The sequence below is a fragment of the Pseudomonas sp. LBUM1672 genome (assembly GCF_059695655.1).
The window spans coordinates 6,143,214-6,255,447 of sequence record NZ_CP166781.1; the positions used below are offsets into that span (position 1 = coordinate 6,143,214).

Sequence of the window (112,234 nt, forward strand, 5' to 3'; positions counted from 1 at the left end):
ACGGGATTGGTGCGGCGATCTGGGCGGCTGCACTGGCCGCTGCGGCGTATCACTTCGGCGCGGTGCTCGAGGGCATGCTGGGCAGCGTCAAGAAGTACGAGCTATGGGTGCTCGGCGCCCTGCTGGTACTGGGCCTGGGTCTGTGGCTGCGTCGGCGCTTCAAGAATGCTCGCCTGGCGAAGAAGATCTACGCCGACGAGCAAGCCGAGCTGGCCAAGGCTGCCGAGACTAAGACGCCAATCGAGTGAAACGGTCCCTGCAACAGTAGAGACCGATGCCGCTGAGCAGGCTGTAGCTGAGCAGGCCGATCCAGCCCACCGCGCTGGCCGGCCACAGCCCGACCACCGGCGCCAGCCACACCAGCGGCACATTCGATGCCAGCCGCAACAGTTCCAGCTTCAATGCCTGCGGGCGATTCTCCAGGGCCATGCCCAGCGTAAACAAGCCCAATGCCACCGCGCCCCAGCCCAACACCAACGCGGCGGTCGGCAAACGCGGCTCAAGGTTCATCAAATAGCTGCCCAGCGCAATGTAGACGCAGAACTGCAGCGCCACATACAGCTGCTGACGCCCGTCCAGCGGCACCTCGAATTTGCGGAACTGGCTCAGGTCCGGCTTGTTCATCGGGTACTTGGCCGCCACATCCGCCGGCCGCCACCCGGTGCGCATGAACCAGATCCGCAGCTTGTCCCATTTGCTTTCCGCCCGCCGCGCGTCATCCCAGAGCTGCGCGTAAAACTGCACGTTCGCCCACAACGGATTCCAGCTCGCCAGCGGCGTGGTCACACCGAAAATCACCGGTTCGTTGTCGTCTTCTTCCTGGAACGAGCCGAATAGACGGTCCCAAATAATGAACACCCCGCCGTAGTTGCGATCCATGTAGAGAGCGTTCTGTGCATGGTGAGCCCGATGATTGGACGGTGTGACGAAGAACCACTCGAACCAGCCGAGCTTGGGAATGTGCCGGGTATGCACCCAGAATTGATACAGCAGGTTCAGCGCGGCGACGCTGATGAACACCAGCAGCGGCACGCCGAGCACCGCCATCGGCAGGTAGAAAATCCAGCTCAACAGGAAGCCGGTACTGGTCTGACGCAGGGCCGTGGAGAGGTTGTAGTCCTCGCTCTGGTGGTGCACCGAATGCGCGGCCCAGAGGATGTTGCGCTCGTGGCCCATGCGGTGCAGCCAGTAGTAGCAGAAGTCATAGAGGACGAAGGCAAACACCCAGACCCAGACGCTGTCGGCCGACAGTTCGAACAGCGCCAGGTGCTTGAGGGCAAAGGCGTAGGTGACCAGGCCGACGCCTTTGGTCAACAGCCCGGTGGTGGTCGACAACACCCCGGTGCTGATGCTGTTGATCGCGTCCGCCACCCGATAATTGCTCACCCCGCGCCAACGGTCCGCCAGCAGCTCGACGGCAATCAGCACAAAGAAAAACGGCACCGCATACAGAATGAAGTCCATTGACGCGCCCTGATCGGAATCTTGAGGACAGATGCTAGGTGTAGCCGCGAATTAACCCTATGGCAACGAGTGACAAATTAGTGGACATTTAACGCCATGAATCTGGAGAAAAACCCATGAGCAAAAAAATTGCAGTGATCCTTTCCGGCTGTGGCGTGTACGACGGCGCCGAGATCCACGAAAGTGTGATTACCTTGCTGCGCCTGGACCAGCGCGGCGCCGAGGTGCAGTGCTTTGCCCCCAATATCTCGCAATTGCATGTGATCAATCACCTGACCGGCGACGAAATGCCCGAGTCGCGTAATGTGCTGGTGGAATCGGCGCGGATCGCCCGGGGCGACATCAAGGATATTCGTGAGGCTAGCGTCGAAGACTTCGACGCGCTGATCGTGCCCGGTGGTTTCGGCGCGGCCAAGAACTTGTCGAACTTCGCTATCGAAGGCGCTGGCTGCACCGTTCAACCGGACGTACTGGCGCTGACCGAAGCGTTTGCCGAAGCGGGCAAACCGGTGGGGTTGATCTGCATTTCGCCAGCGCTGGCGGCGAAAATCTATGGCCCGGGCGTGACCTGCACCATCGGCAACGACGCCGATACCGCTGCCGCCATGAACAAGATGGGCGCCACCCACCAGGAATGCGCGGTGAGCGACATCGTCGAAGACAAGGCGCGCAAACTGGTATGCACCCCGGCTTACATGCTGGCGCAGAGCATCAGTGAGGCCGCATCGGGTATCAACAAACTGGTCGACCGCGTGCTCGAACTGACCCACGAAAATGATGTGTAACACGAACTAATGTGGGAGCGGGTTTGCTCGCGAATGCGGTGTGTCATTCAGCATTGATGTCGACTGATACACCGCATTCGCGAGCAAGCCCGCTCCCACACTTGATTTGGGTAAGGCTCAGGCCTTGCGGGTCAGCCGCGTGAGTATCCGGTCCAGCGCATTGGCGAACGCTTGCTTCTCGCGCTCACCAAACGGCGCCGGCCCGCCGCTCATCTGGCCCTGTTCACGCAGATCGGTGAACAGGTTACGCACCGCCAGCCGATCGCCCATATTCTGCGCATCGAACTCCTTGCCCCGTGGATCCAGCGCGGCAACGCCCTTTTTCACCAGCCGGTCGGCCAGCGGCACATCGCTGCAAATCACCAGTTCACCCGGCACCGCGTGCTCCACCAGGTAATCGTCCGCTGCATCCGGGCCACTCGGCACCACGATCAGCTTCACCAGGGCCAGGCCCGGTTTGATCTGCGGTTGCCCCGCCACCAGCACCACTTCGAACTGGCGCTTGAGGGCGAACTTAACCACCAGATCCTTGGCCGCCCGTGGGCAAGCGTCGGCATCGATCCAGACACGCATTGTTTTGACCTCTTCCAAAAAAAATCGCGAGCCAGCTCGCTCCCACAGGTTATACGCAATCCTGTGGGAGCGAGCCTGCTCGCGATTATGAGCGAAGCGAATGCCTTTTAAGAAACCTGCACCCGCCGCTTCTCCGCCATCCAGCTACGGCCATACAACACAATGATCGCAATGATCGCCACCGCCTGAGCACTCAGCGAATACGCATCCGCGTGAATCCCCAGCCAGTCGAAGTCAAAGAACGGCACCGGCCGTGTGCCGAAGATCCCGGCTTCCTGCAACGCCTTCACACCATGCCCGGCGAACACCACCGACAACGCGCACAGCAGACCGGCGTTGATGCTGAAGAACAACGACAGCGGCAGTTTCTGTGAGCCGCGCAGGATCACCCACGCCAGCCCGATCAGCAGCACCAGCGCCGTCGCACCACCGGCCAACACCGCGTTATGCCCCGCAGGACCTGCCTGCAGCCATAGGGTCTCGTAGAACAGAATCACTTCAAACAGCTCGCGATACACCGAGAAAAACGCCAGCGTCGCAAAGCCGAAGCGTCCCCCGCCGCCCACCAGGCTGCTCTTGATGTAATCCTGCCACGCCGCCGCATGGCGACGGTCGTGCATCCACACGCCGAGCCAAAGCACCATCACGGCGGCGAACAACGCCGTCGCGCCTTCCAGCAATTCACGTTGCGAACCGCTGACATCAATCACGTACGCAGCCAACGCCCAGGTTGCCAGACCGGCCAACAGCGCCAGCCCCCAACCGACGTTGACGCTACGCACCGCCGACTGCTGGCCGGTGTTGCGCAGGAACGCCAGGATCGCCGCCAGCACCAGAATCGCTTCCAGGCCTTCGCGCAACAGAATCAGCAAACCGGAGATGTAGCTCAAGGACCAGCTCAAGCCGTCGCTGCCCAACAACCCGGCGGACTCCTTCAGCTTGGCCTTGGCCGCGTCCAGACGCTCCTGAGCCTGGGCCACCGGCAAACCATCCTGCAACGACTGCCGGTAAGCCATCAGGGATTTTTCGGTGTCCTTGCGCACGTTGGCGTCGACGTTGTCCAGCGAGCTCTCGACCAGTTCGAAGCCTTCCAGATAGGCCGCTACCGACAAGTCATAGGCTTGATCGTGATCGCCGGCACGGTAGGCCAAGAGGCTTTTGTCCAGGGTGGCAGCGGTGTAGTCAAGCAACTGCGCCGGGCCACGCTTGACCTGCGGCGGCTGTGCACGTTGCGCACGGAACGTCGCGGCGGCTTGCGGTCCGTCGGCGGCCTGCACTTCGGCCGGCGTCTGACGAGCGAGATCGGCGATGTTGTAGGTTTTTTCGGATGTGGCTGCGGCCGGGTCGGCACTGAAGCTGGCGATGTAAGTCGCCAGGTCCCAACGCTGACGATCGTCCAGCTGATCGGCGAAGGCCGGCATGTCCGTGCCTTCGACACCCAGGCCCAAGGTGCTGTAGATCGCGTAGAGGCTCAGGTGATCCACGCGCGCCATATCACGCAGATTGGCCGGCGGCGGCGTCAGACCGACACCCGCCGGGCCGTCGCCAGCTCCCGTTTCGCCATGGCAGACCGAGCAATGCTGGGCGTACAACGGCGCACCACGGGTCGGGTCCGGGGTAATGATCGGCGCCTGACTGACTTCATAAGTCACGGCCAGTTTCGCACCGAGTTGTCGAGCCTGACGGGCCACATCCGCGCCGTCCTGACGGGCATCGATTGCATTGCGCAACGTGCTGACGCCCTGCTCCAGCCCGGCCTTTTCAGGTTTGGCCGGCATCGCGGCGATCAAGCCTTGCAAGACCTTGATGAATTCCAGTTGCTCGCGGTATTCGGACTCGTCGACGACCTTGCCCGCTTGCACCGTCTGCGGGTAATCCGCACCGATGTAATCGAGCAAATGCAGGGCTTGCGGCGCGCCTTCCACGGTGGAAGCCAGCAGATTGAAACTGCACAAGGCAAATAGCGGCAACACCAGCCAGGCCAGGAAACGGGACGGGGCAGTCATGAATGAATCTCAATTGGAAATACGAAGTAACACATTGTTCACTTCCAGTGAGATTCACTCAAGCTTTGTCTGCGACGGCCGCTGGAGTACAGGAACAAAGTGCCATCATCCAAGTCTATAAATTGCCGCCTCATGGCGGCTTATTTTCAAGGAAGACACACAGCAAATGGCCACCCGCCTGCGCTTCATTTTTGTACTCAGTGCCTGTTTGCTACTGAGCGGCTGTCCCACGATGCGTGACTACAACGCCGAGCTGGGCGAAACACTCGAGTATTTCAAGGCCGGGCAGCTCGACGGTGCAGTTGCCGTACTCGACCACAACAATCCCATTCCCCCGGGCGACTTGCTTTACCACTTCGAAAAAGGCGAATTGCTGCGCCTCACCGGCAATCTCACCGACAGCTATCAACATTGGGACTACGCCGACCGGTTGATCGAAGGGTGGGACAATTCGCCCCTGTTCGTCCCCTTCAAAAAATTCACCGAGTTCAACAGTTACAGCGCCAACGACAAGGTACGGTTATACGATGGCTATGATTTCGAGAGAGTTGCCCTGACCACGCAAATGGCCCTGATGCTGCTCTCCGGCTCCGAAACGGAACTGGCGCGCGTCATGATCAAGAAAACCCACGAGCGCGAAGCCACCATTGCCGACAAGCGTGACAAGCAATACCTGGAACTGGAAAACCAGGCGAAGGAACAAGGGGCCGCGATGAAATTCCAGGACCTTCAGGGCTACCCGGTAGCGACCCTCGACGCCCCCGAAGTGATCGCGCTAAAGAACAGCTACCAGAGTGCGTTCAGCCATTACCTCGCCGGATTCATTTATGAATCGTTGAACGAGAAAGACCTCGCCGCACCGGGCTATCGCCAGGCCATCGAACTGCGCCCCAATACGCCGCTGCTCGAACAAGCCTTGCGCAACCTGGCCAAATCCCCGCTGAAGGCTGGCGAGGTCGACGTTCTGCTGATCGTGCAAACCGGCCTGGCGCCGGCGCGCAGTTCGGTGCGCGTGCCGATTTCGGTGGATGTCGAAGGTGAAACCTACATCACCAACATGTCGTTCCCGATCCTCGTCCCCGACACCTCCACGCCACCGGTGGACTTCGTCATGGTGGACGGCAAAAAACAGAAACTGACGTTGCTCAACAGCTTTGGCGATATGTCGCGGCGCACCTTGCGTGATGACATGCCGGGCATCATCCAGCGCACGCTCCATCGCGCCCGGTCCAATGTCGAGTATCTGGCCTATCTGAAAAAGCACAGACCCGAGAAACTTGAGGAAACGCTCCTGCAGCAGACGCAACGCGAAGACGCCGATACCCGCGGCTGGCGTACGTTGCCGGACAAGACGCTGATTGCCCGCCTGCGGCTCAAGAAAGGCCAGCACCAACTGACGCTGCCCAACGCACCGGACGCAGCACCGGTCAGGTTCAAGGTGGATCAGACCCACCAGGCCTTCAGCCTGCGCGCCGTGGGTGACCGCCGGTTCGCCGCCGATGTCGCCCTGCAGCTCGACACCCTTCCCGCACCGCAGGCTGCCATCAGCCCTGCCCAACCCTGAACGGAGATTTTCATGGGATTGAAATGCTTCGCCGTTGTCGCACTGGCCCTGTTGGCCGGTTGCGCCACCCCGCCACCGCCGCCGGAACCGGGCAGTGCCGCGAGCAAAGTCATGGCCACCGGACCGATCAAGAACGTGGCCATCGGCCCGATGCGCATGGCCAGGGAAAACGGTTTCCTGACCGTCAACACGCAGCTGAGCAACACGGATACCCGTAACCGAACGCTCTATTACCGCTATCTTTGGCTGGGGGCAGAAGGTTTTCCGGTGGCCGAAGCCGACACCTGGAAAAGCCTGACTCTGTATGCCGAGCAAACGAGTTTTCTGCCGGCCATCGCCCCCGTGCCCCAAGCCGTGGATTTCCGCCTGGAGATCAATACACCGTGAACCGCCCACCTGAGACTTTGCCCATGTTTGTACGCGTTTCGTTCCTTGCCCTGGCCGCGCTGCTGATCGGTGGCTGCGCCGAAAACCGCTCGCCGGTATTGGGCAGCGGCAATATCAGCTATGGCGACCCGAAAGCCGTGGAATTGATCACCAACGAATTCGGCTCGACCGACCTGCAAATGATCGCGGAAAGCATGACCCGCTCCCTCGCCCAGTCCGGCGTCCTGAAAGGCCGCCCGGTGGTTCAGGTGTACGACGTGATGAACAAGACCAGCGAATACATCGATACCCGGGAGATCACCACGTCGATCAAAACCCAGCTGATGCGTTCCGGCACCGCGCGCTTTGCCAGCGACAACACGGACCTGCAGAGTCAGGTCGACCATCTGAAATTGCAAAACCAGAGCGGTCTGTACAAAAAGAGCACGGCGGCCAAGACCGGCAACATGATCGCCGCGCGCTATCGCCTGGAAGGCTCGATCAGTTCCATCGTCAAGCGCAGCAACGATTACAAAGACGTCTTCTACAAATTCAGCCTGCAGTTGGTCGATGTCGAAAGCGGGCTGGCCGAGTGGATGGACGAGAAAGAAATCCGCAAGACTACGGAGCGCTAAGCAATGCGTGCATGGATTGGCATCATGGCCCTGGCCTGCGCCGTTGGCGTACAGGCGGCCCCGAAAATCGCTGTCACCGACCTTGCCTACGAGGCCAGCGTGGATCAATACGTCCACGTGATCGCGGCCCGGGACAATCATCAACAGGATTATTACGGCGCCAGTGGCTCGTCCAGTTATGACGAGTACACCACGCAGAACAGCTACCTGGAGCAGACCGAAATCCGCCGCTTCAGTGGTGACATCAAAGGTCAGATGCTCAAGACCGGCATGTTCCAGCTGATCCAGGGCACGCCCTACACCGCCAGCGCCAAAAGCGATGTGTACGACGTGATCAAACGCATCAAGGCTGGCCACTTCAAAGGCGCCGACTACGTGCTGTTCGGCACGCTGTCGGACATCGACTTCACCCAGGACATGAATGAGCTGGCCAATACCGACAGCTATTCGGCGGTGCTGGCACTGACCCTGGTGGCGGATTTCAGCCTGATCAACACCAGGACCTACGAGATCACCTCGGCGTTCACGGCCATGGGCGAAGCCCAGGACACCAAACTGGTGAATGATCGGGATATCCACGTCTCGCTGAACCGGCCACGGGTGGTGCGGGACGTGTCGAGGTCGTTGGGCGAAGATGTGGCGCGTCAGTTGAGCGAACAGCTGGGGGATGGCAGTTATGTGCCGTCAGGACAACCGCAGCCGCGCAACGACCTGCCGCCGGATACTGCGCCGGTCATCCTGCGCTAAGCCTGAAGCCGATCACCCTGTGGCGAGGGAGCTTGCTCCTTTTGCTCGAGTGCGCAGCGCTCGCACTATTGGGGCCGCTGCGCAACCCAGCGCGAGCAAGCTCGCTCGCCACAATGGATCGGGTCTCCCTTGAGAGGTTTACACCGCGACTTTGCGCAGGGTCGCCATAAACGCAGCCGCACCAATGAACAGCCCGGCAAACGTGCGGTTCATGCGTTTTTGCTGCTTGGGCGTGCGCAACAGGCGCAGCACCTTCGACGCCAACCCGGTGTAGCCGGCCATGACGATCAGGTCGACACAGACCATGGTCACGCCAATGATCAAGTATTGGGCCAGCAGCGGCGCGTGTGGATCAATAAACTGCGGCAACACCGCCAGCATGAACACCAGCGCCTTGGGATTGCTGATGTTGACCAGGAATCCACGGAACACCAACGCCAGCGGCTTGCCAATCTGACGCACGGCCGCGTCATCGCTCATGTCGCTGGGCAGTGCGCGCCATTGCTTGATTGCGAGATAAACCAGATACGCCACGCCGAACCACTTGATCGCGTAGAAAGCCGTGGCCGATGCCGTGAGAATCGCGCCCACGCCGGCGCCAACAATCGCGATCTGCAATGCCAGGCCCAATTGCAGGCCCAGGGCGTTCCAGTAACCGCGCAAGAAACCGTATTGCAGACCACTGGACATCGACGCAATGGCGCCGGCACCGGGAGACAGGCTGATTACCCAGCAGGCGGCAAAAAACGCCAGCCATGTTTGAAGCTCCATTGCACACCTCGACTCAGACTCGTGACAGACATCTAAGCTAATGCGGCTTTGGGCGGATGACTACCGATTTTTTGTCGGACAGAGCGACTGCCGACCAGCGTTTTATGACTTTAGGGCCCCTTCGCGAGCAAGCCCGCTACCACATTAAACCGAGTCTCTAAACAAAAACGCGGTCAACTGTGGGAGCGGGCTTGCTCGCGAAGGCGGACGGTCAGGCAACAGAAGGCTTACTTTTCGATCCCGCTCAACGGAAACACATCCGTGCCGCGCCAGCGTCGAACCGAGCGCTGGAAGAACAGGCTGTTGGGCACTTGCACCATGGCGCTACCCGTCCCTAGTTCTTCCGCTTCAATCAGCGTGGTGTAAAGCAGATTGATCGCCACCACCCGACCTTTGACGCCGGGCTTGTCGGTGGTGTCCACCAGTTCGACGACGTCACCGATGCGGAACGGGCCGACGGTGAAGATCAGGATCGCGCAGAGCAGGTTGGAGAGCACGCTCCACATGGCGAAGAACGCCACCGCCACCGCCACAAACCCGGACAACGCGGTCCAAAGCACAGTGGCCGAGACGCCGAGGCGTTCCAGCACGAAAATCAGCGCACTGCCCATGATCAGCCAGCGCAAACCGCCGCGCAGCGGCATCAAAAGCTGCGGTGGAAACGGGTAGCGCTCACCCAGGCGAGTCAGGCATTTGGCGACGAAACGCTGAGCAAAATAACCCGCCAACAGAATCAGCAGGATTTGCGCGGCGAACCAGATCGGCTCGCCCCACCCCGCCGGCAGCTTGAAAGCTTCCATCAGGACAGCGCCTCCAGCTCCGCCTGCATGCTTTCGAGCAGTTCCAGGGCTTCCATCCAGGCTTCTTCGAGTTCGGCTTCACGCACCTTCAGCTTGGCCTGTTCAGCCAGCAGATCACGCAAATCGTTCTTGCGCGCCGGTTCGTAGATGTCGCTGTCGCCGAGGCTGGTATCAATCTTCGCCAGTTTCTCGTGCAGCTTGCCCAACTCGGCTTCGAGCTTGTCAGCCTCACGCTTGTGCGGTGCCAGTTGCTGACGCAACGCAGCAGCAGCCTGGCGCTGGGCCTTCTTGTCGGTCTTGTCCGGGTTGACCGGGGTGTTGCTGACCGGGGCGTTGCGCTGACGGTAGTCGACCAGCCAACGAGCATAGTCTTCGAGGTCGCCGTCGAACTCCTCGACCTTGCCGTCCGCCACCAGATAGAAATTGTCGGTGGTGCTTTTGAGCAAATGACGATCGTGGGAGACCACCAGCACTGCGCCACTGAATTCCTGCAGGGCCATGGTCAGCGCGAGGCGCATTTCCAGGTCCAGGTGGTTGGTCGGTTCGTCGAGCAACAACAGGTTCGGCCGGTCCCAGGCAATCAATGCCAGGGCCAGGCGGGCCTTTTCGCCACCGGAGAAATTCAGCACCGGCTCATCGATGCGCGCGCCACGGAAGTCGAAACCGCCAAGGAAATCACGCAGGGTCTGCTCGCGCTCGGTCGGTGCCAGGCGCTGCAAATGCAGCAACGGGCTGGCCTTGGAATCGAGAGAGTCCAGCTGATGCTGGGCGAAGTAGCCCACGACCGTGTTCTCGCCACGGGTCAGGCGACCGGCCAGCGGCGACAGTTCACCGGCGAGGTTTTTGATCAGGGTCGATTTACCGGCGCCGTTCGGGCCGAGCAAACCGATCCGTGCGCCGGGGGTCAGTTGCAGCTTGACCTTCTCCAGCACGGCTTTGTCGCCATAACCCAGGCGAGCATCCGACAGATCAATCAACGGGCTGGAGATTTTCTGCGATTCGCGGAAGACGAAGTCGAACGGCGAATCGACGTGGGCGGCGGACAGTTCCTCCATCCGCTCCAGCGCCTTGATCCGGCTCTGGGCCTGACGGGCCTTGGTGGCCTGGGCCTTGAAACGGGCGATGTAGCTTTCCATGTGCGCACGTTGCGCCTGCTGCTTCTCGTAGGCCTGCTGTTGCTGGGCCAGGCGTTCGGCACGGGCGCGTTCGAAGGCGCTATAACCACCGCGGTACAGAGTGATCTTGCGCTGGTCAACGTGGGCGACGTGATCGACCACGGCGTCGAGGAAGTCCCGGTCGTGGGAAATCAGCAGCAAGGTGCCCGGATAGCTTTTCAGCCAATCTTCGAGCCAGATGATGGCGTCGAGGTCCAAGTGGTTGGTCGGTTCGTCGAGCAGTAACAGGTCCGAGGGGCACATCAAAGCCTGCGCCAGGTTCAGACGCATCCTCCAGCCACCAGAGAAATCTCCTACCGGACGATCCATCTGCTCGTTGGTGAACCCAAGGCCGGCCAGGAGCTTGCGGGCACGAGCGTCGGCGGTGTACCCGTCGGCGCTGTCGAGTTCCGAGTGCAGGCGGGCCTGAGCCGCGCCGTCATGGGAGGCTTCAGCCGCGGCGAGGTCGCGTTGCACCTCACGCAGGCGCAGGTCACCATCGAGCACGTAGTCGACCGCCAGGCGTTCCAGGGTCTCGATTTCCTGGCGCATGTGGGCGATGCGCCAGTCGGCCGGCAGGAAGCAGTCACCCGAGTCCGGGTGCAGTTCGCCCCGGATCAAGGCGAACAGGCTCGATTTGCCGGCGCCGTTGGCACCGATGAGGCCGGCTTTGTGGCCGGCGTGCAGGGTCAGCTCAGCGTCTTCTAGCAGACGTTGAGGGCCACGCTGTAAAGTCAGGTTCTGAAGTCGAATCATAATGGCGGCGGAGTCTACCAGCTTCGCTCGCAACTGGCGCGAGTAGCACTATGTCCTCTGACCTGTGGAGCTTTTCCCTTACCACCTACGCGCGTCCCGGCGTTGAAGATGCGTGCCTGCAATTGCAGTCGGCAGGCGTGAATGTGTGCCTGCTGCTCTGTGGGTTATGGCTGGGAGACCGAGGCGTCGCCTGCAACGAGCAACGATTGCAGCTGCTTCGCGACGTGGCCGAGCCCTGGGATGCCGATGTCGTGCGACCACTGCGAGCATTGCGCATGCAATGGAAAGCCGTCGCGACGAAGGACGCCGAGCTGAATACGTTGCGCGAACAAGTGAAGACACTGGAACTGGAAGCCGAGCGGCATCTGTTGTGGCGGCTGGAGCGGTCGGCACAGAGTTGGCCGCAGTATGAGGTGACCGATCTAACGGCCTGGCTGGAAGGTGTGACGGCGGGCGCCGTCCACCTGGACCGCGGCGCGCTGCATCAGCTGCGCGTCGCGGCAACCGGCACTTAGGAAGCGCTGGTTGGGGTGGTGCTCGACGGTGCGGCTGGCGTTGGCGCAGACGATGGGGTCGAGGTGGAGGCTGCTGGAGCAGGCGAAGCCGATGCAGCTGGCGACGGCGTTGGAGTCGCTGGTTTGGCAACGGGTGCAGTCGCTGGCTTGGCAGTAGCGGCCGGTTTTTTCACGGCGGGCTTGGCAGCAGGTTTTGCAGCTGGCTTCGCGGCAGCTGGTTTGGCAGCGGCAGGTTTGGCTGCTGGTTTCGCTGCAGCAGGTTTGGCGGCGGCAGCGGGTTTCGCGGCAGCTGTTTTGGCAGCAGGTTTAGGAGCTGGTTTCGCCGCAGCTTTTGCAGCTGGTTTAGCAGCCGGTTTTGCAGCTGGCTTGCCTGCAGTAGTTTTAGCAACAGCAGGTTTTGCTGCCGGCTTGGCAGCAGGTTTTGCAGCGGCCGTTTTAGCGGCTGGTTTTACTGCCGATTTTGCAGCTGGTTTTGCCGCTGCGGTTTTCGCCACGGCTGGTTTCGCAGCAGCGGTTTTTGCAGCAGGTTTAGCGGCAGCTGTTCTTGCAGCCACTGGCTTGGCGGCAGGCTTGGCAGCCGTCGTTTTAGCCGCCGGTTTTGCAGCGCTGGCAGCAACCGGTTTTTTCGTCGCAGGTTTTGCGGCAGCTTTCACTGGAGCCTTGGCAGCAGGCTTGGCCGGTGCTTTTGCAGCAGCCGGTTTAGCGGCGGCTTTCTTGGCAGGGGCCGCAGCAGGCTTGGCCGAACGCAGGGACAACGCCTTGCCGACAGCCTCTTGTACACGACCGACACCCTGGGCCAGTTTCAGGCTTTCTTGAGCGTCGCGCTTGAGTTGCAGAATGTAGCCGCGCGTTTCGGATTGACGATCCTTGAGGGCATCGAGCAAGTCCTCAAGTTCTTTCACTGCACCTTTTGCTTTGGTTTGTGCCTTGGCTTTACCGGCTGCGGCAGCATCCTGCAATTTGGTACGGGATTTGTGCAATTTTTCCTGCGCTTTCCCGCGCTGTTTTTCCAGTTTGGCGAGCAGTTTTTCAGCATCAGCCAAGGCTTGTGAACAAGCGTTTTCCAAATGCTCGAGCAGGCTGCCCGAGAGTTGTTGGAGTAAGTGCAACGGGGTATTTACAGGCTTCTTGGTGGCCGACATGGTTTACCTCCTGGCTGACGTGGGTGCGGCTCATACTAGACCTCTGCTGACACCGCCGCTAGGGCATGTTGACAGTATCGAAAGCGCTGCGTTGCAACAGATTGAAATTCTTCTGCGCTGGCGCAAAACCAGTTCACCTTCGAGCGCATCCACACTGGCATAATCCACCGCATCTCAGATCGGAGTGTGCCCATGTCGCGCTACTTTTTTTTATCGTTGTGTGTGTTTTTTTCCGTGGCTCAGGCCGCCGAAAAAACCACCCCAAATGAGGCTCACGATCTTGCTTACAGCCTGGGTGCAAGCCTGGGTGAGCGCTTGCGCCAAGAGGTGCCGGACCTGCAACTCCAGGCATTGCTCGAAGGTTTGCAACAAGCCTATCAAGGCAAGCCACTGGCCCTGAAAGACGAGCAGATCGAACAGATTCTGGCCGAGCACGAAACCCAGGTCGCCGAGCAACCCGCCCTCGCGCAAAGTGAAGTCGCGCTGGAAAAAGAGCAGCGTTTCCTCACCGAGGAAAAAGCCAAACCGGGTGTTCGTGAATTGGCAGATGGGATTTTGCTGACCGAGTTGGCGCCGGGAACGGGGGCCAAGGCTGGCCCTAGTGGCAAGGTCGAAGTTTTATATGTCGGACGCCTTCCCGACGGCACCGTGTTCGATCAGAACAGCAAGCCGCAGTGGTTCAGTCTGGATAGCGTAATCAGCGGCTGGCGCAGCGCATTGCAAAACATGCCGGTCGGTGCGAAATGGCGCCTGGTGATTCCATCGTCTCAAGCCTATGGCGCGGACGGTGCCGGCGATCTGATTGCCCCGTTCACACCGCTGGTGTTCGAAGTCGAATTGCGTGGTGCCACAAGCTGAGAACCGAGAACGAAAAACGGCGCGCAGAGCGCACCGTTTTTTAGTCTTGCAGGAGAGATTCAGGCCTGAACCGAATCCTCTTCCTTGTGCGCCGTGTGCAGCACTTCGATCAGGCAATCTTCCAGTTCGAAGCGCTCGTGCAACAGCCCGCCCAGCTCCTTGAATTTCTCCGCGACACACTTGCCTGCATCACACAGGTCGTTGAACGCCAGCAGCTTCTCGGTGATGACGTCGATGCGCGGGTAAATCGTCTCGGCCAGTTCCAGCCCGCGTTTGTCACCAAACGCCTTGGCTTCGCCGGTCAGCTGTTCGTAGATCTCGAAGTGCCCGGCAGACACGTAATCGACCAGCACGCCGCAGAATTCCTGCAAAGGTTTTCGGTTTTCGCTCAAAGCCTCTGGCTTGGCACCGAGAACATCATAGGTCCGAATCAGCTCTTCGCGCTCCTGCAACCAGCGATCGATCAGCAGATGCACTCCACCCCAACGTTCCTGAGCATTCTGACAACTTTCGAGCATGGTGATCTCTCTTCCCTTGTGGGTCATGCTGCCCTACACCTGTCGCAAACTTGAAAATCAAGAATCGGCCAGGCAGAGCGTCATCGAGCAACATAATTCCAATGACACGTGCGGGCCAGATTATGCCCGCGCGACAATGGCTTCAAGGTACGCAGGAGATAAAGTTCATACAAGTGTTTAATCACCCGTCAGCCCCCGGTGCGACGACACGCCGCTGAGCGGTCGTTCGCAGGCCAGCCAGACAACGCGCAGCAGCTGATAAACCCCCAGAATCGTCAACGCCACGAAAAGCAACAGACTCCATTCCGGAAGGCTCAGGTCGAACAGCGTCCAGGAAATTTCGGCGCAGTCTTCGTCCCCTTTGAACATCCGGGTCACCCGGCATAACCAAGGCAGGTTCTCGTACAAAGCCTCCGGCTGGGTTAAGCAAGTCGATAGCTGATGCGCCGGGTCGCTTTGCAGCAAGACCTGCCGCCACGCCGTGACCATACCCGCGAGACTGCATGACAGACCGAGCAGCCAATAAAGAAAAGTCCCGAAGCGGCCAGGGCCATGCACCGAAGCCATCAGGCAGACTCCGGTAAACAACGCCAGGCAGGCTCGCTGCAAAAGGCATAACCCGCATGGCTTGAGGCCGATTGCATATTCCAGGTAATAGGAAACGCCCAAGGCCAGAGCACCTGCAATAAAAGCCATGAAAAACAAGGAGCGTGAGCAGGCCAAAAACATGGCTTATCCGTAACAGTAGAGACAGGCGGTTACGGTAGAGGAAAGCGCGCCAGCCTTTCAAGGCAGGCCGGCACGGACACTTCACCAGAAGTGTAGGGAATTCCCGACAGCATCGAGAGGACTTGATGTAGTCCGATGTAGGACAAAGCCGATCAGGGACTACAAAGCTAAACATTCAATGAAATTCGAGCGGCCGGATCGCGCCCAATAACGACTCCCGCCCCTGTAGCAGCAGGCTGCTACAGGGGGAACGCGTCAGGCGTAAACGGGCGCTGGGAGTGGTGCCGCCAGCAGACGCTCGTCCAGCAGGCCCAGACCTTCCTGGAACAACTGATTGCTACGCTCTGTGTCGCCAAGCTGCGCGAGCAACCGAGCCAATTCTGCACAGGCTTCCGGGTTGCGCTGCACCCGCAAACTGCTTTCCAGATAGTCCCGCGCCTTGCCCCACAGACTGCTTTGCAGGCACAGACGGCCCAGTGTCAGCAAAAGACTTGGGTCAGCAGGATGATCCTTGAGCCAACCCTCGGCCGTTTGCAGCTGACGAGCCGGATCACTACCGCGCACCAATCCGTAGAGACGTGCCAGATGACTGTCGTACTTGCGCTTGAGCGCCGTGCGCAGCACTTCTTCCGCTTCGACCTGTGCACCCAGTTGCCGCAACTGCTCGGCGTAGGCCAACACCAACTGAGGCTCCTGGCGCTGAGCCGAGGTGAGTTGCTGCCAGGCGCGATTGAGCGATTGCAGCCCCACCGTGCCATCCGCCTCCTGATGCGCCGCCAGGGAAAGGTTTTCACCCCACGCCCGGCGTTCCAGATCGGCCAGCTCGGCGGGCGGCAAGACTTTATCCTTGCGCAGCTCCGGCAGCAGGCGAATCACGGCCGACCAGTCGCCGCGCTGCTGATGCAGACGCTGTAACTGGCGTAAGGTCTGGACGTTATGAGGATGGCGCTCGTGCATGGCTTGCAGCGTCACCAGGGCGCCTTCCGTGTCGCCGCGGTCGTTCTGCAACTGGGCGTGACTCAAGGCAATCGCCAACTCGGCCTGGGGCTGGCGCTCGAGGGCGCGCTCCAGCAAGTTGTCGCATTCCTCGTAGTGACCTTGTTCATTCGCGGCGCGCGCAGCACCGAGGTAGTAGAGCAGCGGCTGGCGTTCGGCTTCGGCAGCGCGATGCAGATGACGTTGTGCACTGGCCCAGCGACCTTCCGCCAGGTCCAACTGACCATGCTCGATCGCCACTTGCACCCGCCGACTGCGATTGCGTCGCGACCACGGGTTGACCACGCCGCTGGACGTCATCACCAGCTCGACCAGCGCCTTGATGCCCCAGAACACCAGCCAGAGCACCGCGACCAACGCCAGGGTGGCCCACAGGCTCGCTTCATAACGGAAGGTCTTGTAGGCGATCAGCACGTAACCGGAATGCTCGGCAATCGCCAGGCCCAGTGCGGCGGCCGCTGCGATGACCAGAAACACGATCACATAGAGGCGTTTCATGGCGTGGCCTCCTGCACAGTGTTCGCGGCCGGTTTTGCCATCGGCTTGATCGAGTCTTCGGCGTTGACGTTACGCCGCTCCAGATACCCCTGAACCGCACTCAGTGTGCCGGTCAGGTCCGGCGTGACCACCGTCACCGGCTGCTTGCTCAACTCGCCCACCTGCTCAAGCATGACCTTGCTCTGAGGGTTGTCCGGGTTGAAGTTGCCCGTCAGGACATCCCGCGCCTCCGCCAGCGCCTGGGTGTAGACCGCGGCCTGACCATTGAGCGCAGCCCATTGCGCTTGCTCCAAAGCGAGGCTCAGGGCCAGACGCACTTGGCTCAAACTCTGCCCGGCCAGCAATGGACGAACATTCTTGTCGGCGTTGAAGTCGATGCGGATGTAGCGCGAAATCTGGTCCCACCACTGCGCCCAACGGCTGGCGCCGTCACCGTCGGCCGTCAGGCCCAACAGCGATTCGCCGCGATCCTTGTACTCGGGGGCCAGCTCGGTGAGGTTGATGACCTGATCGCGCAAGGCGCCCAGTCGCAGGAACAACCCGGTGCGATCCGGCTGTTCAGTGCTGCGCAGCGCCACCAGGGTTTTGGCTACTTGCTCGCGAGCGGCAAAAGAGCCTGGATCGTTCTGTTCGCGCAGAATCTCATCGGCACCCTGCACCAGGGCCTGGGCGCTGCTGATGTCCTGCAACGCAGAAAGGCGTAGGCTGGCCAGGCGCAACAAGTGCTCGGCTTCGGCCAGGCGCCAGTCCTTGCGGCTTGCGCCGAGGACGGTTTCCAGACGCTGATTCAAGCGTTGCTGATCGCCTTGCAACTGCGTCACCAAACGGCTGCGAGCGTCCAGTTCTTCTGCCGCAGGCATCTGTTCAAGGCGTGCGCTCAGGCGCTGCTCGTTAAGCTTCAGACTTTGCGCCTGATCATTCAACGCCTGGACCTGACTCAACTGCTGCTGGTTGTTGGCTTGCAGGTGACGCACCTGCCAGACACCCCAACCGCCTACGGCAACACCGGCGGCGCCCAGCAGCAGCGCGACGATTGCCAGCCCGTTACCTCTGCGCTGCACTTCAGCAGCGGGCGGAGTTTCAACTGGCGCTTCAAGCGCCGGCAGCACGTCTTCTTTTGGCAAGGCTGTTTCGCTCACGTATCCATCCTTTGCATTAGAGAACGGGTTCGGGATGCTCCCGTAACGCCGTCAGCAAAGCCGCGGCACTGGCGCCACGACAATCCACAACTGTTTGGGCCCCGGCGGCACGTGCCAGCTCGGCGACCCTGGGGCTTGGAACAAACAACGGCAACTGCGCAAGAGCAGGCCAGGCATCGCCCGCCAATTGGCGCAGGTGCTCAAAACCCTGTCCACTGCTGACCACCAGCCCGTTCAAGCGTTCCGCTTCGATCCGGTCAGGCAGCACCGTCGACGAGTAATGAGGCAGGCCGCGACGGTATAACTCCAGATACTCGACACTAGCACCAAGCTCACGCAAACGCTCAGCCAGCAACTCGCGCCCGCCCTCCCCGCGCAGGATCAGCACCCGCGGATCGGATCGGGTAACCGCCTCGCGCAACGAAGGAAGTTCAAGCAAGGCTTCGCTGTCATCACCCTCGGCGGGAAAACTCACGTTCAGACCGTTATCCGCGAGGATCTGTGCAGTCGCCGCACCCACACTGAACCAGCGTGGTGACGGTGACTGTGGCCAATACTGATTGAGCAGGTCAACGCCGATTCTGGCGGCCGGTTTACTGACCACGATCACCGCACAGTAACGATCCAGTCCCTGAATCACCTCGCACATTGTGTCAGAAACTGGAATCGGCTCGATCTCCAGAAGCGGCAAGCTGCTGCTGAAAATCCCCGCTTGCGACAAAACGCCGCTCAACGCCGCCGACTCATCCGCAGGGCGTGTCAGCAGCAGGCGCCAGCCTGTCACTCGTGACCTGCCTCGCCATAGACCGCCTTGAGAATGTCGTCGGCGCCCTGGCTCAGCAGGTCTTCAGCCACTTGCACGCCCAAGGCTTCTGCATCGCCCCGTGGCGCGCGGGCCTCGGCGCTGAGCAGCAGGCCGCCGCTCGGATCGCCTACCAGACCGCGCAACCAGATCTGCTCGCCTTCAAGCACGGCGTAGCAGGCGATCGGCACTTGGCAGCCGCCATTCAGGTGTTTATTGAGGGAACGTTCGGCGGTCACGCGAGTGGCGGTGTCCTGGTGATGCAACGGCGCCAGCAACGCGTGAATTTCGCTGTCAACGCTGCGGCATTCGATGCCGACCGCGCCCTGGCCACCGGCCGGCAGGCTGTCGTCGACACTGATTGCCGAGGTGATGCGATCTTCGAAACCCAAACGAATCAGGCCGGCGGCCGCGAGGATGATGGCGTCGTATTCGCCGGCATCAAGCTTGGCCAGGCGCGTGTTGACGTTGCCGCGCAGGAAGCGGATTTCCAGGTCCGGGCGACGGGTCAGCAACTGAGCCTGACGGCGCAGGCTGGACGTGCCGACGATACTGCCTTGCGGCAACTCATCAAGACTGGTGTAAGTATTGGAAACGAACGCATCGCGCGGGTCTTCGCGCTCGCAGATGCAAAACAGACCGAGGCCTTCGGGGAAATCCATCGGCACGTCTTTCATCGAGTGCACGGCGATGTCGGCTTCGTTTTCCAGCAGCGCGGTTTCAAGTTCCTTGACGAACAGGCCCTTGCCACCGATTTTCGACAGGGGCGAGTCGAGCAGCTTGTCGCCACGACTGACCATGGGCACCAGCGTCACGAGCAGACCCGGATGGGCCTGTTCCAGACGGGTCTTGACGTATTCGGCCTGCCACAGGGCGAGAGCACTTTTGCGGGTGGCGATGCGGATTTCGCGAGAGGACATGGATCAATCCGTACTGAATAGATACGGCGGATAATAACAGCTCAGCCAAATCCACTTTGACTTGTATCAGGCACTGCGTGGCCTCCCTGGCCTCGGACGTCCAGCAAACGGGTGTGAAATTCGCCTGTGATCAGCGAGTTAAAGCTGTTGCATCATTTTGCGCACACCGGCCACGTGGCGACGGCTCACGATCAGGGCATCGCCATTGAGGCCTTTGAGGAACAGCTGAAAATGCCCCAGCGGCGTGCGTTGCAAGCGTTCGATGCGTTCGCGAGCGACCAGAGCGTTGCGGTGGATACGCACGAAACGGTCGCCAAATTCATCTTCCAGGGCCTTGAGCGGTTCATCCAGCAGCACTTCGCCGCCTTCATGGCGCAAGGTCACGTATTTGTGGTCGGCAATGAAGTAGACCACCTGACCCAGCGGGATCAGCTCAATGCCTTTACGTGTTCGGGCACTGATGTGGCTGCGTGGGCCGCTACCGCTTTCGGCGGCGGGACGGGTCAGGGCGGCGAGCTGGACGCGATTGGGCCGCTCGGCTTTCTTCAATGCATCATGTAAATGTTCAGTTCGCACAGGCTTCACCAGATAGCCCACGGCGCTGGCCTGCAGGGCTTCCACGGCAAATTCATCGGGCCCGGTGCAAAACACCACGGCGGGCGGGGTTTCGCGTTCGCACAACCGGGCAGCCACTTGCAGGCCATCAAGGCCTGGCATGCCGATATCGAGCAACACGATATCCGGCTTGTGGCTGTCGATCAACGCTAACGCCTCTTCGCCGTTCGTGGCGCTGGGCTCCAGGACATTGTATCCCTCGAGTTCGCCAACCATTCGGCTCAGGCGCTCGCGGGCTAGGGGTTCGTCATCAACGATCAGGACATTCATATTGCGCTGGATTCCTGCGTGAGTCTCGCACAAGGATAGCGTAGACAGGTGAAGTGACGTCCGTCACCGCGATCCACGCTAAGACTAGCGCGAGGGCCAAAAAGTGCCGCGAGACCGGCGGCTAAATTTTCATCTGCCAAATGATTGGAGGCTCTGGCCCGCGTAAGCGAGGTATCGCCGTAGGGTTTGCCGATACACAATATGAACACCCCCTCTTCTTATAGTCAGCCGCAGCGCCGAGAAGTGCGCTGATCCTACTGTCCAACTGTAGACGGTTGCAGGGACGATATTGCTCAATCGAAAAATATCGTTGCGCAATTTCCCACAAGGCATGCCCTGAGTATGGACCGCGCTCCGAAAAAAAAACCTGTCGACCAGCGTCAGCGACAGGGTTGGCAACCCTGTTATTATCCGCGACAGCTTCCACCGTCATTATTTCTTCAGCCGACACGAGCGAATTCATGAGCACTGACAAGACCAATCAGTCCTGGGGCGGCCGCTTCAGTGAACCCGTCGACGCCTTCGTCGCCCGCTTCACCGCCTCCGTCACTTTCGACCAGCGCCTGTATCGCCACGACATCATGGGCTCGATCGCCCACGCCACCATGCTGGCCAAGGTCGGCGTGCTGACCGACGCCGAGCGCGACAGCATCACCGATGGCCTGAAGACCATCCAGGGTGAAATCGAGGCCGGCCAGTTCGACTGGCGCATCGACCTCGAAGACGTGCACATGAACATTGAGGCGCGTCTGACCGACCGCATCGGCGTGACCGGTAAAAAGCTCCACACCGGCCGCAGCCGTAACGACCAGGTCGCCACCGACATCCGCCTGTGGCTGCGTGACGAGATCGACCTGATCCTGAGCGAAATCACCCGTTTGCAAAAAGGCTTGCTGGAGCAGGCCGAGCGTGAAGCCGGCAGCATCATGCCGGGCTTCACCCACCTGCAAACCGCGCAGCCGGTGACCTTCGGGCACCACATGCTGGCCTGGTTCGAAATGCTCAGCCGCGACTACGAGCGTCTGGTCGACTGCCGCAAGCGCACCAACCGCATGCCGCTGGGCAGCGCCGCGCTGGCGGGCACCACCTACCCGATCGATCGCGAATACACAGCCCAGCTGCTGGGCTTCGACGCGGTGGGCGGTAACTCGCTGGACAACGTGTCCGATCGCGACTTCGCCATCGAGTTCTGCTCGGCCGCGAGCATCGCGATGATGCACTTGTCGCGCTTCTCTGAAGAGCTGGTGCTGTGGACCAGCGCTCAGTTCCAGTTCATCGATCTGCCAGACCGCTTCTGCACCGGCAGCTCGATCATGCCGCAAAAGAAAAACCCGGACGTGCCCGAGTTGGTTCGCGGCAAGACCGGTCGCGTGTTCGGCGCGCTGATGGGCCTGCTGACCTTGATGAAAGGCCAGCCATTGGCCTACAACAAGGACAATCAGGAAGACAAGGAACCGCTGTTCGACGCCGCCGACACCTTGTGCGACTCGCTGCGGGCCTTCGCTGACATGATCCCGGCGATCAAGCCCAAGCACGCGATGATGCGCGAAGCGGCGCTGCGGGGTTTCTCCACCGCGACCGACCTGGCTGACTACCTGGTACGCCGTGGCCTGCCATTCCGTGACTGCCACGAAATCGTCGGCCATGCCGTGAAGTATGGCGTGGAAAGCGGCAAGGACCTGGCGGAAATGAGCCTGGAGGAGCTGCGCAAGTTCAGCGACCAGATCGAACAGGACGTGTTTGCCGTGCTGACCCTGGAAGGCTCGGTGAACGCCCGTGACCATATCGGCGGGACTGCGCCGGCGCAGGTCAAGAAGGCTGTGGCGCGCGGTCAGGCATTGCTCGCCAGCCGCTGAGTCAAAAGCTTCGCGAGCAAGCCCGCTCCCACATTGGGTCTTTGGGGTTCACAAAATGTGTGTTCACCGCCGATCTGATGTGGGAGCGGGCTTGCTCGCGAATGCGATCTTACAACCGCTACAAAACCTACTTCTTGGACGCGACCATCGCCATAAACGCCGGCATCGCCGCGTCCTTGTCCGCCGCAATCCGCTGCACGTTCGGGTTCTGCTCCAGACGCTTCAACAGCGCTTTGGCCGCCGGCATCTCGGCCAGCAAATCCAGATCAAACAGCTTCTGCGCCACCGCACAAGCCAGCGGCACGCTGTACAGGAAATACAAATCCGCAATGCTCAGACTGTCCCCCGCCACATAAGGGGCGAACTTGCCGTGCCTGCCCAAGGACGCAAACCCCAGCAACAGTTCAGCCTTGGTCTTGTCCTTGATCGCCTCCGGCACCTGCATGCCGAAAAATGCCTCGGCGTAGCACGCGCGCGCCGGCAACTCGATGTACAGCTCGATTTCCTTGGCCAGCGCCAGCACTTGCGCCCGTTCAAACGGATCGCTCGGCAATAGCGGCGTGCCTTTCTGGCTTTGCTCGATGTATTCGAGGATCACGGCAGTTTCGTTGATGAAACCTTGCTCGGTACGCAAGACCGGAACCTTGCCGCGCGGGCTGATGGCCAGCGCCTCCGGGCTTGTGCCCGCGTAAAACGGCACTTCTTCAAACGGTACGCCCTTCTCCAGCAGCGCCAGCTTGACCATGTTGTAGTAGTTACTGACGGAAAATCCATAAAGCTTGAGCATCACATAGCCTCCAGGCCGTGCGGGGTTGGCAGTGCCTGTTTATAGAACGCCGGAGCGATTCCTGCCAGCAGCATCACAGCGCTGAATGCAGGTAAACTGGCCGCCTTAAACTTGAGGAGCCTGCCATGAGCGAGCCAACTGATATCGAGATCGACGAAGAAGAATTCACCGAAACCACCCTGATCGAAGCCATCGAAAACCAGATCGAAAGCGACAACCCGCCAGCGGCCAAGGCCACCTTCAACAAGCTGACCCTGGTGGGTTACGAGCGTGAAGAAATCCTCAACCTGATGGCCCACGTGTTGGCGGTAGAAATCGACGCGATCCTCGAAGAAGACCGCGCGTTCAACACCGAATGGTACGAAACAGCGTTGCGTGCGCTGCCCGAGCTGCCACCGGAAAAGAAATAACCCCATTTCATGTGGCGCGGGCTTTTGTGGTGAGGGGATTTATCCCCGTTGGGTCGCGAAGCGGCCCTGAAATCCATGTTCACGGTGATTCAATTAAACCGCGCTCATAGGGTTTGCGACTGCTGCGCAGCCGAACGGGGATAAATCCCCTCGCCACAGGTAATCTCCACCCACACAATTTGTCACCCATCAATCCCGTCTTCCCCCACACCCTGACTACACTGAGTCCACCCCGCTGCCGCACCACCCGCCGGGGAACGCATCCCGTGGTGAAAAAACCCTGATGCAGGCACTGGACATGCCGCACGAGTGGGCTCACCTTAGGGGCGCTGTCGTCCAATTCCTAGAAAGTCTGGAGTCCTTATGTCGCTTACCCCTGAGTTGGTTGCCGAACTGGAAATCCTCGCACTCTTCAACCTGGACAGTTCCCAGGAAGGTTTGAAAATTCATCAGACCGCTGCCCCGAAAGCCATTGCTGCCGCTCAACGCCTGTACGAAAAAGAACTGATCGACCAGCCAGATGGCGGTTATCTGACCAGTCTGGGTCGTGACGCTGCGCAAAATGTACAAACCGTTCTGACGATTCTGAGCGTCCAGGAAACAGCCTGAGTATTAGCGCATCGCCCACGGAAACCCCTGCTACGGGATTTCCGCGGGCACACTTTGTGAGCTGCGGCCACCGCACGGTAGAAATCTGACGTCAAAAAACAAAATCAGCTTAAAAGTCCCGGGCCCGAGGCGCTAAACTGCCCCTCATCCGCAGACCCTACGTCCGTGCCTCGCGAGCCGGTTTGAGCTGACATGACCCGCACCCATGAAATTCGCCCCGATCTGGACGAGGGAATCGACCGCAAGGTTCTCAGTCAGCTGCGCGCACGTTTTCTGAAACTCAACGAAGGCCGCATGGCCCGTGCCGTGGAAGGGCTGTCGACCCGACAGCAAACCGTGCTGACACTGCTGCCGCTGTTTTTCCACGTGAATCATCCATTGTTGCCAGGCTATGTGTCAGGTAGCACGCCGGCCGGGCTGTCGAATTTCGAGCCTGACGCCAACGCCCTCGCTGAAGCCCAACGACTGACCCGATCGTTCTCCTACAAGCCGCGCCACGGCAGCAATCCGCCGCGACCGATTCACGGTCTGTTCCTGATGGGCAGCCTGGGCACCCTGGCCCAGGCCGATCAGAGCGACATGGACGTGTGGGTCTGTCATGCCCAGGACTTGAGCGAAAACGAACTGGCCGAGCTGCGCAAGAAATGCCAGCTGCTTGAAATCTGGGCCGCGAGCCAGGGCGCCGAGGCGCATTTCTTTCTGATCGACCCGGCCCGCTTCGTCCTCGGCGAGCGCGATACGCAATTGAGTTCGGAAGACTGCGGCACGACCCAGCACTATCTGCTGCTGGATGAGTTTTACCGCACCGCGATCTGGCTAGCCGGTCGCACGCCGATCTGGTGGCTGGTGCCGGTCTATGAAGAATCTGCTTACGATCGATACACCCACACGCTTCTGTCCAAGCGTTTCATTCGGGCAGACGAGTCGTTGGACTTGGGGCATCTGGCCTATATCCCCCCAGGGGAATTCATCGGCGCCGGGCTCTGGCAGTTGTTCAAGGGCATCGAGTCGCCCTACAAGTCCGTGCTCAAACTGCTGCTGATCGAGGTTTACGCCAGCGAACACCCGAAGGTTCATTGCCTGAGCCTGCGCTTCAAGCAAGCGGTGTTCGCCAATCAACTGGACCTCGACGAGCTCGACCCTTACATCGTGGTCTACCGACGCATTGAGGAATACCTCACGGCGCGTGGCGAGCCGGAGCGCCTTGAGCTGGTACGCCGCGCGCTGTATCTGAAGGTCAACCGCAAGCTCACCGGCAGCAGTCGCACCCAGAGCTGGCAGCGCTCACTGCTTGAGCGGCTGGCTCACGAATGGAACTGGGATCCGCGGCAACTGGCGCTGCTCGACAGCCGCAGTCAATGGAAAGTCCGCCAGGTCAGCACTGAACGCCGAGCCTTGGTCAACGAACTGAATTACAGCTACCGCTTCCTGACCCAGTTCGCCCGCGACGAGCAAACCGTTAGCCTGATCAACAAACGCGACCTCAACGTGCTGGGTCGGCGGCTGTATGCAGCCTTTGAGCGTAAAGCGGACAAAGTCGAGTTCATCAACCCCGGCATCGCTCCGGATCTGGCCGAAGACACCCTGACCCTGGTGCAGGCGCCGAACAAAAAAGAACCCGGACAAACCCAGTGGGGCTTGTACAACGGCAGCCTGACCGCCCATGAATGGGAACATTTCGCGCCGATCAAGCGCAGCCGCCAATTGCTGGAGCTGCTGACCTGGTGCCACCGCAACGGCGTGATCGACAGCAGCACGCGCCTCGCCCTGCACCCCGGCACCAGCGACTTGAGCGAATTTGAACTGTTCAACCTGCTTGGCAGCCTGCAACAAAGCATCGCCCTGCCGTTGACAACCGTCGCCGAAGAGCCGCTGCTGCGCGCCAGCGTGCCAAGTGAAGTGCTGATTCTGGTGAACGTCGGCGTCGATCCGCTCAAGCACCATCGCGACCTGAATATCCTGATGACCACCGAACGCACCGATTCCCTGAGCTACGCCGGGGTGCGGGAAAACCTGGTACTGACCCTGGACCAGGTCACGCTCAATAGCTGGAACGAAGTGTTGGTCAACCGCTACGACGGCCCGCACGCCCTGCTCGACTGCCTGCGCGACTATCTCAACAACCTGCCGAGCGGGCCCCAACAGCCCAAACTGCGGGTTCGCTGTTTCTGCCACAACCGGGCGCAATTTATCGCCCGACGGGTCGAAGAGGTCCTCGATACTGCGCAGAACTTGCTGCTGAGCAAGCTCAATCATCGTTATCTGGTGCAGGTCCAGCAGCATTATCACGTACTGGAACTGGTGCCCGGCCACGTCAATCACGTCGCCCTCGCCACGTTGCCAGCGCTGTTCGATTACCTGGGTGAAGAACTGGCGAGCTACAGCCCGCTGCACCTGGACCCGATGGCACTGGAAGACCACGACCTGGCGCTGCTCCTGCCCATGGGCCAGCCTGAATGCATCCAGGTGTTCTACCGAATCACCGATCAGCAGGCGGATCTGTACGTGCTGGATGAGTTCAATGCCCTGTGGCAACAGCGTCTGCCCTATCACGATGAGCAAAGCCTGCTGGTGCCACTGCAACGGTTCCTGCAATCAATCCAGTACCGACGCGACGCCTTGCTGCCGATGAACACCGCCCAGCCTCTGAACCTCGACACATTGTATTACCAGCTGTTGCCGTCAGGCCCCGGCCGGGCGCGTCGGGTCGAGGCCCGGCCAGCGCCGCAAACCCCGGTCAACAAACCGTTCTACGACGTGCAGGCGATCATCGGCAAAGCCGCGCCGGGGCAGGTGCAGGTCACGTTGTATTGCAATCAGCGGGAATTTTCAGAGCTGGAACATGGCGACCAGTTGTTCAGCGTGGTCGCCCGGGAAATCGTCGAGCAGCGCCGGGAAACCGAGCGCTATCGCTGCTACATCACCGACCTGGACTTGTCGGGCCTGCTCGGTGATGGTCAGAGTTCAAGCAATTTGTACTTGCGCTACAAGGCCGACCTGGAGCGCGCGTTGAATGAGGCGCTCGAGCAGGTCTAAGTGGTTTATTCCGGAAAATGACCGCCTTCGGCCGGCTGGGATTCGACTTCCAGCAGGGTCAGTTTGAGGGTTTTACCGCCCGGTGCTGGCCAGTCGATGTGTTGACCCACCTTGAGGCCCAGCAACGCACTGCCGACCGGCGCCAGGATGGAAATCTTGCCTTCGTCGGCGTTGGCATCCTTGGGGTAGACCAGGGTCAGGTGATAGTCCTTGCCACTGCCTTCTTCGCGGCAATGCACACGGGAATTCATGGTGACGACATCGGCGGGCACTTCATCGTGACCGACCAGGGTATCGGCGCGATCCAGTTCGGTTTGCAGCGCGATAACGCCCGGCAGCGTGTCATCCAGGCTGTCGATCAGGCGCTCCAGACGTTGCACGTCCAGACGAGTAAGGGTGATGGAAGGTGCGGTCATGATTGAGGCAGACTCCTTTCTTCTGCACAAAAAAAGCAAAACCCCGCCAGAAAAAGGCGGGGTTTTCACGAGCCTCGATGGGTTGAGGCGTTTCTGGACACTATCACAGCTCAATAAATATACAAGTCAGGGGCGACCACGCACCTGCGCTGACATTTTTGAGAGAGGCTTGCCTGTGGCGAGGGAGCTTGCTCCCGTTCGGCTGCGCAGCAGTCGTAAGCTTTTTGGGGCCGCTTCGCAGCCCAGCGGGAGCAAGCTCCCTCGCCACAAAAGCTCTTATGCCAAGGCTTTGCGCTGGACTGCCTGGGCGCAGATCACACGGCGACGATCATCATCCGCCGAGCGCCACTCGCGGATGTCTTCGACATGGCGAAAACACCCGAGGCAGACTTTCTGCTCGTCCAGCCGGCACACACCGCTGCACGGCGAAGGCACCGCCGGGCTGACATTGCTGTAGAGCGGCTTGGGCGGACGAACGGGCGCAGGTTGCGTCACGATCTCACAGACCTTCGAAGTCGAGCTCGGCGTCAGCTTGCTGCTTGACGATGCGCTCGAGCATCTCGCCGAGTTGTTCGTCGCTCTTGTCACACATCCAGCGCTTGCTCTCTTCGTCGTAATCGAAGTGGAACCCGCCGGACACGGCCGCCAGCCACAACTGCCGCAGTGGCTCCTGACGGCTGAAGATCAACTGGCTGCCGTTTTCGAACTTGACGGTGAGCACACCGGCCGAGCTCTCCAGATCGATATCCAGGTCACACTCGTCAAAAATATCCTCCAGCGTCTGCTGGGTGGCATCGACCAGATCGTGGAAACGGGCTTCGGTCAAACTCATTGCGGCAACCTCAAAAAGTGTCTGTTCACGCTCAAGCGCCGCAAGATACGGGCGAGCCCCGGTGATTGCAAAGGATAACGATCAGGTACCGCTATCGATATGTTAAGCGCTAAACCTGTGGGAGCGAGTCTGTGGTGAGGGGATTTATCCCCGTTGGGTCGCGAAGCGGCCCTGATTTTGAGACTACGATGTGTATCAGAAAAACCGCATTCACCGGTTTTGCGACTGCTTCGCAGCCGAACGGGGATAAATCCCCTCACCACAGGCTCGCTCCCACAGGGATTGTGCATAACCTACTGGCATCGGGCGCAGCCCCGCCGGACGGGAGCCCCGTCGCATAGGCAAGCTGCCGGGTGGCCGGTATACTCCGGCGCAATTAACGCATTTTCAAGGATTTCGCCATGAAGCGCCTGATCTCTTCCCTTGCCGCGCTCCTCGCGGTTGCCTGTCTTGTGTCGGCTTGTGGTCAAAAAGGCCCGTTGTACCTGCCTGACGATTCCCAGGATCCTGCCGAGCAGGCCCAGTCCTCGCAAAAGCAGCCGTCCAAAGCACACAAGCACGACGTCTACCAATAAGGGAACGCCATGGACGCTTTTAACTACCGTGACGGTGAGCTGTTCGCGGAAGGGGTTGCCCTGTCCGCCATCGCCGAGCGCTTTGGCACACCGACTTACGTCTACTCGCGCGCCCACATCGAAGCCCAGTACCTGGCTTTCGCCGATGCGCTGGCCGGCATGCCGCACCTGGTGTGCTTCGCGGTCAAGGCCAACTCCAACCTGGGTGTGCTGAACGTCCTGGCGCGTTTGGGTGCCGGTTTTGACATCGTTTCCAGTGGCGAGCTGGAGCGCGTACTGGCCGCTGGCGGCAGCCCCGACAAGATTGTGTTCTCCGGTGTCGGCAAGACCCGTGATGACATGCGTCGTGCCCTGGAAGTCGGTGTCCATTGCTTCAACGTCGAATCCACCGACGAGCTGGAACGCCTGCAAGTGGTCGCCGCCGAACTGGGCGTTCGCGCACCGATCTCGCTGCGTGTGAACCCGGACGTCGATGCCGGCACGCACCCGTACATTTCCACCGGTCTCAAAGAGAACAAGTTCGGCATCGCCATTGCCGACGCCGAGGACGTGTACATCCGCGCCGCGCAGCTGCCGAACCTGGAAGTGGTCGGCGTCGATTGCCACATCGGTTCGCAACTGACCACCCTGCCTCCGTTCATCGATGCCCTCGACCGCCTGCTGGGCCTGGTCGACCGTCTCGGCGATTGCGGCATTTACCTGCGCCACATCGATCTCGGTGGGGGTTTGGGCGTGCGTTATCGCGATGAAGAGCCACCATTGGCGGCCGACTACATCAAAGCCGTGCGCGAGCGTCTCGACGGTCGTGACCTGGCGCTGGTGTTCGAGCCGGGCCGCTTCATCGTCGCCAACGCTGGCGTGCTGCTGACCCAGGTCGAGTACCTCAAGCACACCGAACACAAAGACTTCGCCATCGTCGATGCGGCCATGAACGACTTGATCCGCCCGGCGCTGTACCAGGCCTGGATGGACGTCACCGCCGTGCGCCCGCGCACTACCGCGGCTCGCGCCTATGACATCGTCGGCCCGATCTGCGAAACCGGCGACTTCCTGGCCAAGGATCGTGAACTGGCCCTGGAAGAAGGCGACCTGCTGGCTGTGCATTCGGCCGGCGCCTATGGGTTTGTCATGAGTTCCAACTACAACACCCGCGGCCGCGCCGCTGAAGTGTTGGTGGACGGTGATCAGGCATTTGAAGTGCGTCGCCGTGAGACGGTAGCCGAGTTGTTTGCTGGCGAAAGCCTGCTGCCGGAGTAATCCCATGCTGCTGCGTTTTACCAAGATGCACGGCCTGGGCAATGACTTCATGGTCCTCGACCTGGTCAGCCAGCACGCGCATATCCTGCCCAAGCACGCCAAGCAATGGGGCGATCGGCACACCGGCATCGGTTTCGACCAGTTGCTGATCGTCGAAGCGCCGAGCAACCCGGACGTGGATTTCCGTTACCGGATCTTCAACTCCGACGGCTCCGAAGTGGAACAGTGCGGCAACGGTGCGCGCTGTTTCGCCCGCTTCGTGCTCGACAAGCGCCTGACCGCCAAGCGGCAGATCCGCGTCGAGACCAAAAGCGGCATCATCGAACTGGATATCCGCAGCGACGGCCAGATCGGTGTCAACATGGGCGCACCGCGCCTTGTGCCGGCCGAGATTCCATTCGAGGCGCCAGAACAGGCCTCTAGCTATAAGCTCGATGTCGAGGGTGCGACGGTTGAACTGGCCGCCGTGTCCATGGGCAACCCCCATGCCGTGCTGCGGGTCAGCGACATCAACAAAGCACCGGTGCATGAACTGGGGCCGAAAATCGAACATCACCCGCGCTTCCCGGCGCGGGTCAATGTCGGTTTTCTCCAGGTCATCGACCGCAACCGTGCGCAGTTGCGCGTCTGGGAACGTGGCGCCGGGGAAACCCAGGCCTGCGGCACCGGCGCGTGCGCTGCTGCAGTGGCCGCGATCAGCCAGGGGTGGATGGATTCGCCGCTATTGATCGACCTGCCCGGCGGGCGTCTGTCCATTGAATGGGCAGGCCCTGGCCAACCGGTCATGATGACCGGCCCGGCAGTACGCGTTTATGAAGGACAAGTGCGTCTTTGAGAGAGTCGAATCCATGAAAGATAAGCCCCAGGTTCCCGCCCCACAGCCCGACGAATCCCCTTCCGAAAGCCTTGAGGCGGCGGCGATTGCCGCGTACCTGGAGGCTCATCCGGATTTCTTCGTCGAGCACGAAGAATTGCTCCCGGCCTTGCGCATTCCGCACCAGCGTGGCGATACCGTTTCGCTGGTCGAGCGCCAGATGAAAATCCTGCGCGACCGCAACATCGAGTTGCGTCATCGCCTCTCGCACTTGATGGACGTGGCCCGCGACAACGACCGCCTCTTCGACAAGACCCGCCGCCTGATTCTCGCGCTGATGGATGCCAACAGCCTGGAAGACGTGGTGATCACCGTCGAAGACAGTCTGCGCCAGGACTTCCAGGTGCCTTTTGTCAGCCTGATCCTGCTGGGCGACAACCCCATGCCGGTCGGTCGCTGGGTCACCCATGCCGACGCGCAAACGGCCATCGGCGGCCTGCTCTCGGAAGACAAAAGCGTCAGCGGCAGCCTGCGTGAACACGAGCTGGACTTCCTGTTCGGCGAAGAACAGCGCAAGCAGATCGGCTCCACCGCCGTCGTCGCCATCAGCTATCAAGGCATCCACGGCGTCCTGGCCATCGCCAGCCGCGATCCGCAGCACTACAAAAGCTCGGTTGGCACGCTGTTCCTGAGCTACATCGCCGAAGTCATGGGCCGCGTTCTGCCTCGGGTCAACAGCTCCCTGCGCTCGGTACGCTGACCATGGAACGGCAACTGGACGCTTACTGCGAACACCTGCGCAGTGAGCGACAGGTGTCGCCCCACACGCTATACGCCTACCGCCGCGACCTCGACAAAGTGCTGGGCTGGTGCGTCAAACAGAACATCAGCAGCTGGGCCGCGCTGGATATCCAGCGTTTGCGCAGCCTGATCGCGCGCCTGCATTCACAGGGTCAATCGTCCCGCAGCCTGGCACGCCTGCTGTCGGCAGTCCGTGGCCTCTATCATTATCTGAACCGCGAAGGCCTGTGCGATCACGACCCGGCCAACGGCCTGGCACCGCCCAAGGGCGAACGACGCCTGCCGAAAACCCTCGATACCGACCGCGCGCTGCAGCTGCTGGAAGGCGCGGTGGAGGATGATTTCCTGGCGCGTCGGGATCAGGCGATTCTGGAGCTGTTCTACTCCTCGGGTTTGCGGCTGTCGGAGCTGACCGGGCTCAATCTCGATCAACTGGACCTGGCCGACGGCATGGTTCAGGTGCTTGGCAAGGGCAGCAAGACTCGATTGCTGCCGGTGGGCAAAAAGGCCCGCGAAGCCTTGGAACTGTGGCTGCCGTTGCGGGCGATGACCAACCCGGCGGACGACGCGGTGTTTGTCAGCCAGCAAGGTCGACGCCTTGGCCCCCGGGCGATTCAGGTGCGGGTCAAAGCCGCTGGCGAACGTGAGCTTGGGCAGAACCTGCACCCGCACATGCTGCGACACTCCTTTGCCAGCCATCTGCTGGAATCCTCACAGGACCTGCGCGCCGTCCAGGAATTGCTCGGCCACTCGGACATCAAGACCACCCAGATCTACACCCACCTGGACTTCCAGCACCTGGCCACGGTCTACGACAGCGCCCATCCACGGGCCAAACGCATTAAGGGCGATGATTCATGACCATCCAATTGATCACCTTCGACCTAGACGACACCCTGTGGGACACCGCCCCGGTGATCGTCAGCGCCGAAGCCATACTGCGTGAATGGCTGATCGAACACGCACCGAATCTGGGCGCGGTGCCGGTAGAGCATCTGTGGGCCATTCGTGAGCGGATCCTGACCAGCGAACCGAGCCTCAAACACCGCATCAGCGCACTGCGCCGCCGGGTGTTGTTCCACGCGCTGGAAGAGTCCGGTTACGACCACGGTCAGGCTTCGGACCTGGCTGACAAGGGTTTTGAAGTGTTTCTGCATGCACGGCATCAGATCGAGGTGTTCCCTGAAGTCGAACCGACGCTGGAGACACTGGCCAAGCATTACGCCTTGGGCGTGGTCACCAATGGCAACGCCGATGTACGCCGGCTGGGGCTGGCGGATTACTTCAAGTTTGCGTTGTGCGCCGAAGACATCGGCATCGCCAAGCCCGATGCACGACTGTTTCATGAGGCGCTGCAACGTGGTGGGGCGATGGCGGAGACGGCGGTGCATATCGGCGATCATCCAGGGGATGACATTGCCGGGGCGCAGCAGGCTGGGTTGCGGGCGATCTGGTTTAACCCGACGGGCAAGGCCTGGGAAGCCGAGAAGGCGCCGGATGCGGAGATCCGCAGCCTGACCGAGCTGCCGGCGTTGTTGGCCCTCTGGAATTCCCAACACTGATCCTGAGATTACACACACCCGCTCCCACAGGGGATAGTGCCAAACCGAAGAATTTTGTTTCAGGCATGAAAAAGCCCGCAGCGACGGCGGGCTTTTCAGCAAGCAAGGGCAGACGCTTTAGATAGGCCGGCTGCCGTACTTGTTATCAGGCTTCTTGGGAGGATCGGCGACCACATTGGCCTCCACTTCCTGCACCTTGCCGCCCCGTGCCAGAAACTCTTCCATGGCCTTGGCCAGGGCGTCGCGTTCCTTGTTCTTGGCTTCGACGCTCGGCAGCTCGTCAACCGACACCGCAGCCTTGGCTTTGCCTTTGGCGGTCGGAACGGGCGTTTCACCGCCGTCGTCTTCAGCGACGTCTTCGGCCGCTGCTTCCAGACCTTCTTCGGTTTCGTCGTCGTCGCCTACTTCGAGGTCGTCGTTTTCCAGATCATCGTCGCTCATGTTCTACCTCATGACTTGCGAAAAGCAGATTAGTTATAGCCCAGCTTCACCGTCTGTCGACAGCTGCCGGAAAAATTCAATAACCGCTGGTGACCAGCGGTTCATGCCTCTTCACCGTGCACGGTGGCGAGGACTTTACGGGCACCGCCAAAATCACGGTGCTCGCCCAGATAAACGCCTTGCCAGGTCCCCAGCGCCAGTCGGCCTGCCGAAATCGGCAAACTGAGCTGACAGCCAAGCACGCTGGCCTTGAAGTGCGCCGGGAGGTCGTCCAGGCCTTCGTCGTTATGCTCATAGCCGTCTGTTCCTTGTGGGATCAGACGATTGAAAAATCGTTCGAAGTCGCGACGTACCGCCCGATCGGCGTTCTCGTTGATGGTCAACGACGCCGAGGTATGCTGCAGCCACAAGTGCAACAGACCGACCCGACACGCCTTGAGTTCAGGCAGGCCGGCGAGTAACTCGTCCGTTACCAGATGAAAGCCCCGGGGCCGTGCCCGCAGGGTAATCAGAGTCTGTTGCCACATACAGTTCTCCGCACGTTCGGGGCGCATTCTAGCGCGCTCTGGGAAAAAACAAAGGCCCTAATATTCCTTCAATCATGTAAGCCATTGGCCGCAGAAAAACGCCCGTCGTAAACGCCACTAAACGTGTACGAAAAAACCTTTCAGCAGTCCCTTCACTGACAAACTCCAGACAAAAAAATGCCCGGCAAGCCGGGCAAGTTTTTTATGCGCGTGCTTACAAGTTGTAGCCGCGTTCGTTGTGGAGTGCCAGGTCGATACCGACGGCCTCTTCTTCTTCCGTGATACGCAGACCCATGACAGCGTCCAGTACCTTGAGAATGACGTAGGTGACGATCGCGGTGTAGATCACCGTGAAGCCCACGCCCTTGCACTGAATCCAGACTTGAGCGGCGATGTCGGTGACGGTGCCGAAGCCACCCAGGGACGGTGCGGCGAACACACCGGTCAGGATCGCGCCGAGGATACCGCCGATACCGTGCACACCGAAGGCGTCCAGGGAATCGTCATAGCCAAGTTTGCGTTTCAGGGTGGTGGCGCAGAAGAAGCACACCACGCCTGCTGCCAGACCGATGACCAGCGCGCCCATCGGGCCCACGGTGCCAGCGGCTGGGGTGATGGCGACCAGACCGGCCACAACACCCGAAGCGATACCCAGTGCACTTGGTTTGCCGTGGGTGATCCACTCGGCGAACATCCAGCCCAGTGCAGCGGCGGCGGTTGCGATCTGGGTCACCAGCATCGCCATACCGGCGGTGCCGTTGGCCGCAGCGGCGGAACCGGCGTTGAAACCGAACCAACCCACCCACAGCATCGCGGCGCCCATCAGGGTGTAACCGAGGTTGTGCGGCGCCATCGGCGTGGTCGGGAAGCCTTTGCGCTTGCCGAGCACGATGCATGCAACCAGACCAGCCACACCAGCGTTGATATGCACCACGGTGCCGCCGGCGAAGTCGAGCACGCCCCAGTCCCACATCAGGCCGCCGTTGCCGGACCAGACCATGTGCGCAATCGGTGCGTAAACCAGAGTGAACCACACGCCCATGAAGATCAGCATGGCGGAGAACTTCATCCGCTCGGCGAAGGCACCGACGATCAGCGCAGGGGTGATGATGGCGAAGGTCATCTGGAAGGTGATGAACACCGCCTCAGGGAACAGCGCCGCAGGACCGGTCAGGCTCGACGGCGTGACACCGGCGAGGAATGCCTTGCCCATGCCACCGAAGAACGAGTTGAAGTTGACGACGCCCTGCTCCATGCCGGTGGTGTCGAACGCGATGCTGTAGCCATAAATGACCCACAGAATGCTGATCAGGCCGGTAATGGCGAAGCACTGCATCATCACGGAAAGAATATTTTTGGAGCGAACCATGCCGCCGTAGAACAGCGCGAGGCCGGGAATGGTCATGAACAGCACGAGGGCTGTCGAGGTCATCATCCAGGCGGTATCGCCGGAGTTGAGGACTGGGGCCGCCACTTCGTCTGCCGCCATAGCCAGGCTGGGCATTACGAGGGACAACAGGGCTCCTAGCCCTGCGAATTTACGCAGAGTCATATTGTTTTCTCCTGGGGCGTTGGGTTTGTGGCGGCGTTTAAATCGCGTCGGTATCGGTTTCGCCGGTACGGATGCGAATCGCCTGTTCCAGATTGACCACGAAGATCTTGCCGTCACCGATCTTGCCGGTGTTGGCGGCCTTGGTTATCGCCTCGATAACCCGGTCCAGATCCTTGTCGTCAATGGCGACATCGATCTTCACCTTGGGCAGAAAATCGACCACGTACTCCGCGCCGCGATACAGCTCGGTGTGACCCTTCTGCCGACCGAAGCCTTTGACTTCAGTAACGGTAATGCCCTGCACGCCGATCTCGGACAGCGACTCGCGCACGTCGTCCAGTTTGAACGGCTTGATGATGGCAGTGACTAGCTTCATGAAAACTCTCTCCCGAATTGGTGGACTTGCCCCAGGAAAACAAACCCGTCTCAAGTCTAAGCGCAGTGCCTGGCTTTGTAACGCATCGTCGACCTTACCTGCCCGTCCGACGCCAGCTAACCGCTCCTCACGAAACAACTCCCCGTTCCGCTTGGCGCACTGCATTCGTCACAGCGACTGCATCAGTGCATGGGTTACTACTGACTAAGCAGAAAGCTTGCCATCTCGCCAAAACCCACTGAATTCAATCCCTTGGCCGCTGCGGACAGCCGCTTCACACAATCAGCCCGACAGATACGCACAACAACAGTGCGCGACCGTCCATCCACATGCGCGAAAAGCGTGCATGCCTGCTGTCGGAATTGACTATAGACACTGCGTGATACACTGCCCGCCATTGTTGACAGGACATTTCCCATGCTCGCACCCAAAGACTTCCTCGACGCCCTGACCGGCACCGCCTCCCGCCTCTTCAGCGGCGAAACCCCGTTGCCGAAAAGCGAAATCGAAAGCCAGTTCAAGGCGCTGTTGCAGAGCGGCTTCAGCAAGCTGGACCTGGTGAGTCGTGAAGAGTTTGATAGCCAGATGGTTGTGCTGGCACGGACTCGGGCGCGGCTGGAAAGCCTCGAAGCGAAGGTTGCCGAGCTGGAAACGAAGCTCAACCCGCCCACCGAATAACCCAGCTGACAATGCAGTCCCCTGTGGGAGCGAGCCTGCTCGCGATTAGAGTCGCCTCGGTCTACCAGCCCTCCCACACTGGACAGACCACACCCCTGTAGGAGCTGCCGCAGGCTGCGATCTTTTGATCTTCCGCCCCGCCACCGTCTCGGCAACGTCCTACAAAGATCACCACCGCCGTCCGATAGCGCCGCGAAGCCCAGGTTCCTAAGCTCATTCTCAGCTGAATATTCAGCACTGGGTTTGGCGACCTGGAAGCTTAAGGCGTACGACGACCATCTCTCGAGTCATGGCGGCTGTGCGTGGGAGACCTTCTGGTCTGCCGGGTTCCTTTTGCTCCGGTTCGCCAACCCGCGTACAGCTGCCACCCAATTGTTTGGCGACGATTGACGGCAGCCTCTTTAGCAAAAGGAGCTGTATTAATGAGTTGCGATAACGCTTATCTAATCCCTCACGTCTTCACCCGCCACAAACTCCACCTCCACGCACTCTTGATCGAAAACCAGCCTTGGTTCAGCGCCCGAGACCTGGGCCGTCTGCTTCGCCTGTTCCTCGACGAACGCGCCGTCCGCAAACTCGATCCCGATCAACATCAATCCGCGCGAGTCGTCATCCACGGCACCCTCGAAGACACCCTGCTAATCAGCGAATCCGGCGTCTACGCCCTGCTGGTCTACCACTACTGCCCCGAATACCGAGGACTGCGCGAATGGCTGACCCACGACGTAGTGCCAGCCCTCAGAGATGCCCAACAACCGGCAACAAGCGAACGCCCGGTCCTGAGCCTGTTGAACTGGCCGGAGATGTCACTGAGTTTGCTGCACTGGAATAACCAGCCGTGGATTCGGTTGCAGGATGTTCCGCAGATGCTGGCGGATGGTGATCGGCCACAGCGAGCGGTCAATACGTCGTGGTGGAAGCGCGCTTCACAGGTGCTGCAATCGCTTTAAGTACTTAAATCGCTACCACGTCCGATTTCGGCTTTACGCAGATCGTAAGTCGATTGCAGGTTCAGCCATAACTCGGGCGTGGTGTTCAGGTAGCCAGATAGCTTCCCCGCTAGATCAGCACTGACACAACGCTGCCGCATAACGATTTCGTTGACCACTTTTAACGGTTCGTTCAACGAACGGGCGAAAGCCGACTCTGAAATGCCGAACGGTTCAAGAAATTCGTCCTGAAGTATTTCGCCAGGATGAACCGGCCGCATTCCATTACTGTTCATATTCCTCTCCGAAGTCAGCGATCAATTAGTGATCATAAGCAGCCCTGCCAGACAGACAAGAGCGCTCACACACTTTCACCGGCGTCCGTCATTGTTCTAGGCAAGGTCCTACAAAAACATCATCCCGAGACCGATTACGTCGGCACTCCACACTCGCTTACGCTTCATCACCAGAAAGACACTCGCAACATCCAGCGAAAGTTTGTCGCCTCATTCGTAACGCCGAAGAACAACACCCCGACTACCCTTCAAAAACCGCAGGAAGCGGTTCCCGTAAAAGCTCAAGGAACGACCATGTCCCTCTCCATCGTCCACAGCCGCGCCCAGATTGGCGTGGATGCGCCCGCCGTTACCGTAGAAGTCCATCTGGCCAACGGTCTGCCGTCATTGACGATGGTCGGCTTGCCCGAAGCGGCAGTAAAGGAAAGCAAGGACCGGGTGCGCAGCGCGATCATCAATTCCGGCCTGCAATTTCCTGCACGGCGCATCACGCTGAATCTCGCGCCTGCGGACTTACCTAAGGATGGCGGACGGTTTGATCTGGCGATTGCCTTGGGGATTCTGTCCGCCAGCGTGCAGGTTCCGACGTTGACGCTGGATGACATTGAATGCCTGGGAGAGTTGGCGTTGTCAGGCGCGGTACGTGCTGTGAGAGGCGTGTTGCCGGCTGCGCTGGCTGCACGCAAGGCCGGACGCTCGTTGATGGTGCCGCGGGCGAACGCCGAGGAAGCGTGCCTGGCGTCCGGGTTGAAGGTGTTTGCCGTGGACCACCTGCTGGAAGCCGTTGCGCACTTCAATGGACATACACCGGTTGAACCCTACGTTTCCAACGGGTTGCTCTATGCAAGTAAACCCTATCCGGACTTGAATGAGGTGCAGGGGCAAATCTCGGCCAAGCGCGCATTGCTGATTGCGGCGGCTGGGGCTCATAACCTGCTGTTCAGCGGACCGCCGGGGACTGGGAAAACATTGTTGGCGAGTCGTTTGCCGGGTTTGCTTCCACCGCTCGCCGAAAACGAGGCGCTGGAAGTCGCAGCCATTCAATCCGTCACCAGTTGCGTGCCCTTGAGCCACTGGCCGCAACGACCGTTCCGCCAGCCCCATCACTCGGCCTCCGGCCCGGCGTTAGTGGGCGGCGGTTCGAAGCCACAACCCGGCGAAATCACCCTAGCCCATCATGGCGTTCTATTCCTCGATGAACTCCCGGAATTCGACCGCAAGGTGTTGGAGGTTTTAAGGGAGCCGCTGGAGTCCGGCCACATCGTGATTTCCCGCGCCAAGGATCGCGTGAGGTTTCCGGCGCGCTTTCAATTGGTGGCCGCAATGAACCCGTGTCCCTGTGGATATCTTGGCGAACCCAGCGGCAAATGCAGTTGTACACCGGACATGGTCCAGCGTTATCGCAACAAATTGTCGGGGCCTCTACTGGATCGGATCGACCTGCACCTGACCGTCGCTCGGGAAGCCACGGCGTTGAACCCTGCGCTCAAACCCGGTGATGACACAGCCACTGCTGCGGTGCTGGTCGCCGACGCCCGGGAGCGTCAAAACAAACGCCAGGGCTGCGCCAACGCATTCCTTGATTTGCCGGGACTGCGCCGCCACTGCAAGTTATCCACAACCGACGAGGCGTGGCTGGAAACTGCTTGCGAGCGTTTGACCTTGTCACTCCGGTCGGCCCACCGCCTGCTCAAGGTTGCCCGCACGCTGGCAGACCTTGAACAGATCGATGGCATCACCCGCGAACATCTGGCGGAGGCATTACAGTATCGGCCAAGCACAAACTGACAAGAATCACTCTTTAGTGAGATCAACCAACGGCGTTTGTCGCACCTCAGTCGCCCGCCCACCCTGAATCTCATTCACCCGCTGCATCGCTTTATCCACAGCCCCTTTATCCGCCAGCAAACTGTAATGGATCTGAAACTGCCTCTGCTCTTTCACCCCAATCATCGGCACCAATCCAATCGGCCGCTGATACCGTCGGTTGTAGGAAAAACTCGTCCCCGGCTCCAACCCGGTCACATACCCCTGCCCTTGCGTATCCGTGTTCTTCCACAACGAAAACACCGGCAACTGCTGGGTATTAAAACCAACCGACACCCCAAGGCTCCCAGCCTTATTGTGCAGCACGGTCAACGTGTCGCCCTTGGCATCGCCATAAGGCACGACGTTGTAAACCGTCTCGTCGTAGTCCTTGGTCGGCGCGCGGTAAGTCTGCCAATCCGGCAAATCCCCTTTGGCCTTTTCGTTGAACGGCGACACCTGTTTAACCGGCGCCACAAACCGCGCGCCCTGCTCCAGGAATGGCGTGCTGAAGTTGCTGTGGTAAAGCGCCTGGTATTCCTTCGGATAGTCGCCGTTGTTGGTCAATGTGTCGTTCAGGGCGAACGCTACGCTGCCGGGTTCAGTGACCAACTCGGTCACCACCGAGAAATCGACTTTCTTGAACGCCTGCTCTTTCAGCTCGCCGCGCAGGCTGATGGCGTAAGGCGGTTTTTCGTCGATGTGCAGGGTGACTTTGCTGGCCGGGATGTTGGCGGCGCGGCCGTGCAGGGTCAGGAGTTCGCCGTTATCCATGCCGGGGTGGCCGACCCATTCGTAGCCGCAGCGGGCGACCAGTTCGTTGAAGCCTTCGAGCCAACCCAGGCCACCGCGGCCGTTGAGTTCGATGAAGGACGGATTGACCACGTCCTTGACCGGCGAATCCCAACCCATGCGCACATCGCCGACCGATGCCTGCAAGACGTTCATCCCGCGAGTCGGCACCACCGAGAGTTTCATTGTGCCGTTATCGATGTCGACGATGCTGACGCCCTCCTGCCGGCCACCGTGCAAGGTGCGCAGGGTCACGGAGAAAGGTTTGTCGGTTTTCACGCCGAGTTGCTGGCTGGTGATCTGCCAGTTCTGGGCGGCCTTGTCGGTGTCGAGCAGCACGTAATCCCAGGCCATGGCATGGGAGGCAGTGGTCAGCGCGCCGAGGGCGATGGCGAGTTTGAGCGGGGTCATGAGGGAAGCCTTTCTTGGAGTTGTGCTTTTTTATAGCGCTGATGAAACGTTTCAGCAAGATTAAAAAATCCAGGCGTCCCCGCCGTTCCTCGCAAATACACAACGACCCAAGCAACGCCCGCTTTGTTACGCTAATCTCATACGGTTTTGGCCTATCGGCTGATTGACGGCGACATCATTATGACATTAAGGTCGCCAGCTAATTGCAGGAGCAAGAACAGGCACTTTTGCCTGTAATTTGCGCAACGGATCATATGGAGTTTGGATGCGCGGGGCACTATTACGCAGCGGTAAGAGCGGGTCATTCACAGCCCTGGGCGAAACAGGTCAACCGGTCTACCGGGCTGCCCTGCAGTTGCGCGAAGCCATTCGCCGCAAGAACCCCGACATGGTCGATCACCTGGCCATTCCTCAAAGCGACGAACTCGGCAACCAGATCGATTGGTACAGCGGTCTCGACGGCGATGTAATCCCGTGGAGCAGCGCGACCGAAGAAGAACGCGCACCGGCCCGTCGCCAACTTGAAGCCCTGAAGACTGCGCTCGATGAATTGAGCCAGCGTTTCCTGGGCACGGATTCGGGCGAACAGCAGCAAGGCGACAAAGCCGTGTTCGGCAAGCTGCTAAAGCGCGTCATTCATTTCCCTGACGAAAACTTCGTCTACCTGGTGCAAGGCAAACCGGTGCTGACCTTCTGGGGTTTCGAGCACGCCGGTACCGGCAATCGCGATCCCCTGCACTGCCTTTATCAGGTTCCGCCCGTATTCACGCTGCCACCCGTGGTCGAAGAACCGGTTGTAGCGCCCGTCGTGCCAGTGGTGGCTCGTCCGTGGTGGCGTCGCTGGTGGTGGCTGTTGCTGCTGCCGTTCCTGTTGCTGCTGTTGTGGCTGTTGCTCGGCTTGCGCGGTTGCGTGCCGATTCCATTGGTGGCGGTGGACTTGCTGCCTGAGGGCATCGTGCCAGTGGAAAACCAGCTGGAAGAGCCGCAACTGACCGGCAATGTGACAACGCTGAATGGCGTTCCGGTGACCGGCACCGTCGCAGGCTCCACCACTGGCGCAGCCGTGACCGGCACTCAGGGGGTGGAAGCTCCAGCCGTGGCCGGTAACGAAGCGGATGCCGCAAACGCCGACGTCACCCAAGACCCGGCCGCCGAATCACCAACTGCGCCAACTGCGCCACCCGAAGCCAAAACCGAGGCTCCGTCTGCCGTCACACCGCCCGACGCGCAAAAATCCGCCGCCGCAGCCGCAACCGCAAAACCGGGCCCGCCCCTGAGCATTCCACCTGACGCCGCCGACGGTGCCGCCAAGTTCCTCGACGGCCAGTACCGCGCCGGCGCCGGCATCCAGGATCGCCGGACCGGCAAGCCGCTGCGTCTGGAATACCAGTTGAAGGACGGTAAAGGTGAAGTCACCGTGCACCAGGCCGACGGCTCGAAATGCAGCGGCCCGGTTACCGCCACCATGAAGGGCGGCAGCCTCGCCATCGACAGCCAGGGCCAGGCCGTGTGCGGCGATGGCAGCACTTACGACATGCCCAAGGTCAACTGCCGCAAAGGGGCGACCACGGTCGCGGACTGCACCGGCGGTTACGGAAAAGATCAATTCCCCATGTCCATGCGGCAAATGGGCGAATAAGACTGGAATAACCCGACATGTTGCCTGAAGTCACCCAATTCGAAGACACCGTCACGCTCGTCAGTGACACCGGTATCCAGTTCATGGATTTCGCCCTGCGCCTGGATCCTCGTAAGGAACCGGCAGGCGAGTTCGCGCCAATGATCAGCGGGCTGATCTGCCGGCTGATGTACAACGAAGAGAAAGACTTCTACTTCTACGAGCCCGAACCGGAAAAGGTCGAGAAGGCCAAACCGGCGTTCAGCGTCGACATGAAAAGCAGCCTTGATCTGCTGGACGGCGTCTGGCTGCCGACGCCGTTTTTCCGTTTCATGCCGCCGCACCGTTTCGACGAAGGCCCGACCAACTGGTCGCGCATGCGCCTGGTGAAACTCGCGACGCCGGACATCGACGGCAATACTCATCGCCTGACGATGGCGTTCGACAGCCGCGTCATGCCCAAGCGTGACGGCACTGCCTACCTGGCGCCGAACGAAGAAGACATCAGCTCCGGCGTGTCCTTCAAACTGGCGACCAAGGCCAGCGAAACCCGCTGGTTCCTGGCCCAGCCGTGGGTCAACGAATGGCTGCTCGAAGTATTCAACGAGGGCAACGCCCATCGTTCGCGCGAAGAGCTCGACATCGACATCCGCGCCAACCATCACCTGGCGCACTACCTGAACTTGCTGAGTCTGTTGAGCACCCCGTCGGCGGCCGCGCAGTCGACCGCCAGGCCGAAGGTGGAAATCCCTGAATTGAAAGTGGTCGCCAACGACAGCAATGGCCTGGTCAAGCCGATTCCGGTGGACCTGGTGCTGGACGTCGGTAACTCGCGCACCTGCGGCATCCTGATCGAAAACCACGGTCAAGCCGGCTCCGGGCTGAAGCAGAATTACGTGCTGGAATTGCGCGACCTGATCACCCCTGAACACACCTACAACCTGCCATTCGAAAGCCGCGTCGAATTCGCCCAGGCGTATTTCGGCAAGGATCATTGCTCGGTCAAAAGCGGCCGCCACGATGCGTTCCAGTGGGCGACGATCGCCCGGGTCGGCAATGAGGCAAGCCGTTTGGCCAGCCGCCGTCGTGGCACCGAAGGCTCGACTGGCCTGTCCAGCCCGAAACGATACCTGTGGGACGAAAACGCCTACGGCCACGGCTGGCGCTTCAACTGCTCCTACATCAAGACCGACAGCGAGCCGTACGCCACCGCCGCGCCGTTCTCGCACCTGATCAACGAAACCGGCGAGGCACTTTACAGCCTCGAAGAAGATGATCGCCTGCCGGTGTTCATGCCGCGTTACTCGCGCAGCTCACTGATGACCTTCATGCTCGCCGAGGTGCTGGCCCAGGCGCTGTCGCAGATCAACAGCCCGGCCCAGCGTTCGCGCCAGGGGCACACCCGCGTGCCGCGTCAGCTCAACAGCATCACCCTGACCGTGCCGCCGGGCATGCCCCAGGCCGAGCGCAGCATTCTCAACGAACGCATGCAGCAAGCCATCGGCCTGGTGTGGAAAAGCCTCGGCTGGCACGCCGGCGAGGAAGATCCGCATCAGGATCAGGCCGTCAGCCCGCGCACGCCGATCCCGAGCATTCGCGTGGAATGGGACGAAGCCTCCTGCGGCCAGTTGGTGTACCTGTACACCGAGGTCAACGAGAACTTCGCCGGTCACCCGGAAGAGTTTTTCGACACCATCGCCCGGCCGGACAAAGCAGACCGTGAACGCATTACCCTGGCGACCATCGACATCGGCGGCGGCACCACGGACCTGGTGATCACTGACTATCGCCTCGACCGCGCCGGCAACACCGGCAGCGGCAGCAACGTGCACATCGTGCCCGAGCAGCGGTTTCGCGATGGCTTCAAAGTGGCCGGCGACGACATCCTGCTGGACGTGATTCAGGACTTCGTCCTGCCGAGCTTCGAGAAAGCCTTGCAGAACGCCGGCGTCAAAGCCCCGGATTCGCTGATGTCACGGCTGTGCGGCGATGAATCGGTCAGTGCCCAGGACATGATCCTGCGCCAGCAATTGAACCTGCAGGTATTCGCACCGCTGGGCCTGGCGTTGCTCAAGGCCTACGAGCATTACGACCCGCAAGTCCCGCAGGAAGTCACCCCGCAAAGCTACCGCCAGTTGCTGGGCGACAACGCGATCAGCCAGACCGTACTCGACTACGTCAATGCCGCCGTGCGCCGCGATGTCGGTGGCCACAGCGGTTTCGACCTGTACGAAGCGCTGATCGGCTTCGACCTGCAAAAGCTCCACGCCGCGTTCCTCAACGATCAAATCAACATCACCAAGATCCTCGGCGCGCTCTGTGAAGTGGTCGCGCACTATCCGTGCGATGTTCTGCTGCTGACTGGCCGCCCTTCGCGCCTGCCGGGCATCCAGGCGTTCATTCGCAAAGTGCTGCCGCTGCCACCGGGCCGCATTCTGGCGCTGCAAAACTACCGCACCGGCGGCTGGTATCCGTTCCACAAGAACGGCCGCATCGACGACCCGAAAAGTACCGCTTCGGTGGGCGCCATGCTGTGCCTGTTGTGCGCCAACCACAGCGTACCGAACTTCTACTTCCGCTCTTCGGCGCTCAAGCCGTATTCGACGGTCAAGCACATCGGCGTCATCGACCTGAACAACGTGATCAAGGATGCCGACGTGCTGTACCGCGACATCCAGTCCGAAGACTACAAAATCAAGCTGCCGGAAATCGGCACAGGCGATGATGCCGACACGCCGCAACTGGAAATGCGCGGAGATCTGCGCCTCGGTTTCCGCCAGTTGGCGGCCGATCGCTGGGCCGCTTCGCCGCTGTACACCCTGCGGTTTACCAAGGCCGGTCGGGAGAAGTTCTCCCGCGCGATTGGGGAAAACGGCAGTGCGCCGCTGCTCAAGGTGCGCTTCGAAGTCAAAGCGGCCGACAAATACACGCGCAAGCAGGATCTGGTCAGCGACCGCCTCTCGGTACGCGACATCGAATCCAACAGTAACAACGTCAACTTCAACCCGCGCAGCGACCTCGAGCTGGAACTCAACACCATGCTCGACGCCGGCCTGAGCGAGACCAAGTACTGGCTCGACAGTGGAAGTGTGAAACGCAAATGAATGACCTGACCCCCGAACAAACTCAGCTTTCAGCCAGTTGGGCCGCTGTTTATGAAGGTGCCGGTCAGGCGCTGGAATGGATTGGCCAGACGCGCGGCAACGCGCCACGCCTGGACAGCGAAGCCGACAGCCTGAACATCCGCCTGCACCGCGCCCGCAACCTGGCCCACAGCCTGGGTCGCGTGGCCTGCACGCCGATGACCATTGGCTTTTTCGGCCTGTCTCAGGCTGGTAAGTCCTATCTGATTTCGGCCCTCGCGGCCGGTCAGAACGGCAAACTGGAGACCGATTTCGGTGGCCAGCGCCTGGACTTCATCAAGCACATCAACCCGGTGGGTGGCGGCAAGGAAGCCACCGGCCTGGTGACGCGCTTCAGCCGCCGCGCCACGCCGAGCCAGGATCCGCAGTTCCCGGTCGAGCTGACGCTGTTCAAGGAAATCGAGCTGGCGAAGATTCTCGCCAACTCCTGGTTCAAGGACTTCGACCTTGAGCGGATCTCCTACGAGATCGACGAAGAGCGCATCCAGCGCGTGCTGAAACCATTCGAAGGCCGCGAAACCGGGCCACTGCAACCGGGCGTCAGCGCCGATGATCTGGTGTCTCTGTGGGATTACCTGCGGGACAACTTCCGCAACTCGGTGAAGAAGCTTGAGCACCTGTATTGGCCGACAGCGTTGCAACTGGCGCCGCGCCTGAATTTCCAGGAACGTGCCGAGCTGTTTTCGATCCTTTGGGGTGAGCAGAGCGAGCTGACGCGTGTGTACCAGCAACTGGCCGGCGCGCTGCACAAGCTCGGCTTGCCCGAGACCGTGTTCGCGCCATTAAAGGCCTTGGTGAGTTTCGAAAACGACACCTACAGCCAGCGCGACAGCATCATGAACGTCGACATCCTCGAGCGCTTCGGCAGCCCGCGGGACTTGCCGATCGACGTGCGGCCCCGGGTCGAAGGACGCCTGCAAAACAGTCAGGGCATCCCGGTCGCGCAACTGGCGGCACTGACGGCCGAGATGACCTTTGGCCTGATCGAAGCCCCGGCGGACGACATCGTCAACCAGGTCGACTTGCTGGACTTCCCCGGTTATCGCGGACGAAAAAAACTGCACGAGATCGCCAACTCCAGCGACCCGGAATCCGCCACCAAGGACAACTCCGTCTCGCAGTTGATCCTGCGCGGCAAGGTTGCTTACCTGTTCGAACGCTACACCGACAACCAGGAAATGAACGCACTGGTGGTCTGCACCGGCTCGACCAAACAGAGCGACGTCAACGATGTGGGCCCGGTGCTCACGCGCTGGATCGAAAAAACCCAGGGCGCCGACACAGCCGCTCGCAGCAAGCGCGACACCGGCCTGATCTGGGCGTTGACCATGCTCGACCTGCGCATCACCAACTCCCTGAGCCTGACGCCTGATCAGTACGACGAGAGCTGGAACGGCATGGTCAAGCTGACCATGCTCGAGCGCTTCGGCAGCCTGAGCTGGATGAACGACTGGGCCGGCACGCCGTTCCAGAACACCTTCCTGGTGCGCAAGCCGCGTATGGATGCGGCGTTCATCGTACAAGACGCCAGCGGCGCCGAAACCGGCCTCAACGCGAGCTATCAGGAGCGCGTCGACGCCCTGGGCGCAAGCTTTGCCGGCAACGAACTGGTGTGCAAACACATCAACAATCCCGCCAACGCCTGGAAAGAAATGCTGCGCAACGATGACGGTGGCATCAGCCACTTCAGCGGCAGTTTCAAGGGTGTGGCCAAGATCGAATTCAAACTGCAGCGCATCCGCGAACAGTTGAGCGAATGCCTCGAAGGCTTGACCACTCACGGCTTGAGCACCTGGTATCACGCCGACGGTGACGGTGCCGCAGCCGCCAAGAAAGCCCAGGCGCAGATGATTCTGACCGGCCTGGGCCGTCGCCCGGCCGTGCTCGGCGAGTTCATTGATGAGCTCGACATGCCGAGCGAATCGGTGCGCGACCTGTACCTCAGCGGTGTGTACGAAACCGATGACGCGCCTGCCGCCAGCGATGAGCCTGCCGCGCCGACACCGAGCCAGAGCCTGTACGGCAATGACGCCGGTTTCGACTTCGATTTCGGCGACGACCTGAGCCACGAAGCACCGGTCAGCAGTAAAACCAACACCCCGGCGCCGGAACTGCAAAGCAACGAACACCGCTTTGCCAAAGCCGCGTTCAAGGCCTGGATTGCGCACCTGCGCGAGCTGACCACCCGGCAGAGCCTACTCAACCTGTTGGGGTTGGAAAAGGCGTTGATCGAAGCCGTGGTCGACGAACTGATCACCGCCGGTTACCGCCAGGACCTGCCCGGCCAACTGAGCCGTGCGGTGCTCAAGCGTGCGCAAAGCGGCGCGCGACGCGATCAACTGGTCGAGCGCCAGGTGCTGGAAGTGCAACGGGTGCTGCGCGATTTCGTGTCCTGGTTCGGCTACCTGCAGAAACCGGTCAACGAGCGCCCGAACAGCCGCGCCGGTGCCAAGGCGCCGTTGTTCTCGTTCTACACCGACATCGGTCCGGGACAAGTGCCGGTACTGCCGCCGCAACCGGCGAACCAGGCGCAGCGCTATCTGGGCGACTGGCTTTCGGGTCTGGCCTACATCACGCAGGACAACGCCGGCCATGGTGCCGGTCGCGAAATCACCCCTGAACAGAATGAACGGCTGGGCCATGTGCTCACAGCCTTCACAGCGAGATAAGCAATGCCAATTCGTGTCGACCTGCTCGCCTTAGAACCCAACGTGCCTGGCCAGGCGTGCCTCACTGTGAAGAAATGGCAGGGTGGCGAAGAACGGCTGGAGTTCTCCATTCAGCGCAACCAGGACGGTTTCTACCTCCAGGATCAGAAGGCCTGGAGCAACAACCCGTTCTGGTTCAAGGTCTCGCGCTTCAGCGTTGCGGCCAGTGGTGAAGCCCTTGAAGCCCAGGTCGGCCCGGAAGTGGTCGACCCGCTGCTCGAAGGCGGCGCCAACTCGCAATTCCAGATCGAACTGCGTGAGCAAAGCCTCGATCATAGCGATAAAGGGGTAGTCCGCCCCGGTGTGGGCCTGTTGCCGTCTACTGCGGGCGGTCAAACACGCTCGACTTATGGTGGTGCGGACCTGACCGCGCCCCGTGCGCCAGAACCCGAAATTCCGGAGCTGCCGGAATTGGTCCTGCCCACCGCCGAGCCAGAAATCGAACTGGAGTCGGTGCCCAACGAACCCGCCTACACCCCACCTCCGCCCCCGGTGAAGAAAAGCAACAAAGGCCTCATCGGCCTCGCGCTCGTCGTGCTGTTGCTGGTGGCCGCAGCGGCCGGATTCTGGTTCTACAAACGCACTCCGGCGCCCGCCCCGGCCATCGCTGCCGCCGCACCGGCCGGTGCCGATGCGCAAGCCTGCACCCTCGACAGCATGAACAGTCTGCCCGAGCTGACTTTCGTCCAGACCTGCATCAAGGCCGCGCCCGACAGCGCCAAATTGCTGGAGATCATCAACGAAGCCAAGGCCGGCAAGCACTGCGGCGTCGCCCAGCGTCTGTACGCCAACCGTGCCCAGGCCGGTGACTCCTTGATTGCCAACGCCTATGCCCGCGAATACGACCCCAAATACCTGAAGGCCAGCGAGTGCTTCCCGGCCGCGGACAACGCCACCGCCGCCTACTGGTATGAAACGATCCTGACCCAGGACCCGAACAACGCCGAAGCCAAGCAGCGTTTCGAGGAGTTGCAGAAGTGATGCGTTCGTCCCTGAGTCGTTTCCTGCTGAGCGGCGCCGCGCTGTTGGCGCTGTGCATCAGCCCGTTGTCCCAGGCCGATGACAAACCGCTGATCCAGGCCGGTAAGAAAACCCTGTTCCAGCGCGTGCTGACCACCCCGGGCTGCAAGATCAGCCCGACAGCGGGCGGCGCCGCCGGCGATGAGCAACCGGTGTTCAGCCGTTTTTATGTGTACGAACGCGCGCAAGCGGCCAACGCCGAATGGCTGAAAGTCGGCCCCGACAGTTACGGCAAAACCATTGGCTGGCTGCCCGCCAGCTGCACCACCGACTGGAAAATGCAGCTGACGCTGGCCTTCACCAATCCGGCCAACCGCGACCGGCTGCTGTTCTTCAAGGAACGCGCCACCGTCGAAGGCATCCTCGATGCGCCGGACCCGGTGAGCAAAGTCGCCCCACTGCGGGCCACGCTGAAAAAGGGCAAGCAAGCCCCCGGCGTGCTGGCCGAAGAACCTGAATATTTCGTCGACCTGCAAAAGCAGTTCTACCTGTTGCCGGTCCTCAGCGGCGAAGAGGTCATGACCGAGGGCGGTTTCCGCACGCGGCTGCTCAACGTCGCATCGGTCAGTAAACCGGATGACAAGAACGCCAAGGGCGGTGCTGCGAGCGGCGCGGCCGGCGGCAAGGAAGCCGAGGACAAGGCAGCCAGCCAGTTGAAGGAATTCAGCGCAGCGGTGGTGTTTGTCATCGACTCGACCATCTCGATGGACCCGTACATCGACCGCACCCGCGAGGCGATCCGTAAGGTTTATCAGCGGATCGAAGCGCAGAACCTCGGCAAGCAGGTCAAGTTCGGCATGGTCGCTTTCCGCTCCAACACCCAAGCGGTGCCGGGGCTGGAATACACCACCAAGATGTACGCCGACCCTACAAAGGTAAAAGACAGCGCCGACTTTTTCGCCAAGATCGCCGACCTCAAACAAGCCAAAGTCTCCAGCAGCAGTTTCGACGAAGATGCGTTTGCCGGCGTCATGGACAGCATCGACAAGGTCGACTGGAGCCAGTTCGGCGCGCGCTACGTGGTGCTGATCACCGACGCGGGCGCCATCGAAGGCGACGACAAACTGTCGAAGACCGGCTTGAGCGCCGCGCAGGTGCGTATGGAAGCCGCTAACCCGGGCGTGGCGATTTACACCCTGCACTTGAAAACCCCAGCCGGGGCCAAGGACCACGCCAAGGCCGAAGCGCAGTACCAGAACCTGTCGACCTACCCGGGCACCAACACTTCGCTGTATTACCCGGTGAACGCGGGCGACATTCAGGAGTTCGGACGCAAGGTTGACGCACTGGCTGCCGCGATCACGACACAGGTGAAAGCCGCCTACATGGGCGAAGACGCCATCGGCAGCGCGGTGAACGCCAAGCAGGACCCGGGCGAGAAGAAAATGCTCGAAGACGCGGCACTGATCGGCCATGCGATGCAGCTCGCCTATCTGGGCGAGAAGACCAACAGCAAGGCACCGCCGGTGTTCAAGGCGTGGATCACCGACCGTGACCTGATCAAGCAGAACATCCCGACCACCGACGTGCGGGTGCTGCTGACCAAGTCCCAGCTCAGTGACTTGAGCGACGTGATGAAGAAGATTCTCGACGCGGCCAACGAAGGCCTGATCTCGCCGACGGAAATGTTCGAGCGTCTGCGCTCGGTCGCCGCAACCATGGGCGCCGATCCGAACCAGCTCAAACAGAACGGCAACGCCAAACTGGCGGACATGGGCGTGCTCGGCGAGTACCTCGAAGACCTGCCGTATCAGAGCGAAGTGCTGAACCTGGACGAAGAAACCTGGAAGAGCTGGGATGGCCTGGCGCAGGAGAAATTTATCCGCACGCTCAATACCAAACTGCGGCACTACCAGCGCTACAACGCTGACGTCGACCGCTGGGTGGCGTTAGCCAAGGACAGCGATGCACGGGACAACGTCTACCCCGTGCCACTGGAAATGATGCCTTAACGAGACGCCGATGCTCGATATCAAGAACCTGCTGGTGCGCCGTGGTGACGGCGCGCTGGCCCACCATGTGCGCCTGCCGCGCTTGCAAGTCGGTGCCGGGGAAATCCTCGCCATCACCGGTGAGAGCGGCAGTGGCAAAAGCACGTTGCTCGAAGCCATCGGCCTGTTGCTGGCGCCGGTGGAGCTCGAGCGCTTTCGGCTGGGCGCGGCGCAGGATCAGGACATCGCGCAATTGCTGGCTACCGATGACCAACCGGCTTTGGCGGCGGTGCGTTCGCGGCACTTGGGGTTCATTTTGCAAAGCGGCGGCTTGCTGCCGTTCCTGAGCGTGCGCGACAACATCAGCCTGCCCCGCCGCTTGCTCGGTATGCCGGTCAAGAGCGCGCACGTTGATCACGCAGTCGAGGTGTTGCGCCTGCAAGGATTGCTGGATAAACAACCGCAGGCGCTGTCGATCGGTGAACGCCAGCGCGTTGCCTGCGTGAGGGCGATTGCCCATGAACCGCTGCTGCTGTTGGCCGACGAGCCCACCGCCGCACTCGATCCGCACAGCGCCCGGCGTTTGTTCGAATTGCTGCTGAGTCTGGTGTCGAGCATGGGCCTGAGTGCCCTGGTGGTCTCCCATGACTGGGCCTTGCTGAAGGATTTCGGCTTGCCGCGACTCGGCGCTATCAGCCGTCAGGGAGAGACACTGTTTGAACCGATGGACTGACCGACTGCGCCTGCTGGGCTCGCTGGCCCTGCAAGACCTCTGGCACGACCGCAAGGTGTCGTTGTGCATCGCCGCCTCGTTGGTGGCGGTGATCGCGCCGCTGTTGCTGCTGTTCGGCCTCAAGCACGGGGTGGTGAGCCAGTTGCAGGACGAACTGCTGCGTGACCCGCGCAACCTTGAAGTGAAGATGCTCAGCAACGGCAATTACGACAGCGCCTGGATAGAACGTGTGCGCCAACGGCCCGAAACCGGCTTTGCCTTGGGCCAGACCCGCTCGCTCAACACCCAGGCGGACTTGCTGATCGGCATGCAACGGTTTGTCGAAGGCGCGGAAATCATCGCCACCGAACCCGGCGACCCGCAACTGAACCTGCCGCAACTCAATCCCACCGGCAACCAAGTGATCCTCAGCGCCCGCGCCGCGCAACGTTTGCAGGCCAAGGTCGGCGACCGTGTGCAAATGCGCGTGTTGCGTCGCCTGGAAGGTGTGAATGAACGCGGTGAGATGACGTTGACGGTGCTGGAAGTGCTCGACGGTGCGCGGTTCGGTCGCGCGGCCGGGTTTGTCGCCCCACCGTTGCTGCTGGACCTGGAGCGCTTTCGCGATGGCTATCAGGTCAGCGCATTCGGCATCGGAACCGGCAAGCCTCTGGGCGATCTGCAACCGCTGTACGCCCGCGCCCGCCTCTACGCCCGCGACATCGATCAGGTCGCACCGCTGGAACGCTGGCTCAACGAACAACACATCGAAACCTCAAGCCGACTGGCCGACATCGACAACGTCAAAGCCATCAACCATGTGCTGGGGCTGATCTTCGGGGTGATTGCCCTGGCGGCGTTGATCGGTTGTGTGGCGTCGATGGTCGGCGCGTTCCTGGCCAACATCGACCGCAAGCGCAAAAGCCTCGCGGTCCTGCGTTTGCTGGGTTTCAAACGCACGGCAGTCGGCGGTTTCGTGGTCCTGCAAGCGCTGGTGCTGAGCCTCGCCGGTTACCTCGGCGGATTGGTTTTTTATGCCGTCGGCAGTCATTTGTTCGACTACCTGCTCGGCAGTAGCCAGGCCACCGGCACCTTCGTTTGCCACATCACACTCTGGCACGGCCTCGCCGCCCTGCTCCTGACCTTTCTGGTCGCTGCACTGGTGGCCGTGATCGGCGCCGTGCGAGCGATCAACATCCAACCTGCGGAGAGTCTGCGTGAGCTATAAACGTTTGGGCTTGCTGTTGCCCCTGAGCCTCGGCTATCTGCTCGACGCCTCGGCGGCGGGCTGGGAAGAGAAGTATTACAACCCGATGCCCGAGGCCAGCGACGTCGTGCTGCCAATGCCGTGCGAAGGTTCGATGGTGTTTCGCAAGGTGTTCATTCCGGTCGCCGGGCCGCTTGACGACTACCCGATCAACATCGGTCAGGACGGCGCGGAATACGGCTATGTGGAACAGACTCGACCGACCTTCATCGCAGGCAGTTTCACCGGCGCGAAGAACGACAAATCCCGCTACTACCTGATGGCCAAGTACGAGATGAGTCAGCTGCAGTACGCTGCACTGACCGACGAAACCTGCCCCACCGCCGCCACCAAAATGCGCCTGCCGCAAGTGTCGGTAAGCTGGGTGCAAGCCGTTGAAGCGGCCGACAAGTACAACCTGTGGCTGCGCAAAAACGCAGCGGCCAAGCTGCCGAAAGAAGACGGCGCGCTGGGCTTCCTGCGCCTGCCGACAGAAGTCGAGTGGGAGTTCGCGGCGCGCGGTGGCCTGGAAGTCGGCGCGGCGGAGTTCCGTGACACGCGCTACCCGATGGCCGAGGGCATCAACGCTTACGAATGGTTCGCCGGGGCGCAATCGTCCAACGGCAAACTGCAATTGTCCGGCCTGCAAAAACCCAATCCGCTGGGCTTGCACGACATGCTCGGCAACGTCGACGAGATGATGTTCGAGCCGTTCCGCCTGAACAAACTCGACCGCCAGCACGGTCAGGCCGGTGGCTACGTGGTGCGTGGCGGCAATTACCTGACCGCTCAGGCCGACCTGCGCACCGGGTTGCGCAAGGAAGAGCCGTACTACAACGCCGAAGGCCAGGTGAAAAACAAAACCACCGGTATGCGACTGGTCCTGGTGTCGCCGACCCTGACGTCGCGCGAACGTGTCGCCAGCATTGAAAGCAGCTGGAAGAAACTCGGCACTGGCAGCAAGGAAACCGAGTCGGCCGACAAAGGCACCGTTCAGTCGCTAAACACCCTGGCCTCGGGCGTGGAAGACAAGGCGCTCAAGGAAAAGCTTCAGGCGTTGGAAAACCAATTGCGCGCCAGCAACCAGCAGCAGGAAGAAACCCGCGACCAGGCGATCCGCGCCAGCCTTAACCTCGGTGCGTTCCTGTGCACCAAGATGCTCGACGACGGCCAGTACGTGGACTTCCTGCAAAAGAACTACAAGCTCAACTGCGAATCCGCGGACAAAGACGCCAGCTGCGACATGCGCAAAGGCAAGCTCGACGAGCAGAAGGATCGCTTGCACAAACTCAGCCGTTACTACGCCAGCAGCCTGGTGGAATCGGCGACCTTGTACGGCCAGCCGCTGCTGGAAGCACAGGTGCCGGTGATGGAAGAAATCATCACCCGCAACAAACAGCTGCAAGAACTCAAACCCTATTTGCGCACCCACTGGGCCAATCAGAAGACCTTCCTGCAAAAGCAGAAGATCGACACTGACGCCTGGCTGACCAGCTGCAAAACCGTCACTCAATAACTCTCTCAATAACAACACGCCAACACCGTCACCAAGGAGTTTCACCATGTCGCGCAGCCTTTGGACTCGCTTCAAGCTTCAGATTGCTTTCGTCCTCACTGGCAGCCTGTTGCTGACCGGTTGCGCCAACACCGGCAGCTCGATGCTCGGTGGCAGCGAGGGTGCCGACCCGCGCCTGACCCAAAGCAATGACGCAGAGTTCTTCAGCAAATCCGGTTACCAGGCCTGTGCGGTCGGCGCCGGCGTCGGCATCCTCAGTTGCGCACTGTCCAACAGCAGCAACAAAGCGGTCTGCGCTATTGCCGCCGGTATTACCGCGTGTGGCGTGGCCATGGGCGCGAACTACTACCTGGATCAGCGTCGCAGCGAATACTCCGACACCACCACCCGCCTGGCGAAGATGAACAGCGACGTCGAGCAAGACACCCAGAACGTGATCGCCCGTACCGCAACCGCTCAGCAAGTGATCAATGATGATCAGGCGCAAATCGCCCAGATCAAAAAGGACATCGCCAACAAGAAAGTCGACAAGACCAAGGCCCAGGCGCAGATCGCCGAGATTGACCAGAACATCGCACGCCTGCGTAAAGACCTCGGCAACATGCGCAACAAGGTCACCGAATACACCAAAGTGGCGGATGCCGAGCGTGCACAAGGCGCCGGTGCCGAGATCAAGCAGGTGGACGTGAGCATTATGAAAATGAACCAGAAAGTCGCCGCCCTGCAAAAGGAAGTCGACGGTCTGTACAACCAGCGTTCCGCGATCACCCTGGGCTAAGCACATGACTCTACGACAGCTGGCGGTCCTCACCGCCGTCCTGGCCTTGAGCGGTTGCGCGACCAAGCCCGGGGAATGCGATGCGACCAATCGCGACAGCAGCATGCTGACCAAGATGAACTGCGACTACTCTGGTGGTTACAGCGATCAGGTCAAGCAGAAGGAACTGGCCCTGACCGCGTCCCGTCAGGAAAACGCGATGTTCCGCCAGGTGTACGAGAACATTCAGGCCCAGCAGCTCAGCACCAAGACCGACCTGGCCAGCCAGCAGAAATCCCAGGCGGCGCTGAACCAGTCGCTGGGTCAGTTGCTGTCTTCGCTCAAGGCTCGGCATGGCAATAAAGGCCAGATACAGAAGCAGATTGCCGGGCTTGAGCAGCAGCTCAAGGCTTCGCAAACGGCGCCCGCGACCAAGGCGTCTCCAGCGACGCTGGCCGCCAAGCAGGAACAACTGAAGGCCTTGCAGAAGAAAGTGAATCAGCTGCAATTCAGCCTCGGTTACGAAGAGTAACTTTTCACCCCGCAGGCCTCCCGATGGAGGCCCGCACCCTTTTCAGGAATCGTCGTCATGCAGCGGGTTATCAGGGATGCGCAAGCCACACCGGAGGGGATGAGTGCGCTGCAAGCCAAAGTCGCCCTCATCCAGAAACACTTTCCGCCGACCGTCGCCAGCCTCTTCGCCATCCCGCGGATGGGCAGCGGCGACGTGCTGGAATGGTGGACCGAACTGGGTGGCCAACCCACACCCTATGCCGACCTCAACGAGGACGCGCAACGACGTTTGCTGGAAACCTATGAAGTGCGTCAGACGTCCCTGGGACAACTGGCGGACGAACTGCAAAAACGCGGACAGCCCACGGTAGCGGATGACCTGCGCAGCCTGCTCGGCACCCCCGAGCTGGACAAACTCTACAGCCTCAACGGCGAGCCACTGGTGGTGCGCTGGAACCAGCGTCCGCCGAAACCGATCGTGCCGCCGGTGGTTCCGGTGGCGCCGGTCGTACCGCCGTCGCGCCGTGGCTGGTGGATCGCGGCGGCCTTGCTGGCGCTGCTGTTGCTGCTTCTGGCGCTCTGGGCTTATTGGTGGTTTATGCACCGCGAACCCGTCGTTGTGGTCCCGCCTGTAGCGCCCGTGGTGACACCGGTCGAGAAACCGGTCGAGCCTGTTCCCGAGCCTGTCGTGGAACCCGAGCCGGTTCCAGAACCCGAACCGGAACCCGTTCCAGAACCGGTACCGGTACCGGAACCCAAGCCAGTCCCACCGCCAAAACCGGTTGTGGCCGCACCGCCACCGCCACCGCCACCGGCGCCGACGTTGGACAACTTCGCCTGCCGCAAAAAAGCGCCAAACGCGGAGATCCCGCAATTCGTCGTGGTGCTCGACACCTCGGGCTCGATGGATTTGAACATCAAGTCCGTCAAAGCTGACGAGGACTGGTTCTTCGGCAATGAGCTCAACAAATACCTGGATGTGAACCGCACCACGCAGATTTTCGCCAAGCCCAGCCGCATGGACGTCGCCAAGGATTCGCTGGCCGGCATGATCAACGGGCTGGACCCGAAAATCGACACGCGCCTCATCACCTTCGCCGGCTGCGAAAGCACACCGGACCAGGGCGTATTCAAGTTTGGCGACCGCCAGCGGCTGATCAACGGGATTCGAGGACTGGTGCCCAACGACGGCACACCGCTGGCCGACAGCCTGGCCCACGCGGCAAGCACCGTGGACGGGCGCAATAACGATGCCGTGATCGTGATGTTTGTCGACGGTGAGGACGGTTGCCAGAAAGACGTGTGCGCGGTCTCCCGCCAAATCGCCAGGGACCAACCGCGCCTGCGGGTCAACGTGGTCAAAATCGGCGCCGGTGGCCCGTCACGCTGCATCGCGGAAAACACCGGAGGTCGGGTTTACAGCAGCACCAATGCGGCGGAGCTGGGCAAACAGTTGAAACTGGCGAGCAAGGAAGTGTCTAGCAATGCCAAGTGCGATTGATCGTCTGATCTGAACATTGAGGTGACCCCAATCGCGGGCAAGCCCGCTCCCACAGGTTATATGTCGTTCCAGTTTCTTGTGAACGACACAAATCCTGTGGGAGCGGGCTTGCCCGCGAAAGCTATTTCAGCGACGACTCACCGAAACCGGTCAACCTCTTGGCGCAAGTCCGCCGCCAGCTTCTCCAGTTCTTTGGCAGTCACGGCCAGGTTCGACACCACTTCGCGCTGCTCACTGTTCGCCAGGGCAATGCTCTGCAGGTTGCTGCTGAGCAAGGTCGCGGTGCTGCTCTGCTCCTGAGTCGCGGTTGTGATCGCCGCGAATTGCTGCCCGGCCGAGCGGCTCTGCTCATCGATCCGCGCCAGGGCCGAGGCCACGTTGGCGTTGCGTGACAAGCCTTCCTGCATCAGCACATTGCCCTGCTCCATCGTGCTGATGGCGTTGCCGGTTTCTTGCTGGATGCTTTGAATCATCCCGGAAATTTCATCAGTAGCCTGACGCGTACGCGAAGCCAGGTTACGCACCTCGTCGGCCACCACCGCAAAACCACGACCCTGCTCACCGGCACGGGCCGCTTCGATGGCCGCGTTCAGCGCCAGCAGGTTGGTTTGTTCGGCGATCGAGGTAATCACCCCGACGATGCCGCCGATTTCCTGGGAGCGCTGACCGAGGGTGTTGATTACTGTCGCGGTGCTGTTCAGCGCACCAGCGATTTGTTCCAGAGACGAGGACGCTTCGTCCATCGACGTACGACCGATCTGCGTTTGCTGTGCGTTTTCCTGGGCCAGACGCTGGGTGTTGCCCATGTTGTCGGCAATGTTCAGGGAGGTCGCGCTGAACTCTTCCACGGCACCGGCCATGCTGGTGATTTCGCCCGACTGCTGCTCCATCCCTTCATAGGCACCACCGGACAGACCAGACAACGCCTGGGCGCGGCTGTTGACCTCGCCCGAGGCCTTGCGGATGTGCTCGACCATGGTCGACAAAGCCTGGCTCATCTGGTTGAAGGCACGAGCCAGCTGACCGATTTCGTCATTGCTCGATACGCTCAGGCGCACGCTCAAATCACCGGCGCCCAAGGCTTCTGCCTGACGCACCAGATCACCCAGCGGCGCAAGTTTGCTGCGCAACAGCCAGACTGCCGAGCCGACCGCAATCAGCATCGCCAGCAGGCTGCCGATTGCCAACTGAATGCCGACACTCCAGGTCACGGCGTTGATTTCGGCTTTGGGCATGCTCGCCACCACCGACCACGGGCCACCTTCGAACGGCACGGCCACGCTGTAGAAGTCTTCGGACTTGTCGCTCCAGAAGTCACCCTTGCCTGGGTTTTTCGCCAGATCGACGATGGCCGGGACCGCTTGATCCAGCGCTTGCACGCCGGCGATCGGCACCAGCCATTTACGTTGCTCATCGAGCAGCGCCAGCGAGCCGGTCTGGCCGATGCGGAAGCGTTTGAGATTCTCGAACTGCGCGTTCTGCGCGTCGGTGTAATCGAATCCTACGAACAGCACGGCAATCACCTTGCCGCTGCTGTCGCGTACAGGCGTGTACTGCGTCATGTAGGAGCGATCGAACAGCAAGGCGCGGCCGACATAACTCTGCCCCGCCATCAAGCGCGCATAGGCCGGGTGAGCGTGATCCAGCAAGGTGCCGATGGCACGGTTGCCATCCTGCTTGGTCAGGGAAGTACTGACCCGGACGAAGTCTTCACCGCTGCGCACAAACACCGTCGCAACGCCCGCGGTCATTTGCTTGAACTCGTCCACTTCCTTGAAGTTGTTGTTCAACACTTCGCTGCCCAGGTGCAGGCCCGGGGTCTGGGTGCCGGCCACGGCCACCGGCTCGTCCGGATGCACGCTCAGGCCTGCGCTGAAGCGCTTCTCGAACAGGCCGGCCAGACGTTGGGTGCTTTCACGCAACGTGCCGTGAAAGGTACTCAACTGATCGGCCAGCAACCGGGCTTCACTGGCCAGGTGTTCTTCGCGGGTGGCGAGGTTGGCGGAGTCCAGCGAACGCAGGGCGAACACGGTACTGCCAGTGATGACAATCGCCAGTATCACGGCAAGCGCAAGACCAAGCTGTGAGGCGATCCGGGCACGAGGTTGAGACATGACAGCTCCTGGCCGAGTGACCGGATCATCCTGATCACGATGCGCACTCGGCAAAAATTCAAATGGGAATTGCGACGAACCTGCACGAAGGTTCCACCTGCAGATTTTCGGCGGCAAACCTGAATACTTGAGTAATTAGCGGGGATATGGCGCAAGGCCTCTATTGCAGAGGCTCTAACGATTCAGCTCAAGCGCTCGACATCCGGTAAATCCATGGTCCGGACCTCGCCTTGAAGGAAATCGCTGAGGCGGCGCAAACGTTCACCTCCCGGGCGGGTTTTCGGCCAGACGAGGTAATAATTCTCTCCGCTGGCGACAGCCGTCGGCCACGGCAAACTCAGGCGACCCTGAGCGACATCCTCCGCCACCATCAGCAAATCGCCCATGGACACGCCGTAGCCCCGGGCAGCGGCAATCATGCCCAGCTCCAGCGTGTCGAACACCTGGCCACCCTTGAGCGATACCTGATCGGCCAGCCCCATGCGCGCCAGCCATGTTCGCCAGTCACGGCGGTCCGGCGTCGGGTGCAGCAGTTCGGTGCTCGCCAGACGCGCCACATCCCACGGCTGATCCTTCAGCAGATTTGGCGCGCCCACTGGAATCAGCTCCTCTGGAAACAACAGCGTCGCTTCCCAATCCGGCGGGAAATGGCCGTTGCTGAGGATGACGGCGCAGTCGAAGGGTTCGTGGTTGAAGTCCACGGTATCGATGTCCATCCAGGCGCTGGTCAATTGCACTTCGTTGCCCGGTTGCAAGTGCCGGAAGCGGCTGAGGCGCGCCAACAGCCAGCGCATGGTCAACGTCGACGGGGCTTTCATGCGCAGGATGTCGTCTTCGGCGCGCAAGGTATTGCAGGCGCGTTCGAGCGCGGTAAAACCTTCACGAATGCCGGGCAGGATCAGCCGCGCTGACTCGGTCAGTTGCAGGTTGCGCCCGCTGCGGTGGAACAGTCGGCAGGCAAAATGCTCTTCGAGCGTACGAATGTGTCGACTGACCGCGCTCTGGGTGATCGACAATTCTTCAGCGGCGCGGGTAAACGAGCTATGCCGCGCCGCCGCTTCGAATGCGCGCAGGGCATACAAGGGAGGAAGACGACGGGACATTCGCAAAGCTCCTATAGCGCGGTCACGCCACGTTAGCAGAAACTTGTCAGCATGAGTTTGACTCATGCTACCCATCCTTTTTATCCCTTTGTGAAAAGCCCGCAGAGCGCCGAGAATCGGCTCTCTTCTGTTTACACTGAAATCGAGGCGTGATGACCATGCAGCATCCAGCACGTACCGAACTCTGGGCCATCCTGCGGCTGGCGGGGCCGTTGATTGCCTCGCAGTTGGCGCACATGCTGATGGTCCTCACCGACACCTTGATGATGGCGCGCCTGAGTCCGGAGGCGCTGGCCGGTGGTGGCCTGGGCGCGGCGACGTATTCGTTCGTGTCGATCTTCTGCATCGGCGTGATCGCGGCGGTCGGCACCCTGGTGGCGATCCGTCAGGGCGCAGGCGATATCGTCGGCGCCGCGCGACTGACCCAGGCCGGATTGTGGCTGGCGTGGTTAATGGCGCTGGTGGCCGGCCTGCTGCTGTGGAACCTCAAACCGGTGCTACTGCTGTTTGGCCAGACCGAAACCAACGTCCAGGCGGCCGGGCAGTTTCTGCTGATCCTGCCGTTCGCCCTGCCCGGCTACCTGAGCTTCATGGCCCTGCGCGGTTTCACCAGCGCCATCGGCCGGGCGACGCCAGTCATGGTCATCAGCCTCGGCGGCACCGTGGCCAACTTCCTGCTCAACTATGCGTTGATCACCGGGATGTTCGGGCTGCCGAAAATGGGCCTGGTGGGCATCGGGCTGGTCACGGCGATTGTCGCCAACCTGATGGCCGTGGCGCTGGCGCTGCACATCCGTCGGCATCCGGCCTACGACGCTTATCCGTTGCGCCAGGGTCTGTCGCGGCCGAACCGTCAGTATCTGAAGGAACTGTGGCGCCTCGGGCTGCCCATCGGCGGCACCTACGCGGTGGAAGTCGGCTTGTTTGCGTTCGCCGCACTGTGCATGGGCACCATGGGCAGTACGCAACTGGCGGCGCACCAGATCGCCCTGCAGATTGTTTCAGTGGCGTTCATGATCCCGGCGGGCATTTCCTACGCGATCACCATGCGCATCGGCCAGCATTACGGCGCCGGGCAGTTGCTGGATGCGCGGCTGGCCGGACGGGTCGGGATCGCCTTCGGCGCGGCGGCGATGCTGGGCTTTGCGATGGTCTTCTGGTTCCTGCCGAATCAGTTGATCGGTTTGTTCCTCGACCATAACGACCCGGCATTCCGGGACGTTATCAACCTGGCTGTAAGCTTGCTGGCGGTGGCGGCGTGGTTCGAGCTGTTCGACGGCACGCAAACCATCGCCATGGGCTGCATTCGCGGGCTCAAGGACGCCAAGACCACGTTCCTGGTCGGGCTGGGTTGCTATTGGCTGATCGGTGCGCCAGCGGCGTGGTGGATGGCGTTCAACTTGAACGGGGGGCCGACAGGCGTCTGGTGGGGGTTGGCACTGGGATTGGCGTGCGCGGCGGTGAGCTTGACGCTGGCGTTTGAATGGAAGATGAAGCGGATGATTCGGCGGGAGCCGGCGTCGCAGCGTTTCGACGTCGCCCAGACAGAGTGATATCCCTGTAGGAGCGAGGCTTGCCCGCGAAGGCGGCGCATCAGTTACCAACAATGTCGACTGACACGCCGCCTTCGCGGGCAAGCCTCGCTCCTACAGGGGCTGTGGTTAGCTCACCACTTCCAGGGCGGGCTGCTGGCTGCTGCCGAACGTCAGATACTCAATCAACTCCGCCAACGGCAGCGGCTTGCTGATCAGATACCCCTGCACCTGATCGCAGCCAAACCCGCGCAACAAATCCAATTGCTCCGCCGTTTCCACACCTTCTGCCACCACTTCAAGATTGAGATTGTGCGCCAGGTTGATCATCGCGTGGACCAGTTTGCGGTTCTCTTCGCGCTCTTCCATGCCGCCGACAAAGCTCTTGTCGACCTTCAGCAAGGCAATCGGCAGGCTGTTGAGGTGCACGAAGGACGAGAACCCGGTGCCGAAGTCATCCAGTGAGAAGCGCACGCCCAGGCGCCCGAGGGCATCCATGGTCTGCTTCACCAGGTCGCTGCGGCGCATGACGGCGGTTTCGGTCAGTTCGAACTCCAGCCATTGCGCCTCGACGCCGCGTTCGGCGATCAGCCGGCTCAGGGTCGACAGCAATTGGCTGTCCTGAAATTGCCGGAACGACAGGTTGATCGCCATGTGCAGCGCCGGCAAACCGCGCTCGCGCAGCGCCTGCATGTCCCGCAGGGCCCGGGAAATCACCCAGTAACCGAGCGGCACAATCAGACCGCTTTGCTCGGCCAGCGGCACGAACTCGCTGGGCGCCAGCAAACCGCGCTCGGCATGTCGCCAGCGCACCAGGGCTTCGAGGCCGACGATCTGGCCGTCCTCCAGGTTCAGGCGTGGCTGGTAATGCAACTCCAGCTCGTCACGGCGCAAGGCCCGGCGCAGCTCGCTTTCGAGGTCGGCCATGCTGCGGGCATTGCGGTTGATGCGTTCGTTGAAGATATGAAAGGTGCAGCCCTGAGTGCTCTTGGCCTGCTGCATGGCGATGTGTGCGTGCCACATCAGCGGGTCGGCGCCGGCCTGGGCCCGGGCGTGGGCGATACCGAGGCTGGAACCGATCAACAGGCTTTCGCCGTCGACCCAGTAAGGCTCGGCCAGGGCTTCAGTGATGCGTTCGGCCATCCATTCGGCGCGTTGAGGCGCGCGGCGGGTGTCGATCAGCAGGGCGAATTCGTCGCTGCCCAGCCGCGCCAGCTGATCGCCGGCCTCAAGCTGGCTTTTCAGGCGCGCGACCACTTGCAGGATCAAGCGGTCGCCGGCCTGGTGGCCGAGGGCATCGTTGGCGTGTCGGAAGTTGTCGAGATCAAGGTGACCGAGGGCCAGGCCGCGGCCGTCGTTTTCCGCCAGGCGCGCGGCGAGCAAGGTCTGGAAACCCTGGCGATTGGCGATGCCGGTCAGCGGGTCCTGCTCGGCCAGGCGCTGCAGGGTGTTTTCCAGCAAGCCGCGTTCGCGCACATGGCGCAGGCAGCGGCGCAACATGCCGGGATCGAGATGATCGCGCACCAGCCAGTCGCTTACGCCATCGGGCGGCGCCAGTGGCTCGTGCTCCAGCAATAACACCGTCGGCAAGCTGCAACGGCCAGGAAGCGGCTGAAGCGCAGGAATCGTCAACAACACCGCATTGCGGTTGTCATCGAACAGACTGCTGACCGACTCCCAGCTCGGCGCGCTGATGAGCACGGCCGAGCTCCCCATCGGAGCCAGACACTCGCGCAACAACGCTGTCCACGCCGGCTCTTCAGCCAGTAGCAGCAAACGCAAGGGTTCGACAGGCGTAGACAAGCTAGCTCCCTAGACTCTGCAAAGATGTAGGCGGCAGGCATTATGCCGCGCCATCAACCAATGACCAAATGACCAAATGACATCAGTTATCAAACGTGGCTTTGTGTCTGGAATACGAACATTAGCCGCAAATACACCGCGCATCCTGCTTGAAAGTATCAAAACCGGCAAATAGAGATAGCGTGTTGCGTCACAAGTCGGAGAGAGCAGCACAATTCGCTGAGCCTGTTAAAATGCCGGCCCATTTCATAAACGACTCCCTGATCCTGTATGTCCCGACTCAATCCCCGGCAGCAAGAAGCCGTGAGCTACGTCGGCGGCCCTCTTTTGGTGCTCGCCGGCGCAGGCTCCGGCAAGACCAGTGTGATCACCCGCAAAATTGCGCACCTGATCCAGAACTGCGGCATCCGTGCCCAGTACATCGTCGCCATGACCTTTACCAACAAGGCCGCGCGCGAGATGAAGGAACGAGTCGGCACCCTGCTCAAGGGCGGCGAAGGCCGTGGCCTGACGGTGTGCACGTTCCACAACCTGGGCTTGAACATCATCCGCAAGGAACATGTTCGCCTGGGCTACAAGCCGGGCTTCTCGATCTTTGACGAAACCGACGTCAAAGCCTTGATGACCGACATCATGCAGAAGGAATACTCGGGCGACGACGGCGTCGACGAGATCAAGAACATGATCGGCTCGTGGAAAAACGACCTGATCCTGCCGCCCGAAGCCCTGGAAAACGCGCGCAACCCCAAGGAACAGACCGCCGCCATCGTCTACACCCACTATCAGCGCACGCTCAAGGCGTTCAACGCGGTGGACTTCGACGACCTGATCCTGCTGCCGGTGAAGCTGTTCCAGGAACACGCCGACATCCTCGAAAAATGGCAGAACAAAGTCCGCTACCTGCTGGTGGACGAATACCAGGACACCAACGCCAGCCAGTATTTGCTGGTGAAGTTGCTGATCGGCACGCGCAACCAGTTCACCGTGGTGGGCGACGATGACCAGTCGATCTACGCCTGGCGTGGCGCCCGTCCGGAAAACCTGATGCTGCTCAAGGACGATTACCCGTCGCTGAAAGTGGTGATGCTCGAGCAAAACTACCGCTCCACCAGCCGCATCCTGCGCTGCGCCAACGTGCTGATCTCGAACAACCCGCACGAATTCGAGAAGCAGCTGTGGAGTGAGATGGGCCACGGCGACGAAATCCGCGTGATCCGTTGCCGCAACGAAGACGCCGAAGCCGAGCGCGTGGCCGTGGAACTGCTGACCCTGCACTTGCGCACGGACCGGCCGTACAGCGATTTCGCGATCCTGTATCGCGGTAACTACCAGGCCAAGCTGATCGAGCTGAAGCTGCAGCACCACCAGATTCCGTATCGTTTGTCCGGCGGCAACAGTTTCTTCGGACGTCAGGAAGTGAAAGACCTGATGGCCTACTTCCGCCTGATCGTGAACCCGGATGACGACAACGCCTTCCTGCGGGTGATCAACGTGCCACGCCGGGAAATCGGTTCGACCACCCTGGAGAAGCTGGGCAACTACGCTACCGGGCGCAAAATCTCGATGTACGCCGCCACCGACGAAATCGGCCTGGGCGAGCACCTGGACGCGCGCTTCACCGATCGCCTGTCGCGCTTCAAGCGCTTCATGGACAAGGTTCGCGAGCAGTGCGCCGGCGAAGACCCGATCTCGGCGCTGCGCAGCATGGTCATGGACATCGACTACGAGAACTGGCTCCGCACCAACAGCTCCAGTGACAAGGCCGCCGACTACCGCATGGGCAACGTGTGGTTCCTGATCGAGGCGTTGAAGAACACGCTGGAGAAGGACGAAGAAGGCGAGATGACCGTGGAGGACGCCATCGGCAAACTGGTCCTGCGTGACATGCTGGAACGTCAGCAGGAAGAGGAAGATGGCGCCGAAGGCGTGCAGATGATGACCTTGCACGCCTCCAAGGGTCTGGAATTTCCCTACGTGTTCATCATGGGCATGGAAGAGGAAATCCTCCCGCACCGCTCCAGCATCGAAGCCGACACCATCGAAGAAGAACGCCGCCTGGCCTACGTCGGGATTACCCGCGCACGTCAGACCCTGGCCTTCACCTTCGCCGCCAAGCGCAAGCAATACGGCGAGATCATCGATTGCGCGCCGAGCCGCTTCCTTGATGAGCTGCCGCCGGACGATCTGGCGTGGGAAGGCAATGACGACACCCCTGTTGAAGTCAAAGCCGTTCGCGGCAATACCGCATTGGCTGATATACGGGCGATGTTAAAGCGCTAGAATTGAGCACTTTTTAACCGAATATTTTTTTCCCAAGCATTTTTGACAAGCTAGGCGCGTACGGCGCCAGTAGAGGAACGCTTCATGGAAGCACTGCACCAGAAAATTCGCGAACAAGGCATCGTGCTTTCCGATCAGGTCCTGAAGGTCGACGCCTTTTTGAACCACCAGATCGACCCGGCCCTGATGAAGCTGATCGGCGATGAATTCGCTGCGTTGTTCAAGGACTCGGGCATCACCAAAATCGTTACGATCGAAGCCTCGGGCATCGCTCCGGCGATCATGACCGGCCTGAACCTCGGCGTACCGGTGATCTTCGCGCGCAAGCATCAGTCCCTGACCCTGACTGAAAACCTGCTGTCGGCGACCGTTTACTCGTTCACCAAACAGACCGAAAGCACCGTGGCGATCTCCCCGCGTCACCTGACCAGCAGCGACCGCGTGCTGATCATCGATGACTTCCTGGCCAACGGTAAGGCATCGCAAGCGCTGATCTCGATCATCAAACAGGCCGGCGCCACCGTCGCTGGTTTGGGGATCGTGATCGAGAAGTCGTTCCAGGGCGGCCGTGCGGAACTGGATGCCCAGGGTTATCGCGTTGAATCGTTGGCTCGGGTGCAGTCGCTGAAGGATGGCGTTGTCACCTTCATCGAATAACCCGCAGCACCGCATTTCCCCTGTGGGAGCCAGCCTGCTGGCGATGGCGTCATGTCAGTCAACATATTCATGACTGACAGACAGCCATCGCCAGCAGGCTGGCTCCCACAGTTGTTTTGTGGTGGGCGTTATTGCGCGGTGGCTTTGAGGCCGGTGAGCAACAACCGCTGAAACAAATCCTCTTTCAGCCCTTCCGGGTTGGTCAGCTGCATCCGCTCCAGATGCTCGGGAAATTCCGAAGCCTCAGGCGCATCCAGCGCAGCCTTGCCCAACTCGAGAATCTCCGTCAGCTTGAACTTGCTCTTCAACCAGTTCAGCGCCCGCAACAAGTCCCGCTCTTCAGCCGTGAAATCACACCCCAGCGGATACTCCGGAAACAACTTCGCATGCCGCGCCTGAATCGCCTGCAAGCGCTCCGGGGTGTTGTCGGCAAAACGCGGATCGATACGGAAACCCTTCGGCAACTTGCCAACATTTTGCGCCTGCTCGATCAGGCCCGACTGGAACCGTGAGTCGCTGATGTTCAACAACGCCTCGATCACCGCCGCGTCGGTCTTGCCGCGCAGATCGGCGATGCCGTATTCGGTGACTACAATGTCCCGCAAATGCCGCGGGATCGTGCAGTGGCCGTATTCCCAGACGATGTTCGAACTGACCTCACCGCCCGCCTCACGCCAACTGCGCAGCAGCAGCACCGACCGCGCGCCCTCCAGCGCATGGCCCTGGGCGACGAAGTTGTATTGCCCGCCGACACCGCTGAGTACACGCCCGTTCTCCAACTGATCGGCCACGCCGGCACCGAGCAGGGTCATGGTGATCACGGTGTTGATGAAGCGCGCATCCAGGCGCTGCAAGCGTTTGAGTTCTTCCTGACCGTAGAGCTCGTTGATATAGCTGATGCGGGTCATGTTGAATTCGAGCCGCTTGCTTTGCGGCAGCTCGCGCAGGCGCTCGTAGAAACTGCGCGGCCCGAGGAAAAACCCGCCATGCACGCTGATGCCGTCGGTTTGCGCGGCTTCGTCGAGGGTGCCGGCATTCGCGTGTTGCTGGGTCGGTACGTCCGGGTAGACCTTTCGCCGAATGATCCCGGCGTCGGCCAGCACCAGCAGACCGTTGACGAACATCTCGCTGCAACCGTAAAGGCCTTTGGCAAAGGGGTCGGTGCCGCCCTCGCGGTCGATCAACTGCGCCCACTGGCTGAGGTTGATCTCCGTCAGCAACGCCTTGTAACCGGCATTGTCGGCCTGGCGCGCCAGCAACGCTGCGGTCAAGGCATCGCCCATGGCACCAATGCCGATCTGCAAGGTGCCGCCGTCGCGCACCAGCGTGCTGGCGTGCAAGCCGATGAAATGATCCTGAAAACCTACTGGCATGTTGGGCGTGGAGAACAACGTGGTGTTGTCCTTCTCGTCGATCAGCAGGTCGAACGCGTCGATGCCGATTTCGGCGTCACCGGGCATGTAGGGCAAGTCGTTGTGGACTTGGCCCACCAACAGGATCGTCTCCCCCGCCTCCCGGCGCTTGGCGATCATCGGAAACAGGTCGAGGGTGATGTCCGGGTTGCAGCTCAGGCTCAGGCGATCCGGGTGCTCGGAATGGCTGGCCACCAGCTGTGCAACCAGGTTCAAACCGGCGGCGTTAATGTCCCGCGCGGCGTGGCTGTAGTTGCTGCTCACGTAATCCTGCTGGGCCGACGCGCTGTGGAGCAGGCTGCCGGGCTGCATGAAAAATTGCTGGATATGAATGTTCGCCGGCAGGCTGTCTTTATGCAGGTCGGCAAGGAAGTCCAGCTCCGGATAATCGCCAAAAACCCGCTCGATAAAGGGTTCGAGAAAGCGCTTTTGCAAACCATCGCCCAAGGCAGGACGGCCCAGGCACAGGGCGGTGTAGATCGTCAGCTGCCGTTCGGGCAATTGCGCGATGCGCTGGAACAACGCGTTGACGAAGTGGTTGGGTTTGCCCAGGCCAAGGGGTAAGCCCATGTGAATATGCGCCGGCAACCGCGCCAATACGTCATCGACCGCTTGCTCGATAGAACACAGCTGCACCATCTGATCCTCCCTTACATTCCTTGAATTGGGGTTGGACCGAGCTTGCCGGGCCTTTACTGCAAAGAATAGTCCCCAAGGCAAAATCGCAGGCACAAAAAAGCCGCTCGTAAGCGGCTTTTTCGCTGTAGATGAACGCTTATTTCAAGCCGGACATCTTCTCGATGGCGCCTTTGAGATCGGCGTCTGTGCAATCGGCACAGGTGCCTTTCGGTGGCATGGCGTTGATGCCGGAGATCGCCTTGGCGAGCAGACCATCAACACCCCCCTCCTTCTTGGAACGCTCGCCCCAAGCAGCGGCATCACCGACTTTCGGTGCGCCCAACAGGCCGGTACCGTGGCAAGCGTTGCAATGTTTCGCAATCACAGAGTCAGGGGTCTTGGCATCACCGCCACCCGCCGAAGCAGCGACTTCCATCCCCTTGCACTCTTGACCCGTCACGCAGACCTGGCCGACTGGCTCAAGGCGTTTGGCAATATCGTCGTTGGTCGCAGCTTGAGCGCTGACAGCCCATAGGGCCAATACGGTTGCTGGTGCAGCCAGCATTTTCATAATTAGATTCACGCGTTCACCCTCAATGGTGGCTAGTCACGCCCACGGCCACGGTTCGCAGGCGGGCGCAAGTATAACGGTAAGCCCGCCGCACTGAAACAACCCCAAAGTCGAAGGGGTCTTGTTACGCGACGGAAAAACGCTTCGGGTGCCTTTGCCGTGCTGGCAGGACGCCTCTTCTCTTAGAAATTCGCGGGCGTGGCTGCGCTGATTAGTCGCGCCGGCGCATCGAACGGATTACGGAAACGGTGTGGCTTGGTACTTTCAAAGTAGTAGCTGTCGCCGGCTTCGAGCACAAAAGTTTCGAGCCCGACCACCAGTTCCAGTCGCCCTTCCACCAAAATGCCGGTTTCCTCGCCCTCATGGGTGAGCATCTCGTCACCGGTGTCGGCGCCAGGCGGGTAGATTTCATTGAGGAACGCGATAGCCCGGCTCGGGTGCGCCCGGCCGACCAGTTTCATGGTCACTGCGCCATCGGAAATATCGATCAGCTCGTTGGCTTTGTAGACGATCTGCGTCGGTTTTTCCTGCAGGATTTCTTCGGAAAAGAACTCAACCATGGACATGGGAATCCCGCCCAGTACCTTCCTCAGCGAGCTGATCGAGGGACTGACGCTGTTCTTCTCGATCATGGAAATCGTGCTGTTGGTGACGCCCGCGCGCTTGGCGAGCTCACGCTGGGAAAGACCTTTGAGCTTACGGATGGATTGCAGTCGTTCACCGACGTCCAATGCTGGAGCCTCCAGGGATTCAGGTTGTTGGAATATTGAGCGTTATCATGGCGACAGCGTTCAGTATTTACAACACTTTGGCCTGAATCCTGTTCGGCCCGGCGCCTTTCGGTACGGAGCGCTGACCGCTAACCCTCGGAATAGAGCTTTGGCACCCGGCGCAGGTTGCAGAAGATCTGATAGGGAATCGTGTCTGCGGCGGCCGCCACCTCGCTGGCGAGGATGTTCTTGCCCCACAACTCGACGGTCGAGCCCAGGCCGGCCTGCTGCACATCGGTCAGATCAATGCAGAGCATGTCCATCGACACGCGGCCGATCAACTGGCTACGCTGCCCGGCGACCATCACCGGCGTGCCGGTCGGTGCCTGACGCGGGTAACCATCGGCATAACCCATGGCCACCACGCCCACGCGCATCGGCTTGGGCGTGATGAATTTGGCGCCGTAGCCAATCGGCTCGCCGGCCGGCAGTTCACGCACGCAAATCACTTTCGATTCCAGGGTCATCACCGGTTGCAGACGGGAAGCCACGGCGTTGGCTTCTTCAAACGGCGTGGCACCGTAGAGCATGATGCCCGGGCGCACCCAGTCGCTCGGAATCTGCGGCCAACCGAGTACCGCTGGCGAATTGCGCAGGCTGATCTCGGCCGACAAACCTTTGCGCGCCGCTTCAAACACCGCAACTTGCTCGGCGCTGGTCTGCTCGTGCAGCTCATCGGCCCGGGCGAAGTGGCTCATCAAGACAATCTTCGAGACTTTGCCGCTGGCCAGCAGCCGTTGATAGGCCGCCTGATAATCCTTTGGATGCAAGCCAACCCGGTGCATGCCCGAATCGAGCTTGAGCCAGACCGTGAGCGGCTTGCTCAACGCGGCGTTCTCGATGGCTTCGAGCTGCCACAACGAATGCACCACGCACCAGAAATCATGCTCGACAATCAGCGCCAGCTCATCAGCTTCGAAAAAACCTTCCAGCAACAACACCGGCGCACGAATACCGGCGGCCCGCAGTTCCAAAGCCTCTTCGATACAGGCGACGGCAAACCCGTCCGCCTCGGCTTCCAGCGCCTGGGCGCAACGCACCGCGCCATGGCCATAGGCATCGGCCTTGATCACGGCGAGGGCCTTGGCCCCCGTGACTTCACGGGCGATCTGGTAGTTATGACGCAGGGCTTGAAGGTCGATCAGGGCACGGGCTGGACGCATGGCGGCAGGCTTCTAGGCGGTCATGGGAATAAAAACCGGCGCAGGCTGACGGCGTGAACCGCCAACAGCACCGGGAGAGGGATCTTTCTGACAGGCTTATGGCAGAGCGGCGACAACTGACAGCTCAACCAGGATTTCCGGTTCGCACAGCTTTGACTCAACGGTTGCGCGGGCCGGGGCGACGCCTTTTGGCAGCCACTTGTCCCACACCGCGTTCATGCCTTCGAAATGCGCGTCGATGTCTTTCAGGTAAATCGTCACCGACAGCAAACGGCTCTTGTCGGTGCCGGCAAGATCGAGCAAACGCTCGATGTTGGCCAGGGTTTCACGGGTCTGCTGTTCAATCCCGGCACTCATGTCGTCGCCGACTTGCCCTGCCAGATAGACGGTGCCGCTGTGGACAACGATCTGGCTCATGCGCTCATTGGTGAGCTGGCGCTGGATTGACATGTTTTGCGGACTCCTGGGTTTTGTTTCCATAGCGAGAAATATCGAGGCCTTCGGCGCTGATCTGCGGCGTTTTCTTCGCCATCAGGTCAGCCAGCAAACGACCGGAGCCGCAGGCCATGGTCCAGCCGAGTGTGCCGTGACCGGTGTTCAGGAACAGGTTCTTGAACGGCGTGGCGCCAACGATCGGCGTGCCGTCCGGGGTGGTCGGACGCAGGCCGGTCCAGAAACTCGCCTGGGCCAGATCGCCGCCCTGAGGATAAAGGTCGTTGACGATCATCTCCAGGGTTTCGCGCCGACGCGGGTTCAGCGACAGGTCAAAACCGGCTATCTCAGCCATGCCGCCGACGCGGATGCGGTTGTCGAAACGGGTGATCGCGACCTTGTAGGTCTCGTCGAGAATGGTCGACGTCGGGGCCATCGCCGGGTTGGTGATCGGCACGGTCAGGGAGTAACCCTTGAGCGGATACACCGGGGCCTTGATGCCCAGCGGCTTGAGCAGTTGCGGCGAGTAGCTGCCGAGTGCCAGGACGTAGCGGTCAGCGGTTTCCAGCTTGCCGTCGATCCACACACCGTTGATGCGATCACCGGCGAAGTCGAGTTTCTGAATGTCTTGACCGAAGCGGAATTCCACGCCCAGCTTCACAGCCATTTCAGCCAGTCGAACGGTGAACATCTGGCAGTCGCCGGTCTGGTCGTTCGGCAGGCGCAAGGCACCGGCGAGGATATCGGTGACGTTGGCCAGGGCCGGCTCAACGCGGGCAATGCCGGCGCGGTCGAGCAGTTCGAACGGTACGCCGGACTCTTTCAGTACGGAAATGTCTTTCGCGGCGCCATCCAGTTGAGCCTGGGTGCGGAACAGTTGCGTAGTACCGAGGCTGCGGCCTTCGTAAGCAATACCGGTTTCGGCGCGCAATTCGTCGAGGCAGTCACGGCTGTACTCGGACAGACGGACCATGCGTTCCTTGTTCACCGCGTAACGGCTGGCGGTGCAGTTGCGCAGCATCTGCGCCATCCACAGGTATTGGTCGATGTCGGCGGTGGCCTTGATCGCCAGCGGTGCGTGGCGCTGCAACAGCCACTTGATGGCTTTCAGCGGCACGCCCGGCGCGGCCCACGGCGAGGCATAACCCGGCGATACCTGCCCGGCGTTGGCGAAACTGGTCTCCATGGCAGCGGCTGGCTGACGGTCAACCACCACCACTTCGAACCCGGCACGCGCCAGATAATAAGCACTGGTGGTACCGATGACGCCGCTACCCAAGACCATAACGCGCATTTTCATATCCCTCATCGCGGCTTGCCGCTGACGTTCGTAGTTGTAGAGCATTGATGTGCGCAGTGTAAAAAAGATTAGGCAGTGCTTTTCACTATATAACTGCCTATATTTGGCGAGAATTCTCGGCAAAAACCCTTTTCACGGAGGCGCATCCCCTATGCGTACCAACACTCAAACCAAACGTGAGCTGGACAAGATTGACCGCAACATCCTGCGGATCCTGCAAGCGGACGGGCGCATCTCTTTCACCGAGCTTGGGGAAAAGGTCGGGCTCTCGACCACGCCGTGTACCGAGCGGGTCCGACGGCTGGAGCGCGAAGGGATCATCATGGGCTACAACGCCCGCCTCAATCCGCAGCACCTCAAGGGTAGTCTCCTGGTGTTCGTCGAGATCAGTCTCGACTACAAATCCGGCGATACTTTCGAAGAGTTCCGACGTGCGGTGCTGAAACTGCCCCACGTGCTGGAGTGCCATTTGGTGTCAGGGGATTTTGACTACCTGGTGAAGGCGCGGATTTCCGAGATGGCGTCGTACCGCAAATTGCTGGGCGACATTTTGCTCAAGCTGCCGCATGTGCGCGAATCCAAGAGCTATATCGTGATGGAAGAGGTGAAGGAGAGTTTGTGCCTGCCAATTCCGGATTGAGGCTTTGTGGTGTCTGTTCAGACCCCATCGCTAGCAGGCTAGCTCCCACAGTTGATCTTCGGCGGACATAGATTCAGTGGGAGCTAGCCTGCTAGCGATTACAGGCGACTCGGTCTTCCCTCAGACGAGGACCTGCCGAGTAGAAGCCATGTACTCATGAATCTGCTTCTCCACCCGCGGATGAATCAGCTCCACCGGCCCCCGACCGTTCGGGCACGGCAAGGTCTTGGTGGTGCCAAACAGGCGACAGATCAGCGGCCGCTCGTCATACACCGTGCAGCCGTTGGGCCCCAAGTGCACACAGTTGAGTTCATCCATCGCCGCGTCCTGCTCGGCGCGGGTCTTGCGCGGCAGGCGGGACATTTCTTCCGGCGAGGTGGTCACCGGCCCACAGCAGTCATGGCAGCCGGGCACGCACTCGAACGAGGGGATCTGCTGGCGCAGCGTGCGGATTTTCTGACTGTTGCAGCTCATCGAAGCGGTAACCAAAAGCGGAATAGACCGGGAGTCTGACGCAAAAGCCGCGATCCAGACAGCATCAACCGACCAATGTTGCCGCTGCCGGAAGGTCCGGCTTATGCTCCGTCACATTTTCCAGACACATGAATCAGGGACGCTCACATGAATGCCCGTGCCCAGCACACCGCCTCTTACTACGCCGCCAGCAGCCTGTCGCAGCCTGATCATCCGGTGTTGCAAGGCGACCTGGTGGCGGACGTGTGCGTGGTCGGCGGCGGGTTTTCCGGGCTGAACTCGGCGCTCGAACTGGCAGAACGTGGCTTCAGCGTGGTGCTGCTGGAAGCGCGCAAGATCGGCTGGGGCGCCAGCGGACGCAATGGCGGGCAGTTGATTCGCGGCGTCGGCCACGGCCTCGATCAGTTCGCCAATGCGGTCGGCACCGACGGCGTGCGCCAGATGAAACTCATGGGCCTGGAAGCCGTGGAAATCGTCCGTCAGCGCGTCGAGCGTTTTCAGATCCCTTGCGACCTGACCTGGGGTTACTGCGACCTGGCAAACAAGCCCCGCGACCTCGAAGGCTTTGCCGAAGACGCCGAAGATCTGCGCGGCCTCGGCTACCGCTACGAAACCCGGCTGCTGCAAGCCAATGAAATGCACACGGTGGTGGGTTCGGACCGCTACGTCGGCGGCCTGATCGACATGGGTTCGGGCCATCTTCACCCGCTTAATCTGGCCTTGGGCGAAGCAGCCGCCGCGCAGCAGCTGGGCGCGAAGCTGTTCGAACAATCGGCAGTGACCCGAATCGACTACGGCCCCGAAGTCACCGTCCATACCGCCCAAGGCTCGGTTCGCGCCAAGACGCTGGTGCTGGGCTGCAACGCCTACCTCAACGAACTCAACCCCGAACTCAGCGGCAAAGTGCTGCCCGCCGGCAGCTACATCATTGCCACCGAGCCCTTGAGTGAAGAACTGGCGCATTCACTACTGCCGCAGAACATGGCGGTCTGCGATCAACGGGTGGCGCTGGATTACTACCGGCTCTCGGCGGATCGACGTTTGCTGTTTGGCGGTGCTTGCCATTATTCAGGCCGCGATCCGAAGGACATCGGTGCGTACATGCGGCCGAAGATGCTGGAAGTCTTCCCGCAACTGGGCGGGGTCAAGATCGACTATCAATGGGGCGGGATGATCGGCATCGGCGCCAACCGCCTGCCACAGATTGGCCGGCTCAAGGGCCAGCCGAATGTGTATTACGCCCAGGCTTACTCGGGCCATGGGGTGAATGCCACGCATTTGGCGGGCAAGTTGTTGGCTGAGGCTATTAGTGGTCAGCAGGGAGGAGGGTTTGATCTGTTTGCCAAGGTGCCGCATATCACCTTCCCGGGCGGCAAGCATTTGCGTTCGCCGTTGCTGGCGTTGGGGATGTTGTGGCATCGGCTTAAAGAGTGGGTCTGAAGGATTTCAGTGCCTGTACCGACGCCTTCGCGGGCAAGCCCGCTCCCACAGGGTTAGGTGGTGAACGCAAATTTTGTGAACAACACCAACCCTTGTGGGAGCGGGCTTGCCCGCGAAGACAGCCGCAAGAACACCGCAAAACTCAGATCCGCCAGAATGGCTTGAGCCCCTCCTCCCGCGCCTGCTCCCGACTCAAACCGACATCCCTCAGTTGCTCCGGCGTGAGCGTCAGCAACGCCTTGCGCGTGTGCAGACGATGCCAGAACAGGCCCCAGCGACTCAGGCCGGACGGCGCGTTGCGCATGACCGCCTCGCGTGCACCGTTTATTTGCCCTGCCGCCAGTTCCTGACTGTGAATCGTCAGCCGCACATCACTCAAGCCGTTCATTTTGATTACTCCTGTTTACTTGGGTAGCCAGAGCTTTCATGATGCGCGGACGGCGAAAAGCATTACAGATTCAACAAGTCTGTATTAACTCCATACAGATTTACCGATTTAGCGTCTGAATCGTATATTTTCACTCGATCTGTATTGGTTAACCGAATCACCCACACCGAGACTGCGCCATGACCCTTTACGTCAACCTCGCCGAATTGCTCGGCACACGTATTGAACAGGGCTTCTATCGCCCCGGTGACCGGCTGCCGTCGGTGCGGGCGTTGAGTGTCGAGCACGGGGTCAGCCTGAGCACGGTGCAGCAAGCGTATCGAGTGCTGGAAGACAGTGGGCTGGCAACCCCGAAACCCAAATCCGGCTACTTCGTACCGGTGGGTCGCGAACTGCCGGAGCTGCCGGCCATCGGCCGCCCGGCCCAGCGCCCGGTGGATATTTCGCAGTGGGATCAGGTACTGGAATTGATTCGCGCGGTCCCGCGCAAAGACGTCGTGCAACTGGGCCGCGGCATGCCGGACATCACCACGCCGACCATGAAACCGCTGCTGCGCAACCTCGCGCGAATCAGCCGTCGGCAGGACATGCCCGGTCTGTATTACGACAACATCTACGGCACCCTCGAACTGCGCGAACAGATCGCCCGCCTGATGCTCGATTCCGGATGCCAGTTAACGGCCCACGACCTGGTGGTGACCACCGGTTGCCACGAAGCGCTGTCCACCAGCATTCGCGCCATCTGCGAGCCGGGGGATATCGTGGCGGTGGACTCACCGAGCTTTCACGGCGCCATGCAGACCCTCAAGGGGCTGGGCATGAAAGCCCTGGAAATCCCTACCGACCCAATCACCGGGATTAGCCTCGATGCCCTTGAACTGGCCCTGGAGCAGTGGCCAATCAAGGCCATACAGTTGACGCCCAACTGCAACAACCCGCTGGGCTACATCATGCCGGAATCGCGTAAACGCGCGTTGTTGACGCTTGCACAGCGATTCGACGTGGCGATTGTCGAAGACGATGTGTATGGCGAGCTTTCCTACAGCTACCCGCGCCCGCGCACGATCAAATCCTTCGACGAAGACGGCCGTGTCCTGCTGTGCAGTTCGTTTTCCAAGACCCTGGCGCCTGGCTTGCGTATTGGTTGGGTTGCACCCGGCCGGTATCTGGAGCGGGTGCTGCACATGAAATACATCAGCACCGGCTCCACGGCACCACAACCGCAGATTGCGATTGCCGAGTTTCTCAAAGCCGGGCATTTCGAACCGCATTTGCGGCGGATGCGCACGCAATACCAACGCAATCGCGACCTGATGATCGACTGGGTCACGCGCTATTTCCCCGCCGGCACCCGCGCCAGTCGCCCGCAAGGCAGCTTCATGTTGTGGGTTGAACTGCCGGACGGCTTCGACACCCTGAAACTGAATCGTGCCCTGCACGATCAGGGCGTACAGATTGCCGTCGGCAGCATCTTTTCCGCCTCGGGCAAATACCGCAATTGCTTGCGGATGAACTACGCTGCCAAGCCAACACCGCAGATCGAAGAGGCTGTGCGCAAGGTCGGCGCCGCGGCGATCAAACTGCTGGCGGAAACGGATTACATCACTGACTGACCTTTCTCAGGAATCCAGCGTCCATATGCCGACATTTGCCGCCAATCGGAACGATCCCACGTGAGAGTCAGACAGCCCCTGCTCGCTCTTCTGCTACTCGCCTCGTTCCTGGGCGGTTGCGCCAGCTTCGATGTTCAGCGCGAACCGAGCCAGGCCTTACCCGCCAGCGATTCGGCATTCGGTCGTTCAATCCAGGCTCAGGCCGCACCCCATGAGGGCCGGTCCGGCTTTCGTTTGCTGTCCAATAGCAGCGAAGCCTTCATGGCCCGCGCCGAGCTGATCCGCAACGCCCAAAGCAGCCTCGACTTGCAGTACTACATCGTGCATGACGGCATCAGCACGCGGATGCTGGTGGATGAATTGCTCAAGGCCGCCGACCGCGGCGTGCGCGTGAGAATCCTGCTCGATGACACCACCAGCGACGGTCTGGACTGGATCATCGCGACCCTCGCTGCGCACCCGCAGATCCAGATCCGCCTGTTCAACCCGCTGCACCTGGGCCGCGCCACGGGCGTGACGCGCACCATGGGCCGCTTGTTTAACCTGTCGTTGCAACACCGACGCATGCACAACAAGCTGTGGCTGGCAGACAACAGCGCGGCCATCGTCGGCGGTCGCAACCTCGGCGACGAATACTTCGATGCCGAGCCCAACCTGAATTTCACCGACATCGACATGCTCGGCGTCGGGCCGGTGGCCGAGCAGCTTGGCCATAGCTTCGATCAGTACTGGAACAGCGCGCTGAGCAAACCGATCGACGAATTCCTGTCGAGCAGACCGACGCAAAAGGACCTGCAAAATACCCGCACGCGTCTGGAAGAATCGTTGGAAGAGACCCGCAAGCAGAATCATGCGCTGTATCAGCAGTTGATGACTTACACCACCAAGCCACGCATGGACATCTGGCGCCGGGAGTTGATCTGGGCCTGGAACCAGGCGTTGTGGGATGCACCGAGCAAGGTCTTGTCGGACGGCGAGCCTGACCCGCACTTGCTGCTGACCACGCAACTGGCGCCTGAACTGACGGGCGTCAGCAAAGAATTGATCATGATCTCGGCTTACTTCGTACCGGGTCAGCCGGGGCTGGTGTACCTCACCGGCCGGGCCGACGCCGGGGTGTCGGTGCACTTGTTGACCAACTCGCTGGAAGCCACGGATGTGCCGGCCGTGCACGGCGGTTATGCGCCTTATCGCCGGGCGCTGCTGGAACATGGTGTGAAGCTGTACGAACTGCGCCGCCAGCCCGGCGAAGGTGGCGGCAGCGGGCCGCATATTTTTTACAGCAAGTCCTTCCGGGGTTCTGATTCCAGTTTGCACAGCAAGGCGATGATCTTCGACCAGCAGAAATCCTTCATCGGCTCGTTCAACTTCGACCCGCGCTCGGTGCTGTGGAACACCGAAGTCGGGGTGCTGGTGGACAGCCCCGAACTTGCCGCGCATGTGCGCAAAGCGGCCATGGAAGGTATGGCGCCGACCTTGAGTTATCAGGTGCAACTGGAAAATGACCGGATCGTCTGGCAGACCGAAGACAACGGCAAAATGCACACGCTGACCAAGGAACCAGGAAGCTTGTGGCGCCGCTTCAATTCCTGGTTCAGCACGGCGGTCGGGCTGGAGCGGATGCTCTGACCGACGATGAACACCCCTGTGGGAGCGGGCTTGCTCGCTCCCACAGGGGTATGTGATTGGTTGGCAGTTTGGGTTTAGGCAGGCTCGGCCACCGTGCCAAACGCGCCTTGACGCATCAGCAAAATCACCAACCCAAACGCCCCCGCCGCCATCAGCAACGGCAACGCATGCCCGCTGATCCACTGGCTGCCAGCACCGGCGGCCAACGGCCCGATCAGACAACCGATGCCCCACAGCTGCGCAATGTGCGCGTTGGCCCGCACCAGCGCATCGTCGCGATAGCGTTCGCCGATCAGGATCAGCGACAAGGTGAACAATCCCCCGGCGCTGGCGCCGAACAGCACCCACAACGGCCAGATCAGCAACGTGTCGATGAGCAACGGAATCGCCAGGCTCGAGACCAGCAACACCACCGCACAACCGGTGAACAGCGTGCGACGCGACAAACGATCCGCCAGCGCGCCAATCGGCAGCTGCAGCAAGGCATCCCCCACCACCACGGTGCTAACCATTGCCAGCGCGATGTCTGTGCTGAAGCCCTGACGCAGGCAATACACCGGCAACAAGGTCAGGATCATCGCTTCAAACGCCGCGAACAACGACACCGCCCAGGCAATCGCCGGCAACCCCCGACAGAAGCCCCACAAGTCGCTGAAGGTCACGCTGCAGGCTTCACTGGTCGGTGCGCCGCTGCGGCCCAGCAACAGGAACGGCGCCGCCGTCAGCAAGCCGACGCCGACCCAGAAGCCGTAATCGTGTTCGGTGCCCAGAACCCCCAGCAGCAACGGCCCGGCGAGCTGACTCAGCGCATAACTGCTGCCGTACAGCGCCACCAATCGCCCGCGCCATTGTTCGACCACCAACTGGTTGATCCAGCTTTCGCCGAGGATGAAGACCAGGGTCAGGATCACCCCGATCATCAGGCGCAACAGCAGCCAGATCGGGTAACTCGGCAACAGCGCCAGCAAGCCGATGGACACCGCCCCGGCCCACAGGCACAGACGCATCAGATTGGCCGTGCCAAGGCGCGAGGCCAGATGGCTGGAGATCTTCGCCCCCAGCAATACGCCAATCGCCGGCATGGCGGCCATCACACCGATGGCAAACGAACCGTAACCCCAGCCTTCCAGGCGAAACGACACCAGCGGCATGCTGACACCCAGGGCCAGGCCGACACTCAAGACAGACGCCAACACGGCGAAATAAGTCGCCCAACGCATGTTCCACGCTCCTGTGGATATTTTTATGTACAGCACAAAACACTGTGGGAGCGAGCTTGCTCGCGATAGCAGTTTCACATTCAACATTGACGTCGACTGTCAGACCGCTATCGCGAGCAAGCTCGCTCCCACAGGGGATCTTCGCTGTGTCGGGCCCCGGATTCGGGGCCCGCTACAGATTACAACTTGATCCAGGTCGCCTTCAGCTCGGTGTACTTGTCGAACGCATGCAGCGACTTGTCGCGGCCGTTGCCGGATTGCTTGAAGCCACCAAACGGTGCGGTCATGTCGCCGCCATCGTATTGATTGACCCAAACGCTACCGGCACGCAGCGCCTTGGCAGTCAGGTGCGCCTTGGAGATGTCCTTGGTCCACACCGCTGCGGCCAGGCCGTAAGGCGTGTCGTTGGCAATCGCAACGGCCTCTTCGGCGGTGTCGAAAGTGATGACCGACAGCACTGGGCCAAAGATCTCTTCCTGAGCGATTTTCATCGCGTTGGTCACGCCGTCGAAAATCGTTGGCTCAACGTAGGTGCCACCGGATTCCTGCAGCGTACGCTTGCCGCCAGCCACCAGTTTGGCGCCATCGCTATGGCCGGATTCGATGTAGGACAGCACGGTGTTCATCTGCTGGGTATCCACCAGCGCGCCGACGTTGGTCGCCGGGTCCAGCGGGTTGCCCGGCTTCCAGGTTTTCAACGCTTCGATCACCAGCGGCAGGAAGGTGTCCTTGATCGAACGCTCGACCAGCAGACGCGAACCGGCGGTGCAGACTTCGCCCTGGTTGAAGGCGATGGCACCGGCCGCCGCTTCGGCTGCGGCTTGCAGGTCCGGGGCATCGGCGAACACGATGTTCGGGCTCTTGCCGCCGGCTTCAAGCCAGACGCGCTTCATGTTCGATTCGCCCGAGTAGATCAGCAATTGCTTGGCGATCTTGGTCGAACCGGTGAACACCAGGGTGTCCACGTCGTTGTGCAGGGCCAGGGCCTTGCCGACGGTGTGACCGTAGCCCGGCAGCACGTTGAGCACGCCTTTCGGGATACCGGCTTCAACGGCCAGCGCAGCGATGCGGATGGCGGTCAGCGGGGATTTTTCTGACGGCTTGAGGATAACCGAGTTACCGGTGGACAGCGCCGGGCCGAGTTTCCAGCAGGCCATCATCAACGGGAAGTTCCACGGCACGATGGCGCCGACGACGCCAACCGGCTCACGGGTCACCAGACCCAGCTGATCGTGCGGGGTGGCCGCGACTTCGTCGTAGATCTTGTCGATGGCTTCGCCGCTCCAGCTCAGGGCTTGCGCTGCGCCGGGAACGTCGATGTACAGGGAATCGCTGATCGGCTTGCCCATGTCCAGGGTTTCAAGCAGGGCCAGCTCTTCGGCGTGCTGCTTGAGCAGGCCGGCGAAACGGATCATGGTGGCTTTGCGTTTGGTCGGCGCCAGGCGCGACCAACCACCGGAATTGAACGTGGCGCGGGCGTTTTCAACAGCGCGCTGGGCGTCGGCGGCATCACAGCTGGCGATCTTGCCCAGCAGACGGCCATCGACCGGGCTGATGCACTCGAAGGTCTCGGCGGAGACAGCATCGGTGTATTCACCATTGATGTAGGCGCGGCCTTCGATCTTCAGATCGCGAGCCCGTTGTTCCCAATCGGCACGAGTCAGGGTGGTCATTCGAGTGTCCTCCTCTTATTGAATACGAGCGCCCCGCGGTCTTCGCGGGCGCTGTCAGGAATTCTGCCCAGCCAGCCTGATTTTTCGGCCCAAGGCAACCGCCACCCTAAACCAGCGGCAGGTGAAGTTTCAATATATTTGACATAAGGCCGGCAAACGGCCTTGCGATGTTCATTTTAATAAACATAGACTTTGGGTCTTTCCAGCCATCGCGCCGCAATCACGGGGACTTACAACAATGAATATCCAGGATGTCGTCGACTTCAGCCTCGCCACTACCGAGCCCGAGCGCTATAAGCCGGACCAGGCAAAAATCCTGAAGGGCGATCCCGAGCAAGTGGTCTACAACCACTACAACAGCCCTTGCGGCCAGTTGAATGCAGGCGTGTGGGAAGGTGCTGTTGGCCAGTGGCATGTGAACTTCACCGAGCATGAGTACTGCGAAATCATTCAGGGCGTTTCCGTGCTGCGCGACAACGAAGGCAACGGCAAGACCCTGCGCGCAGGCGATCGCTTCGTGATCCCGGCGGGTTTCCGCGGCACTTGGGAGGTGCTGGAAACGTGCCGCAAGATCTATGTGGCGTTTGAACAGAAGGCTTGAGGATTTGTGTTAGCCGGGCCGGCCTCTTCGCGGGCAAGCCTCGCTCCTACGGTGAATGGCGTCTGTTCTGTAGGAGCGAGGCTTGCCCGCGAAGGGCACTAACAGGCAACACATAACCCGCAGGCAACAAAAAAGGCCCGTATCTCGCGATACGGGCCTTTTTCGTAAGGAGGAAAAATCAATTACTTGATTTTGCCTTCTTTGTAGATCACGTGCTTGCGAACAACCGGATCAAATTTCTTGATCTCGATTTTGTCCGGAGTAGTACGCTTGTTCTTGTCGGTAGTGTAGAAGTGACCAGTACCGGCGCTCGAAATCAAACGAATCAATTCACGCATGATTAGCTCCCTTAGATCTTGCCGGCTTTGCGGATTTCGGCCAGCACGACAGTGATGCCACGCTTGTCGATGATACGCATGCCTTTGGCAGATACGCGCAGACGCACGAAACGTTTCTCTTCTTCAACCCAGAAGCGGTGATGCTGCAGGTTCGGCAGGAAACGACGACGGGTTTTGTTGTTTGCGTGGGAAATGTTATTCCCAGTCACCGGACCCTTACCGGTAACTTGACATACTCTCGACATGCCTCAGCCCTCTAAAACCACATGCCCAACCCGGCATGGGTTGGCCGCTTAATCTCTCAGTCATTTGGCGCCAGGCGCCGCGTTTCTTTAGAGGTCTTACCGGCTACACCTACAGTGAAGGAACCGGGCCCCTAGAAAAGAGCGCTGCTTTATACCAGAAAGACTGAAGAGCAACAACATTCCGTGTGCGCGGACTTGATAAATTCCCCATTTTTCCGGCGCCGGGCGCCTTGGATAAAGGCTGTCGTCGATTAAGACCGCTCGTCGCAGAGAATCGGCCAATCGACCGATTCCGGGTTTTCCTCGGCCCGCATCACCGAAATCAAGCGCACATAGTCCCCTTAAAATGAAAAAGGGGATAGTCATTTGCAAAAGAGCCCACTAGGGTAAGCCTTTTCCAGACTGCACTTGCAGATGGGCCTTCGATCTGTAAAGGAATCCGACCATGCGCCTCGCTGCCCTACCGCTGTTGCTCGCCCCACTCCTGCTGAGCCCGCTGGCCCATGCCGCCGCCCTGAGCGTCTGCACCGAGGCCAGCCCGGAAGGGTTCGACGTGGTGCAATACAACTCGCTGACCACCACCAACGCCTCGGCCGACGTGCTGATGAATCGCCTGGTGGACTTCGACACGGCCAGCGGCAAAGTGGTCGCCAGCCTCGCGGACAGCTGGGAAGTGACGCCCGACGGCCTGACGTATGTGTTCAAGCTTCACCCACAGGTGAAATTCCACCGCACCGAGTACTTCAGCCCGACCCGCGAGCTGACCGCCGAAGATGTGAAGTTCAGCTTCGACCGTATGCTCGACCCGGCGAACCCGTGGCACAAAGTCGCCCAGAGCGGTTTCCCGCACGCCCAGTCGATGCAGTTGCCGGCGCTGATCAAGAAAATCGACGCACTGGACCCGCTGACCGTGCGCTTTACCCTCGATCACCCGGACTCGACCTTCCTCGCGACCCTGAGCATGGGCTTCGCCTCGATCTATTCCGCCGAATACGCCGACAAACTGCTGAAGGCCGGCACGCCCGAGAAGCTCAACAGTCAACCAATCGGCAGCGGCCCTTTCGTGTTCACCCGCTTCCAGAAAGACGCGTCGATTCGCTACAAGGCCAACCCGGACTACTTCCGTGGCAAACCATCGGTTGACCCGCTGATTTTCGCCATCACGCCGGATGCCAACGTGCGATTGCAGAAATTGCGTCGCAACGAGTGCCAGATCGCCCTGTCGCCAAAACCACTGGACGTACAGGCCGCGCTGAAAGAACCGACCCTGAAAGTCGAAAAGACTGACGCCTTCATGACCGCGTTCGTCGGCATCAACAGCCAGCATCCACCGCTGGACAAACCTGAAGTGCGCCAGGCCATCAACCTCGCGTTCGACAAAGCCAACTACGTCAAAGCCGTGTTCGAAGACACCGCCGAGGCAGCCAACGGCCCGTACCCGCCGAACACCTGGAGCTACGCCAAAGGCTTGCCGGGTTATCCGCATGACGTCGAGAAGGCCAGGGCCTTGATGGCCAAGGCCGGACTCAAGGATGGCTTCCAGACCACTATCTGGACCCGACCTTCCGGTAGCCTGCTCAACCCGAACCCGAGCCTCAGCGCGCAAATGCTGCAATCGGACCTCGCGGAAATCGGCATTCAGGCCGAGATTCGGGTGATTGAATGGGGCGAACTGATTCGCCGCGCCAAGGCCGGTGAGCACGATTTGCTGTTCATGGGCTGGGCCGGCGACAACGGTGACCCGGACAACTTCCTCACGCCGCAGTTTTCCTGCGCCGCGGTCAAGTCCGGCACCAACTTCGCCCGTTACTGCAACCAGGAGCTGGACAAGCTGATCAGCGCCGGCAAGACCACTGGCGAGCAAGGTGTGCGCACCAAGCTCTATGAACAGGCCCAGGCGCAGATTCAGCAGCAAGCGTTGTGGCTGCCGCTGGCTCACCCGACTGCCTTCGCGCTGACGCGTAAAGGCGTTGAGGGTTACTCAGTCAGCCCGTTTGGTCGCCAGGACTACTCCAAGGTCAATCTCAAATAACAGCCACACCACAAAACCCTGTGGGAGCGGGCTTGCTCGCGAAGACGGTGTATCAGGCAGCAATGATGGTGACTGACACTCCCTCTTCGCGAGCAAGCCCGCTCCCACAGGGGATTTGTGTTCGCTCCGCTACATCCACCCGTACTCAGCCATCGACAACGGATCGCCATCCCCGATGATGAAATGGTCGAGCACTCGCACATCGATCAGATCCAACGCCTCTTGCAGGCGCTTGGTCAGCGTTCGGTCGGCTTGACTGGGATTGGTATTCCCCGACGGATGGTTATGGCAGAGGATCAACGCTGCGGCGTTATGGGCCAGTGCGCGCTTGACCACTTGCCTCGGATAGACACTGGTGCTGTCGATGGAGCCGCGAAACAGCACTTCAAAGGTCAGTACTTGATGCCTGGAGTCGAGAAAAAGACAGCCGAACACCTCGTGGGGTTCGTGGCGCAACATTGATTTCAGGTAATCCCGAACGGCCTGTGGATTTTCCAGCGCCGACTTCTGGCGTGCACGCTCAGCCAAATGCCGCCGGCCCATCTCCTGTGCCGCTTGCAACTGCGCAAATTTCGCGGGCCCGAGCCCCAATTGCCTGCTGAATGCTTCCTGATCGGCCTCGAGCAGTGCGCGCAGACTGCCAAACTGATTCAACAGGTGTCGCGCCAGATCTACCGCGCTTTTACCCGATACGCCGGTTCGTAAAAAAATCGCCAGCAGCTCGGCGTCCGAAAGGCTTCCCGAGCCCAACTCAAGCAACCTCTCCCGCGGCCGCTCGGCCGCCGGCCAATCACGAATACTCATAGCACCTCCCTGGAATATGGGCGCCGCTGTTCCATAGCGGTCGCTGTGATATCGTAGCCCATCTTTTTTGCGGGCGATTTCATCCCTGGGGAGGGGGTATCGCCACGCAGTCATCAACGAAATGAAAGGCAGACCTATGCAGCGGCTGTATCGGAAACGCATCGTTCTGGGCGTCGGCGGCGGTATTGCTGCCTATAAGAGCGCCGACCTGGTTCGCCGCCTGATCGACCAGGGTGCCGAAGTGCGCGTGGTCATGACCCGTGGCGGCAGCGAGTTCATCACCCCGTTGACCATGCAAGCCTTGTCCGGCCACCCGGTTCATCTCGACTTGCTGGACCCGGCGGCTGAAGCTGCCATGGGCCATATCGAGCTGGCCAAGTGGGCCGACATGGTGCTGATCGCCCCCGCTACGGCGGACCTGATCGCCCGCCTCGCCCAAGGCATTGCCGACGACTTGCTGACCACGCTGGTGCTGGCCACCGACGCTGTGGTCGCCGTTGCCCCGGCGATGAACCAGGCCATGTGGCGCGACCCGGCGACCCAGGCCAACCTGCAAATCCTCGAAAGCCGCGACATCAAAGCTTTTGGCCCGGCCTCCGGCAGCCAGGCCTGCGGTGACGTCGGCCTGGGCCGCATGCTTGAAGCCGTCGAACTCGCCCAATGCGCAGCGGACTGCTTCAAGCGCCAGGCATTGACCGGCAAACACGTGCTGATCACCGCCGGCCCGACCCAGGAAAACATCGACCCGGTGCGCTACATCACCAACCACAGCTCCGGAAAAATGGGCTTTGCCCTGGCCGAAGCGGCGGTGGAAGCCGGCGCCCGCGTCACGCTGATCACCGGCCCGGTGCACCTGCCGACCCCGGATCGCGTCACCCGCATCGACGTGGTCAGCGCTCGCGACATGCTCGCCGCCTGCGAAGCCGCAATCCCTTGCGACCTGTTTATCGCCTCGGCAGCGGTCGCGGATTACCGTCCGGAAGTCGTCGCCCCACAGAAACTAAAGAAAGACCCTACGAACGGCGACGGCTTGTTGCTACAGATGGTGCGTAACCCGGACATCCTGGCCACCATCGCCACACGCCCTGACCGTCCGTTCAGTGTCGGTTTCGCTGCCGAAACCGAACACCTGCTCGACTACGCTGCCCGCAAGTTGAAAGACAAAAACCTCGATCTGATCGTCGCCAACGACGTCGCCAACCCGAGTATTGGCTTCAACAGCGAGGAAAACGCCTGCAGCGTGATCGACCGTGAGCTTCACGCCACACTTTTCGCCCAGACCAGCAAGAGCAAGATTGCTCGCCAGCTGATCACTTTTATCGCCGAACGTCTGAACCAGGTTTAATTTACATGCACGCTTTGCAAGCCAAGATCCTCGACCCCCGCATCGGTACCGAATTCCCGCTGCCGCAGTACGCCACGCCAGGCTCCGCCGGCCTCGACCTGCGCGCCATGCTGGAAAAAGACATTGTGATCAAACCGGGTGAAACCGTGCTGATCCCAACCGGTCTGTCCGTCTACATTGGCGATCCGGGCCTGGCCGCGCTGATCCTGCCGCGCTCCGGTCTGGGCCATAAGCACGGCATCGTGCTGGGCAATCTCGTCGGTTTGATCGACTCGGATTACCAGGGTCCGCTGATGGTTTCGTGCTGGAACCGCGGCCAGACGGATTTCAACATGGTGGTCGGTGAGCGTCTGGCTCAACTGGTGCTGGTACCAGTGGTTCAAGCGCACTTCGAGATGGTCGAAGAGTTCGTTGAAACCGAACGCGGCGCCGGTGGTTTCGGGCATTCCGGCAGCCATTGATCCGATAAAGAACCCTGTGGCGAGGGAGCTGGCTCCCGCTGGGCTGCGAAGTGGCCCCAAGATTTTGTGAGTGCCGCGCACCCAAGCGCAAGCAAGCCTCCTCGCCACAATTCGCACAACGTTCATCTGGAAGGTTTGCCCCCAAAATCAAGGCATTGACCGGTCATTACCCCGCAAACGCAGGTGGCATGGCCTTTACACACCACGAACTCTCAGTGGAAAACGCCGTCATACCCTTCAGTTTGCGCCTGCTGACGAGTTCTTCGCAGACAGGTCCAGCCACCTTCGAGATGGAGCATTTCCAGTAATGAGCACCCCAGCCCAAGTCGCACCCAAGTTCCCCGACAGCATTTTCCGCGCCTACGACATTCGCGGCACCGTCCCGGAATTCTTGAACGCTGAAACCGCTTATTGGCTCGGTCGCGCCATCGGTGCCCAGAGCCTGGCCCAGGACGAACCGAACGTTTCCGTTGGCCGCGACGGCCGTCTTTCCGGCCCGGAACTCGTTGAACAATTGATCAAAGGCCTGGCCGAAAGCGGCTGCCACGTCAGCGACGTCGGCCTGGTGCCAACCCCGGCCCTGTACTACGCCGCCAACGTCCTGGCCGGCAAATCCGGCGTGATGCTGACCGGCAGCCACAACCCGTCGAACTACAACGGCTTCAAGATCGTGATCGCCGGCGACACCCTGGCCAACGAACAGATCCAGGCCCTGCACGACCGCCTCAAGACCAACAACCTGAGCAGCGGCAAGGGCAGCATCACCCAGGTCGAGATCCTCGATCGCTACAACACCGAAATCGTCCAGGACATCAAACTGGCTCGTCGCCTCAAAGTCGTGGTCGACTGTGGCAACGGCGCGGCCGGCGTGATCGCTCCGCAACTGATCGAAGCGTTGAACTGCGAAGTCATCCCGCTGTTTTGCGAGGTCGACGGCAACTTCCCGAACCACCACCCGGATCCGGGCAAGCCTGAAAACCTCGTCGACCTGATCGCCAAGGTCAAGGAAACCAACGCCGACATCGGCCTGGCCTTCGACGGCGACGGCGACCGTGTCGGCGTGGTGACCAACACCGGCAGCATCGTCTACCCGGACCGCTTGCTGATGCTGTTTGCCCGCGACGTACTGGCGCGCAACGCTGACGCGGAAATCATCTTCGACGTCAAATGCACCCGCCGCCTGACGCCACTGATCAAGGAATACGGCGGTCGTCCGCTAATGTGGAAGACCGGTCACTCGTTGATCAAAAAGAAAATGAAACAAACCGGCGCCCTGTTGGCCGGCGAAATGAGCGGGCACATCTTCTTCAAGGAGCGCTGGTTCGGTTTTGACGACGGCATTTACAGCGCCGCGCGTCTGCTGGAGATCCTCAGCAAGGAAAAATCCACCGCGGAAGAGCTGTTTGCGACCTTCCCGAACGATATTTCTACGCCGGAAATCAATATCCATGTGACCGAAGAGAGCAAATTCAGCATCATTGATGCATTGCACGACGCGAAGTGGGGCGAAGGCGCCGACCTGACCACCATCGACGGCGTGCGAGTCGACTACGCCAAAGGCTGGGGCCTGGTGCGCGCGTCCAACACCACACCGGTGCTGGTGCTGCGCTTCGAGGCTGACGACGAGGCGGAATTGCAGCGCATCAAGGACGTTTTCAAAGTCCAGTTGAAGCGTGTTGCACCTGATCTCCAACTACCGTTTTGATTTATTGAAGCGCCTTTTATCGAAGTGCCGGAGCCCTGAATGACCCTCGAACGCGAAGCCGCCGCCAACACCGCCAAGGTCCTGTCCGAAGCGTTGCCTTACATTCGCCGCTATGTCGGCAAGACGCTAGTGATCAAATACGGCGGCAACGCGATGGAAAGCGAGGAGCTGAAAACCGGCTTCGCCCGCGACATCGTGCTGATGAAAGCTGTCGGCATCAACCCGGTGGTGGTTCACGGCGGCGGCCCGCAAATCGGCGATCTGCTCAAGCGTCTGTCGATCGAGAGCCACTTCATCGATGGTATGCGCGTGACTGACGCGCAGACCATGGACGTGGTGGAAATGGTCCTCGGTGGCCAGGTCAACAAGGACATCGTCAATCTGATCAACCGTCATGGCGGCAGCGCCATCGGCCTGACCGGTAAAGATGCCGAGCTGATCCGTGCGAAAAAGCTCACCGTGACACGCCAGACGCCAGAGATGACCCAACCGGAAATCATCGACATCGGCCAGGTGGGCGAAGTGGTCGGGATCAACACTGACCTGCTGAACCTGCTGGTCAAAGGCGACTTCATCCCGGTGATCGCGCCAATTGGTGTCGGTGCCAACGGCGAGTCGTACAACATCAACGCCGACCTGGTGGCCGGTAAAGTCGCCGAAGCGCTGAAAGCTGAAAAGCTGATGTTGCTGACCAACATCGCCGGCCTGATGGACAAGTCGGGCACGGTCCTGACCGGCCTGACCACCCAGCAAGTCGACGATCTGATCGCCGATGGCACCATCTACGGTGGCATGCTGCCGAAGATCCGGTGCGCACTGGAAGCGGTTCAGGGCGGCGTCGGCAGCTCGTTGATCATTGATGGCCGGGTGCCGAATGCAATTCTGCTGGAGATCTTCACCGATACCGGTGTAGGTACTTTGATCAGCAATCGCAAGCGTCCTTAAGCGATAGCGCATACAAAAAGACCCCGCTCAGCCTGGCTGAGCGGGGTCTTTTTTTGCCTGCTATCCCTGTGGCAATCCACCTTTGTGGCGAGGGAGCTTGCTCCCGCTGGGCTGCGTAGCAGACCCATCGATTTTTTGAGTGCTGCGCACTCAAGCGGGAGCAAGCTCCCTCGCCACAAAAGCTCGCTCCCACAAAGGGATTGCGGTTACACGCCGAATTGGGCGCGGTAGGCTTCAACGGCTGGCAAATGCTGCTTGAGCTGCGGATCGTCGGCCAGGAATTCCAGCACCTGGTTCAGCGACACGATGCTGATCACCGGAATGCCGAAATCACGCTCCACTTCCTGGATCGCCGACAACTCGCCGTTGCCACGCTCCTGACGGTTCAGGGCAATCAGCACGCCCTTGGCCTTGGCGCCGTCCTGGGAAGCGATGATCTGCATCACTTCACGGATGGCGGTGCCGGCGGTGATCACGTCGTCGATGATCAGCACTTCGCCGGTCAACGGCGCGCCAACGAGACTACCGCCTTCGCCGTGGGCCTTGGCTTCCTTGCGGTTGAAGCACCATGGCAAATCACGGTCGTGGTGTTCGGCCAGGGCCACTGCAGTGGTCGCCGCTAACGGGATGCCTTTGTACGCAGGGCCAAACAGTACGTCGAACGAAATACCGCTCTCGACAATGGCTGCCGCGTAGAAACGCCCCAGCTGCGCAAGGGCCGAACCCGAGTTGAACAGCCCGGCATTGAAGAAGTAAGGACTGGTGCGCCCGGACTTCAGGGTGAACTCGCCGAAGCGCAAAACGCCGCGATCGATGGCAAAACGAATGAAATCGCGCTGATACGCTTGCATGAAAAAAACCCCAAATACCACGGATTTAGCTAATTAGGTTGACGCCGTGTATCATACACGCACGCGATTTTTGGGGCCATTTATGCGGATCATCAGTGTGAACGTCAATGGTATTCAGGCTGCAGTGGAGCGAGGTTTGCTCAGTTGGCTGCAAGCACAGAATGCCGACGTCATCTGCCTGCAGGACACCCGCGCCTCCGCCTTTGAACTGGACGATCCAGCCTTCCAACTGGATGGCTACTTCCTTTATGCCTGCGAAGCCGAAGTTCCTGCCCAAGGTGGCGTGGCTTTGTATTCGCGGCTGCAACCGAAGGCAGTCATCAGCGGTCTCGGCTTCGAGACAGCCGACCGCTACGGGCGCTACCTGCAAGCCGATTTCGACAAGGTCAGCATCGCGACCTTGCTGCTCCCTTCGGGGCAGAACGGCGATGAAGACTTGAACCAGAAGTTCAAGCTAATGGACGATTTCGCCCGTTATCTGGATAAACAGCGACGCAAACGTCGCGAGTACATTTATTGTGGCTCGCTGTACGTGGCGCAACAGAAGCTGGATATCAAGAACTGGCGCGACAGCCAGCAATCCCCGGGCTTCCTGGCACCTGAACGTGCCTGGATGGACGAGATTGTGGGCAACATGGGTTACGTCGATGCCCTGCGTGAAGTCAGCCGTGAAGGCGACCAGTACAGCTGGTGGCCGGACAACGAACAGGCGGAAATGCTCAACCTCGGTTGGCGTTTCGACTATCAGTTGCTGACCCCTGGCCTGCGCCGCTTTGTTCGCAGCGCACGCCTGCCACGCCAGCCACGGTTCTCGCAACACGCACCGCTGATCGTGGACTACGACTGGACGCTGACCATCTAAGCGTCTTTTCGCAGACACAAAAAAGCCGACATCGCTGTCGGCTTTTTTGTGCGCGCTGATTTTCTACTGTGGGAGCGGGCTTGCTCGCGAAGGCGGCTTAACATTCAACATTGAAGTTGACTGACCCACCGCTTTCGCGAGCAAGCCCGCTCCCACATAGATATTTGCGTCGTGGCTACTTGATCAACCGCCAGGTGAACGGATACCGATACGGCACCCCTTCATTGGCTTTCACGCCACCTATGATCGTCAGCACCAACGCGCCAATCGCCACCAGACCAAACAGGAAGAACCCGATGATCACCAACATCAGCAAGAAGCAGATGGCGGAGGCAATGGCGACGGTGATCTGAAAATTCAGCGCCTCCTTGCCCTGGGCATCGACAAACGGGTCCATCTCGCGCTTCATCTGCCAGAGAATCAGCGGGCCGATCAACGTGCCGAATGGAATCCAGATCCCCAGCAAGGCGGACAGGTGACAAAACATCGCCCACTGCCGAACGTCTTTGCTCGGGATGGGAAGTAGCTGCTGCTCGTCACTCATGGTGTCCTCCTTGCGTGGAACATCCGATCAGTCGGCCAGTGCGGCCTTTTGCAGTTCGAAGATCTCGGACATGCCTTTCTTCGCCAGTTCAAGCATAGCGTTCAGCTCTTCCGGCTGGAATGGTGCGCCTTCGGCAGTGCCCTGGACTTCGATGAAGCCGCCAGTGCTGGTCATTACCACGTTCAGGTCAGTCTCGGCAGCCGAGTCTTCCAGGTAGTCGAGGTCGAGCACAGGCTCGCCCTGGTACATGCCAACGGAAACAGCAGCGATCATTTGCTTGAGCGGGTCGCCGCCTTTCAGGCCGCCGCGCTTCTTGATCACTTTCAACGCGTCGACCAATGCGACCATGGCGCCGGTGATGGAGGCGGTGCGGGTGCCGCCGTCAGCCTGGATCACGTCGCAGTCGACATAAAGGGTGACGTCGCCCAGCTTGGACATGTCCAGCGAAGCACGCAGGGAACGACCGATCAGACGCTGGATTTCCAGGGTACGGCCGCCTTGTTTGCCACGGCTCGCTTCACGCTGGTTACGCTCGCCGGTGGCGCGCGGCAGCATGCCGTATTCGGCGGTCAACCAGCCTTGGCCCTGACCTTTAAGGAAACGTGGCACGCCGTTTTCGACGCTGACGGTGCAGATGACTTTGGTATCACCGAACTCGACCAGTACAGATCCCTCGGCGTGTTTGGTGTAGTTGCGGGTAATGCGGATCGAGCGGAGCTGATCGGCAGCGCGACCACTTGGACGTTTCATAGGGAATACCTGTACGGAGGACGGAAAACTGCCGAGCATTATAGAGCCGCGCGCCAAGACTGGGCACTTCTAAAAAATCCGCCCGACGATTGAAGGCCCTGAGTAGAGCGTAGAACAGCGCTTTACCGACGGCCTGCAGCCCTTTGTCACACCGTGTGTTTGGGCGCATCCGCCCCACTGCGCTACAATCCTGCGCCTTTGCTGCCTGTCGGCTTTAATTCACAGATATCGGGTCTCGCGAAACCTTTGGTAACGCAAACCTGAATTGCGAGGTACCTCCATGGTGCACAGCATGACCGCCTTCGCCCGCGTTGAAAAAGCCGGCGCCCAAGGCACCCTGAGCTGGGAATTGCGCTCGGTCAACAGCCGCTACCTGGAACCCCACCTGCGCCTGCCAGAGTCGTTTCGCGACCTCGAAGGTGCGGTCCGCGAAGCGCTGCGCCAGGGAATCTCCCGGGGCAAGCTCGAATGCACCCTGCGCTTCACCGAAGAAAACACCGACAAACCTCTGCAAGTGGACCGCGAGCGCGCCGCACAATTGGTCGCTGCCGCCGAGACCATCGCCGGCCTGATCAAGAATCCGGCTGCGCTGAACCCGCTGGAAGTCCTGGCTTGGCCCGGCGTGCTGGTGGGCGACGCCACCGACCCGCAAGCCCTGAATGCTGAAGCACTGGCTTTGTTCAACGAGGGCTTGAGGGAACTCAAGGCCGGCCGCGAGCGCGAAGGCACGGAGCTGGCGCGGCTGATCAACGATCGCCTGACCTCCATTGAAGGAGACGTGGTGACCCTGCGCGAACTGGTTCCGCAGATGCTTGCCACCCAGCGCCAGAAAGTCCTCGACCGTTTTGCGGACATGAAAGCCGAGATGGACCCGCAGCGGCTGGAACAGGAAATGGTCATGCTCGCGCAAAAGAGCGACGTCGCCGAAGAACTGGATCGCTTGAGCACACACATCATCGAAGTTCGCCGGGTACTCAAGTCCGGCGGCGCTGCCGGTCGGCGCCTGGACTTCCTGATGCAGGAGCTCAACCGCGAAGCCAATACACTGGGCTCCAAAGCCTTCGACCCGCGCAGCACCCAGGCGGCGGTCAACCTCAAAGTGTTGATCGAGCAGATGCGCGAACAAGTGCAGAATATTGAGTAAGGCAAACCTGACATGACCCACAGCACCGGCACCCTGTACATCATTTCCGCCCCTTCGGGCGCGGGCAAGAGCAGCCTGGTCAAGGCCCTGACCGACGCTGACCAGGAGATCCGCGTCTCGGTCTCCCACACCACCCGCGCCATGCGCCCCGGTGAAGTCAACGGCGTGAACTATCACTTCGTCGAACGCGGCGAGTTCGTGAAGATGATTGAGCACGGGGACTTCCTCGAGCGCGCCGAAGTGTTCGGCAACCTCTACGGCACTTCGCAAAGCCACCTGCAGCAGACCCTGGACGAAGGCCACGACCTGATTCTGGAAATCGACTGGCAGGGTGCCGAGCAAGTGCGCAAGCTGATGCCTCAGGCGCGCTCGATCTTCATTCTGCCGCCGTCGTTGGAAGCCTTGCACCAGCGCCTGAACAATCGCGGCCAGGACAGCGACGAAGTCATCGAAGGCCGGATGCGCGAAGCCGTCAGCGAAATGAGCCACTACGTTGACTACGATTACTTGATCATCAACGACGATTTCGCCCACGCGCTGAAGGATTTGCAGGCGATTTTCCGTGCCAATCAGCTGCATCAGAAGCGTCAGCAGCAGCGTAACGGAAAACTTTTGGCTGAATTGCTTGGCTAAACAGCCCTTCCCAAAACCGCTGCAAGGGCTTTACATTGGCACTTGCAGCGCGTTGAAGGGCTTGGTCAAAAAATCAGCGCTTCCCTAATCGCTGGTGATTTTTTAAACTGTTGAGTCCGCTCGCCCACCCGGGCAGCGCGCATATTGCATTCGCTCCGAGGAATACCATGGCCCGCGTAACCGTTGAAGACTGCCTGAACCACGTGGAAAACCGTTTTGAGCTGGTCATGCTGTCCACCAAGCGTGCCCGTCAACTGGCCACCGGCGGCAAAGAGCCACTGGTTCAGTGGGAAAACGACAAGCCTACCGTTGTAGCCTTGCGTGAAATCGCTGAAGGCCTGATGAGCTACGAGTTCATCGCCAATGCTGAAATCGTCGAAGACGAACCGCTGTTCGCAGCGTTCGAGGACGAGTCCAACGAGGCCGTCTAAGCCTATGCCTGGTCGACGTAGCACGGCGCGGGGTCACAGCGAACGGCAGGAGTCATCATGCCGAGCATAGACGCCCTCGCCGATCGCTTATCGACCTACCTCGGCAAGGACCAGGTCAACCTGGTCCGCCGAGCGTACTTCTACGCCGAACAAGCCCACGACGGCCAACGCCGCCGCAGCGGTGAGGCGTATGTCACGCATCCTCTTGCCGTGGCGAATATTCTTGCCGACATGCACATGGACCATCAGAGTTTGATGGCTGCAATGCTGCATGACGTGATCGAAGACACCGGTATTGCCAAGGAAGCGCTGCAAGCGCAGTTCGGCGAAACCGTGGCCGAACTGGTCGACGGGGTCAGCAAACTGACCCAGATGAACTTCGAAACCAAAGCCGAAGCCCAGGCCGAAAACTTTCAGAAAATGGCCATGGCCATGGCGCGCGACATTCGTGTGATCCTGGTCAAGCTCGCCGACCGCCTGCACAACATGCGCACGCTGGAAGTCCTGTCCGGTGAAAAGCGCCGGCGGATCGCCAAGGAAACCCTGGAAATCTATGCACCCATCGCCAACCGGCTGGGCATGCACGCCATCCGCATAGAATTCGAAGACCTCGGCTTCAAGGCGATGCACCCGATGCGTTCCGCGCGGATTAACCAGGCGGTCAAACGCGCCCGGGGCAACCGCAAGGAAATCGTCAACAAGATCGAGGAATCCCTCAGTCACTGCCTGGCCATCGATGGCATCCAGGGCGAGGTCAGCGGTCGCCAGAAACACCTCTACGGCATCTACAAGAAAATGCGCGGCAAGCGTCGGGCCTTCAACGAGATCATGGACGTCTACGCGTTCCGGATCATCGTCGACAAGGTCGACACCTGCTACCGCGTGCTGGGTGCTGTGCATAATTTGTACAAACCGTTGCCGGGGCGCTTCAAGGATTACATCGCGATCCCCAAGGCCAACGGCTACCAGTCGCTGCACACCACGCTGTTCGGCATGCACGGTGTTCCGATCGAGATCCAGATCCGCACCCGTGAAATGGAAGAAATGGCCAACAACGGCATCGCCGCGCATTGGTTGTACAAGTCCAGCGGCGACGAGCAGCCGAAAGGCACGCATGCCCGCGCCCGCCAGTGGGTCAAAGGCGTGCTGGAGATGCAGCAACGGGCCGGCAACTCGCTGGAGTTCATCGAGAGCGTGAAGATCGACCTGTTCCCGGACGAGGTCTACGTGTTCACGCCCAAAGGCCGGATCATGGAGCTGCCCAAAGGCTCCACGGCAGTTGACTTCGCTTACGCGGTGCACACCGATGTGGGCAACAGCTGCATTGCCTGTCGGATCAATCGTCGTCTCGCACCGCTGTCCGAACCGCTGCAAAGCGGCTCCACGGTCGAGATCGTCAGCGCCCCGGGCGCGCGGCCAAATCCGGCGTGGCTGAACTTCGTGGTCACCGGCAAGGCGCGGACCCACATCCGCCACGCGCTGAAACTGCAACGCCGCTCCGAATCCATCAGCCTTGGCGAGCGCCTGCTGAATAAAGTGCTCAACGGTTTCGACAGCACCCTGGAGAAAGTCCCGGCCGAGCGCGTCAAGGCGATGCTGACCGAATATCGCCTCGAACTGATCGAAGACTTGCTTGAAGACATCGGCCTGGGCAATCGCATGGCCTACGTGGTCGCCCGCCGCCTGCTCGGCGAAGGCGAACAGTTGCCAAGCCCGGAAGGCCCGCTGGCGATTCGCGGCACCGAAGGCCTGGTCCTCAGCTACGCCAAGTGCTGCACGCCGATCCCGGGCGACCCGATTGTCGGTCACCTGTCTGCGGGCAAAGGCATGGTCGTGCACCTGGACAACTGCCGCAACATCAGCGAAATCCGCCACAACCCGGAAAAATGCATCCAGCTCTCGTGGGCCAAGGATGTCACCGGCGAATTCAACGTCGAGCTGCGCGTCGAACTGGAACACCAGCGCGGCCTGATCGCCCTGCTGGCCAGCAGCGTCAACGCGGCCGACGGCAATATCGAGAAAATCAGCATGGACGAACGCGATGGTCGCATCAGCGTGGTCCAACTGGTGGTCAGCGTGCACGACCGTGTGCACCTGGCCCGCGTGATCAAGAAACTGCGCGCACTGACCGGGGTGATTCGCATCACCCGCATGCGCGCCTGAGCCCACTATTACAAGGAGTCATTCATGACCAAGACTGTTATCACCAGCGACAAGGCCCCGGCCGCTATCGGTACTTACTCCCAGGCGATCAAGGCTGGCAACACTGTCTACATGTCGGGTCAGATTCCTCTGGACCCAAAAACCATGGAACTGGTTGAAGGCTTCGAAGCCCAGACCGTCCAGGTGTTCGAGAATCTCAAAGCCGTGGCTGAAGCGGCTGGCGGTTCGTTCAAGGACATCGTCAAACTGAACATCTTCCTCACCGACCTGAGCCACTTTGCCAAGGTCAACGAGATCATGGGCAAGTACTTTGACCAGCCATACCCTGCCCGCGCCGCCATCGGCGTAGCTGCCCTGCCAAAGGGCTCGCAGGTTGAAATGGATGCCATTCTGGTCATCGAGTAATAAATCCGGCGCAACCCCAAGGGTTGCGCCGATTTCGTCTTGAAAGGATTCCACCATGCGCCAAGCGCTAGCTTTTTCGCTGGTCGCCCTACTCTTGGGCGGTTGTGCCAGCAACCCTGCCGATCGTGATATCAGCGGCACCTGGATCAATCAGGTGGCGATTGACGCTGCATCCAAAGGCGGCCCCCTGCGCGAAGCGCTTCAGGCTTATGGCCCGAACCTGGAATGGGACGTCAACACCAAGGCCGGCCAGGCCCGCTACACCAACGGTTTTGAAAACGTGGACGGCAAGCTGCTGGGCGAAGAGTCCGGCGCCTGGAAAGTCGACTTTTATGGCAGCTCCGCCAGTGAGCTGAAGCGTGACGGCAAGCAATTGGCCCAGGCCGCCTCCGACAACGAACCGGAACAGGTTTTTGATCGTGCGCTGATCCCCGTGCCGGACGGTGCACCGATGGGCGCCAGCTTCGAACGCGCGCTGTACACCGCCTACATGGGCGGCAGCTGGAAAATCGTCAACGGTCCGGGCGAAGGCAATACCGTGCAATTCCAGGCCGATGGCCAGGTTGCCGGCCTGCCGGGTGCCGATCGATATGCCCTGTGCCTGGCGGGCGATTGCGCGTCGATGAGCGGCGGCAATGACAATATGTGGCTGCAAGTGAACGGCCAGGGCAATACCTGGATCTTTGCGCGCAAGGGCAAGGAACTGGAGATTGTGCAGGCGGTGAACACGGCTCAGGCAGACGAGATGCCTCAGTTCACGCCGGGCGAGCGCAAGTGGTTGCTGGAAAAGCAGTAACCCGGCCCTGAAGCCAACGCAAAACCAATGTGGGAGCGAGCCTGCTCGCGATGAGGCCATAACAGCCAACGATGATGTTGAATGTTATGCCGCCATCGCGAGCAGGCTCGCTCCCACATTTGGTTTGTGGTGATGGGAAGTCAGCAGCGGCCTTCGAGAATGGCGGCGTAGCCTTCTCGATAGCTTGGGTACTTTGGCGTCCAGCCCAGGGCCTTCGCCCGTGCATTGCTGCATTGCTTGCTGCCTGTGCGCCGCACGCTCGCGTCGTCAGCCCACTCGGTCACGCCCAGATACTCACGCAACCAGCCCACCACTTCGGCCAGCGGCGCGGGCGCGTCGTCCACTCCGATGTAGACGTCATCCAACGCCACCCCGCGTCGATCCGCTTCAAGCAGAAACGCCATCAACCCCGCCGCGTCATCGGCGTGGATGCGGTTGCCATACAGCGGCGGGTCAACGGCCACTCGATAGCCACGACGCACCTGGGTCAGCAGCCATTCGCGGCCGGGGCCGTAAATGCCGGTCAAGCGCACGATGCTTGCCGGGATGCCGCTCTGGAGTGCCACTTGCTCGGCCTCCAGCATCAATCGACCCGAATAGCCTGATGCAATGGTCGGCGAAGTCTCATCGACCCACTCGCCCTCCTGCTGGCCATACACACTGCTGCTGGAAACGAACAGCAGGCGGTTGGGCACCTGGCCGTAGTCGTTCAGCCATTCCAGTACATGCTGCAAGCCTTCGACATAGGCAGCACGGTAACCGGCTTCATCGTGATCGGTAGCGGCCGCGCAATACACGAGGTAATCCACCGCACCGATGGGCCACGTCTCAGGACAGTCCTTATTGAACAAGTCGCCGGCAACGCCAATGACCCCGTCAGGCAGACGTGAAACGTCACGTCTCAGGCCATGAACTTCCCACCCGGCGGCCAGCAATTGCGTGGCCAGGCGACAGCCGACATCACCGCAGCCGGCGATCAAAACAGAAGGCGCGGACATCAAAAAACTCCTATTGGAAAGCCACAGACTAGCGCCGGCAATGGACGAGCGGCTAGCAATGCAGGAAAAAAAGATACTCTATTACTTTTGTTAACAAGAATTACTTGCAATAATGCACGCCACTTTTGTTCTCGGCCTTACGAGGCCTGGAAGAACATTCACCCTATTTTTCTCTCAGGTCCGGCCAGCATGACACGCAATCAATTCCCCGCTTCGCCAACCAAACGACCTCGCGCCTGGAGCGCAGTGGCTGCCCTGCTGCTCAGCCTGATGCTGGCACCGACCGCCGCTTTCGCTGACGCACAAGCACCCGCCACTCCGGCGACTCCGGCCGCCGCCGCTGCTCCAGCCCCGGCTGATCATGCCGCCCCCGCCGTAGCGCCAGCCGCAACCGACCCGGCCCAGGCAGTAGACGCCGACGACGTTCCTGAAGTCCTCGAAGCCGACAACACTCTGGGCATGGCCCACGACCTGTCGCCGTGGGGCATGTACCAGAACGCCGACATTATCGTGAAAATCGTGATGATCGGCCTGGCCATCGCCTCGATCATCACCTGGACCATCTGGATCGCCAAGGGCTTTGAGCTGATGGGCGCCAAGCGTCGTCTGCGCAGCGAAATCGTCCATCTGAAAAAAGCCACCACCCTTAAAGAAGCCAGCGCGTCAGCGACCAAGCAAGGCACCCTCGCCAATTTGCTGGTGCATGACGCCCTGGAAGAGATGCGCTTGTCGGTCAACAGCCGCGAGAAAGAAGGCATCAAGGAACGTGTTGCCTTCCGTCTCGAGCGCTTGGTTGCAGCTTGCGGTCGCAACATGAGCAGCGGCACCGGCGTCCTCGCCACCATCGGCTCCACCGCGCCGTTCGTAGGTTTGTTCGGCACCGTGTGGGGCATCATGAACAGCTTCATCGGCATCGCCAAAACCCAGACCACCAACCTCGCCGTCGTAGCGCCGGGCATCGCAGAAGCCCTGCTGGCCACCGCGCTGGGTCTGGTTGCGGCGATTCCGGCCGTGGTGATCTACAACGTCTTCGCTCGCTCCATCGCTGGCTACAAGGCGCAAGTGTCCGATGCCTCGGCTGAAGTCCTGCTGCTGGTCAGCCGTGACCTCGATCACCTGCCGACCACCGAGCGCTCCACGCAACCCCACGTGGTCAAAGTAGGGTAATCAGCCATGGGCTTGCATTTGAAAGAAGGCGCAGACGACGATCTGGCCGAGAACCACGAAATCAACGTCACGCCGTTCATCGACGTGATGCTGGTGCTGTTGATCATCTTCATGGTGGCTGCTCCGTTGGCCACCGTGGACATCAAGGTCGACCTGCCCGCCTCCAGCGCCAAGCCGGCCCCGCGGCCGGAGAAACCGGTGTTCCTCAGCGTCAAGGCTGACCAGCGCCTGTACCTCGGCGAAGAAGAAGTGAAGGCCGAAGCACTCGGCGCCACCCTCGACGCCAGGACTCAAGGCAAGAAAGACACGACGATCTTCTTCCAGGCCGATAAAGGCGTGGATTACGGCGACCTGATGAGCGTGATGGACAACCTGCGCTCCGCCGGTTACCTGAAGGTAGGTCTGGTCGGGCTCGAGACGGCAGTCAAGAAATGATCACGACGCGCCATAAGCTGACGCGTTACAGCGGGAGCCTGGCCGTGGTGCTGGGCGTTCATGCGCTGGCCATTGCGCTGGCGGTGAACTGGACTGCGCGCCCACCCATCGAGCTGCCACCGCAGGCGATGATGGTCGAGTTGGCGCCGGTTCCGGCCCCGCCACCACCGGCACCGCCGAAGGTAATAACGCCGCCACAGCCACCGGCCCCGGTGGAAGAACTGCCGATCCCGAAACTGGCCGAAGTGCCGAAGGCCGAGATCGTTGCGCCGAAGCCGGTTAAACCCAAGCCCAAACCGAAGCCGCAACCGCCCAAGCCTGTGGAGAAAAAGCCGGAGCCGCCGAAGGAGAAGCCCTCCGAGGAGAAGCCTAGCGACGCGCAACCGACCCAGGCGCCGACGGAGAAGTCCGCGCAACCGGCCCCGGGTCCATCGCCCGCGCAACAGGCGGCCAAAGCCAGTTGGGAAGGCACTTTGCTTGCGCACTTGGGCAAGTACAAAAAGTACCCGGCGAGCGCACAGAATCGGGGCAAGCAAGGCACCAACCGTCTGCGCTTCATCGTTGATGGCGAAGGTAATGTGTTGTCGTACGAACTGGTGGGCCGTTCAGGCGTTGCCGATCTGGACCGGGCCACCCTGGAAATGATCCGCCTCGCCCAACCGCTGCCCAAGCCGCCGGCCGACATGTTGACCAATGGCACCATCGAAATCACGGCGCCGTTCCTCTACTCCCTGGAAAAACGCCGCCGCTAAACGCAACACCGACCCACTGGGTAATGTGCAAAGCCACAGAGGCACCGAAAGGTGCCTTTTGCATATCCACCAGCGGCAAACCGGCATTACCCAGTGTCACTCAACGCATGCACTCTGATAACGTGCGTCTATCGATTGCAGCCGGTATGCTTGGCTCGCAACTTCATGGACGCTTGCTATGACTCTCACAGAATTACGCTACATCGTTACCCTCGCCCAAGAGCAGCATTTCGGCCACGCGGCCGAGCGTTGCCATGTCAGCCAACCGACCCTGTCGGTGGGCGTGAAAAAGCTTGAAGACGAACTCGGTGTGCTGATTTTCGAGCGCAGCAAGAGTGCCGTGCGCCTGACCCCGGTCGGTGAAGGCATCGTTGCCCAGGCACAGAAAGTCCTGGAACAGGCCCAAGGCATTCGCGAACTGGCCCAGGCCGGCAAAAACCAGCTGACCGCTCCGTTGAAAGTCGGCGCGATTTACACGGTCGGCCCGTATCTGTTTCCGCACCTGATTCCACAACTGCACCGGGTCGCCCCGCAGATGCCGTTGTACATCGAAGAAAACTTCACCCACGTGCTGCGCGACAAACTGCGCAACGGCGAGCTCGACGCGATCATCATCGCCCTGCCGTTCAACGAAGCCGACGTCCTGACCCTGCAGCTCTACGACGAGCCGTTCTATGTCCTGATGCCAGCCCAGCACCCGTGGACGCAAAAAGAATCCATCGACGCCAGCCTGCTCAACGACAAGAGCCTGCTGCTGCTCGGCGAAGGCCACTGCTTCCGCGATCAAGTGCTGGAAGCCTGCCCGACCCTGGCCAAAGGCAACGACGGCGCCAAGCACACCACGGTGGAATCCAGCTCCCTGGAAACCATCCGCCACATGGTCGCGTCCGGCCTCGGCATTTCGATCCTGCCGCTGTCGGCAGTCGACAGCCATCACTACGCCCCCGGCGTGATCGAAGTGCGTCCGCTGTCGCCGCCGGTGCCGTTCCGCACCGTGGCTATTGCGTGGCGTGCGAGCTTCCCGCGGCCGAAAGCGATTGAAATCCTCGCTGACTCCATTCGCCTGTGCTCGGTGGCCAAGCCGCCCGCGCCGGTGGCTGCGGCTTAAGTCGCTGTCATGACCGAGTTGTCGCAAGTGTCGGTAACGGCACTCAAAGGTGTCGGCGAGGCCATGGCCGAGAAATTGGCCAAGGTCGGCCTGGAGAATCTCCAGGACGTGCTGTTCCACCTGCCGCTGCGCTATCAGGACCGCACTCGCGTGGTCCCGATCGGCCATTTGCGACCGGGGCAAGACGCCGTGATCGAAGGCACCGTCAGCGGCGCCGACGTGGTCATGGGTCGCCGTCGCAGCCTCGTCGTGCGTCTGCAAGACGGCACCGGCGGGCTCAGTCTGCGCTTCTATCACTTCAGCAACGCCCAGAAAGAAGGCCTCAAACGCGGCACGCGGATTCGCTGCTATGGCGAAGCGCGGCCCGGTGCCTCGGGACTGGAAATCTACCACCCGGAATACCGCGCAATTACCGGTGACGAGCCGCCGCCAGTGGATGAAACCCTGACCCCGGTCTACCCGCTCACCGAAGGCCTGACCCAACAGCGCTTGCGCCAGTTGTGCATGCAAACCCTGACGATGCTCGGCCCGACCAGCCTGCCCGACTGGCTGCCGACCGAACTGGCCCGGGACTATCAACTCGCGCCGCTGGCCGATGCGATCCGCTACCTGCACCACCCGCCCGCCGATGCCGACGTCGACGAACTCGCCCTCGGTCATCACTGGGCGCAGCACCGTCTGGCCTTCGAAGAACTGCTGACCCATCAGCTGTCCCAGCAACGCCTGCGCGAAAGCATGCGTTCCCTGCGCGCACCCGCCATGCCGAAAGCCACCAAGTTGCCGGCTAAATACCTGGCCAATCTCGGCTTCACGCCGACCGGCGCCCAGCAGCGGGTCGGCAACGAAATCGCCTACGACCTCGCCCAGCACGAACCGATGCTTCGGCTGATTCAGGGCGACGTCGGCGCGGGTAAAACCGTGGTCGCCGCCCTCGCCGCGCTTCAGGCGTTGGAGGCCGGCTACCAGGTCGCGCTGATGGCGCCCACCGAAATCCTCGCCGAACAGCACTTCATCACTTTCAAGCGCTGGCTTGAACCGCTGGGCATCGAAGTCGCGTGGCTGGCCGGCAAGCTCAAGGGCAAGAACCGTGTGGCCGCGCTGGAACAGATCGCCAACGGCGCACCGATGGTGGTCGGCACGCACGCGCTGTTCCAGGACGAAGTGCAGTTCAAGAACCTCGCGCTGGCGATCATCGACGAACAGCACCGCTTCGGCGTGCAGCAGCGTTTGGCATTGCGGCAGAAAGGTGTTGGCGGGCGAATGTGTCCGCATCAGCTGATCATGACCGCCACACCGATTCCGCGGACACTGGCCATGAGCGCTTACGCCGACCTCGACACCTCGATCCTCGACGAACTGCCGCCCGGCCGAACCCCGGTCAACACTGTATTGGTCACCGATACACGGCGCGTGGAAGTCATCGAGCGCGTACGCGGCGCCTGTGCCGAAGGGCGTCAGGCCTATTGGGTATGCACGCTGATTGAAGAATCGGAAGAGCTGACCTGTCAGGCCGCCGAAACCACTTACGAAGACCTCACCGCAGCCCTCGGCGAGTTGAAGGTCGGCTTGATCCACGGTCGCATGAAGCCCGCTGAGAAAGCCGCCGTGATGGCCGAATTCAAAGCGGGCAACCTGCAACTGCTGGTCGCCACCACCGTGATCGAAGTCGGCGTCGACGTCCCGAACGCCAGCCTGATGATCATCGAAAACCCCGAGCGCCTCGGCCTCGCGCAACTGCACCAATTGCGCGGCCGTGTCGGTCGAGGCAGCGCCGCCAGCCATTGCGTGCTGCTTTACCATCCGCCGTTGTCACAGATCGGCCGTCAGCGCCTTGGCATCATGCGTGAAACCAACGACGGTTTTGTCATCGCCGAAAAAGACCTCGAACTGCGCGGCCCCGGCGAAATGCTCGGCACCCGCCAGACCGGCCTGCTGCAATTCAAGGTTGCCGACCTGATGCGTGATGCCGATTTGTTACCCGCCGTGCGCGACGCCGCCCAGGCTTTGCTTGAGCGCTGGCCGGACCACGTCAGCCCATTGCTAGACCGCTGGCTGCGCCATGGGCAGCAATACGGCCAAGTGTGAGCACCGTCGCAGTTTGTAGACGATGCTTTTAAACAAGCTGGTTATACTCCTGCAATTGTTTGAATACGGATACAGACCATGACAGAAGCTGCCCTCGCCCCCGACACCCTGCACGCTCCGTCTGTTATTCGGCTGCTGCTGGGCAAATTGGGCATTGCCTATGAAGAAGTGCTCGATCACCACGGCCTCAACGCCTCGCGCAAAGTGCAGGCGGTGCTGGTGGACGACGCGGTCGGCGCCTTGATGGTGCTGTTCCCGCAAAGCCAGTTGCTGGACCTCAATCGCCTCGCCGAACTGACCGGCCGCCGCCTCACCGCCGTGCCCACCGAACGCCTGGTGAAAATGCTCGGCAAGCACAACCTGAGCCTACTGCCCGGCCTGCCGGCGCTGACCAGTTCGCCGTGCCTGTACGAAGAAAGCCTGCTGCGCGAACCGAAGTTGCTGATCAACTCGGGCGAGCCGGGCCTGCTGCTGGAAATCACCAGCGAAGATTTCAAGAGCATGCTGACCAAGGCCAGCGCCGCCAACTTCGGCGAGAACCTGACCAGCATCCGCCCGAACCTCGACCGCCCCGACGATGACCGCCAGGAAATCACCCAGGCCGTCCAGGCGTTCACCGCGCGACGCATCCAGCAACGTCTGGAAGAGACCATCGAGATTCCGCCGCTGGCCGAGACCGCGCAGAAAATCATCAAGTTGCGCGTCGACCCTAACGCCACCATCGACGACATCACCGGCGTGGTCGAAACCGACCCGGCGCTGGCCGCCCAAGTCGTCAGTTGGGCCGCGTCGCCGTACTACGCCTCGCCGGGCAAAATTCGTTCAGTGGAAGACGCGATCGTGCGCGTGCTGGGTTTCGACCTGGTGATCAACCTCGCACTGGGCCTGGCCCTGGGCAAAACCCTGAGCCTGCCCAAAGACCACCCGCAACACACCACGCCGTACTGGCAGCAATCGATCTACACCGCCGCCGTCATCGAAGGCCTGACCCGCGCCATGCCCCGCGCCCAGCGCCCGGAAGCCGGCCTGACCTACCTCGCCGGCCTGCTGCACAACTTCGGTTACCTGCTGCTGGCCCACGTCTTCCCGCCGCACTTCTCGCTGATCTGCCGCCACCTCGAAGTCAACCCGCACCTGTGCCACAGCTATGTCGAGCAACACTTGCTGGGCATCAGCCGTGAACAGATCGGCTCCTGGCTGATGCGCTACTGGGACATGCCCGACGAACTCGCCACCGCGCTGCGTTTCCAGCACGACCCGAGCTACGACGGTGCCTACGCTGAATACCCGAACCTTGTGTGCCTGGCTGTGCGACTGCTGCGTAGTCGCGGGATTGGCTCCGGGCCCGACGAAGACATCCCCGACGCCTTGCTCGAACGCGTCGGCCTGACCCGCGACAAAGCCAACGACGTGGTCAGCAAGGTCCTCGAAGCTGAAGTGCTGCTGCGCGAACTGGCTTCGCAATTCAGCCAGGCCTAAAGCACCACGGGCAAGCCCACTCCCACAGGATTCACGCAATCCCTGTGGGAGCGGGCTTGCCCGCGAAGAATCCCCCGCCAATCCACCAGAATCACCACAACCCCTTGTGGGAGCGAGCCTGCTCGCGATGAATCCAACTCGGTATCTCTGAATCACCACACCTCTGTGGCGAGGGAGCTTGCTCCCGCTCGACTGCGCAGCAGTCGCAACCCAGCCAACGCGGTGTGTCAGATACCACCGAGGTCTCAGGCTTTAGGGCCGCTTCGCAGCCCAGCAGGAGCAAGCTCCCTCGCCACAAAGTCAGTCACTCGACTCAAGCCTTTGCCTTAGCTTTGGCCTTGCGCGGCTTCAAATACTTGGTCAGCCCCTGAAACCAGATCACCAGCGCCGGGTTGCCCTTGATCTGAATCGACTTGTCCTGAATCCCCGTCATGAACGCCAATTGCTTGTTCTTCGCCTGCATCGTGGCAAAGCCATACGCCGCGTCTTTAAAGGCAATCGCAAACGCCGGCTCGGCATACACGCCCGACTTGCTGGTAATGCGCTGATCCTTCACAAAGAAATGCCGCGCCACTTTCCCGTCCAGGGTCTGTAGCTGGAACACCAATTCCTTGTCACCCAACTGCTGCTGAAACGCAGGATTAGTCCGACTGGCCTTACCCATCAACAAACCCAGCATCCACAGAAGAAAACGAAATTTCATGCGCACAGCCTCAAGAGAAAAGTGAACGGCCGGCGCAGTGTAGCGGCTTCAGACGATAACGACACTATTGGCTTGTGTTTGCAGAAGATGATGCGGTTTTTGGCGTCAATGACTGCCAAGTCACGCTTTTCAACTGACGAAGCAACGCCTATTTAGCCCACGATCAACGATTGATGGGCAACTGAAAACGCATGCGCTGCCCACAGAACTCCAGATCTTCTCGAAACAGACCGAAGGCCATTTCACAGTGGCCATCCACGTAATGCTGCCAAATCGGGTCAACCAACGCCTCGCCTCCCAACCGTTCCGCCGCTGCCTCCAGCGTCACGGCGTTGTCTTTGCCCACCATCGCCTGCATCGCGTTGTAGAAACCATCGTTGGTCATCCCCGTCTGCAAATACATCAATTCGCTCAGCCGGCCATTGCTGATGTGCAGCCAGCAAATCAGGCGTTTCCAAACTGTCGAGATTGCAGTTGGGCTGGGCGAAAACCGGGGCCATGGCCGCAGCCAGGACCACGCCCGCGAAAATCAAAAACAGCTTCTTGCGTTCGCTCACTCCACCACTCCATTGCTACGCTCAGCCACTCGCGCGGGAATCTTCGATACCTTGCCCGCGTCGGTCATCAACGAGGCGTACCGCTTGTAAGCCTGCGCCGCCAGCGCTTTATTGTTCAGGCCCCAGTAACTGTCTGCGAGGTTCAGATAGGCCACGGTTCGGGTGGGGTTTCTGGCAATTACCGCGTTCAACAGCTCAGTGGACTCTGCGTAATAGCCGGTTTCACCGAATAGAAACCCCAGGTCGTTGGACCAGCCCGGCGATTGGGCGAAGTCATACTTTTGCGCGATGTAGCTGTCCGGATAACAGTGACCGCTGCCTCCATCCATCAGGAAATTCGCCATCACCGTCGAAACGGCCTCGGTCTGCCCTTTTCGATGCAGCGCCAACGCCTTGTCGAGCTGTTCCACGACGTCAGTCATCATCAATTTTTTGTAATCGCTGGCAGCTTTAATGCGCAAGTCAGACAACTGCTCAAACACTTTGCGTCCATCGAAAAACGCCAAAGACATTTCACCGATCAGACTTTTGGGTACTTCTTCGACACTGACAACCGAGTGATCACAGGACTCGTTGTTGACGACCTGTAATACATTTTTCAGCTCGAACTGCCTGGAGCTTTTGTTGTAGCGAAACACCAGGTTGAAGTTATAAACGGCGTTATCTTCTTCGCTGCTGACCAGCACAAGGGCGTTTCCGGCTTCGGCAGAAGACCGCTTGACCGACACGGACTCGCCTTGCATATCGATGACCTTCAGCACGCCAGCCGGGTTTTTGATTATGTTGACGCTGAAGATATCGCTCATGGCCGACGAGTATTGGCTCTTGATCAGCGGCAATGCCTTGGAGGTATCCAGCAGGATGTCGTCACCGGTGCCGTGTTCAGGCGTGATCTGCAGGCGGCGGAAGTCTGCCCCAGCATCACCGGACAGCACAGACACGTTTTGACGGGATGCATCACCCAATAAACTGGCCTGTTGCTGTTTGATCACCGTTGGCTGATGGGCGCTAGAACTCGGCTGCGCGACCTCTCCCGTACTCAGCGAAACTGTTTCTTTCAAGGGAAGCGCGCAGCCGGAATCACACGCCATCTTCAGAAACTCGGGCTCGTCAGTCCCCTCGAACACATAAGTTGCCGCGCCATTGCGTTGCCCGTCGCTGTACACCGGGACACTGACCGCCAACGAACCGGCGGCCGAAGATGCAGGGGGTTGATCCGCAACCGTTACCACGCTGGCGTCAACGTCCTTGCAAAGGGTGTTGATGGCGGAATCCAGAAGCCCCTGCCCCGCGCCAGCAACCAACTTCGCATTGGCCGGACGGCAGTCATAGCCATGCCAGTACGGGCCAATCTGTGTAGAGATATCCAAGGAAAAAATATAGATATGGTTCAGGACGATTTCTTTACCGTCATAGCTGAAAACCACCCAACGGCGCGATTTAGCCGAAGAGTAATTCTCACTGTCCAGGATGTACTGCCTTCCGGATCGATACAGCGCGTTGGTAAACATCGCGCCGGTATATTCCGTGTCGTCGAACAGTCGCTTTCCTGAGCTGGCATCTAAAATATAGCCGTCTGCATTCAAGGCAACGGAACAACTGCCGGGCGTCTTGCCGTAAGGCTCACAGATCGTTGCGTGTGGAAAAACAAACTCCGCGGCGCCAGCGCCAAAACTCAATAGCGCCATCAGGAACATTGAAATCTTCAAGGTATACAGCTTCACCACTGACACCCCTTCTCGGGAGTAGACTCAATCTGCGGGTGATGCTCAAACCCATAGTGTTTCTTGCTTTTGGCATTGGTGTACGCCATGCCGTAAATCAGCGCCCCTTGACGGACCATGACATATTCGCCCGTGACTGCGCCGTCAACGACCTCAACCCACGTGGTGGTAGTGGTGGATTGAAAAGGTCGGCCGTCGGACATTGCTTCTTGCTCGTTACTTTTGAATACCAGCGGGATCGACTCTTTGGACGTCCCATACTTGACCCCCGCCCCGCTCCACTTGGCGGCCTGATCACTGTAGATCCTGAACTCCAACTTTATGTCCTTGCCTTCCTGGGATCGAAAACAGGAAATTTCCGCTTCCGCTTCCGCTTCCGCTTCCGCTTCCGCTTCCGCTTCCGCTTCCGCTTCACTGTGAGCGAATGCGGAGAAGGCCAACAACATCAGCATCACTAACTTTTTCAAAGACAACTCCCTTTGCCAAATCGCTTATGAATCGGTGATTTTCAGCAGCCGGAATTCGTTGTTCACAAACTCGTAGTAGCGAGTTCGGTCGCGGTTCTTCAGCCGTTTACCCTTCATGTCTTCTTCGGTATTGGCGGTGATGCCGGAGACGATGATCAAGTTGCTGTCGGGCTGGTAAGACAGCGTCAGCAAGTTGCCGTCGTAGGCATTGGGCAGACCCGTCGTGACCTCGCCCGTCTGCGCGTCCAGCACCTCGACACATATCGTGCTGCCACCACAGCCCACCCTGTGCAGAACGTAGTGCCCGGCGAAATTGACCTTGCCGGCGAGGGCTTGTACTCGCGCTTCATCCATCCATTGGTTGCTGTTTTCCTGGGGCGCCAGGGCGTGGTTTGGACCGGCAAACACTTCGGTGACAGTGAACTCCGTGAAGGATGGATCGGCGGCGAAAGATAATGAGGCTGCACCGGCCAGGATGCAGCCCAATAAAATCGACAGTCCTTTCATGTTGTAACTCCTGAGCAAACCGATTATTCCCATTGGCAGCCTTTCTCCAAAGAGACTTCGGTGGCTGAATAAAAAAAACGTATTCCTTGCCACTCGACTTATTCGTGTAGCTCATCGAAACGATCATCCCACCCTGGCTCGCCATTTCGTATGTACCCGTCACCTTTCCCTCAAGCACTTCAGACCATGTTCTTGTGAGCCCCCATGGCCTATCCGGGCTCACTTCTTCAGATTGGCTGTCGGTTAAAACCAGAGGAATCGGCACACCGGATGACGCGTATTTAACAAAGCCACCCTGCCACTTGTTCGTAGTG

Annotated in this window: 106 protein-coding genes and 2 pseudogenes (1 of these 108 running past the window's edge); 58 read left to right on the top strand and 50 right to left on the bottom strand. The window is 60.4% G+C overall.

The window, feature by feature from the left end; all coding sequences use genetic code 11:
• A protein-coding gene (locus ACA053_RS28160) for a DedA family protein (RefSeq protein WP_109635785.1) crosses the window boundary here: on the top strand, nucleotides 1–248 show its final stretch. Its footprint begins 376 nt before the window's first position; 248 of the gene's 624 nt are visible here — the last part of the coding sequence; its start codon lies beyond the left edge, outside the window; the stop codon is at nucleotides 246–248.
• Here ACA053_RS28160 and ACA053_RS28165 read toward each other — a convergent pair.
• Nucleotides 229–1,464, bottom strand: coding sequence for a sterol desaturase family protein (locus tag ACA053_RS28165; protein WP_109635786.1), 1,236 nt, complete (start codon nucleotides 1,462–1,464; stop codon nucleotides 229–231). The two genes, ACA053_RS28160 and ACA053_RS28165, sit on opposite strands and share 20 nt — an antisense overlap.
• Nucleotides 1,465–1,580: 116 nt before the next feature.
• Between ACA053_RS28165 and elbB the strand changes: the two genes are divergently transcribed.
• A complete protein-coding gene (gene elbB / locus ACA053_RS28170) occupies nucleotides 1,581–2,249 on the top strand; it encodes an isoprenoid biosynthesis glyoxalase ElbB (RefSeq protein WP_109635787.1) in 669 nt (222 codons plus the stop codon).
• Between the two features lie 117 nt (nucleotides 2,250–2,366).
• Here the strand turns inward: elbB and ACA053_RS28175 are convergent, their stop codons facing one another.
• Together ACA053_RS28175 and ACA053_RS28180 are read right to left on the bottom strand one after the other, a co-directional pair.
• On the bottom strand, nucleotides 2,367–2,822 hold the full coding sequence (locus ACA053_RS28175) for a YaiI/YqxD family protein (RefSeq protein WP_150653930.1): 456 nt from the start codon (nucleotides 2,820–2,822) through the stop codon (nucleotides 2,367–2,369).
• Nucleotides 2,823–2,929: 107 nt separating this feature from the next.
• Nucleotides 2,930–4,828 (bottom strand): FTR1 family protein, encoded by a 1,899-nt coding sequence (locus ACA053_RS28180; RefSeq protein ID WP_497314415.1) that lies wholly within the window; start codon nucleotides 4,826–4,828, stop codon nucleotides 2,930–2,932.
• 166 nt (nucleotides 4,829–4,994) lie between these two features.
• On the opposite strand from ACA053_RS28180, the gene ACA053_RS28185 reads away from it, so the two are divergent.
• Genes ACA053_RS28185 through ACA053_RS28200 form a run of 4 tightly spaced genes read left to right on the top strand, consistent with a single transcriptional unit; the run spans nucleotide 4,995 to nucleotide 8,140 of the window.
• Complete coding sequence (locus ACA053_RS28185; RefSeq protein ID WP_497394170.1) at nucleotides 4,995–6,392, top strand: COG3014 family protein; 1,398 nt, start codon at nucleotides 4,995–4,997, stop codon at nucleotides 6,390–6,392.
• Between the two features lie 12 nt (nucleotides 6,393–6,404).
• Nucleotides 6,405–6,779 (top strand): YcfL family putative periplasmic lipoprotein, encoded by a 375-nt coding sequence (locus ACA053_RS28190; protein ID WP_497314419.1) that lies wholly within the window; start codon nucleotides 6,405–6,407, stop codon nucleotides 6,777–6,779.
• A gap of 23 nt (nucleotides 6,780–6,802) precedes the next feature.
• Complete coding sequence (gene lpoB, locus ACA053_RS28195; protein WP_497394171.1) at nucleotides 6,803–7,393, top strand: penicillin-binding protein activator LpoB; 591 nt, start codon at nucleotides 6,803–6,805, stop codon at nucleotides 7,391–7,393.
• Between the two features lie 3 nt (nucleotides 7,394–7,396).
• Nucleotides 7,397–8,140 (top strand): penicillin-binding protein activator LpoB, encoded by a 744-nt coding sequence (locus ACA053_RS28200; protein WP_497314421.1) that lies wholly within the window; start codon nucleotides 7,397–7,399, stop codon nucleotides 8,138–8,140.
• A gap of 138 nt (nucleotides 8,141–8,278) precedes the next feature.
• On the opposite strand, the gene rhtB is transcribed toward ACA053_RS28200, so the two are convergent.
• The 3 genes from rhtB to ACA053_RS28215 form a co-directional block, all read right to left on the bottom strand.
• The gene (rhtB, locus tag ACA053_RS28205) at nucleotides 8,279–8,911 is read right to left on the bottom strand and encodes a homoserine/homoserine lactone efflux protein (protein ID WP_497314423.1); all 633 of its coding nucleotides are present in this window, start codon (nucleotides 8,909–8,911) and stop codon (nucleotides 8,279–8,281) included.
• A gap of 227 nt (nucleotides 8,912–9,138) precedes the next feature.
• Entirely contained in the window at nucleotides 9,139–9,711 is a 573-nt protein-coding gene (locus ACA053_RS28210) for a mechanosensitive ion channel domain-containing protein (RefSeq protein WP_497394172.1), read from the bottom strand.
• Nucleotides 9,711–11,621: an ATP-binding cassette domain-containing protein gene (locus ACA053_RS28215; RefSeq protein ID WP_109635802.1), complete on the bottom strand. Its 1,911-nt coding sequence runs from the start codon at nucleotides 11,619–11,621 to the stop codon at nucleotides 9,711–9,713. Before ACA053_RS28215 ends, ACA053_RS28210 begins: the two co-directional genes overlap by 1 nt.
• Nucleotides 11,622–11,671: 50 nt before the next feature.
• On the opposite strand from ACA053_RS28215, the gene ACA053_RS28220 reads away from it, so the two are divergent.
• Nucleotides 11,672–12,136, top strand: coding sequence for a TIGR02444 family protein (locus ACA053_RS28220; protein WP_497394173.1), 465 nt, complete (start codon nucleotides 11,672–11,674; stop codon nucleotides 12,134–12,136).
• Here ACA053_RS28220 and ACA053_RS28225 read toward each other — a convergent pair.
• The gene (locus ACA053_RS28225) at nucleotides 12,133–13,278 is read right to left on the bottom strand and encodes an AlgP family protein (protein ID WP_497314429.1); all 1,146 of its coding nucleotides are present in this window, start codon (nucleotides 13,276–13,278) and stop codon (nucleotides 12,133–12,135) included. The genes ACA053_RS28220 and ACA053_RS28225 overlap by 4 nt on opposite strands.
• A gap of 192 nt (nucleotides 13,279–13,470) precedes the next feature.
• Here ACA053_RS28225 and ACA053_RS28230 point away from each other — a divergent pair, with 192 nt between their 5' ends.
• On the top strand, nucleotides 13,471–14,136 hold the full coding sequence (locus ACA053_RS28230) for an FKBP-type peptidyl-prolyl cis-trans isomerase (RefSeq protein WP_497394174.1): 666 nt from the start codon (nucleotides 13,471–13,473) through the stop codon (nucleotides 14,134–14,136).
• 59 nt (nucleotides 14,137–14,195) lie between these two features.
• On the opposite strand, the gene rsd is transcribed toward ACA053_RS28230, so the two are convergent.
• The 8 genes and pseudogenes from rsd to ACA053_RS28270 form a co-directional block, all read right to left on the bottom strand.
• Entirely contained in the window at nucleotides 14,196–14,654 is a 459-nt protein-coding gene (rsd, locus tag ACA053_RS28235) for a sigma D regulator (RefSeq protein ID WP_109635809.1), read from the bottom strand.
• Between the two features lie 177 nt (nucleotides 14,655–14,831).
• Nucleotides 14,832–15,383 carry a disulfide bond formation protein B gene (locus ACA053_RS28240; RefSeq protein ID WP_497314433.1) on the bottom strand — a complete coding sequence of 184 codons (552 nt, stop codon included), beginning with the start codon at nucleotides 15,381–15,383 and terminating at the stop codon, nucleotides 14,832–14,834.
• 255 nt (nucleotides 15,384–15,638) lie between these two features.
• The gene (locus ACA053_RS28245; protein ID WP_010465069.1) at nucleotides 15,639–16,877 is read right to left on the bottom strand and encodes a heme biosynthesis protein HemY; all 1,239 of its coding nucleotides are present in this window, start codon (nucleotides 16,875–16,877) and stop codon (nucleotides 15,639–15,641) included.
• Nucleotides 16,874–18,016, bottom strand: coding sequence for a uroporphyrinogen-III C-methyltransferase (locus ACA053_RS28250; RefSeq protein ID WP_109635813.1), 1,143 nt, complete (start codon nucleotides 18,014–18,016; stop codon nucleotides 16,874–16,876). Before ACA053_RS28250 ends, ACA053_RS28245 begins: the two co-directional genes overlap by 4 nt.
• A 16-nt stretch (nucleotides 18,017–18,032) precedes the next feature.
• Nucleotides 18,033–18,800 carry a uroporphyrinogen-III synthase gene (locus ACA053_RS28255; RefSeq protein WP_497314438.1) on the bottom strand — a complete coding sequence of 256 codons (768 nt, stop codon included), beginning with the start codon at nucleotides 18,798–18,800 and terminating at the stop codon, nucleotides 18,033–18,035.
• On the bottom strand, nucleotides 18,797–19,738 hold the full coding sequence (gene hemC / locus ACA053_RS28260; protein WP_109635816.1) for a hydroxymethylbilane synthase: 942 nt from the start codon (nucleotides 19,736–19,738) through the stop codon (nucleotides 18,797–18,799). The genes ACA053_RS28255 and hemC overlap by 4 nt, the downstream gene beginning before the upstream one ends.
• 138 nt (nucleotides 19,739–19,876) lie before the next feature.
• Nucleotides 19,877–20,623, bottom strand: coding sequence for a LytR/AlgR family response regulator transcription factor (locus ACA053_RS28265; protein ID WP_109635818.1), 747 nt, complete (start codon nucleotides 20,621–20,623; stop codon nucleotides 19,877–19,879).
• Nucleotides 20,620–20,742, bottom strand: a pseudogene (locus ACA053_RS28270) (sensor histidine kinase); the annotation flags it as partial. The gene ACA053_RS28265 and the pseudogene ACA053_RS28270, both read right to left, overlap by 4 nt.
• A gap of 342 nt (nucleotides 20,743–21,084) precedes the next feature.
• Here ACA053_RS28270 and argH point away from each other — a divergent pair.
• Entirely contained in the window at nucleotides 21,085–22,479 is a 1,395-nt protein-coding gene (gene argH, locus ACA053_RS28275; protein WP_497394175.1) for an argininosuccinate lyase, read from the top strand.
• 127 nt (nucleotides 22,480–22,606) lie between these two features.
• Here the strand turns inward: argH and ACA053_RS28280 are convergent, their stop codons facing one another.
• On the bottom strand, nucleotides 22,607–23,266 hold the full coding sequence (locus ACA053_RS28280; protein WP_497314440.1) for a glutathione S-transferase family protein: 660 nt from the start codon (nucleotides 23,264–23,266) through the stop codon (nucleotides 22,607–22,609).
• A 125-nt stretch (nucleotides 23,267–23,391) separates the two neighbouring features.
• Between ACA053_RS28280 and ACA053_RS28285 the strand changes: the two genes are divergently transcribed.
• The 3 genes from ACA053_RS28285 to ACA053_RS28295 all read left to right on the top strand — a co-directional run bounded on the left by ACA053_RS28285 (nucleotide 23,392) and on the right by ACA053_RS28295 (nucleotide 27,321).
• Nucleotides 23,392–23,676, top strand: a complete 285-nt coding sequence (locus tag ACA053_RS28285; protein WP_109635822.1) for a hypothetical protein — start codon at nucleotides 23,392–23,394, stop codon at nucleotides 23,674–23,676.
• Between the two features lie 363 nt (nucleotides 23,677–24,039).
• A complete protein-coding gene (locus tag ACA053_RS28290) occupies nucleotides 24,040–24,285 on the top strand; it encodes a TIGR02647 family protein (protein ID WP_094470036.1) in 246 nt (81 codons plus the stop codon).
• Between the two features lie 192 nt (nucleotides 24,286–24,477).
• Nucleotides 24,478–27,321 carry a class I adenylate cyclase gene (locus ACA053_RS28295; protein ID WP_109635823.1) on the top strand — a complete coding sequence of 948 codons (2,844 nt, stop codon included), beginning with the start codon at nucleotides 24,478–24,480 and terminating at the stop codon, nucleotides 27,319–27,321.
• Between the two features lie 5 nt (nucleotides 27,322–27,326).
• Here the strand turns inward: ACA053_RS28295 and rnk are convergent, their stop codons facing one another.
• The 3 genes from rnk to cyaY all read right to left on the bottom strand — a co-directional run bounded on the left by rnk (nucleotide 27,327) and on the right by cyaY (nucleotide 28,569).
• Nucleotides 27,327–27,737, bottom strand: coding sequence for a nucleoside diphosphate kinase regulator (gene rnk / locus ACA053_RS28300; protein WP_046045088.1), 411 nt, complete (start codon nucleotides 27,735–27,737; stop codon nucleotides 27,327–27,329).
• 276 nt (nucleotides 27,738–28,013) lie between these two features.
• On the bottom strand, nucleotides 28,014–28,232 hold the full coding sequence (locus tag ACA053_RS28305) for a DUF1289 domain-containing protein (RefSeq protein ID WP_010465092.1): 219 nt from the start codon (nucleotides 28,230–28,232) through the stop codon (nucleotides 28,014–28,016).
• 4 nt (nucleotides 28,233–28,236) lie between these two features.
• A complete protein-coding gene (cyaY, locus tag ACA053_RS28310) occupies nucleotides 28,237–28,569 on the bottom strand; it encodes an iron donor protein CyaY (RefSeq protein ID WP_008150266.1) in 333 nt (110 codons plus the stop codon).
• A 401-nt stretch (nucleotides 28,570–28,970) separates the two neighbouring features.
• Here cyaY and lptM point away from each other — a divergent pair, with 401 nt between their 5' ends.
• The 6 genes from lptM to ACA053_RS28340 are packed head-to-tail and all read left to right on the top strand — an operon-like array spanning nucleotide 28,971 to nucleotide 33,578.
• Nucleotides 28,971–29,144, top strand: a complete 174-nt coding sequence (lptM, locus tag ACA053_RS28315) for an LPS translocon maturation chaperone LptM (protein ID WP_075946461.1) — start codon at nucleotides 28,971–28,973, stop codon at nucleotides 29,142–29,144.
• 9 nt (nucleotides 29,145–29,153) lie between these two features.
• Entirely contained in the window at nucleotides 29,154–30,401 is a 1,248-nt protein-coding gene (gene lysA / locus ACA053_RS28320) for a diaminopimelate decarboxylase (protein ID WP_497394177.1), read from the top strand.
• A gap of 4 nt (nucleotides 30,402–30,405) precedes the next feature.
• Nucleotides 30,406–31,236: a diaminopimelate epimerase gene (dapF, locus tag ACA053_RS28325; RefSeq protein ID WP_109635827.1), complete on the top strand. Its 831-nt coding sequence runs from the start codon at nucleotides 30,406–30,408 to the stop codon at nucleotides 31,234–31,236.
• Nucleotides 31,237–31,249: 13 nt separating this feature from the next.
• The gene (locus ACA053_RS28330; protein ID WP_497314447.1) at nucleotides 31,250–31,975 is read left to right on the top strand and encodes a DUF484 family protein; all 726 of its coding nucleotides are present in this window, start codon (nucleotides 31,250–31,252) and stop codon (nucleotides 31,973–31,975) included.
• A 2-nt stretch (nucleotides 31,976–31,977) separates the two neighbouring features.
• The gene (gene xerC / locus ACA053_RS28335; protein WP_090178141.1) at nucleotides 31,978–32,877 is read left to right on the top strand and encodes a tyrosine recombinase XerC; all 900 of its coding nucleotides are present in this window, start codon (nucleotides 31,978–31,980) and stop codon (nucleotides 32,875–32,877) included.
• Nucleotides 32,874–33,578 carry an HAD family hydrolase gene (locus ACA053_RS28340; protein WP_497314451.1) on the top strand — a complete coding sequence of 235 codons (705 nt, stop codon included), beginning with the start codon at nucleotides 32,874–32,876 and terminating at the stop codon, nucleotides 33,576–33,578. The genes xerC and ACA053_RS28340 overlap by 4 nt, the downstream gene beginning before the upstream one ends.
• A 117-nt stretch (nucleotides 33,579–33,695) precedes the next feature.
• Here ACA053_RS28340 and sutA read toward each other — a convergent pair whose 3' ends face one another.
• From sutA to glnK, 4 genes are all read right to left on the bottom strand, one after another.
• Nucleotides 33,696–34,019, bottom strand: a complete 324-nt coding sequence (sutA, locus tag ACA053_RS28345; protein ID WP_010465107.1) for a dormancy-specific transcriptional regulator SutA — start codon at nucleotides 34,017–34,019, stop codon at nucleotides 33,696–33,698.
• Between the two features lie 101 nt (nucleotides 34,020–34,120).
• Nucleotides 34,121–34,546, bottom strand: a complete 426-nt coding sequence (locus tag ACA053_RS28350) for a secondary thiamine-phosphate synthase enzyme YjbQ (protein WP_497394178.1) — start codon at nucleotides 34,544–34,546, stop codon at nucleotides 34,121–34,123.
• Nucleotides 34,547–34,760: 214 nt separating this feature from the next.
• Nucleotides 34,761–36,098, bottom strand: coding sequence for an ammonium transporter (locus ACA053_RS28355; protein ID WP_109635833.1), 1,338 nt, complete (start codon nucleotides 36,096–36,098; stop codon nucleotides 34,761–34,763).
• Between the two features lie 37 nt (nucleotides 36,099–36,135).
• Entirely contained in the window at nucleotides 36,136–36,474 is a 339-nt protein-coding gene (gene glnK, locus ACA053_RS28360; protein WP_002555808.1) for a P-II family nitrogen regulator, read from the bottom strand.
• 417 nt (nucleotides 36,475–36,891) lie between these two features.
• Between glnK and ACA053_RS28365 the strand changes: the two genes are divergently transcribed.
• Nucleotides 36,892–37,152: an accessory factor UbiK family protein gene (locus ACA053_RS28365; protein ID WP_109635835.1), complete on the top strand. Its 261-nt coding sequence runs from the start codon at nucleotides 36,892–36,894 to the stop codon at nucleotides 37,150–37,152.
• Between the two features lie 422 nt (nucleotides 37,153–37,574).
• On the top strand, nucleotides 37,575–38,102 hold the full coding sequence (locus tag ACA053_RS28370) for a BRO-N domain-containing protein (RefSeq protein ID WP_497394179.1): 528 nt from the start codon (nucleotides 37,575–37,577) through the stop codon (nucleotides 38,100–38,102).
• Here the strand turns inward: ACA053_RS28370 and ACA053_RS28375 are convergent.
• Nucleotides 38,099–38,377, bottom strand: coding sequence for a HigA family addiction module antitoxin (locus tag ACA053_RS28375; protein ID WP_497314456.1), 279 nt, complete (start codon nucleotides 38,375–38,377; stop codon nucleotides 38,099–38,101). The two genes, ACA053_RS28370 and ACA053_RS28375, sit on opposite strands and share 4 nt — an antisense overlap.
• A 294-nt stretch (nucleotides 38,378–38,671) precedes the next feature.
• On the opposite strand from ACA053_RS28375, the gene ACA053_RS28380 reads away from it, so the two are divergent.
• A complete protein-coding gene (locus ACA053_RS28380; protein WP_497394180.1) occupies nucleotides 38,672–40,165 on the top strand; it encodes a YifB family Mg chelatase-like AAA ATPase in 1,494 nt (497 codons plus the stop codon).
• Nucleotides 40,166–40,171: 6 nt separating this feature from the next.
• On the opposite strand, the gene ACA053_RS28385 is transcribed toward ACA053_RS28380, so the two are convergent.
• Entirely contained in the window at nucleotides 40,172–41,386 is a 1,215-nt protein-coding gene (locus ACA053_RS28385) for an aldose 1-epimerase family protein (RefSeq protein ID WP_109635881.1), read from the bottom strand.
• A 265-nt stretch (nucleotides 41,387–41,651) separates the two neighbouring features.
• Between ACA053_RS28385 and ACA053_RS28390 the strand changes: the two genes are divergently transcribed.
• The 11 genes from ACA053_RS28390 to ACA053_RS28440 are packed head-to-tail and all read left to right on the top strand — an operon-like array spanning nucleotide 41,652 to nucleotide 58,051.
• Entirely contained in the window at nucleotides 41,652–43,025 is a 1,374-nt protein-coding gene (locus ACA053_RS28390; protein WP_497394181.1) for an SrfA family protein, read from the top strand.
• Nucleotides 43,026–43,042: 17 nt separating this feature from the next.
• A complete protein-coding gene (locus tag ACA053_RS28395) occupies nucleotides 43,043–46,108 on the top strand; it encodes a virulence factor SrfB (RefSeq protein WP_497394182.1) in 3,066 nt (1,021 codons plus the stop codon).
• Nucleotides 46,105–48,816, top strand: a complete 2,712-nt coding sequence (locus ACA053_RS28400) for a putative virulence factor (protein WP_497394183.1) — start codon at nucleotides 46,105–46,107, stop codon at nucleotides 48,814–48,816. The genes ACA053_RS28395 and ACA053_RS28400 overlap by 4 nt, the downstream gene beginning before the upstream one ends.
• Before the next feature lie 3 nt (nucleotides 48,817–48,819).
• A complete protein-coding gene (locus ACA053_RS28405; RefSeq protein ID WP_109635887.1) occupies nucleotides 48,820–49,836 on the top strand; it encodes a hypothetical protein in 1,017 nt (338 codons plus the stop codon).
• Nucleotides 49,836–51,827, top strand: a complete 1,992-nt coding sequence (locus tag ACA053_RS28410; RefSeq protein WP_162556262.1) for a vWA domain-containing protein — start codon at nucleotides 49,836–49,838, stop codon at nucleotides 51,825–51,827. Before ACA053_RS28405 ends, ACA053_RS28410 begins: the two co-directional genes overlap by 1 nt.
• A 10-nt stretch (nucleotides 51,828–51,837) precedes the next feature.
• Nucleotides 51,838–52,539 (top strand): ABC transporter ATP-binding protein, encoded by a 702-nt coding sequence (locus tag ACA053_RS28415; RefSeq protein ID WP_109635888.1) that lies wholly within the window; start codon nucleotides 51,838–51,840, stop codon nucleotides 52,537–52,539.
• Nucleotides 52,523–53,746, top strand: a complete 1,224-nt coding sequence (locus ACA053_RS28420; RefSeq protein ID WP_109635890.1) for an ABC transporter permease — start codon at nucleotides 52,523–52,525, stop codon at nucleotides 53,744–53,746. The genes ACA053_RS28415 and ACA053_RS28420 overlap by 17 nt, the downstream gene beginning before the upstream one ends.
• The gene (locus ACA053_RS28425; RefSeq protein WP_162556263.1) at nucleotides 53,736–55,280 is read left to right on the top strand and encodes an SUMF1/EgtB/PvdO family nonheme iron enzyme; all 1,545 of its coding nucleotides are present in this window, start codon (nucleotides 53,736–53,738) and stop codon (nucleotides 55,278–55,280) included. Before ACA053_RS28420 ends, ACA053_RS28425 begins: the two co-directional genes overlap by 11 nt.
• A gap of 46 nt (nucleotides 55,281–55,326) precedes the next feature.
• Nucleotides 55,327–56,058, top strand: coding sequence for an OmpA family protein (locus ACA053_RS28430; protein ID WP_109635892.1), 732 nt, complete (start codon nucleotides 55,327–55,329; stop codon nucleotides 56,056–56,058).
• A 4-nt stretch (nucleotides 56,059–56,062) separates the two neighbouring features.
• Nucleotides 56,063–56,569 carry a hypothetical protein gene (locus tag ACA053_RS28435; protein WP_497314475.1) on the top strand — a complete coding sequence of 169 codons (507 nt, stop codon included), beginning with the start codon at nucleotides 56,063–56,065 and terminating at the stop codon, nucleotides 56,567–56,569.
• Nucleotides 56,570–56,626: 57 nt separating this feature from the next.
• Nucleotides 56,627–58,051: a vWA domain-containing protein gene (locus tag ACA053_RS28440; protein ID WP_497394184.1), complete on the top strand. Its 1,425-nt coding sequence runs from the start codon at nucleotides 56,627–56,629 to the stop codon at nucleotides 58,049–58,051.
• Between the two features lie 137 nt (nucleotides 58,052–58,188).
• On the opposite strand, the gene ACA053_RS28445 is transcribed toward ACA053_RS28440, so the two are convergent.
• Together ACA053_RS28445 and ACA053_RS28450 are read right to left on the bottom strand one after the other, a co-directional pair.
• Nucleotides 58,189–60,165, bottom strand: coding sequence for a methyl-accepting chemotaxis protein (locus ACA053_RS28445; protein WP_497394185.1), 1,977 nt, complete (start codon nucleotides 60,163–60,165; stop codon nucleotides 58,189–58,191).
• A 182-nt stretch (nucleotides 60,166–60,347) separates the two neighbouring features.
• Nucleotides 60,348–61,268 (bottom strand): LysR substrate-binding domain-containing protein, encoded by a 921-nt coding sequence (locus ACA053_RS28450; RefSeq protein ID WP_497394187.1) that lies wholly within the window; start codon nucleotides 61,266–61,268, stop codon nucleotides 60,348–60,350.
• A gap of 158 nt (nucleotides 61,269–61,426) precedes the next feature.
• Between ACA053_RS28450 and ACA053_RS28455 the strand changes: the two genes are divergently transcribed.
• Nucleotides 61,427–62,821: a NorM family multidrug efflux MATE transporter gene (locus tag ACA053_RS28455; RefSeq protein ID WP_497394188.1), complete on the top strand. Its 1,395-nt coding sequence runs from the start codon at nucleotides 61,427–61,429 to the stop codon at nucleotides 62,819–62,821.
• 108 nt (nucleotides 62,822–62,929) lie between these two features.
• Here the strand turns inward: ACA053_RS28455 and ACA053_RS28460 are convergent, their stop codons facing one another.
• Entirely contained in the window at nucleotides 62,930–64,603 is a 1,674-nt protein-coding gene (locus ACA053_RS28460) for a putative bifunctional diguanylate cyclase/phosphodiesterase (RefSeq protein WP_497314483.1), read from the bottom strand.
• Nucleotides 64,604–64,873: 270 nt separating this feature from the next.
• Between ACA053_RS28460 and rep the strand changes: the two genes are divergently transcribed.
• Nucleotides 64,874–66,883: a DNA helicase Rep gene (rep, locus tag ACA053_RS28465; protein ID WP_109626691.1), complete on the top strand. Its 2,010-nt coding sequence runs from the start codon at nucleotides 64,874–64,876 to the stop codon at nucleotides 66,881–66,883.
• Nucleotides 66,884–66,967: 84 nt separating this feature from the next.
• Nucleotides 66,968–67,540 (top strand): xanthine phosphoribosyltransferase, encoded by a 573-nt coding sequence (locus tag ACA053_RS28470; RefSeq protein ID WP_109626693.1) that lies wholly within the window; start codon nucleotides 66,968–66,970, stop codon nucleotides 67,538–67,540.
• A gap of 128 nt (nucleotides 67,541–67,668) precedes the next feature.
• Here ACA053_RS28470 and ACA053_RS28475 read toward each other — a convergent pair whose 3' ends face one another.
• From ACA053_RS28475 to dadA, 6 genes are all read right to left on the bottom strand, one after another.
• Nucleotides 67,669–69,591: an acetyl-CoA hydrolase/transferase C-terminal domain-containing protein gene (locus ACA053_RS28475; RefSeq protein WP_497314485.1), complete on the bottom strand. Its 1,923-nt coding sequence runs from the start codon at nucleotides 69,589–69,591 to the stop codon at nucleotides 67,669–67,671.
• Nucleotides 69,592–69,727: 136 nt separating this feature from the next.
• A complete protein-coding gene (locus ACA053_RS28480) occupies nucleotides 69,728–70,153 on the bottom strand; it encodes a c-type cytochrome (RefSeq protein ID WP_178082276.1) in 426 nt (141 codons plus the stop codon).
• Between the two features lie 170 nt (nucleotides 70,154–70,323).
• Nucleotides 70,324–70,872 carry a cupin domain-containing protein gene (locus ACA053_RS28485; protein WP_007947433.1) on the bottom strand — a complete coding sequence of 183 codons (549 nt, stop codon included), beginning with the start codon at nucleotides 70,870–70,872 and terminating at the stop codon, nucleotides 70,324–70,326.
• A gap of 128 nt (nucleotides 70,873–71,000) precedes the next feature.
• Nucleotides 71,001–72,074 carry an alanine racemase gene (alr, locus tag ACA053_RS28490; RefSeq protein WP_497394189.1) on the bottom strand — a complete coding sequence of 358 codons (1,074 nt, stop codon included), beginning with the start codon at nucleotides 72,072–72,074 and terminating at the stop codon, nucleotides 71,001–71,003.
• A gap of 96 nt (nucleotides 72,075–72,170) precedes the next feature.
• Nucleotides 72,171–72,524, bottom strand: a complete 354-nt coding sequence (locus ACA053_RS28495) for a RidA family protein (RefSeq protein WP_109626698.1) — start codon at nucleotides 72,522–72,524, stop codon at nucleotides 72,171–72,173.
• Complete coding sequence (gene dadA / locus ACA053_RS28500) at nucleotides 72,496–73,800, bottom strand: D-amino acid dehydrogenase (RefSeq protein ID WP_109635905.1); 1,305 nt, start codon at nucleotides 73,798–73,800, stop codon at nucleotides 72,496–72,498. The genes ACA053_RS28495 and dadA overlap by 29 nt, the downstream gene beginning before the upstream one ends.
• A 157-nt stretch (nucleotides 73,801–73,957) precedes the next feature.
• Here dadA and ACA053_RS28505 point away from each other — a divergent pair, with 157 nt between their 5' ends.
• Entirely contained in the window at nucleotides 73,958–74,446 is a 489-nt protein-coding gene (locus tag ACA053_RS28505; RefSeq protein WP_010465173.1) for an Lrp/AsnC ligand binding domain-containing protein, read from the top strand.
• A gap of 120 nt (nucleotides 74,447–74,566) precedes the next feature.
• Here ACA053_RS28505 and ACA053_RS28510 read toward each other — a convergent pair whose 3' ends face one another.
• Entirely contained in the window at nucleotides 74,567–74,920 is a 354-nt protein-coding gene (locus ACA053_RS28510; protein ID WP_007947437.1) for a YkgJ family cysteine cluster protein, read from the bottom strand.
• A 147-nt stretch (nucleotides 74,921–75,067) separates the two neighbouring features.
• Between ACA053_RS28510 and ACA053_RS28515 the strand changes: the two genes are divergently transcribed.
• Nucleotides 75,068–76,360 carry an NAD(P)/FAD-dependent oxidoreductase gene (locus ACA053_RS28515; protein WP_497394190.1) on the top strand — a complete coding sequence of 431 codons (1,293 nt, stop codon included), beginning with the start codon at nucleotides 75,068–75,070 and terminating at the stop codon, nucleotides 76,358–76,360.
• A gap of 142 nt (nucleotides 76,361–76,502) precedes the next feature.
• Here the strand turns inward: ACA053_RS28515 and ACA053_RS28520 are convergent, their stop codons facing one another.
• Complete coding sequence (locus ACA053_RS28520) at nucleotides 76,503–76,748, bottom strand: DUF1127 domain-containing protein (RefSeq protein ID WP_109626702.1); 246 nt, start codon at nucleotides 76,746–76,748, stop codon at nucleotides 76,503–76,505.
• Between the two features lie 179 nt (nucleotides 76,749–76,927).
• Here ACA053_RS28520 and ACA053_RS28525 point away from each other — a divergent pair, with 179 nt between their 5' ends.
• Both ACA053_RS28525 and ACA053_RS28530 read left to right on the top strand, forming a co-directional pair.
• Nucleotides 76,928–78,361, top strand: a complete 1,434-nt coding sequence (locus tag ACA053_RS28525; RefSeq protein WP_497314491.1) for an aminotransferase-like domain-containing protein — start codon at nucleotides 76,928–76,930, stop codon at nucleotides 78,359–78,361.
• Between the two features lie 60 nt (nucleotides 78,362–78,421).
• Complete coding sequence (locus ACA053_RS28530) at nucleotides 78,422–79,990, top strand: phospholipase D family protein (RefSeq protein ID WP_497394191.1); 1,569 nt, start codon at nucleotides 78,422–78,424, stop codon at nucleotides 79,988–79,990.
• A gap of 74 nt (nucleotides 79,991–80,064) precedes the next feature.
• Here ACA053_RS28530 and ACA053_RS28535 read toward each other — a convergent pair whose 3' ends face one another.
• Nucleotides 80,065–81,210: an MFS transporter gene (locus tag ACA053_RS28535; protein ID WP_497314495.1), complete on the bottom strand. Its 1,146-nt coding sequence runs from the start codon at nucleotides 81,208–81,210 to the stop codon at nucleotides 80,065–80,067.
• 179 nt (nucleotides 81,211–81,389) lie between these two features.
• Entirely contained in the window at nucleotides 81,390–82,883 is a 1,494-nt protein-coding gene (locus tag ACA053_RS28540; protein WP_497394192.1) for an aldehyde dehydrogenase, read from the bottom strand.
• A 238-nt stretch (nucleotides 82,884–83,121) separates the two neighbouring features.
• Here ACA053_RS28540 and ACA053_RS28545 point away from each other — a divergent pair, with 238 nt between their 5' ends.
• Complete coding sequence (locus ACA053_RS28545) at nucleotides 83,122–83,484, top strand: cupin domain-containing protein (protein ID WP_109626712.1); 363 nt, start codon at nucleotides 83,122–83,124, stop codon at nucleotides 83,482–83,484.
• Nucleotides 83,485–83,666: 182 nt separating this feature from the next.
• Here the strand turns inward: ACA053_RS28545 and rpmG are convergent, their stop codons facing one another.
• Nucleotides 83,667–83,822: a 50S ribosomal protein L33 gene (gene rpmG, locus ACA053_RS28550; RefSeq protein WP_007894709.1), complete on the bottom strand. Its 156-nt coding sequence runs from the start codon at nucleotides 83,820–83,822 to the stop codon at nucleotides 83,667–83,669.
• A gap of 11 nt (nucleotides 83,823–83,833) precedes the next feature.
• The gene (gene rpmB / locus ACA053_RS28555) at nucleotides 83,834–84,067 is read right to left on the bottom strand and encodes a 50S ribosomal protein L28 (RefSeq protein ID WP_007894701.1); all 234 of its coding nucleotides are present in this window, start codon (nucleotides 84,065–84,067) and stop codon (nucleotides 83,834–83,836) included.
• A 445-nt stretch (nucleotides 84,068–84,512) separates the two neighbouring features.
• On the opposite strand from rpmB, the gene ACA053_RS28560 reads away from it, so the two are divergent.
• The gene (locus tag ACA053_RS28560) at nucleotides 84,513–86,099 is read left to right on the top strand and encodes an ABC transporter substrate-binding protein (protein ID WP_109626714.1); all 1,587 of its coding nucleotides are present in this window, start codon (nucleotides 84,513–84,515) and stop codon (nucleotides 86,097–86,099) included.
• Between the two features lie 129 nt (nucleotides 86,100–86,228).
• Here the strand turns inward: ACA053_RS28560 and radC are convergent, their stop codons facing one another.
• Entirely contained in the window at nucleotides 86,229–86,903 is a 675-nt protein-coding gene (gene radC / locus ACA053_RS28565; protein ID WP_497314500.1) for a RadC family protein, read from the bottom strand.
• 136 nt (nucleotides 86,904–87,039) lie between these two features.
• Here radC and coaBC point away from each other — a divergent pair, with 136 nt between their 5' ends.
• The 4 genes and pseudogenes from coaBC to argB all read left to right on the top strand — a co-directional run bounded on the left by coaBC (nucleotide 87,040) and on the right by argB (nucleotide 91,359).
• Nucleotides 87,040–88,248, top strand: coding sequence for a bifunctional phosphopantothenoylcysteine decarboxylase/phosphopantothenate--cysteine ligase CoaBC (coaBC, locus tag ACA053_RS28570; protein ID WP_109626718.1), 1,209 nt, complete (start codon nucleotides 87,040–87,042; stop codon nucleotides 88,246–88,248).
• Between the two features lie 5 nt (nucleotides 88,249–88,253).
• Entirely contained in the window at nucleotides 88,254–88,709 is a 456-nt protein-coding gene (gene dut / locus ACA053_RS28575; RefSeq protein WP_109626720.1) for a dUTP diphosphatase, read from the top strand.
• A gap of 301 nt (nucleotides 88,710–89,010) precedes the next feature.
• Nucleotides 89,011–90,414: pseudogene (locus tag ACA053_RS28580) on the top strand (phosphomannomutase/phosphoglucomutase); the annotation flags it as partial.
• Nucleotides 90,415–90,453: 39 nt separating this feature from the next.
• Nucleotides 90,454–91,359 (top strand): acetylglutamate kinase, encoded by a 906-nt coding sequence (gene argB / locus ACA053_RS28585; RefSeq protein ID WP_109626724.1) that lies wholly within the window; start codon nucleotides 90,454–90,456, stop codon nucleotides 91,357–91,359.
• A 206-nt stretch (nucleotides 91,360–91,565) separates the two neighbouring features.
• Here argB and pyrE read toward each other — a convergent pair whose 3' ends face one another.
• Nucleotides 91,566–92,210, bottom strand: coding sequence for an orotate phosphoribosyltransferase (gene pyrE / locus ACA053_RS28590; RefSeq protein WP_497314505.1), 645 nt, complete (start codon nucleotides 92,208–92,210; stop codon nucleotides 91,566–91,568).
• Nucleotides 92,211–92,292: 82 nt separating this feature from the next.
• Here pyrE and crc point away from each other — a divergent pair, with 82 nt between their 5' ends.
• A complete protein-coding gene (gene crc, locus ACA053_RS28595) occupies nucleotides 92,293–93,072 on the top strand; it encodes a catabolite repression control protein Crc (RefSeq protein ID WP_007934608.1) in 780 nt (259 codons plus the stop codon).
• Between the two features lie 175 nt (nucleotides 93,073–93,247).
• On the opposite strand, the gene ACA053_RS28600 is transcribed toward crc, so the two are convergent.
• Both ACA053_RS28600 and rph read right to left on the bottom strand, forming a co-directional pair.
• The gene (locus tag ACA053_RS28600; protein ID WP_109626731.1) at nucleotides 93,248–93,616 is read right to left on the bottom strand and encodes a DUF4870 domain-containing protein; all 369 of its coding nucleotides are present in this window, start codon (nucleotides 93,614–93,616) and stop codon (nucleotides 93,248–93,250) included.
• Between the two features lie 27 nt (nucleotides 93,617–93,643).
• Nucleotides 93,644–94,366 (bottom strand): ribonuclease PH, encoded by a 723-nt coding sequence (rph, locus tag ACA053_RS28605; protein WP_046045041.1) that lies wholly within the window; start codon nucleotides 94,364–94,366, stop codon nucleotides 93,644–93,646.
• A 280-nt stretch (nucleotides 94,367–94,646) separates the two neighbouring features.
• Here rph and ACA053_RS28610 point away from each other — a divergent pair, with 280 nt between their 5' ends.
• The 6 genes from ACA053_RS28610 to ACA053_RS28635 all read left to right on the top strand — a co-directional run bounded on the left by ACA053_RS28610 (nucleotide 94,647) and on the right by ACA053_RS28635 (nucleotide 99,938).
• Entirely contained in the window at nucleotides 94,647–95,510 is an 864-nt protein-coding gene (locus ACA053_RS28610; RefSeq protein ID WP_497394193.1) for a YicC/YloC family endoribonuclease, read from the top strand.
• Between the two features lie 12 nt (nucleotides 95,511–95,522).
• Nucleotides 95,523–96,143: a guanylate kinase gene (gmk, locus tag ACA053_RS28615; RefSeq protein WP_497314507.1), complete on the top strand. Its 621-nt coding sequence runs from the start codon at nucleotides 95,523–95,525 to the stop codon at nucleotides 96,141–96,143.
• A 167-nt stretch (nucleotides 96,144–96,310) separates the two neighbouring features.
• Nucleotides 96,311–96,574 carry a DNA-directed RNA polymerase subunit omega gene (gene rpoZ / locus ACA053_RS28620; RefSeq protein WP_007894670.1) on the top strand — a complete coding sequence of 88 codons (264 nt, stop codon included), beginning with the start codon at nucleotides 96,311–96,313 and terminating at the stop codon, nucleotides 96,572–96,574.
• 57 nt (nucleotides 96,575–96,631) lie between these two features.
• The gene (gene spoT, locus ACA053_RS28625; RefSeq protein WP_109626735.1) at nucleotides 96,632–98,737 is read left to right on the top strand and encodes a bifunctional GTP diphosphokinase/guanosine-3',5'-bis pyrophosphate 3'-pyrophosphohydrolase; all 2,106 of its coding nucleotides are present in this window, start codon (nucleotides 96,632–96,634) and stop codon (nucleotides 98,735–98,737) included.
• A 24-nt stretch (nucleotides 98,738–98,761) separates the two neighbouring features.
• Entirely contained in the window at nucleotides 98,762–99,142 is a 381-nt protein-coding gene (locus tag ACA053_RS28630; RefSeq protein ID WP_003229509.1) for a RidA family protein, read from the top strand.
• A gap of 55 nt (nucleotides 99,143–99,197) precedes the next feature.
• Nucleotides 99,198–99,938: a hypothetical protein gene (locus ACA053_RS28635; RefSeq protein ID WP_497394194.1), complete on the top strand. Its 741-nt coding sequence runs from the start codon at nucleotides 99,198–99,200 to the stop codon at nucleotides 99,936–99,938.
• A gap of 140 nt (nucleotides 99,939–100,078) precedes the next feature.
• Here ACA053_RS28635 and ACA053_RS28640 read toward each other — a convergent pair whose 3' ends face one another.
• A complete protein-coding gene (locus ACA053_RS28640; protein ID WP_497394195.1) occupies nucleotides 100,079–100,936 on the bottom strand; it encodes an SDR family oxidoreductase in 858 nt (285 codons plus the stop codon).
• A gap of 189 nt (nucleotides 100,937–101,125) precedes the next feature.
• Here ACA053_RS28640 and exbB point away from each other — a divergent pair, with 189 nt between their 5' ends.
• The 6 genes from exbB (at nucleotide 101,126) to ACA053_RS28670 (ending at nucleotide 107,962) form a co-directional block, all read left to right on the top strand.
• Nucleotides 101,126–102,103: a tonB-system energizer ExbB gene (gene exbB / locus ACA053_RS28645; protein ID WP_109626738.1), complete on the top strand. Its 978-nt coding sequence runs from the start codon at nucleotides 101,126–101,128 to the stop codon at nucleotides 102,101–102,103.
• A 6-nt stretch (nucleotides 102,104–102,109) separates the two neighbouring features.
• Complete coding sequence (gene exbD, locus ACA053_RS28650) at nucleotides 102,110–102,538, top strand: TonB system transport protein ExbD (RefSeq protein ID WP_109626740.1); 429 nt, start codon at nucleotides 102,110–102,112, stop codon at nucleotides 102,536–102,538.
• Complete coding sequence (locus tag ACA053_RS28655) at nucleotides 102,535–103,290, top strand: energy transducer TonB family protein (protein WP_497394196.1); 756 nt, start codon at nucleotides 102,535–102,537, stop codon at nucleotides 103,288–103,290. The genes exbD and ACA053_RS28655 overlap by 4 nt, the downstream gene beginning before the upstream one ends.
• A 178-nt stretch (nucleotides 103,291–103,468) precedes the next feature.
• A complete protein-coding gene (locus tag ACA053_RS28660) occupies nucleotides 103,469–104,398 on the top strand; it encodes a hydrogen peroxide-inducible genes activator (protein ID WP_497394197.1) in 930 nt (309 codons plus the stop codon).
• Nucleotides 104,399–104,407: 9 nt separating this feature from the next.
• Entirely contained in the window at nucleotides 104,408–106,483 is a 2,076-nt protein-coding gene (gene recG, locus ACA053_RS28665; protein WP_497394198.1) for an ATP-dependent DNA helicase RecG, read from the top strand.
• A 78-nt stretch (nucleotides 106,484–106,561) separates the two neighbouring features.
• Nucleotides 106,562–107,962 carry an aminoacyl-tRNA deacylase and HDOD domain-containing protein gene (locus ACA053_RS28670; protein ID WP_497394199.1) on the top strand — a complete coding sequence of 467 codons (1,401 nt, stop codon included), beginning with the start codon at nucleotides 106,562–106,564 and terminating at the stop codon, nucleotides 107,960–107,962.
• Nucleotides 107,963–108,275: 313 nt separating this feature from the next.
• On the opposite strand, the gene ACA053_RS28675 is transcribed toward ACA053_RS28670, so the two are convergent.
• The 5 genes from ACA053_RS28675 to ACA053_RS28695 all read right to left on the bottom strand — a co-directional run bounded on the left by ACA053_RS28675 (nucleotide 108,276) and on the right by ACA053_RS28695 (nucleotide 111,920).
• Nucleotides 108,276–108,665 carry a hypothetical protein gene (locus ACA053_RS28675; protein WP_008150118.1) on the bottom strand — a complete coding sequence of 130 codons (390 nt, stop codon included), beginning with the start codon at nucleotides 108,663–108,665 and terminating at the stop codon, nucleotides 108,276–108,278.
• A gap of 163 nt (nucleotides 108,666–108,828) precedes the next feature.
• The gene (locus tag ACA053_RS28680) at nucleotides 108,829–109,068 is read right to left on the bottom strand and encodes a hypothetical protein (RefSeq protein ID WP_497394200.1); all 240 of its coding nucleotides are present in this window, start codon (nucleotides 109,066–109,068) and stop codon (nucleotides 108,829–108,831) included.
• 150 nt (nucleotides 109,069–109,218) lie between these two features.
• Nucleotides 109,219–110,946 (bottom strand): tetratricopeptide repeat protein, encoded by a 1,728-nt coding sequence (locus ACA053_RS28685; RefSeq protein WP_497394201.1) that lies wholly within the window; start codon nucleotides 110,944–110,946, stop codon nucleotides 109,219–109,221.
• The gene (locus ACA053_RS28690; RefSeq protein WP_497394202.1) at nucleotides 110,943–111,413 is read right to left on the bottom strand and encodes a hypothetical protein; all 471 of its coding nucleotides are present in this window, start codon (nucleotides 111,411–111,413) and stop codon (nucleotides 110,943–110,945) included. Before ACA053_RS28690 ends, ACA053_RS28685 begins: the two co-directional genes overlap by 4 nt.
• A 24-nt stretch (nucleotides 111,414–111,437) precedes the next feature.
• Nucleotides 111,438–111,920: a hypothetical protein gene (locus ACA053_RS28695; RefSeq protein WP_497394203.1), complete on the bottom strand. Its 483-nt coding sequence runs from the start codon at nucleotides 111,918–111,920 to the stop codon at nucleotides 111,438–111,440.
• Nucleotides 111,921–112,234 lie beyond the last annotated feature (314 nt).

What these genes read in the sequence shown, in the direction of transcription:
- ACA053_RS28175 (WP_150653930.1), bottom strand. Translation starts at nt 2,822, where the DNA reads ATGCGTGTCTGGATCGATGCCGACGCTTGCCCACGGGCGGCCAAGGAT.
- ACA053_RS28450 (WP_497394187.1), bottom strand. Translation starts at nt 61,268, where the DNA reads ATGTCCCGTCGTCTTCCTCCCTTGTATGCCCTGCGCGCATTCGAAGCG.
- ACA053_RS28515 (WP_497394190.1), top strand. Translation starts at nt 75,068, where the DNA reads ATGAATGCCCGTGCCCAGCACACCGCCTCTTACTACGCCGCCAGCAGC.
- ACA053_RS28640 (WP_497394195.1), bottom strand. Translation starts at nt 100,936, where the DNA reads ATGTCCGCGCCTTCTGTTTTGATCGCCGGCTGCGGTGATGTCGGCTGT.
- ACA053_RS28405 (WP_109635887.1), top strand. Translation starts at nt 48,820, where the DNA reads ATGCCAATTCGTGTCGACCTGCTCGCCTTAGAACCCAACGTGCCTGGC.
- ACA053_RS28245 (WP_010465069.1), bottom strand. Translation starts at nt 16,877, where the DNA reads ATGAAACGCCTCTATGTGATCGTGTTTCTGGTCATCGCAGCGGCCGCC.
- ACA053_RS28475 (WP_497314485.1), bottom strand. Translation starts at nt 69,591, where the DNA reads ATGGTGCAGCTGTGTTCTATCGAGCAAGCGGTCGATGACGTATTGGCG.
- crc (WP_007934608.1), top strand. Translation starts at nt 92,293, where the DNA reads ATGCGGATCATCAGTGTGAACGTCAATGGTATTCAGGCTGCAGTGGAG.
- ACA053_RS28540 (WP_497394192.1), bottom strand. Translation starts at nt 82,883, where the DNA reads ATGACCACCCTGACTCGTGCCGATTGGGAACAACGGGCTCGCGATCTG.
- argB (WP_109626724.1), top strand. Translation starts at nt 90,454, where the DNA reads ATGACCCTCGAACGCGAAGCCGCCGCCAACACCGCCAAGGTCCTGTCC.
- rpoZ (WP_007894670.1), top strand. Translation starts at nt 96,311, where the DNA reads ATGGCCCGCGTAACCGTTGAAGACTGCCTGAACCACGTGGAAAACCGT.
- ACA053_RS28435 (WP_497314475.1), top strand. Translation starts at nt 56,063, where the DNA reads ATGACTCTACGACAGCTGGCGGTCCTCACCGCCGTCCTGGCCTTGAGC.
- ACA053_RS28680 (WP_497394200.1), bottom strand. Translation starts at nt 109,068, where the DNA reads ATGTATTTGCAGACGGGGATGACCAACGATGGTTTCTACAACGCGATG.
- ACA053_RS28445 (WP_497394185.1), bottom strand. Translation starts at nt 60,165, where the DNA reads ATGTCTCAACCTCGTGCCCGGATCGCCTCACAGCTTGGTCTTGCGCTT.
- ACA053_RS28185 (WP_497394170.1), top strand. Translation starts at nt 4,995, where the DNA reads ATGGCCACCCGCCTGCGCTTCATTTTTGTACTCAGTGCCTGTTTGCTA.
- ACA053_RS28365 (WP_109635835.1), top strand. Translation starts at nt 36,892, where the DNA reads ATGCTCGCACCCAAAGACTTCCTCGACGCCCTGACCGGCACCGCCTCC.
- ACA053_RS28395 (WP_497394182.1), top strand. Translation starts at nt 43,043, where the DNA reads ATGTTGCCTGAAGTCACCCAATTCGAAGACACCGTCACGCTCGTCAGT.
- ACA053_RS28350 (WP_497394178.1), bottom strand. Translation starts at nt 34,546, where the DNA reads ATGTGGCAACAGACTCTGATTACCCTGCGGGCACGGCCCCGGGGCTTT.
- ACA053_RS28695 (WP_497394203.1), bottom strand. Translation starts at nt 111,920, where the DNA reads ATGAAAGGACTGTCGATTTTATTGGGCTGCATCCTGGCCGGTGCAGCC.
- gmk (WP_497314507.1), top strand. Translation starts at nt 95,523, where the DNA reads ATGACCCACAGCACCGGCACCCTGTACATCATTTCCGCCCCTTCGGGC.
- hemC (WP_109635816.1), bottom strand. Translation starts at nt 19,738, where the DNA reads ATGTCCTCTCGCGAAATCCGCATCGCCACCCGCAAAAGTGCTCTCGCC.
- ACA053_RS28340 (WP_497314451.1), top strand. Translation starts at nt 32,874, where the DNA reads ATGACCATCCAATTGATCACCTTCGACCTAGACGACACCCTGTGGGAC.
- ACA053_RS28180 (WP_497314415.1), bottom strand. Translation starts at nt 4,828, where the DNA reads ATGACTGCCCCGTCCCGTTTCCTGGCCTGGCTGGTGTTGCCGCTATTT.
- ACA053_RS28285 (WP_109635822.1), top strand. Translation starts at nt 23,392, where the DNA reads ATGAGCGAGCCAACTGATATCGAGATCGACGAAGAAGAATTCACCGAA.
- rpmB (WP_007894701.1), bottom strand. Translation starts at nt 84,067, where the DNA reads ATGTCGAGAGTATGTCAAGTTACCGGTAAGGGTCCGGTGACTGGGAAT.
- rep (WP_109626691.1), top strand. Translation starts at nt 64,874, where the DNA reads ATGTCCCGACTCAATCCCCGGCAGCAAGAAGCCGTGAGCTACGTCGGC.
- ACA053_RS28265 (WP_109635818.1), bottom strand. Translation starts at nt 20,623, where the DNA reads ATGAATGTCCTGATCGTTGATGACGAACCCCTAGCCCGCGAGCGCCTG.
- ACA053_RS28280 (WP_497314440.1), bottom strand. Translation starts at nt 23,266, where the DNA reads ATGCTCAAGCTTTATGGATTTTCCGTCAGTAACTACTACAACATGGTC.
- dadA (WP_109635905.1), bottom strand. Translation starts at nt 73,800, where the DNA reads ATGCGCGTTATGGTCTTGGGTAGCGGCGTCATCGGTACCACCAGTGCT.
- sutA (WP_010465107.1), bottom strand. Translation starts at nt 34,019, where the DNA reads ATGAGCGACGATGATCTGGAAAACGACGACCTCGAAGTAGGCGACGAC.
- ACA053_RS28520 (WP_109626702.1), bottom strand. Translation starts at nt 76,748, where the DNA reads ATGAACGGCTTGAGTGATGTGCGGCTGACGATTCACAGTCAGGAACTG.
- ACA053_RS28355 (WP_109635833.1), bottom strand. Translation starts at nt 36,098, where the DNA reads ATGACTCTGCGTAAATTCGCAGGGCTAGGAGCCCTGTTGTCCCTCGTA.
- ACA053_RS28610 (WP_497394193.1), top strand. Translation starts at nt 94,647, where the DNA reads ATGGTGCACAGCATGACCGCCTTCGCCCGCGTTGAAAAAGCCGGCGCC.
- ACA053_RS28560 (WP_109626714.1), top strand. Translation starts at nt 84,513, where the DNA reads ATGCGCCTCGCTGCCCTACCGCTGTTGCTCGCCCCACTCCTGCTGAGC.
- lysA (WP_497394177.1), top strand. Translation starts at nt 29,154, where the DNA reads ATGGACGCTTTTAACTACCGTGACGGTGAGCTGTTCGCGGAAGGGGTT.
- ACA053_RS28375 (WP_497314456.1), bottom strand. Translation starts at nt 38,377, where the DNA reads ATGAACAGTAATGGAATGCGGCCGGTTCATCCTGGCGAAATACTTCAG.
- ACA053_RS28470 (WP_109626693.1), top strand. Translation starts at nt 66,968, where the DNA reads ATGGAAGCACTGCACCAGAAAATTCGCGAACAAGGCATCGTGCTTTCC.
- ACA053_RS28440 (WP_497394184.1), top strand. Translation starts at nt 56,627, where the DNA reads ATGCAGCGGGTTATCAGGGATGCGCAAGCCACACCGGAGGGGATGAGT.
- exbB (WP_109626738.1), top strand. Translation starts at nt 101,126, where the DNA reads ATGACACGCAATCAATTCCCCGCTTCGCCAACCAAACGACCTCGCGCC.
- ACA053_RS28200 (WP_497314421.1), top strand. Translation starts at nt 7,397, where the DNA reads ATGCGTGCATGGATTGGCATCATGGCCCTGGCCTGCGCCGTTGGCGTA.
- coaBC (WP_109626718.1), top strand. Translation starts at nt 87,040, where the DNA reads ATGCAGCGGCTGTATCGGAAACGCATCGTTCTGGGCGTCGGCGGCGGT.
- alr (WP_497394189.1), bottom strand. Translation starts at nt 72,074, where the DNA reads ATGCGTCCAGCCCGTGCCCTGATCGACCTTCAAGCCCTGCGTCATAAC.
- ACA053_RS28670 (WP_497394199.1), top strand. Translation starts at nt 106,562, where the DNA reads ATGACAGAAGCTGCCCTCGCCCCCGACACCCTGCACGCTCCGTCTGTT.
- radC (WP_497314500.1), bottom strand. Translation starts at nt 86,903, where the DNA reads ATGAGTATTCGTGATTGGCCGGCGGCCGAGCGGCCGCGGGAGAGGTTG.
- lptM (WP_075946461.1), top strand. Translation starts at nt 28,971, where the DNA reads ATGAAGCGCCTGATCTCTTCCCTTGCCGCGCTCCTCGCGGTTGCCTGT.
- cyaY (WP_008150266.1), bottom strand. Translation starts at nt 28,569, where the DNA reads ATGAGTTTGACCGAAGCCCGTTTCCACGATCTGGTCGATGCCACCCAG.
- ACA053_RS28230 (WP_497394174.1), top strand. Translation starts at nt 13,471, where the DNA reads ATGTCGCGCTACTTTTTTTTATCGTTGTGTGTGTTTTTTTCCGTGGCT.
- ACA053_RS28225 (WP_497314429.1), bottom strand. Translation starts at nt 13,278, where the DNA reads ATGTCGGCCACCAAGAAGCCTGTAAATACCCCGTTGCACTTACTCCAA.
- ACA053_RS28505 (WP_010465173.1), top strand. Translation starts at nt 73,958, where the DNA reads ATGCGTACCAACACTCAAACCAAACGTGAGCTGGACAAGATTGACCGC.
- exbD (WP_109626740.1), top strand. Translation starts at nt 102,110, where the DNA reads ATGGGCTTGCATTTGAAAGAAGGCGCAGACGACGATCTGGCCGAGAAC.
- ACA053_RS28385 (WP_109635881.1), bottom strand. Translation starts at nt 41,386, where the DNA reads ATGACCCCGCTCAAACTCGCCATCGCCCTCGGCGCGCTGACCACTGCC.
- ACA053_RS28370 (WP_497394179.1), top strand. Translation starts at nt 37,575, where the DNA reads ATGAGTTGCGATAACGCTTATCTAATCCCTCACGTCTTCACCCGCCAC.
- ACA053_RS28415 (WP_109635888.1), top strand. Translation starts at nt 51,838, where the DNA reads ATGCTCGATATCAAGAACCTGCTGGTGCGCCGTGGTGACGGCGCGCTG.
- rhtB (WP_497314423.1), bottom strand. Translation starts at nt 8,911, where the DNA reads ATGGAGCTTCAAACATGGCTGGCGTTTTTTGCCGCCTGCTGGGTAATC.
- ACA053_RS28495 (WP_109626698.1), bottom strand. Translation starts at nt 72,524, where the DNA reads ATGTCAATCCAGCGCCAGCTCACCAATGAGCGCATGAGCCAGATCGTT.
- rpmG (WP_007894709.1), bottom strand. Translation starts at nt 83,822, where the DNA reads ATGCGTGAATTGATTCGTTTGATTTCGAGCGCCGGTACTGGTCACTTC.
- ACA053_RS28430 (WP_109635892.1), top strand. Translation starts at nt 55,327, where the DNA reads ATGTCGCGCAGCCTTTGGACTCGCTTCAAGCTTCAGATTGCTTTCGTC.
- ACA053_RS28510 (WP_007947437.1), bottom strand. Translation starts at nt 74,920, where the DNA reads ATGAGCTGCAACAGTCAGAAAATCCGCACGCTGCGCCAGCAGATCCCC.
- pyrE (WP_497314505.1), bottom strand. Translation starts at nt 92,210, where the DNA reads ATGCAAGCGTATCAGCGCGATTTCATTCGTTTTGCCATCGATCGCGGC.
- argH (WP_497394175.1), top strand. Translation starts at nt 21,085, where the DNA reads ATGAGCACTGACAAGACCAATCAGTCCTGGGGCGGCCGCTTCAGTGAA.
- ACA053_RS28210 (WP_497394172.1), bottom strand. Translation starts at nt 9,711, where the DNA reads ATGGAAGCTTTCAAGCTGCCGGCGGGGTGGGGCGAGCCGATCTGGTTC.
- ACA053_RS28675 (WP_008150118.1), bottom strand. Translation starts at nt 108,665, where the DNA reads ATGAAATTTCGTTTTCTTCTGTGGATGCTGGGTTTGTTGATGGGTAAG.
- ACA053_RS28400 (WP_497394183.1), top strand. Translation starts at nt 46,105, where the DNA reads ATGAATGACCTGACCCCCGAACAAACTCAGCTTTCAGCCAGTTGGGCC.
- ACA053_RS28635 (WP_497394194.1), top strand. Translation starts at nt 99,198, where the DNA reads ATGCGCCAAGCGCTAGCTTTTTCGCTGGTCGCCCTACTCTTGGGCGGT.
- ACA053_RS28660 (WP_497394197.1), top strand. Translation starts at nt 103,469, where the DNA reads ATGACTCTCACAGAATTACGCTACATCGTTACCCTCGCCCAAGAGCAG.
- ACA053_RS28290 (WP_094470036.1), top strand. Translation starts at nt 24,040, where the DNA reads ATGTCGCTTACCCCTGAGTTGGTTGCCGAACTGGAAATCCTCGCACTC.
- ACA053_RS28545 (WP_109626712.1), top strand. Translation starts at nt 83,122, where the DNA reads ATGAATATCCAGGATGTCGTCGACTTCAGCCTCGCCACTACCGAGCCC.
- rph (WP_046045041.1), bottom strand. Translation starts at nt 94,366, where the DNA reads ATGAAACGTCCAAGTGGTCGCGCTGCCGATCAGCTCCGCTCGATCCGC.
- lpoB (WP_497394171.1), top strand. Translation starts at nt 6,803, where the DNA reads ATGTTTGTACGCGTTTCGTTCCTTGCCCTGGCCGCGCTGCTGATCGGT.
- ACA053_RS28220 (WP_497394173.1), top strand. Translation starts at nt 11,672, where the DNA reads ATGTCCTCTGACCTGTGGAGCTTTTCCCTTACCACCTACGCGCGTCCC.
- ACA053_RS28165 (WP_109635786.1), bottom strand. Translation starts at nt 1,464, where the DNA reads ATGGACTTCATTCTGTATGCGGTGCCGTTTTTCTTTGTGCTGATTGCC.
- ACA053_RS28525 (WP_497314491.1), top strand. Translation starts at nt 76,928, where the DNA reads ATGACCCTTTACGTCAACCTCGCCGAATTGCTCGGCACACGTATTGAA.
- recG (WP_497394198.1), top strand. Translation starts at nt 104,408, where the DNA reads ATGACCGAGTTGTCGCAAGTGTCGGTAACGGCACTCAAAGGTGTCGGC.
- ACA053_RS28215 (WP_109635802.1), bottom strand. Translation starts at nt 11,621, where the DNA reads ATGATTCGACTTCAGAACCTGACTTTACAGCGTGGCCCTCAACGTCTG.
- ACA053_RS28410 (WP_162556262.1), top strand. Translation starts at nt 49,836, where the DNA reads ATGCGTTCGTCCCTGAGTCGTTTCCTGCTGAGCGGCGCCGCGCTGTTG.
- ACA053_RS28295 (WP_109635823.1), top strand. Translation starts at nt 24,478, where the DNA reads ATGACCCGCACCCATGAAATTCGCCCCGATCTGGACGAGGGAATCGAC.
- ACA053_RS28240 (WP_497314433.1), bottom strand. Translation starts at nt 15,383, where the DNA reads ATGTTTTTGGCCTGCTCACGCTCCTTGTTTTTCATGGCTTTTATTGCA.
- ACA053_RS28655 (WP_497394196.1), top strand. Translation starts at nt 102,535, where the DNA reads ATGATCACGACGCGCCATAAGCTGACGCGTTACAGCGGGAGCCTGGCC.
- spoT (WP_109626735.1), top strand. Translation starts at nt 96,632, where the DNA reads ATGCCGAGCATAGACGCCCTCGCCGATCGCTTATCGACCTACCTCGGC.
- xerC (WP_090178141.1), top strand. Translation starts at nt 31,978, where the DNA reads ATGGAACGGCAACTGGACGCTTACTGCGAACACCTGCGCAGTGAGCGA.
- ACA053_RS28455 (WP_497394188.1), top strand. Translation starts at nt 61,427, where the DNA reads ATGCAGCATCCAGCACGTACCGAACTCTGGGCCATCCTGCGGCTGGCG.
- ACA053_RS28600 (WP_109626731.1), bottom strand. Translation starts at nt 93,616, where the DNA reads ATGAGTGACGAGCAGCAGCTACTTCCCATCCCGAGCAAAGACGTTCGG.
- ACA053_RS28630 (WP_003229509.1), top strand. Translation starts at nt 98,762, where the DNA reads ATGACCAAGACTGTTATCACCAGCGACAAGGCCCCGGCCGCTATCGGT.
- glnK (WP_002555808.1), bottom strand. Translation starts at nt 36,474, where the DNA reads ATGAAGCTAGTCACTGCCATCATCAAGCCGTTCAAACTGGACGACGTG.
- ACA053_RS28390 (WP_497394181.1), top strand. Translation starts at nt 41,652, where the DNA reads ATGCGCGGGGCACTATTACGCAGCGGTAAGAGCGGGTCATTCACAGCC.
- ACA053_RS28380 (WP_497394180.1), top strand. Translation starts at nt 38,672, where the DNA reads ATGTCCCTCTCCATCGTCCACAGCCGCGCCCAGATTGGCGTGGATGCG.
- rsd (WP_109635809.1), bottom strand. Translation starts at nt 14,654, where the DNA reads ATGCTCGAAAGTTGTCAGAATGCTCAGGAACGTTGGGGTGGAGTGCAT.
- dapF (WP_109635827.1), top strand. Translation starts at nt 30,406, where the DNA reads ATGCTGCTGCGTTTTACCAAGATGCACGGCCTGGGCAATGACTTCATG.
- elbB (WP_109635787.1), top strand. Translation starts at nt 1,581, where the DNA reads ATGAGCAAAAAAATTGCAGTGATCCTTTCCGGCTGTGGCGTGTACGAC.
- rnk (WP_046045088.1), bottom strand. Translation starts at nt 27,737, where the DNA reads ATGACCGCACCTTCCATCACCCTTACTCGTCTGGACGTGCAACGTCTG.
- ACA053_RS28190 (WP_497314419.1), top strand. Translation starts at nt 6,405, where the DNA reads ATGGGATTGAAATGCTTCGCCGTTGTCGCACTGGCCCTGTTGGCCGGT.
- ACA053_RS28535 (WP_497314495.1), bottom strand. Translation starts at nt 81,210, where the DNA reads ATGCGTTGGGCGACTTATTTCGCCGTGTTGGCGTCTGTCTTGAGTGTC.
- ACA053_RS28330 (WP_497314447.1), top strand. Translation starts at nt 31,250, where the DNA reads ATGAAAGATAAGCCCCAGGTTCCCGCCCCACAGCCCGACGAATCCCCT.
- dut (WP_109626720.1), top strand. Translation starts at nt 88,254, where the DNA reads ATGCACGCTTTGCAAGCCAAGATCCTCGACCCCCGCATCGGTACCGAA.